This window comes from Microbacterium binotii (assembly GCF_021398715.1).
Lineage (GTDB): Bacteria > Actinomycetota > Actinomycetes > Actinomycetales > Microbacteriaceae > Microbacterium > Microbacterium binotii_A.
The window spans coordinates 447,613-559,379 of record NZ_CP090347.1; the positions used below are offsets into that span (position 1 = coordinate 447,613).

Consider the following 111,767-nt stretch of genomic DNA (forward strand, 5'->3'; position numbering starts at 1 on the left):
GCCGAGCTCGGCCGGTCTGCCGAGCCCGTCGCCGTGCCAGAACGGGACTTTGCCGGGTTGGCCGAATGCGGGCACCACGTTGACGCGGTCGTGCGTGATCTCGACGATGCGCCAGCTGGTCGTGCCGAGCGTGAACACGTCGTTCACCCGCGACTCGTAGACCATCTCCTCGTCGAGCTCTCCGACGCGGGCGTTCTGGCTCTCACCCGCGACGAACACGCCGAACAGGCCGCGGTCGGGGATCGTGCCGCCGCTGGTCACCGCGATCCGCTGCGCGCCCGGACGGCCCGTGAGCGTGCCGTGATCGCGATCCCACACGAGCCGCGGCCGGAGCTCCGCGAACTCGTCGGACGGGTACCGACCCGCCAGAAGATCGAGCGTCGCCTCGTAGGCGGAGCGGGGCAGCGTGCGAAACGGTGCGCTGCGCCGCACGGTCTCGAACCAGTCCTCGACCTCGATCGCTCCCCGTGCGGCGGCCGCGACGGTCTGCTGGGCGAGGATGTCGAGCGGGTTCTGCGGTACGCGGATCGATTCGATCCGACCCGCCAGCATCCGTTCGGTGACGATCGCGGTGTGCAGCACGTCGCCGCGGTGCTTCGGGAACAGGGCCGCGCGGCTGACCTCGCCGACCTGGTGGCCGGCGCGACCGATGCGCTGCAGTCCCGATGCGGCCGACGGCGGCGCCTCGACCTGGATCACCAGATCGACCGCTCCCATGTCGATGCCGAGCTCCAAGCTGCTCGTGGCGACGACGCAGCGGAGCACGCCCGACTTCAGCTCGTCCTCGACGATGGCGCGCTGCTCTTTGGACACGGAGCCGTGATGCGCCTTGGCGAGCACCGGTTCGGCGCCCGCGGTGGACCCCGCCTGCGCCATCATCGCCGCCGGCACGGCGGGGTCGGGCAGGTCGAGCCCCAGCCGTTCGCTGTAGATCTCGTTCAAACGGCCGGTGAGGCGCTCGGCGAGCCGGCGGGAGTTCGAGAAGACGATCGTCGAGCGGTGCTGGAGGATGCGGTCGACGATCGCCTCTTCGACGTGCGGCCACAGCGAGCCCGTGACCTCGGTGCTCTCGCCCCCGCCCGACGCGAACCAGTCCTCGCCCTCGGCTTCGGCCTGCTGCCCGGGAGGAGGCGGGGGATGCAGCATGTCGTCGACCGGCACCACGACCGTCATGTCGAAGGCCTTTGTGGCGCGCGGGGCGACGATGTCGACGGGCGCCGCACCCCCGAGGAACCGTGCGACCTCGTCGATCGGGCGAACGGTCGCCGACAGGCCGATGCGCTGGGCCGGAGTCTCGAGCAGTGCGTCGAGGCGCTCGAGACTGACGGCCAGGTGCGCTCCGCGCTTGGTGGCAGCCACCGCGTGCACCTCGTCGATGATGACGGTGTGCACGCCGCGCAGGGTCTCGGACGCCTGGCTGGTGAGCATCAGATAGAGCGACTCGGGTGTGGTGATGAGGATGTCGGGCGGATCGCTCACGAGCTTGCGTCGGTCCGAGGACGTGGTGTCTCCGGAGCGCACACCGACGCGCACGTCGGGCGCGGCGAGGCCCAGGCGCCGGGCGGACTGCCCGATGCCCACGAGGGGCGAGCGGAGGTTGCGCTCCACGTCGACGCCGAGTGCCTTCAACGGGGAGATGTAGAGGATGCGGGTGCGCGGCTCATCCTTCGCGGGGGTCGGCGACGCCGTCCGCTCGCGGAACACGCTGTCGATCGCCCAGAGGAAGGCCGACAGTGTCTTTCCGGAGCCCGTGGGGGCGACCACGAGCGCGTGGCGTCGTTGCGAGATCGCGTGCCAGGCCCCTGCCTGTGCATCGGTCGGAGCAGCGAAGGCGCCCCGGAACCAGTCCTGCGTGGCAGGCGAGAACTGGTCGAGCACATCACTCACCCGATCATTGTGGCCGCAGCCGCCGACACCCGGGCAGGGATTGCGCTCAGAGCGCAGGCCTAGACGCCGACGACGCCGAGGTCAACGGGGGTGTGAGGTCGTAGTGCTGCGCCTACCGTGGCGGACATGGACACGAAACACGAGAACGATCGCCCGGCGCGCTCCTCGGCGTGGCGCATCGTGGCCTTCGCTGCCCTCATGGTGGTCCTGGCCGGCATCATCGGCGGCTTCACCGCCGCCATCACCCAGAGCCTGGTCGCCGCGATCATCGCCGGCGCCGTCGTCGTCGTGCTCGGCGCGCTGTGGGTGCCTCGCGTCCTGCGCGATACTCCGCCGCCGGAGCACCGTCCCGGCGAGCGTCCGGGTTATGAACAGTTCGGGCCGCTCGGCCAGCCGAACACGGTGGGTCTGGGTAACGTGGGGGGCTCTTCATCGACGGGAGCGAACGGATGACGAACGACACATCGCCGTACGACGAGCAGCAGCCCCTCCGGCGCCCATCGATCGGCGCCATCCTGGGGGTCGTGCTCGGGATGTTGGCACTCGCCGCCGTGCTCGCCGTGGTCCTGGGCATCGTCACGCAGAGCCTCGCGGTGATCCTGGCCGTGGTGGTGGTGATCGGCGCGATCACTGCGGTGTGGGTGTGGCGCATGATGCGCGGCGTCGGCTCGTCGGTGCGTCCGATCCAGGACCATCGTGCAACCGCGGACCACGGGCCCTATGGACAGCCGGGTGCGCCCGGCATCGGAGGAGCGGGGCGCGACGGCGGGCGCTGATCAGAAGTCGCCCTCGCCGGATGACTGCGTCTGCCGTACCCGCACACGTCGGGGATGGGCCGAGGTCCCTTCGATCCGCCACGTGATCGGCGTGGACTTCGCCGGGTCGGCCGCTGCCGTGACCGTGGGGACGTCGGGCGCGGTCAGCGCCTCACGGACGATCCGGCGGGGGTCGTATCGGCGGGGATCCAGCTCGCGCCAGTCCTCTTGACGCAATCCCGTTTCCGCGATCACCCGATCGCGGCCCGCCTCGATCGCGCCGCGCGTCCTGCGGAGGAACTGAGCCAGAGTTCGAGCAGCCTCGGGCAGGCGATGCGGGCCGAAGACGAGCGTCGCGAGCAGGATGACGAGGAACAGCTTCTCAACCGTGAGTCCGAACACGGGCTTCTCCTCTCGAGGTCGGGGTCTGCATCTTCCGCCGCGCGTCGAGGCGGTCATGTACGGCTGCGACCGCCCATGCGCCGGCGAAGAGCACGACGAGGGGGATGGCCACCACGAACATCGACAGGATGTCCGCGGCAGGGGTGGCGATCGCGCTGAAGAGAACGATGGCCACGACCACCCACCTCCAGCTCCGTGCGATGGTGCGTGCGGGGAGGATGCCGAGTGCGTTGAGCAGAACCAGCAGAACCGGCGCGACGAAGGCGATCCCGCAGACCACCACGATCTTGAGGACGAAGTCGACGTACGTCGACGCGTCGAGGACGGTGGAGTCCTCCGCAGCGGCGAAGGAGCTCAACAGCTCCACCATGTGCGGGAACAGTGCGAGACCGAAGGCCGCGCCGACGAGGAAGAGCGGTAGCGCGGCGGCGAAGAAGCCGAACAGGTAGCGCTTCTCCCGACGGGTGAGGCCGGGGGTCACGAATCCGAAGATCTCGGCGATCCACACCGGGCTCGACAGGGCGAGACCGGCGATGAGGGCGACGCGCAGCCGCAGATCGAAAGCCCCGGTGATGCTCGTGTAGTTCAGGCTCGCGTCCCGTGTCGCCGCGATCTGCTCGATCGGCACGCGCACGATATCCAGCAGGTTGCCGGAGAGGGCGAACCCGACGATCACGCCGAGCACGATGGCCACCGTCGCCCGCGTCGCCCGCTGTCGCAGCTCGCGCACGTGCGTGCGAAGCGGCATGCCGGCCGGCGGTGCGACGGTCGCGCTCATGAGCTCGAACCGGTGCGGAGACGGTCGTCGGTCTGGTGCTGCGCGGGGGCGAGGTCGACGCGCTCGGGCGCAGCCGGCGCCGCGACGGGGGGCTCCGTCGATTCGGACCGGAGGATGCGGACGGACTGGCCCACACTGCGCGCGAGCGCCGGCAGCTTGGCGGCGCCGAAGATGAGCAGGACGATGGCCAGCACGATGAGCGCGTGCCATCCGGTGAGGTTCTGGAACATGACGGATCCTTTCGGTCAGCGGCCGCCGCCGGGCGCGGCGCCGGCGGAGGGAGTGGTGGTGGTGTCGACGCGGACGGTGAGGGTCGCCGTGTGGCCGATGGTGGTGTCTCCGGTGACCGTGGCGAGCTGCAGCACGCCCCCGTCCTCGCCGAAGACGTTGTCGCTGGACAGTGAGACCTGGGAGAGGTTGCGGGCTGAGCCGTCGTAGGCGCTCAGTGCGTAGACATCGGCGAGCGGGGCCGCGGGATAGGCCAGCTGCGAGGTGGCGATTGCGTTCGACGCATCGGTGATGTCGTCGATGCTCGGGTACACCTCGAAGTGGATGTGGGGCCAGCGGCCGGTGTAGCAGCCGGGGACGATCGAGGTGAAGGTCACCTGTCCGTTCGCATCGGCCACTTGCACACCGCGCAGCCACGTCTCGTCCTCGACTCCTTCGGAGTACATCGAGTAGCGGCCATGGGCGTCGCAGTGCCAGGCGTACACGGCGACTCCGGCGAAGGGGGCGTCGCCGTTCGCCATGTCGGTGATGGTGAAGGTGAAGGTCAACGGCACTCCGTCGACGGCCGTCGAGGAGCCGATGCTGGTGCGCAGGTCGCTGCGCACGATGCCGCTCTGCTCGAGCACGTCGGGTCCGTTGGAGCCGTCGCCCGGGTACGGTCCTGCCGTCTCGTCCGGGATCTCTCCGGCCGGTAGCGCGGTCGTCGTCGTTGCGCTGGTGGACGATGCGGACGGCGTCGCGCTGGGCGTCGACGTCGAGCCCGTGGTGCTGGCGGAGCTGACGGGCGCGCAGGCGGCGAGCGCCGCCGTGCCCAATCCCACCCCCACCAGCCCGAGGACTCCGCGCCGGGTGATGAGCGTGCGGACGTCGAAGGGTGCGCCCTGGTCGACGACCTCCTCGTCGGGCCGGTCCAGCAGCCTGCCTTCGTAGGCGGGGCCCTGGGGGGTCTGCTCGGCATCGGGGATGCGCTTCATGATCGTCTCCTGACATGTCGGCGAGCGGTGTTGAACCGATCATGAGAGATCCGATGAGGCGCGTTCTTTGGGATTTCTTTGTGCGTCCTATGACGCCCCGTCGCCCTGTTGCACCTCCCGCATCCCCTTCTCGTCGATCTCGAGGACCGTGTCGATGCCCAGGCGGGAGAGGAACTCGTCGTCGTGGCTGACCACGACCAGCGCTCCGCCGTAGGCGGAGAGCGCATCGACGAGCTGGTCGACCGTCTCCAGATCGAGGTTGTTGGTCGGCTCGTCGAGCAGGAGCAGTTGCGGCGGCGGATCGGCGAGCAGCAGACGCGCGAGGCAGACCCGGAACCGCTCGCCGCCGGAGAGGGTGGCGACGGTGCGGTCGACGGCCGCGCCTCGCAGCAGGAACCGCGCCAGACGGTTGCGCAACTCCGCCGTCGGCATCGTCGGTGCGGCGGCGGCGACGACCGAGAGGACGGTCGCATCGTCGGCCAGCCCGTCCAGCCGCTGCGGCAGGTATCCCACCCGTTTGGTGAGCAGAACCGTACGAGCAGAACTCAGCCAGACCGGACCGACCTGCCGGTCGCCGCCTCCGTCTGGGCCCGTTCCGGTTGAGTCGTGCACCGTCCCTGCCGCGAGCCGCTCGAGGAGGGTCGACTTTCCGGTGCCGTTGGCTCCGATGATCGCGATCCGTTCGGGGCCCTGCACGATCCAGGTGCGGGAACGGTCGCCGATCTCGGCGAGGCGCCTGCCGGCCGCGACCTGCGGATCGGGGAGATCGAGGTGCACGCTCTCGTCGTCGCGGACGCGCCGTTCCGCGCCGTCCAACGCGGCCCGCGCCGCAGCCTCGCGTTCGGCCACCATGCCGCGGAGCTTGCCCGCCGACACCTGCGCGGAGCGCTTGCGCGCACCGGAGATGATTCCCGGCACCCGCTTCTCGACCTGGGCCTTGTTGCCGGTGCGCAGGCGGTGGGCGAGCGTCGTCTCCGCCTCGATCCGCTGGCGCTTCTCGCGCCGCACGGCGGATGCGGCCGTGCGCTCGGCGGCGCGTGCCGCATCCTGCTCGTTCTCCAGATGCTCGCGCCACGCGCGGTAGCCCCCGCCGAAACGCGTGAGGCGGTTCGCATACAGCTCAGCCGTCTCGGCCATCCCGTCCAGAAGCGCCACATCGTGGCTCACGACGATCAGGGCGCCCGGCCAGTCCGCGAGCAGACCGCGCAGCCGGGCGCGTGCCGCACGGTCGAGATTGTTGGTCGGTTCGTCGAGAAGGGTCACCGCCGCCCGGCGGGCCCGCAGTCCCGCCGTCGCGACGAGCACGGCTTCGCCGCCGGAGAGCTGGCCGACGCGCCGGTCGAGCGCATCGCCGGGAAGCCCGGCGGCATCGAGCGCGGCGACGGCGCGGGCTTCCGCGTCCCAGTCGTCACCGATCGTGTCGAAGTGGCGCGCGTCGACGTCGCCCGCCTCGATCGCGCGCAGAGCGGCCAGCACCTCGCCCAGACCCAGCAGGTCGGCGACGGGGCGGTCGGCATCCAGGGCGAGCCGCTGCGGCAGCACGGCCACGTCGCCGTCGACGCCGAGGTGACCGGATGTCGGATGCAGCTCGCCCGCGATCAGGCGCAGCAGGGTGGTCTTGCCGGAGCCGTTGCGTCCGACGAGACCCGTGGTGCCGGTGCCGAACGTGCCGGAGACCTCCGTCAGAGCGGCCGTGCCGTCCGGCCACGAGAAGGAGAGGCGGTCGAGGACGACCGCGGCGGAGAGAGCGGGCATGGTGCCTCCCAGGATGTCGGTGGAAGCACTGACACCCGGGTGCCCGCGGGCACGGTGATCGACGGGGTCAGCGCGTGGGCTGGAAGCCGTCGAGGAAGTACACCGGTTCGACCTTTCGGAAGGGGCAGGACTCGAAGACCCTACCGAGCGCGGCGGGCGATGTCCAGACCAAGCAAAGGGTCAGTCGAGCTGACGCACGAGGAACGCACGGATATCGACGAGCTCCTCCGCGCTGACGGAGTGGCCGAGGCCGGGGTACAGGCGCCCGGTGAGGTCGACGTGATCGGGCAGCCACTGCGCGGTGTGGGTGATGAGGGGAGCGGGGATCGCCTCGTCGGCGGAACCGCGCCCCCAGAACACCGGCGGGCGCCGCGCGGCGAGCGCAGCATCCGTGTCGAGCTCGCCTGGGGTGACGTAGCCGCTGAGATTCACCGCGAATGCGAAGCGGTCGGGCTGCCGGCGCAGGGCCTGCAGCGAGACGGCGCCGCCCTGCGAGAACCCCAGGAGTCCGACGGTCTCGGCCGTGCTCGTGCGATCCAGCCAGGTGATGAGCGCGTCCGCACCGGCGGTGATCGCTCCCGCGTCACGGCCGTTGAGGCCCTCGATCGGGTACCACGAGTACCCCGGCGACGGCCACGGTGGAGCGAGCGGCGCGCGCACGGCTGCCATGCGGTACTCGGCCGGCAGATGCGACGCCAGGGAGAAGAGGTCGCGTTCGTCGCTCGCGTAGCCGTGCAGCAGAACCAGCAGCGGGCGATCGGCGGTGTTGTCGTCGTCGGAGAACAGCACGGCGTCGTCGTCGAGTATCGGGGTGGCATCCATCGCTCCATCCTCTTACCCACCGCCCCCATCCGCCATGTGAGGCCGGCGTGTGGGGTATACAGGAGGCATGCCGGTCCGCACGCCCGATCCTGATCCCCACGAGCCCGGCGACGACTCGTCGCGCGACCCCCTGGGTCTCGGGGGGCTGCCGGGAAGTGCCGGCAATCCGGCGTGGCTGAGCGACGTCGAGCTCGCCGAAGCGCGACGCCGACTGCCGATGCTCTACGTCGAGGCGATCCCGGTGCGCACCGACGGCATGGGCGTGGTGACGCAGGTGGGCATCCTCCTGCGGGCGACGCCGCTGGGCGAGATGACCCGCACGATCGTGTCGGGACGAGTGCGTTACGGCGAGACCGTGCGCGACGCGCTCTTCCGACACCTCGAGAACGATCTGGGCCCGATGGCCTTTCCGATGCTGCCGCCCAGCCCGACGCCGTTCACGGTCGCGGAGTACTTCCCCCTCCCCGGTGTGAGCGCGTTCCACGACGATCGTCAGCACGCGGTCTCGCTCGCCTTCGTGGTACCGGTCACGGGCACGTGCGAGCCGCGCCAGGACGCCCTCGAGGTGACCTGGATGGAGCCGGCGGAGGCCGCATCCGACGCCCTCTCGGCCGAGATGGAGGGCGGCCGGGGAACCCTCATCCGCCTGGGCCTGGCCAGCGTCGGCGCTCTGCGCTGACATGCCGCTCGCCGCATCCTCGTTCCCTGCGAGTCCCTCGCTCGTCGACTTCGCCGTTGCGCTGCCGGTCGTCCTGCTCGTCGCCTACGGCATCGCGACGCTGCTGCGTCGGCTGTTCGGCGAACGGCTGTCGCTCGGCACGGCGACGATGACCCTCATCGGCGTGCTCGGGGTGAGCGCCGGTGCCCTGATCTCCGGGTTGTTCATCCCGGGGCAGCGCCTGTGGATGCCGAGCACCCTGCTGCTGGCGACGGGCGCGAGTCTCGGGCTGTCCTTCCTGGTCGCGGGGGCGGTGGCGGCGGTGCGCGGGACGAGCACGATGCCGGATGCGGCGGCGGTGCTCGCCGCGGGCGAGTCGGAGCGCCGGGAGTTCAAGGAGACCGCCCGCTGGAACGTGCGCGAGTCGCGCAAGGATCCGCGCATGGAGCTCGCCGTCGCGAAGACCGTGGCGGCGTTCCTCAACTCGCGCGGCGGTGTCCTCGTGATCGGCGCGAACGATGCGGGCGAGGCGGTGGGCCTCGAGCGCGACCTGCAGACGTTGCGCACGCCCGACCACGACCGCTTCGAGCTGTGGCTGCGCGACATGCTCTCCACCTCCCTCGGCCGCAATGCCGCGGCGCTTCCCCGCATCCGTTTCGGGACAGCGGGCGACGGTGTCGTCGTGTGTCTCGTGCAGTGCCGGCCGTCGGGCAAGCCCGTGTTCGTCACGCAGCCCAAGGATGGCGGCTCGACCCGTGAACTGTGGGTGCGGGTCGGCAACTCGTCGCGCGCGCTCGGGGTGGACGAGGCCGTCGACTACGTGGCCCGCCACTGGCGCCCGTCGGTGGCGTCGTTCGTGCTGGGGCGCCCCTCCGGCGCCTGAGCACGCGTCAGCGGGTGGTCTCGCGGGCGATCGCGGCGACGAACGCGTCGATGTCGTCCTCGGTCGTGTCGAACGAGCACATCCAGCGCACCTCGCGGCGTGCCTCGTCCCAGTCGTAGAAGCGGAAGCTCTCGCGGAGGCGATCGGCCACGCCCTCGGGCAGGGTCGCGAACAGGCCGTTGGCCTGGGTGGGGTGCGTGAACGAGACGCCGCGGATCGAGCCGTCGGCGAGCCCCGCATCCACTCCGTGGCGCAGGCGCTGGGCCATCGCATTCGCGTGCGAGGCGTTGCGCAGCCAGAGATCGCCCTCGTAGAGCGCCACGAGCTGCGCCGAGACGAAACGCATCTTCGAGGCCAGCTGCATGTTGAGTTTGCGCAGATAGGTGAGGCCGGTGGATGCGGCGGGGTCGAGCACGACGATCGCCTCCGCGCCCAGCGCGCCGTTCTTCGTGCCGCCCAGGCTCACGACGTCGACGCCCGCGTCGGTCGTGAAGGCGGCCAGCGGCACGCCGAGGGCGGCCGCCGCGTTGGAGATGCGGGCCCCGTCGAGGTGCAGCCGCATCCCGCGCTCGTGCGCGTGATCGGCGAGGGCACGGATCTCATCCGGGGTGTAGAGCGTGCCGAGCTCGCTGGTCTGCGTGATCGAGACCACGAGCGGCTGCGCGCGATGCTCGTCGCCCCAGCCCCAGGCCTCGCGGTCGACGAGCTCGGGGGTGAGCTTGCCGTCGGGCGAGGGGACGGTCAGAAGCTTCATGCCTCCCACGCGCTCCGGCGCACCGCCCTCGTCGACGTTGATGTGCGCGGTGGATGCGGCGATGACAGCACCCCAGCGAGGCAGCATCGACTGCAGGCCGGTGACGTTCGCGCCGGTGCCGTTGAAGACGGGGAACGCCTCCGCGCGCCCGCCGAAGTGCGCGCCGACGACCTCCCGCAGACGGGCCGTGTAGACGTCCTCGCCGTAGGCGATCTGGTGCCCCTCGTTGGCGGCGGCGATCGCGGCCAGCACCTCGGGGTGCACGCCGGAGTAGTTGTCGGAGGCGAAGCCGCGCACGGCGGTGTCATGCAGAGTCGTCACAATCGTCCAATCTACGTCGGCCGCCCCCGCATCCGTACGCCGGGTCGGGCGGCCCTTGTGCAGGAGATCACCGTTGTGCAGGACGATTCCCGCGGAATCGTCCTGCACAACGGATTTCTCCTGATGAGCGGATGCGGCGGCGAGCCGCTACGGCAGGTCAGTCGGCGGCGCGGATGCCGGCGGTGGAGGCGATGACGTCCCGCATCTTCTTCTCCAGCGCCTCGTAGAACATCGACAGCGGGAACTCGTCGGTCAGCACCTGATCGGTGAAGCCGGCGGGCGGGCCGGACAGCACCTCGTCCGGGAGGCCCCGCGCCCACACCGAGGCCGGATGCGGGGTGACGACCGAGCTCACGAGCTCGTACGCCGCCAGCCAGTGCGCCGTCTTCGGGCGGTCGATCGAACGCCAGTACAGCTCGTCGATCGCATCCGCCAGTGCCACGACCGCATCCGGAACCTGATCCCAGTCGATGCGCAGCCGGGTGTCCGTCCAGTGCAGCACGCCGCGGCGGTGCAGCCACGCGAACAGCAGCTGGCCGCCGAGCCCGTCGTAGTTGCGCACCCTGGTGCCCGTGATCGCGAAGCGGAAGATGCGATCGAAGAGCACCGCGTACAGCACGAGTCCGGCGTGCTCCTGCATCCGCTCGTCGACCTCGCTCAGCTGCTCACCGGCGGCGACCCGCTCGTCGAGGCGTCGGCGGATCAGCACGCACTCGCGGAACGCGGTCAGATCGCACCGCAGCTCCTCCAGCGAGTACAGGAAGTACGGCATGCGCTGCTTGATCATGAACGGGTCGAACGGCAGGTCGCCGCGCATGTGGGTGCGGTCGTGGATGAGATCCCACATCACGAAGGTCTGCTCGGTGAGCGCCTGGTCCGTCAGCATCCGTGCCGCGTCCTCGGGCAGCTCGAGCTTCGTGATCTCGGATGCGGCCGCGACCACTCTGCGGTAGCGCGCCGCTTCGCGGTCCTGGAAGATCGCCCCCCACGTGAAGGCGGGCACCTCCCGCATCGACACGGTCTCGGGGAACAGCACGGCCGAGTTCGTGTCGTAGCCCGGCGTGAAGTCCACCAGCCGGAGCGAGACGAACAGGGCGTTCGTGTACTCCGTCTCGAGCTGGGCGATGAACTCGGGCCAGATGACTTCGACGAGCACCGCCTCGATGTAGCGGTTCGGTGAGCCGTTCTGCGTGTACATCGGGAACACGACGAGGTGGCGCATCCCGTCCACGCGATGCTGCTGCGGCTGGAAGGCGACGAGCGCGTCGAAGAAGTCCGGCACGCCGAAGTCCTCCGCCGACCAGCGCAGGAAGTCGCCGACGAGGGCCTGGAGGTAGTCGGCGTCGTGCGGGAAGCGCGGAGCGAGCTCCTGCACGGCCGCGACGATCCGCTCGACTTCCACGCGCGCGGCCGTCCGGTCTTCCGCCTCGGGTACCGATCCGTCCTTGGCCTGCATGCCCTGCAGCGCGACGGCGGCGTCCTTCAGGTCGAGCCAGGCAGGATCGTCCTCCACGCCGACCGCGAGGCCCGCGGCGTCCTCGACGACCTCGGGCTCGCCGATGATCGCCTTGAGCTCACGGGAGGGGTGGGCGGCGTCGATGGACATGGGAACCTCCGATCGTCGAAGTCGGCCGCGGATGCGGCGTGGTGATGGTGCGAACAGGCTACGCGGGCCGCGGGCGATGCGCGCTCAGGCGTTCTGCGGGAACCCCAGGTTGAGACCGCCGTGCGAGGGGTCCAGCCAGCGGCTCGTGATCGCCTTCTCCTGGGTGAAGAACGAGACGCCGTAGGTGCCGTAGGCCTTCGCATCGCCGAACAGGGACGCTTTCCACCCGCCGAACGAGTGGTAGGCGACCGGCACGGGGATGGGCACGTTGACGCCGATCATCCCCACCTGCACCTCGCGCTGGAAGCGGCGGGCGGCGCCGCCGTCGTTCGTGAAGATCGCGGTGCCGTTGCCGTAGGGCGAGGCGTTGATGATGTCGACCGCCTCCTCATAGCCGCTCACGCGCACGATCGAGAGGACGGGGCCGAAGATCTCGTCGCGGTAGACGGCGGACTCCCGCGGCACGCGGTCGATGAGCGAGGGGCCCAGCCAGAACCCGTCCGCGTCGCCGTCGACCTCGATGCCCCGCCCGTCGACCACGACCGTGGCGCCGTCGGACGCGGCCTGATCCAGGTAGCCGGCGACCTTGTCGCGGTGCTCGCGGGTGATGAGCGGCCCCATGTCGCAGCCGCGGGTGCCGTCTCCGGTGCGCAGCGTCGACATCCGCTCGGTGATCTTGGCGACGAGCGCGTCGGCGACCGCATCCACCGCCAGGATCACGGAGACCGCCATGCAGCGCTCGCCGGCCGAGCCGAAGCCCGCGTTGACCGCGGCATCCGCGGCGAGGTCGAGGTCGGCGTCGGGCAGCACGAGCATGTGGTTCTTCGCGCCGCCGAGCGCCTGGACGCGCTTGCCCGCGGCGGCCGCGGTCGCGTAGATGTACTGCGCGATGGGCGTGGAGCCGACGAACGAGATCGAGCGGATGTCGGGGTGAACGAGGAGGGCGTCGACCGCCTCCTTGTCGCCGTTGACGACCGTCAGCACTCCCTCGGGCAGCCCCGCCTCGGCGAACAGACGCGCGAGCCAGATGGACGCGGAAGGGTCCTTCTCGCTGGGTTTGAGGACCACCGCGTTGCCGGCCGCGAGCGCGATCGGCAGGAACCAGAGCGGCACCATGGCGGGGAAGTTGAAGGGGCTGATGACGCCCACCACGCCCACCGGCTGACGCAGCGTGTACACGTCGACGTCGGTGGAGACGTTCTCGGAGTACGTGCCCTTGAGCAACTGGCCGACGCCGCAGGCGAAGTCGACGACCTCGAGGCCGCGCGCGATCTCGCCGAGTGCGTCGGAGAGCACCTTGCCGTGCTCGGCGGTGAGGATCTCGGCCAGCTCCTGCTTACGGGCGTTCAGCAACTCTCGGAACGCGAACAGCACGGACGTGCGCTTGGCGATCGAGGCGTCGCGCCAGCTCGGCCAGGCGGCCACGGTGGCGGCCACGGCCGCATCCACATCCGCGGTGCTCGCCAGACGCACCTGCTTCGTGACCGTGCCCCGTGCGGGGTTGTAGACCGGGGCCGTGCGCTCGGAGGCTCCGTCCCAGTCGCTTCCCGATACCCAGTGTCCGAGGGTGTGAGTCATGTCGTTTCTCCTGTCACGTCGTCGTGGGTGGGGATCAGAGGGCCGCGAGAGCAGCGTCGTAGATGCCGATGGCCTCCATCACATCCTCGTCGGTCACGACGCACGGCGGAACGACGTGGATGCGGTTGTCCTGCACGAACGGGAGCAGCCCGCGCCCGATGAGGTCCTTCTTGAGCGCGCCCATCGCGGAGGCGGCGAGGGGCTCCCGAGTCGCGCGGTCGGCGACCAGCTCGAGCGCCCAGAACACGCCCTCGCCGCGCACTTCGCCGATCACGTCGTGCTTCTCGGAGAGCGCGTGCAGCGCGGGGCCCAGAACATCGCGCCCGATGCGCGCCGCGTTCTCGACGATACCCTCCGCATCCATCGCGTCGAGGGTCGCGACGATGGATGCCGCCGCCAGCGGATGGCCGGAGTAGGTGAGGCCGCCCGGGAAGACGCGTTCGTCGAAGGCGGCCGCGATCGGGTCCGAGATGATGACGCCACCCACCGGGACGTACCCCGAGTTCACGCCCTTGGCGAAGGTGATGAGATCGGGCACGACGTCGTGGCCCTCGAAGGCGAACCAGCGGCCGGTGCGGCCGAACCCCGCCATCACCTCGTCGAGGATCAGCATGATGCCGTAGCGGTCGCAGATCTCGCGTACTCCGGCGAGATAGCCCGGCGGCGGCACGAGCACGCCCGCGGTGCCCGGCACCGACTCCAGCAGGATGGCGGCGATCGTGGCCTCCCCCTCGGCCTGTACGACGCGCTCCAGGTGGTGGAGGGCGCGGGCGCATTCCTCCTCGGGGGTGGTCGCCCAGAACTCCGAACGGTAGAGGTAGGGGCCGAAGACGTGCACGTGTCCTCGTGCGTACTCGTTCGGGATACGGCGCCAGTCGCCGGTGGCCACGATGGCGGCCCCGGTGTTGCCGTGGTAGGAGCGGTAGCGCGAGAGCACCTTGTCGCGGCCGGTCACGAGACGCGCCATACGGATCGCGTTCTCGTTCGCGTCGGCACCGCCGTTCGTGAAGAACACCTTGTGGAACCCCTCGGGGGCCCGCGCGATGATGCGTTCGGCCGCCTCGCCCCGCGTGAGGTTCGCCGTGGACGGCGCGATCGTCGTGAGCAGTTCCGCCTGCCGCGCGATCGCCTCGACGACGGCCGGATGCTGGTGGCCGATGTTGACGTTCACGAGCTGGCTCGAGAAGTCGAGGTAGCGGGTGCCGGCATGATCCCAGACGCGGGTGCCCTGTCCGCCCGCGATGACGAGCGGATCGAGCCCCGCCTGCGCCGACCAGGAATGGAACACGTGGGCGCGGTCGAGTTCCCAGGCGCGGCGGTCGAGATCGGTGGTCATGCTCTTCTCCTTCGATGAGCGGTGGGGGCGACGCGCGCGTCGCCCCCACCGCGGATCCTACTTACCGCCTTCGGTGAGCGTCACGTCGATGGGCGTGTACGTCCCGTCGACCGCGACCCCCTCGGCTTCGAGTTCCTGCAACGCCTTCTCGATGTACTCGTTGCTGTACGCCGTGTCGGCGGGCTCCTCGGTGATGAGGTTCAGGCCGTCCTGGTTGACCGCCTTGAGGGCGCCGGCGACCGTCTTCTTCCACGCATCCTCGTTCACGACGCCGAAGGCGTCATCGGTCCAGATGAGCTTGTTCACCTCGTTCATCTGCCACAGCTGGTGCACCGGTCCGACCGGGAATGCCGCCTCCGCGTTGATCGCCGCGTCGTACGTGATCGACGCCGCCTCTTCGGGGTTGTCGCGCGCGAAGATCCATCCCTTCGTGACCGCCTTCAGGAACCGCACGGCGGCGTCCGCGTAGGCGGGGTCGTCGGCGAGGCGCGCGGTGTCGGCCCAGAGGGCGTCCTGGAGCATGGCGCCCTCGGTGTCCTCGTAGGAGATGACGTCGAAGTCCTCCGGCTGGTAGAGCTTGCCGGTCGCGGGGTTCACGACTTCGAGCACCTGCGCCCACTCGTTGTAGGTCATCGCCTGCGCCGCATCCACGTCGCCGTCGAGCAGCGCGTTCATGCTGAAGTCCTGCGTCGTGATCGAGACGGAGGTGGAATCGAGGTCGTCCGCGGCCATGGCGGCGAAGATCTCCCACTCGTTGCCGAAGCCCCATGAGCCGATGCGCTTGCCTTCGAAGTCGGCCACGGAATCGATGCCGCTGTCGGCCCAGGAGACCTGCAGGGTGCCGGACTTCTGGAACACCTGCGCGATGTCCGTGAGCTCGGCGCCGGTCGCTTCGAGGGTGCCGAGCACCTTGGGCACCCAGGCGACGGCGAAGTCGACGTCGCCGGCGACCAGGGCGTCCTGCGGGACGATGTCGCCGCCGGACGGCACGATCTCGACGTCGTCGAAGCCCTCTTCCTCGAAGTAGCCCTGGTCGAGAGCGACGTAGTACCCCGCGAACTGGGCCTGGGGCAGCCACTGCAGCTGCAGCTTGATCGAGGTGAGCGGCTCGACCTCGGTGTCATCGGAGGCGGCCGGCGTGTCGGATCCGCCGCCTGCGCAGGCAGCCAGCGCCATCGAGGCGATGCCGACGGCGGATACGGCGACGAGGGTGCGTCGAATGCTGTGTCTCATGCTGTTCCTTTCGGGTTCGGTGGTGCCGGGTGGTGCGATGGAACGCCTCCGGTCAGACCGGGGCCCGCCTCGTCGACAGTCGCTCCAGGAGACTCGTCACGAGGAAGAAGAGAAGACCGATGAGGATGCCGCCGAGCACGAACGCCCACGCGAGCGCTGCGCGGCCCGACTTCGCATAGCTCGCGATGGCGGTTCCGATGCCGTCGGCAGGGCCGCCGAAGTACTCCGCCACCAGGGCGGAGATCACCGCGAGCGACGCGGCGATGCGGATCCCGGACATCAGATACGGCAGCGCGGTCGGCAGCGTCAGGAACCGGAAGGTCTGGGACCGGGATGCCGCCGCTGCGCGCAGCAGGTCCCGTTGCACCGGCCGCGTCTGGCGAAGCCCGCGCAGCACGTTGACGAACACGGGGACGAAGGCCGCGATGGTCGCCACGGCCTGACGCCCGAACTGGCTCGAGGCCCCGAACATCGTGTTCAGGATGGGGGTGAGCGCGACGATCGGGATGACGGCGAGCGCCGCGACGAGAGGCGCGAGCATCCCGTCGATCGGTTTGGCGGATGCGGCCAGTGCGGCCAGGAGGATCGCCAGCACGGTTCCGGCGACGAGGCCCACGAGAGCGTTGGTCCCGGTGATCGCCATGTCGGGCGCGATGATCGACCAGCGGGTGAAGAATTCCTCGAGGATGGCGATCGGGCTCGGGAGCATCCGCGGTGCCGCATCGGCGACATCGACGACGAGCACCCACGCCACCAGCCCGATCAGGGCGACGCCTGCGGGGGCTGCGACCCGGAGCCATGAGGGCAGCCGGCGATCGACTCTCGCCGTGCTCATCTTTCGTTCGCCCTGGTCGCCGGCGTTCCATGCAGGGCCTCGCGCACCTCGGTGACCTTCGCGAAGTACTCGGTCGACTCGCGCAGCGCCTCGTCGCGGACACGGTCGAAACGTGTCGGGATGACGGTCGTGATGCGCCCGGGGCGGGGACTCATCACGACGACCCGATCGGAGAGGAACACCGCCTCCGGGATCGAGTGCGTCACGAAGACGACGGCCGCGCCGGTCTCGGCCGCGATGCGGGTCAGCTCCGCCTGCAACCGCTCACGCGTCATCTCGTCGAGCGCTCCGAACGGCTCGTCCATGAGCAGCAGCTTGGGTCGTGCGGCGAGGGAGCGGGCGATCGCGACGCGCTGCTGCATCCCGCCCGAGAGCTGGTCGGGGTAGCGCTGCATGAAGTCGGTCAAGCCGACCAGTTCGGCGAGCTCGGCAACCCGCGCCGCGCGCTCCGCCTTCGTCACCCGCTGGATCTCCAGGGGAAGGGCGATGTTCTCGGCGATCGTGCGCCACGGGAGCAGCCCCGCCTGCTGGAACGCCATGCCGTAGTCCTGGTCGAGCCGCGCGGTGACGGCCGGCTTGCCGAAGATCTCGAGGGTGCCCGCGGTGGCGGCGTCGAGGTCGGCGATCAGGCGCAGCAGCGTCGACTTGCCGCATCCGGAAGGGCCGATCAGCGAGACGAACTCGCCCGGCGCGACGTCGAGATCGACATCGGTGAGCGCGATGACATCGCCGGTCCGGGTCGGGAAGATCTTGCCCACGCCTGCGGCGCGGACGGCGGGTGCGGTCGTCATGCGGTCTCCTCGCCTCTGCGGTAGTTCTTGAGCCCGGCGCCCACGAGGGCCACGGATGCTGCGGCGACGAGCCCGAGCGCGATCGTGCCGAAGGTGGGGCCCCAGGGCGCGGCCGGATCGGACGATGCCTGACCGGCGAGCTGGATGAGCATGCGTCCGATTCCTCCGCGCATGCCGATGGACACCTCCGCGACCACCGCCCCGACGACCGCAGCCGCGGCCGCAAGTCTCATTGCCGGCAGCAGATAGGGCACCGCCGCGGGCAGCCGCAGTCGCCAGAGCGTCGTCCCGTAGCCCGCTGCGTACGTGCGGAGGAGATCGACGTGGATGCTGTCGGGTGCCTGCAGGCCGCGGAGCATGCCGATCGCGACCGGGAAGAAGGCGAGGTAGGAGGCGATGACGGCGACGGACAGCCACTGCGGCCAGGGGATCCCCTCGCGCGCCAGCTGCCCTCCGAGGGCGTTCACGACGGGTGCGAACGCGATCAACGGCACGGTCTGACTGACCACGATCCAGGGCAGCAGGCCCCATTCGACGAGCCGCCAGCGCTGCATCGCGATCGCGAGGACGCCGCCGACGAGGACGCCGATCACCCATCCCGCCGCCGCGATGCCGAGCGTGACGCCTCCCGCCGACACGACCGACACCCACAGCGGCGGGGTGTCGCCGCCGCTCGTCGAGGCGAACAGTCGTGCGACCATCTCCCAGACGTGCGGCATCGCGCGGTCGTGGGTGCGCGGGAGGATCATGACGCCGCTGCCCGTGGAGCCGTCGCCGGCGATCGTGACCCCCTCAGCGGGCCCCAGGAACTTGTAGAGCTCCCAGAGGGCGATGACGGCCGCGACGCCCACCACGCCCCAGAACGCGGCGGCCGCGCGGCGCGTCCTCATCGCTTCGCCGTGATGTGCTCGGTCAGGGCGGGGATGACGCGCTCGCCGTACACGCGCATCGTCTCCTCCTTGTTGTCGTGCTGCAGGTAGCCCGCGAACTGGGTGACCCCGATCTCCCGCAGTGCCTCGAGCTTGGCGATGTGCTCCTCGGCGGTGCCGAGCAGGCAGAACCGGTCGACGATCTCGTCCGGCACGAAGTCGACGTGGTCGTTGGCCGCCCTGCCGTGGCTGTTGTAGTCGTAGCCGGTGCGTCCCGCGATGTAGTCGGTGAGCGCCTGCGGAACCTCGCCCGACGTGCCGTACTTGGCGACGATGTCGGCGACGTGGTTGCCGACCATGCCGCCGAACCACCGGCACTGGTCGCGCATGTGCTGCCGGTCCTCGCCGATGTACATGGGGGCTGCGACGCAGAACGCGATGCTGTCGGGGTCGCGACCGGCAGCGGCGGCGGCATCCTTGACGACCTTGATCATCCAGCTCGCGATGTCGAGGTCGGCCAGCTGCAGGATGAAGCCGTCGCCGACCTCCCCGGTCAGCTTCAGCGCGAGCGGACCGTAGGCGGCGACCCAGACGTCGAGCGCCGACCCACGGCTCCAGGGGAACTGCAGCGTCGCGCCTTTGTACTCGACGGGACGAGAGTTGGCCAGCTCCCGGATGACGTGGATCGACTCGCGCAGCTCGGACATCGAGACCGGCTTGCCGTTCGTCACGCGCACGGCCGAGTCCCCGCGTCCGATCCCGCAGATCGTCCGGTTGCCGTACATCTCGTTGAGCGTCGCGAACACGGATGCGGTCACCGTCCAGTCGCGGGTGGCCGGGTTGGTCACGAAGGGGCCGACCGTGATGCGCTTGGTCGCGTTCAGGATGGCGGAGTGCACCACGTAGGGTTCCTCCCACAGCAGGTGCGAGTCGAAGGTCCACACGTGGCTGAAGCCGTGCGCCTCCGCAAGCTGCGACAGCTGCACGGTGCGGGATGCGGGCGGGTTGGTCTGCAGGACGACGCCGAAGTCCATGGGTCACACCTTCCGGTCGGTGAGCAGGGCCGGGGAGCCGGGACGGAGCGCGCGCATCAGATCAGGTACTGGCTCAGGCCGCGCTTGACGAACCGGCCGTCGCCGGCCCGCCCCAGGTACCGGCCAGCGTCGACGACGACCTTGCCGCGCGCGATGACCGTGTCGACGTGGCCGTCGACCTCGAAGCCCTCCCATGCGGAATGGTCCATGTTCATGTGGTGGGTCTTGTCGACTCCGATCGATGTGTGTCCCTGGGGGTCGTAGATCACGATGTCCGCATCCGCGCCGGGCGCGATGACGCCCTTCTGGCCGTACATCCCGAACATGCGCGCCGGGGTCGTGCTGGTCAGCTCCACCCAGCGTTCGAGAGTGATCTCGCCGGTCACGACGCCCTGGTACATGAGGTCCATGCGGTGCTCGACCGATCCGATGCCGTTGGGGATCGCGCGGAAGTCGCCGAGGCCGAGTTCCTTCTGCCCCTTCATGCAGAACGGGCAGTGGTCGGTGGACACCATCTGCAGGTCGTTCGTGCGCAGCGCCTGCCACATGTGGTCCTGGTGGCCCTCCGCCCGGGCCCGCAGCGGTGTGGAGCAGACCCACTTGGCACCCTCGAACGCCCCCCATTGTTCGCTCGAGGCCCCCAACTGCTCCTCCAGGGAGAGGTACAGGTATTGCGGGCACGTCTCGCCGAAGACGTTCTGGCCCTTGTCCCGTGCGGTGGCGAGCTGCTCGACGGCCTGCTTCGCGCTCACGTGCACGACGTACAGCGGTGCGCCGGTGAGATTCGCGAGCATGATCGCACGGTGCGTCGCCTCCTCCTCGGCCTGCCACGCGCGAGCGATCCCGTGGAAGTAGGGGTCGGTCTTGCCGGCTTCCACCAGCTGCTCGGCGAGCACATCGATCACGGGGCCGTTCTCGGCGTGCATCATCGTGAGCAGGCCCGTATCGGCGGCGACCTGCATGGCGCGAAGGATCTGCGCGTCGTCCGCGTAGAAGACGCCGGGATACGCCATGAACATCTTGAAGCTCGTGATGCCCTCGTCGATGAGTCCCGGCAGGGCCGCCAGAGCGTCCGCATCCACGCCGCCGACGATCTGATGGAACCCGTAGTCGATCGCGCAGTTGCCCGCCGCGAGCTCGTGCCAGTGGGCGAGCCCGTCCTGGACGCGCTCGCCGGTGCGCTGCACCGCGAAGTCCACGATCGTGGTCGTGCCGCCCCAGGCCGCGGCGCGCGTGCCCGTCTCGAAGGTGTCGGACGCGCTCGTGCCGCCGAAGGGCAGCTGCATGTGGGTGTGGGCGTCGATGCCCCCGGGGATGACGTACCTGCCGGTCGCGTCGATGACGGTGTCGACGGATGCGGTCAGATCGCTGCCCAGGAGCTGGGAGCCGGGTGCGAGCACCGCGACGATCCGCTCGCCGTCGACGAGGACGTCGGCCGCCGCGCGGCCGGTGGCGGAGACGACGGTGCCGCCCGTGATGAGTGTGGTGGTCATGATCGCTCCGCCTCTCAGGGGGCCGTGATCTCGTCGTAGGTGTCGGGCCGGCGGTCGCGGAAGAACTGCCAGTCGTCGCGCATCTGCTGCACGAGGTCCATGTCGAGATCGCGGATGAGGATCTCCTCGTGCTCGCCCGAGCCGAGCTCGCCCACGTAGTTGCCCCGCGGGTCGACGATCTGGCTCTTGCCGTAGAAGGTCACGGCTTCGTCGCCGTACTCGTTGTCCTCGCGGCCCACGCGGTTCGGCGCGAGCACGAAGTATCCGTTCGCGACGGCCGCGGCCGGCTGCTCGACCTCCCAGAGGCGATTCGACAGGCCGGGCTTGGTCGCGTTGGGGTTGAAGGCGAGGTGCGCGCCGTTCAGGCCGAGCTCGCGCCATGCCTCAGGGAAGTGGCGGTCGTAGCAGATGATGACGCCGACCTTGCCCACCGCCGTGTCGAAGACCGGGTAGCCGAGGTTTCCGGGACGGAAGTAGAACTTCTCCCAGAACTTCTCGACGTGCGGGATGTGGTTCTTGCGGTAGACGCCCGCGATCGAGCCGTCCGCATCCACCACGACGGCGGTGTTGTAGTAGACGCCGGTCTGCTGCTCCTCGTAGATCGGGAGCACCATCACCAGCGACAGCTCCTTCGCCAGGGCGGCGAACCGCTGCACGATGGGTCCGTCCACAGGCTCCGCGTAGCGGTAGTACTTCTTGTCCTGGGTGATCCCGAAATAGGGGCCGTAGAACAGCTCCTGGAAGCAGATCACCTGGGCGCCGGCGGCTGCCGCATCCCGAGCGAACTGCTCGTGCTTGTCGAGCATGGACGCCTTGTCGCCCGTCCACGTCGTCTGCGTGATCGCTGCGCGTACCGTCGTCATCGTCGCCTCCCGGTTGTTTCTCGTGGAGGACCCTGGCAGCGACGGGGACCGGAGCGGTTCCGGCGGGTCATCCCCGTTCTGTTATCTTTCTGACTGAACATTTCTCTTCGGTTTCAGCCTGTGACGTGATGGTTAATGGTGCACCCGTGAGCGAATCGGCGAAAGACCCGGTCGGAGCACGGATCGCCGCGGCCGGTGAGCGCAGTCCCGAGGGGATCGCCCGCGAACTGGGACGTCTGGTGACCGACGGCGTGCTCGCCCCCGGCGACCGTCTGCCCACGGTGCGCGAGGTCGCGGCGGCCCTCTCGGTGAGCCCCGCGACGGTCAGCGCCGCCTGGCAGGCGCTCGCCCGCGCGGGCGTCATCGTCTCCAGGGGGAGGGCGGGGAGCTTCGTGCGCGCGCCCCGTCGGGCCTGGCTCACCCCGCGCGTGAAGGGCCTGTCGGGTGCGGCTCCCGCAGGCTGGGATCTGGCATCCGGCATGCCCGACCCCGCCCTCCTGCCACCCCTGCGCGCGGCGTTCGAGCGCGTCGATCTGCGGGCGGGGGCGGGGAGATACCACGACGTCCCGGTCCTTCCCGAGCTCGCGGACGTGCTGCGGGAGAGCTGGCCCTCGCGGGTGGAGACGCTGACGGTCGTCGACGGCGCGATGGACGGCATCGCGAGGGTGATGGAACAGACCGTGCGCTTCGGCGACCGGGTGGCGATCGAGTCTCCCGGCTACCCCTACTTCTTCGACCTGTTGGACGCTCTCGGCGCCGAGGCCGTGCCGGTCGAGGTCGACGACGAGGGGATGGTGCCCGCATCCCTCACCCGGGCCCTCGCGCGGCATCCGTCGGCGGTGCTGCTGCAGCCGCGGGCGCAGAACCCGACCGGCGCCTCGATGACCGCGATGCGGGCGCAGCAGCTCGCGGGTGCGATCCGCGCGGCGCGCGACGGCGACCGGGTGCTCGTCGTCGAGGACGACCACTCCGGCCTCATCGCGATGGCGCCCGCGGTGACGCTCGCGCGCTGGCTGCCCGATCAGGTCGTCCACGTGCGCAGCTTCTCGAAGTCCCACGGGCCCGATCTGCGCATCGCCGCCATGGGTGGCCCGGCTCGGGTGCTGGACCGCGTGATCGCGCGCCGGATGCTGGGCCCGGGGTGGACGTCGCGCCTGCTGCAGAGCGTGCTGCTGGACATGCTCACCCGGCCGGATCCCGTGGCGGCCGTGAAGCGCGCCCGCCTCGCCTACCGGGACCGGCAGGAGGCGATGGTGGGGGCGCTGCGGCGAGAGGGTGTCCCGCTCGTGCCGCCGGACGGGATCAACCTGTGGGTGCCCGTCCTCGATGAGCGCGCGGCCCTCGTCGAGCTCGCCGCCGCCGGGATCGTGGTCGCCGCGGGGGCGCCGTTCGTGGCGGGTGAGGCGCACGCCCCCCATGTGCGCGTGACGGTGGGGCTCATCTCGCCCGGTGACGCCCAGGGTGCGGCGGCCGCCCTCGCCGCGGCGGCACGCGCGAGCGGGCGCTGAGCGCGGGATACATCGCTGGACGGATGCGGGTGCCGCCGGCGTCCGCGTAGCGTGTCAGAGTGTTCCGCCAGCTCTCGCCCGTGCAGTGGCTCGTCGACGCCGTCCTCGCGTTCGGGTTCTTCGGCGTCACGGGCTTCCTGTTCTACACGCCGTCCTCGGGCGATCAGGTGTGGGGCGTGCTGGTGTCCCTCGGCATGGCGGTGGCGCTGGGGTTGCGCCGGTTCTCGCCGTTCCTGGCGTTGGCCGTCGCGTGGGTGAGCGCGCTCGCACAGATGGCGCTGGGGCTGCAGCCCATGCTCAGCAACGTCGCGATCTTCGTCGTTCTCTACGCGACGGCCGCCTACGGGACGCGGCTGCTGTTCTGGATCGGCTTCTCGTCCGCTGTCGCGGGCTCCGCGGCCATCGCGATCTACCTCGTCTTCGTCAACTCCTACGTGGTCTCCTCGGGCCTGGACTGGCGCAATCTGCCGCTGGCCGTGTTCGTCATGCTGGCGGCGTTGTTCGCCCTCGGGCTCTCGTGGACGGCGGGTGCGCTGGTGCGCACCGCGGCGCGTGCCAGAGAGACCCGGCAGGCGAGGGACGCGGCGCGCGCGCAGGTGGCGATCGAATCCGAGCGGATGCGGATCGCCCGCGACATGCACGACATCGTCGCGCACTCCCTCGCGGTGGTGATCGCTCAGGCCGACGGCGCACGGTACGCGGCCGCGGCCGACCCCGCCGCCGCCACGACCGCGCTCGGGACGATCTCGTCCACCGCGCGTTCCGCGCTGACCGATGTGCGCCTGCTGCTCACGCAGCTGCGCCATCAGCAGGGGGCCGGGCCGCAGCCGACGCTGGCGGACCTCGACGCCCTGTTCGCCCAGGTGCATGCGGCGGGCGTGGATCTGCGGGTGCAGATCGCGCCGGTGCCGCCGCAGGACGTGCCGGCGGCCGTGCAGCTGGCCGTGTTCCGCATCCTGCAGGAGGCGCTCACCAACGCCCTGCGGCACGGCGACGGCCCCGTGGAGGTCTGGCTCGCGTGGCAGAGTGATCACGTGCGAGCAACCGTGCGCAACGCGCTGCGTGCCCCGGCCCGAGAGCAGCAGCGGGCGCTCGACGACCCCGGCGGGCACGGCGTCGTCGGCATGCGCGAGCGCGCGCAGCTGGTCGGTGGAACGCTGTTCGCCGGAGCCACCGAGGGCGGTTTCCTCGTCGACGCGCATCTGCCGATCGGGGCCGCGGCATGAGTGCCGCGGTGCGCGTCGTCCTGGTCGACGATCAGGCGCTCTTCCGCGCCGGCATCCGCATGCTGGTGGATTCTCAGCCCGATCTGAGTGTCGTGGGCGAGGCGGGCGACGGCGTCGAGGCCATCGAGGTGGTGCGCCGGGAGCGCCCCGACGTCGTGCTGATGGACATCCGGATGCCGCGCCTGGACGGCCTTGCGGCCACGGCGGAGCTGCTGCGCGACGCCGACGCACCGCGCATCGTGATGCTGACGACCTTCGATCTGGATGAGGCGGCGGCGCGCGCCATCCGAGAGGGGGCCAGCGGGTTCCTGCTGAAGGACGCGGACCCCGAGTTCCTCCTCGCCGCCATCCGCACGGTGCACGCGGGCTCCGCCGTCATCGCCGCGAGCGCCACGCGCGACCTGTTCGCACAGTTCTCGCCTCCGGCCGTCGCGGCGCCGCCGGCCTGGCAGGCGCTGACCGACCGTGAGCGGGAGATCTTCGCGCTCGCCGCCCGCGGGCTCTCCAACGCCGAGATCGCGGAGCGGGAGTTCCTGTCCGAGGCGACCGTGAAGACGCACATCAGCCGCATCCTCGCGAAGCTCGCCCTGCGCGACCGCGTGCAGCTCGTCGTCTTCGCCTTCGAGCACGGCCTCGTCTGACCCTCCGCTCCCGCCTACGGGGTGCGCCCGCTGGTGCCCGAGTTGCGTCGCAGTTGCGCAGATGCGCCACTTTTGCGCGCCTGCCACAGTGATCACCTGTCGCGGATGCGCAAAAGTGCGGCGCTGCCGGCGCCGAACGCCCCCTCGGGCCGGGCGTCCCCTTCGCCCGTACCCCGCCCGGTCCGGGCGAATCATCCGCCAGAAGGATGCGGATACGCCGGGCGGGCGACGCGGCCGATCCCGCCCGATCCATAGCGTCGGAGACATGCACATCTCCTCCAGCGAACTCGGCCTCGCCGCGCGCGTCTCGCGGCTCACGAAGACCTACGGCAGCGGCGCCGGCGCCGTCCGCGCCCTCGACGACGTCGCCGTCGGCATCCGTCGCGGCGAGTTCACCGCCATCATGGGAGCCTCCGGCTCCGGCAAGTCGACGCTGATGCACATCATGGCCGGCCTCGACGCCCCGACGAGCGGATCCGTGTGGATCGGCGACACCGACATCACCGGCCTCGGCGACCGCGAACTGACCGTCCTGCGGCGCCGCCGAGTCGGCTTCGTGTTCCAGTCCTTCAACCTCGTGCCGACGCTGGACGTCATCGGCAACATCACGCTCCCCTTCGACCTGGACGACCGTCGCCCGTCGGCGATGGAGCGTGCGCGGATCGACATGCTCGTCGAGACGCTCGGGCTGCGCTCGCGTCTGACGCATCGGCCCCACGAGCTCAGCGGCGGGCAGCAGCAGCGGGTGGCCATCGCCCGCGCCCTCGCCACGGCACCCGATCTGCTCTTCGCCGACGAGCCGACCGGCAACCTCGACTCCCGCACCGGACGCGAGGTGCTCGCACTGCTGCGCGCCGCGAGCCGCGAGCACGGACAGTCGATCGCGATGGTCACCCACGACCCGATCGCCGCGAGCCACGCCGACCGCGTGATCTATCTCGGCGACGGTCGTGTCGTCGCCGATCACCGCGGGCAGAGCGCGGAGCAGATCGCCGCCTTCATGCTCGCCGCGGAGCAGGGAGCCGTCGCGTGAGCGCCGCGGCGCTGCCGGCAGCCGCGCGAGGCGCAGCACCCCTCGCGTGGCTGCGCGAGCGCGGCATGGGGGCCAGCATCCTCGTCTCCGCCATCTCCACGGCGTTCGGGGTCATCCTCATCTCCGCCACCGGATACATCGCGGCGCTCCTGCGAGCCGACCCGTACATCGGCGACAGCGGCACGCTCGCCTTCGTGCTCAGCTTCCTCACCGTCCTGCTGGTGGGGGTGGCGGTCTACGTGGCGGGCGTCGTCACGGCCAACACGTTCGCCACGGTCGTCGCCGGCCGGACGCGGCGGATCGCGCTGCTGCGCCTCATCGGCGCATCGGCGCGTTCACAGCGCACGGAGCTCGCGCGACAGGGTCTGATCGTGGGGACGATCGGTGCGCTCGTCGGTCTCGTCGGCGGAACGCTGGTCGCGATCATCGGCGTCGGAGCGGCGGACTGGGCCCTGGGACTCGACGTCTCCTTCGCCCCGGTGGAGCCGATGCTCGTCGTCCCGGCGGCGATCGTCGCACTCACCACGTGGGCCGCCGCATGGGCGGGGTCGCGGCGAGTGCTGACCGTCACGCCCCTCGAGGCGCTCGGCGGCTCCGTGGAAGCGCCCTACGCGCGCGCCGCACGGCGCACCGGACGCAATGTCACCGCGCTCGCCCTCCTCGTTCTGGGGGTGCTCCTGCTCGGCGGCGGGATCGCCTACGGGCTGCTCAGCCCCACGGGCGTCATCATCGCCTTCTTCGGCGGCGTGCTGTCGTTCACGGGCCTCGCGCTGGGTGCGACGCTCGTGATGCCGCCCGTTCTGCGCCTGGTCGGCTCGATCTTCGGCCGTTCTGCCATGTCGCGCCTGGCCGCCCAGAACGCCCTGCGCTACCCCGAGCGGTCGAGTCGGATGGCGATCGGTGTCGTCATGGGTGTCACGCTCATCACGATGTTCGCCGTCGCGATCGCCTCGACGAAGGCGGTCATGACCGCCGCCGGCGGGGGATCGATGCCGGACGAGCTGTCGCGTGTGCTCGACACGTTCTCCGCCGTGATGATGGGACTCGTCGCGGTCTCGGCTGTCATCGCCGGTGTGGGTCTGGTCAACCTGCTGACGCTCGGCGTCGTGCAGCGGCGACGCGAGCTGGGGCTGCTGCGCACCCTGGGAGTCTCGAACGCGCAGCTGCGTGCGATGGTGCTGCGTGAGGCCGCCCACATCACGATCGCGGCCACCGCGACCGGGCTGCTGCTGGGCATCGTCTACGGCTGGGCCGGCGCGCAGTCCCTCCTCGGCTCCGTGCCGATCGATCCCACGCGCCCGCCCGAGCCGACATTCGTGCTCCCGGCCGTCCCGCCGATCCCCGTGCTCGTGATCGTCGCGGCGACGACCGTGCTCACCCTCGTCGCGGCCGTCGTGCCGACCCGGCTCGCCACGCGTGTGGCCCCCATCGAGGCGCTCGCCGAGGCCTGAACCGGGAGCGGGTCCGTGCCGGAGGGTGCGGGCCCGCTCAGGCGGAGGCCGTGGCTTCCGGGTCGTGGGCCCACGTGGGCGCGAGCGCGCGGATGCGGGAGGCCCGCCACTGCCAGGTCGTCCACAGCACCGGCCAGAACAGCGGGGCGGTCCTGCCCTCGATCACGAGCCGCTCGCGCCAGAGCGTGCGGCCGTACCCCGCGGGGCTCACGGCCATCTGGTGGTCCCACATGTCCAGCGACGCGAGGGGGCCGGTCAGCGGCGCCCCGGAGTCGCGGAAGATCCGCACGGGGCCGCGGAGCTCGTCGACCGCGCGATCGCTGACCGAGATGAGCTGGGTCCCGAGGGGCAGGACGCCGCCGGCGAAGAGTCCCACGGCGACATCCTGACCGCTCTCCCAGCTGGTCGGGAGCGGGCTGAGCGGCTGCATGTCGATCAGGGGACCGTAGAGCTCGGCGACGGCACTCGGCGAGTGCAGCGCGCGCCAGGCCGCATCCGGATCGCAGTCGATGACGAACTTCAGCAGGATGCGCATGGCCCCAGTCTGCCCCGCGCGTCTCACGACGTCACGCGGCTGGGCCGCGGCGCGGGGTCGTCCTAATCTGGACGGATGCCCGAGATCGCCGACCAGTCGCGCTACCAGATCCGCTTCGAGTGGGGGGCGTCGGGAGTGCGCCGGCTCGCCGCATCCGACGTGGTCGTGATCGTGGATGTGCTCTCCGCGTCGACCGAGGTCGTGGATGCGGTCGCCGCCGGCGGCGCGGTCCCGCTCGCCGAGACGGGACTCGCCGAGCTCGCGGGCACTGCCCACGACGCCGGTGCCGTCGTCCTGCTCGGGGCGCTGCGCAATGCTGCCGCCGTCGCCGCCGCGGTGCTGGCGGAGCAGCAGCGTCGTGGCGCGCGCACCTCCGTCGCCGTGATCGCTGCGGGAGATGCGGATGCGGCCGGTTGGCGCGTGGCCGTCGAGGACCAGTTCGGCGCGGGTGCCGTGATCGACGCGCTCGGCGCGCTCGGGCTCGATCACACCTCGCCCGAGGCGGCCGCTGCGTGCGAGTCGTTCCGCGGTCTGCAGAGCGCGGTGCGGCATCTGCTCACGGCGAGCGCGAGCGGACAGGCGCTGCTGGAGGCGGGGTCGCGCGAGGCGGTGCTGGCTGCGGCGACGCTCGATGCCGCATCCGCGGTTCCGGTTCTGCGCGACGGCGTCTTCGTCGCGGCGTGAGGGCTCAGCGCGGAGTGGACGCGGCCATCCGCGCGGCCCGCGTGATCTCGCGCCGGGTCCAGGTGAACGCGAAGCGCGGGTCGTAGCGCGGCGCGCAGCTCGCGCAGGAGGTCTGGCGGGTCGCCTTGCGGTGCCGATAGACGACGTGCCCATTGGGGCACACCCCCACCCACGGCGCGAGATCCGTGGCCGTCTCGCCGTGATGGGTCGCGCCGCCGACGTATCCGAGATCGCGCGCGATGCGCTTCCACTGGGGGCCGTGTCCGGCGGCCGAGCCCGCCAGCGCGTGCGCGACCTCGTGCAGCAGTGTCTGGTGGTTGGTGTCGTCGTCGTAGCGGGCGCTCAGATAGCGCGAGAGGCTGATGCGGCGCTTCGTGTAGTCGCAGAGACCGGCGCGACGTTTGGCGTTGTCGAAGCCGAAGCTCCAGCCGTCGTCGAGATGCAGGGCGATCAGGGCCTCCGCCCAGACGCGCACGCGCTGCAGATCCGACATGGGACGAGCGTAGATCGAGCCGCGGACAGCGGGGCGGCTCAGCTGGCGACGCTCGCCGCGATGCGGCGGCGATCCACCGTGTCGATGGCGAGCAGCGTGGTCTCGAGCTGCTCCTCGGGCGCACCGGCCTGCTGGCGCAGGAAGAGGGTGCGCTTGAAGTCGGCGCGGGCCGCATCCAGGTCCTCGCCGTCCAGATGCACCTTGCCGCGGTGCTGATAGGCGAACGCGGCGATACCCGCCCACCCCTGACCCTCGGCCTCTTCGGCGCAGGTCGTGAGCTCGTGCGCCGCAGCGCCGAGCTGTCCGCGCTCCTGCTGGACGGTGGCGTGCAGGATGCGGGCGCGCAGCAGGTCCTTGCGGGTTCCGGCCATACGCGCGGTGCGCACGGTCTGCTCGGCCACGAGGAGCGCCTCGTCGAGCTGGTCGGTCACCTTCAGCAGCCAGACGCGTTCCATCAGCGCGGCCAGGCTGCGCTGCGAGCCGATCTCTTCGAGCCGCTCCAGGCATTCCCGCTCGTCGACGATCTCGCGCAGCGTCTCCGGGTGGTGCCCCCTGATATAGCTCACGTTGCTCCCTTCGTGCCGGCGCCGCATCCAGTGTCGCCGACCTCCGCCGCTGGGCGCTTCAGGCACGCCGCACCGGCGTCCCTCCGCCGCCGTGCGCGCCCCCCAGGATCCCCCTCGCCACCTCTTCGCGAGACGGCATTTACATGACGAGATCACGGTATTCCCCCGTGATCTCGTGCCGAAGATGCAGTCTCGCGGGCAGAGAGAACGAGCCGGCTCAGAGTTCGAAGAGGGATGCGGCGGGTTTGGGTGAAGGGGTGGCGGTCGCATCCGTCGCGGGAACCGCCCCGCGCACGAACTCCTCGAGCTCCGCACCGGTCGCGACCTTCGCCGGATGCGGCCCCGCCGCCATGAGGCGCGGCAGCCACGCCGTCGGCAGGGGAGCGGCGGATGCGGCGATCACGAGGTTGCCGAAGCGTCGTCCCTTGAGCGTCTGCACCTCCGCCAGCAGCGCGATCTCCGGCAGCACCTCCCGCACGGTCGCCACCTGTCGACGGGCGAAGGCGAGGCCCGCGCCGTCGGCGACATTCACGAGCAGCACCCCGTCCGGGGCGAGCAGACGGGCGGCATCCCGATAGAACTCCACGGTGGTCAGGTGCGCGGGCGTCTGTGCTCCCGCGTACACGTCGGACACGAGGAGATCGACGTTGCCCACCAGCGACTCCGGCAGCCGCGCGAGTCCCGCCCTGGCATCCCCGATGCGCACCCGGATCTGCGCCCCGCGCGGCAGGGGGAGGTTGGTGCGCACGAGGTCGACGAGGGCCTGTTCGAGCTCGATGACCTGCTGACGGGACCCCGGACGCGTGTGCGCGACGTAGCGGGGGATGGTGAGTGCGCCTCCGCCGAGGTGCACGGCGGTGAGCGGCTGACCGGGCAGGCGCAGCTGGTCGATCACGGCCGCCATGCGCCCGATGTACTCGAAGTGCAGGTGGGTCGGATCGTCGAGATCGACGTGCGACTGCGGCGTGCCGGCGACATCCAGCTCGAATCCGCTCGTGAACGACGAGGGGACGATGCGGGCGATCGAGCCGTCCGACAGTCGCGCCTCCGGATGCGAGACGTGCTCGTAACGCGCGCGGGCCATGACTCCACAGTACGGCGGCACTACCGTGTGCACATGCCCTCGATCGATCTGAACGCGGACCTCGGCGAGACCGTCGAGGGCGAGCCGACCGCCGACGATGCGGCGATGTTCGCGGTGATCTCCAGCGCCAGCATCGCGTGCGGCGGCCACGCGGGCGACCCCGACGCGATGCGCGCTGCGGTGGCGCTGGCCGCGGCGGGCGGCGTCGCCGTCGGGGCGCATCCCTCGTATCCTGACCGCGACGGATTCGGGCGACGGGCGATGCGGATCGCGCCGACCCGCCTGCGACGCGAGCTCGCCGCGCAACTGGGCGCACTGCGCTCCGCCGGCGCCGACATCCGCTACGTGAAGCCGCACGGAGCGCTGTATCACGCGGCCGGAAGCGATCCGCAGACGGCGGCGGCGGTCGTCGCCGAGGTCGCCGCTCTCGCCGACGGACTCGGCCGGCTTGTTCCCGTGCTGGGCCTCGGCGATCACCTGCGCGAAGCGGCGGCGGATGCGGGCGTCCCGTTCTTCGGCGAGGCGTTCCTCGACCGCGGATACCTGCCGGACGGGTCGCTCGTGCCCAGGGGCGCGCCGGGGGCGCTGCTGCGCGATCCGGATCAGGTCGCGGCGCGCGCGGTGCGCCTGGCGACGGCGGGGGAGGTCGTCGCGGTCGACGGCTCCGTCGTACGCACCGAGGCCGTCTCGCTCTGCCTGCACGGCGATACGCCCGAGGCGGTGGAGATGGCCGCCGCCGTCCGCGCGGCCCTCACGGCCGCCGGAATCGAGGTCCGGGCGCCGTGGTGACCGGTGGGCGGCGCGTCCTGCCCTTCGGGGCGGGCGGCCTGCTGATCGAGCTCGAGGACCTCGACGCGGTACTGGGCCTGCACGCGGGTCTTGCCGCATCCGTTCCGGCCGGCGTCGAGGAACTCGTTCCCGCGGCGCGCACGGTGCTCGTCCGCTTCGATCCCCGCCGCGTCCCGGCGCACGCGGTGCGGACGTGGATCGCGGCGACGGATGCGGCCGCATCGCGCACCGACCGGGATGCGGCGGAGGTGACGCTTCCCACCGTCTACGACGGTCCGGACCTCGCCGAGGCGGGGCGCTGGAGCGCGCTGTCGGCGGCGGAGCTCGTCGAGCGGCACGTGCGCACGCCCTGGCGGGTGGCGTTCACGGGGTTCGCTCCCGGATTCGCGTATCTCGTGGGGGAGGGGTGGGATCTCGACATCCCTCGCCTGGATGCCCCGCGCACGCGCGTTCCCGCCGGCGCCGTCGCGCTCGCCGCCGGGTTCACGGGGACCTACCCACGGGCGACGCCGGGCGGATGGCGCATCATCGGCACGACGACCGCGCCGCTGTTCGACCCGGATGCGGCCGCCCCGGCGCTGTTGACCGCGGGGACGCGTGTGCGCTTCCGGCCCGAGCGGACGCGCGTGGAGCTCCCCGCCCCGCCGACTCCGCGAGCGCCGACCGCTCCGGCGCTGCGCATCGACAGCCCCGGCCCGCTGGCGACGATCCAGGACCTCGGACGGCCCGGCGCCGGTGCGACGGGCATCGCCGTGTCCGGGGCCGCCGATCGGCGCGCGGCCGCCCTCGCCAATCGCCTCGTCGGCTCTGCCCAGACGGCAGCGGTCATCGAGATCCTGCTGGGGCCGTTCCGAGCGACGGCGCTGGTCGATCGATGGATCGCGGTGACGGGCGGCCTGGGCGCGGTGCGGATCGACGGCAGGGCCGCCGACCCGCACCGTGCCGTGTTGTGGCCCGCGGGTTCCGTGCTCGAGATCGGCCCCCTCACCACAGGCCTTCGCGCCTATCTCGCGGTGCGCGGCGGGATCGATGCGCCCCGCAGCGCGGGCTCCCGAGCCACGGACACCCTTGCGGGCCTCGGGCCGGCCCCCCTCGCCGCGGGAGACGAGATCCCCACGGCAGCGGAGATCACGGGCGAGGTGCCGCCGATCGACGCCGTCGCGTGGACGGCGCCCGCTCCCGGCGACGTCATCCTGGAGGTGTTGCCGGGACCGCGCGCCGACTGGTTCGCGGCCGACGCCGGGCGGACGCTCTTCGCCGGCCCGTGGCACGTGTCCTCGGCAGCCGACCGCATCGGGGTGCGCCTCGAGGGGCCCGGACTGACCCGCATCCGCGCGGGGGAGTTGGCGAGCGAGGCCATGCTTCCCGGCGCGCTTCAGGTCCCGCCGGACGGACGGCCGGTCGTGCTCGGAGTGGACGGTCCGGTCACCGGCGGCTATCCGGTCATCGCCGTCGCCACGCCCGAGTCCTTGGACCGGCTCGCGCAGGCGAGGCCGGGTACCCGTGTGCGGATCAGGCCCGTCGGATGAGGGGCGCCGGGGACGACGCGCGGTTATACCGCAGGTCGTGAAACTCGTCAAGAATTCGACTGGACACGGCGCGTCATCTGACATATAGTTGGTCTTTGCGCTCCCTCCTCCCATGCCCTCATATGGTGGTCGGCCTGCGTGCGTGCCCCCGCAGATAGCGGCGTGCGGTGCGAACGCGTCGGGAAGATCGAGCACTCCATCTGACATCAGAATCACGAGCCCCCGCCCGGGCCCATGGAGGTTATCCCTTGGCTGCCGCGCCCCACGCAAGCACCCCCACCACCAAGACCCCCAAGAACGGACGCGGCGCTTCGCGTCTGTCCTTCGCGAAGATCACCGACACGCTGACGGTCCCCGACCTTCTCGCGCTGCAGACGGAGTCCTTCGACTGGCTCGTCGGCAACGACGCCTGGAAGGCACGTGTCGCCGAGGCGCAGGCCGCGGGTCGCACCGACGTGCCGGCCACGAGCGGTCTCGAGGAGATCTTCGAGGAGATCTCCCCGATCGAAGACCTCAGCGAGACGATGCAGCTGAGCTTCACGAACCCCTACCTCGAGCCCGAGAAGTACTCCATCGAGGAGTGCAAGGAGCGCGGCAAGACGTACGCGGCCCCGCTCTACGTCGAGGCCGAGTTCATGAACCACCAGACCGGTGAGATCAAGACGCAGACGGTCTTCATGGGCGACTTCCCGCTCCAGACCGACAAGGGCACGTTCATCATCAACGGCACCGAGCGCGTCGTCGTGTCGCAGCTCGTGCGTTCGCCCGGTGTGTACTTCGACCGCGTCGCCGACAAGACGAGCGACAAGGACATCGTCTCGGCCCGCGTCATCCCCAGCCGCGGCGCCTGGCTCGAGTTCGAGATCGACAAGCGCGACCAGGTGGGCGTGCGCATCGACCGCAAGCGCAAGCAGTCGGTCACCGTCTTCCTGAAGGCGCTCGGTCTGTCCAGCGAAGACATCATGAACGAGTTCGCGGGCTTCAGCTCGATCGAGGAGACCCTCGAGAAGGACACGATCCTCACCAAGGAAGACGCGCTGCGCGACATCTACCGCAAGCTCCGTCCGGGCGAGCAGGTCGCTGCCGAGGCTGCGCGTGCGCTGCTGGACAACTTCTACTTCTCGTCCAAGCGCTACGACCTCGCCAAGGTCGGCCGGTACAAGATCAACCAGAAGCTGGGTCTCGACACCCCGCTGACCGACTCGGTGCTCACGGTCGACGACATCGTCGCGACCATCAAGTACCTCGTCCGCCTGCACCGCGGCGACACGACCTTCGAGGGCGTGCGCGCCGGCAAGAAGGCCGAGATCCGCATCGACGTCGACGACATCGACAACTTCGGCAACCGTCGCATCCGCGCGGTCGGCGAGCTCATCCAGAACCAGGTCCGCACCGGTCTGTCGCGCATGGAGCGCGTCGTGCGCGAGCGCATGACCACGCAGGACATCGAGGCGATCACGCCGCAGACCCTGATCAACGTGCGTCCCGTCGTGGCGGCGATCAAGGAGTTCTTCGGAACCTCGCAGCTCTCGCAGTTCATGGACCAGAACAACCCGCTCGCGGGTCTGACCCACAAGCGTCGTCTGTCGGCGCTGGGCCCCGGCGGTCTGTCGCGTGAGCGCGCCGGCGTCGAGGTCCGTGACGTCCACCCCTCGCACTACGGCCGCATGTGCCCGATCGAGACGCCGGAAGGCCCGAACATCGGTCTGATCGGTTCGCTCGCCTCCTTCGCGCGCATCAACGCGTTCGGGTTCATCGAGACCCCGTACCGCCGCGTCGTGAACGGTCGCGTCACCACCGACATCGACTACCTCACCGCCAGCGAGGAGAACGACTTCATCGTCGCTCAGGCCGGTGTCGAGCTGACCGCCGAAGGCAAGTTCGCCAACGAGCGGGTGCTCGCCCGCCGCGGCCAGGGTGGCGAGGTCGACCTCTTCCCGGCCGAAGAGATCGGCTACATGGACGTCTCGCCGCGCCAGATGGTGTCGGTCGCGACCTCGCTGATCCCCTTCCTCGAGCACGACGACGCGAACCGCGCCCTCATGGGTGCGAACATGCAGCGCCAGGCCGTGCCGCTGGTTCGCAGCGAGTCGCCCGTGGTCGGAACCGGTATGGAGGGCTACGCGGCCGTCGACGCCGGTGACGTCGTCACCGCCAAGCGCTCCGGCGTCGTGGCCGAGGTCTCCGCCGACGTCGTCACCGTCCAGACGGATGAGGGCGGCACCGACGACTACTTCCTGCGCAAGTTCGACCGCTCCAACCAGGGCACGTCGTACAACCAGCGCGTCGTGGTCTCCGCCGGTGAGCGCATCGAAGCCGGCGAGGTCATCGCCGACGGTCCCGCGACCGAGAACGGCGAGCTCGCCCTCGGCAAGAACCTGCTCGTCGGGTTCATGACGTGGGAGGGTCACAACTTCGAGGACGCGATCATCCTCAGCCAGGAGCTCGTGAAGGACGACACCCTCTCCTCGATCCACATCGAGGAGTACGAGGTCGACGCCCGCGACACGAAGCTCGGCAAGGAGGAGATCACGCGCGACCTGCCGAACGTGAGCCCCGACCTGCTGAAGGACCTCGACGAGCGCGGCATCATCCGCATCGGTGCCGAGGTCCGCCCCGGCGACATCCTCGTCGGCAAGGTCACGCCCAAGGGCGAGACCGAGCTCTCGGCCGAGGAGCGCCTGCTGCGTGCGATCTTCAACGAGAAGAGCCGCGAGGTCCGTGACACCTCTCTGAAGGTGCCCCACGGTGAGCAGGGCACGATCATCGCCGTCAAGGAGTTCAACGCCGAGGACGGCGACGACGAGCTCGGCTCCGGCGTCAACCGCCGGGTCGTGGTCTACATCGCCCAGAAGCGCAAGATCACCGAGGGCGACAAGCTCGCCGGCCGCCACGGCAACAAGGGTGTCATCGCGAAGATCCTCCCCGTCGAGGACATGCCCTTCCTCGCCGACGGCACGCCGCTCGACGTCATCCTCAACCCGCTCGGTATCCCCGGTCGAATGAACTTCGGTCAGGTCCTCGAGCTCCACCTCGGCTGGATCGCCCAGCAGGGCTGGAAGGTCGAGGGCAACCCGGAGTGGGCCACGAACCTGCCGAAGGAGGCCTTCGAGGCCCCCGCCGGCACCAAGGTCGCCACCCCGGTGTTCGACGGTGCGTTCGAGTCGGAGATCGCGGGTCTGCTCGACTCGACGAACCCGACCCGTGACGGCGTGCGACTGATCGACTCCAGCGGTAAGACCACGCTGTTCGACGGCCGCAGCGGAGAGCCCTTCCCGGCACCCATCTCCGTCGGCTACATGTACATCCTGAAGCTGCACCACCTCGTGGACGACAAGATCCACGCGCGCTCCACCGGTCCGTACTCGATGATCACGCAGCAGCCGCTGGGTGGTAAGGCGCAGTTCGGCGGCCAGCGCTTCGGTGAGATGGAGGTGTGGGCCCTCGAGGCCTACGGCGCCGCCTACGCGCTGCAGGAGCTCCTCACGATCAAGTCCGACGACATCCTCGGCCGCGTCAAGGTGTACGAGGCGATCGTCAAGGGCGAGAACATCCAGGAGCCCGGTATCCCCGAGTCCTTCAAGGTGCTCATGAAGGAGATGCAGTCGCTCTGCCTGAACGTCGAGGTCCTCTCGGCCGACGGTACGGCTGTCAACCTGCGCGACACCGATGACGACGCCTTCCGCGCTGCGGAGGAGCTCGGCATCAACATCTCCAGCCGGTTCGAGTCCTCGTCCATCGACGAGATCTGACCCCGGCTCACTCACCGAGATTTATTAGGCACACAGGAGAACCAGTGCTCGAATCCACCACTTTCGACCAGATCCGCATCGGGCTGGCCACGGCCGACGACATCCGTCGTTGGTCCTTCGGCGAGGTCAAGAAGCCCGAGACGATCAACTACCGCACCCTGAAGCCCGAGAAGGACGGTCTGTTCGGCGAGCAGATCTTCGGACCCTCGCGCGACTGGGAGTGCGCCTGCGGCAAGTACAAGCGCGTCCGCTTCAAGGGCATCGTCTGCGAGCGCTGCGGCGTGGAGGTCACCAAGAGCTCCGTCCGCCGCGAGCGCATGGGCCACATCGAGCTCGCCGCGCCCGTCACCCACATCTGGTACTTCAAGGGCGTCCCCTCGCGCTTGGGCTACCTGCTCGACATGGCGCCGAAGGACCTCGAGAAGGTCATCTACTTCGCCGCGTACATGGTGATCTCCGTCGATGAGGAGGGCCGCCACCGCGACCTCCCCACCCACGAGAACAACCTGCGTCTCGAGATCAAGAACCTCGGCGACCGCCGCGACGCCCGTGTGGCTGCTCGCCTGGCGGCCCTCGAGGAGGAGCTCGCGACTCTCGAGGCCGAGGACGCCAAGGCCGACGCCAAGAAGAAGGCCAAGGATGCGGCCGAGAAGGAGATGGCTCTCATCCGCAAGCGCGGTGACGAGCAGATCGCCAAGCTTGAGCGCGTCTGGGAGGAGTTCCGCTCCCTCGAGGTCGGCGCCCTGAAGCCCGAGGACGAGATCTTCAACGAGCTCGTCGACCGCTTCGGTCAGTACTTCGAGGCCCACATGGGCGCGGAGTCAATCAAGCGCCGTCTGGAGAGCTTCGACCTGGCCGCCGAGGCCGACAGCCTGCGCCTGCAGATCTCAGAGGGCAAGGGCCAGCGCAAGATCCGTGCGATCAAGCGCCTCAAGGTCGTCAACTCGTTCCTGTCGACCGGTATGTCGCCGGCGTCGATGGTCCTGGACGTCGTCCCGGTCATCCCGCCGGAGCTGCGTCCGATGGTCCAGCTCGACGGTGGCCGCTTCGCCACCAGCGACCTGAACGACCTCTACCGTCGCGTGATCAACCGCAACAACCGTCTTCGCCGTCTGATCGACCTCGGTGCTCCCGAGATCATCGTCAACAACGAGAAGCGGATGCTGCAGGAGGCCGTCGACGCGCTGTTCGACAACGGTCGTCGTGGTCGCCCGGTCACGGGCACCGGCAACCGCGCCCTCAAGTCCCTCAGCGACATGCTGAAGGGTAAGCAGGGTCGGTTCCGTCAGAACCTGCTCGGCAAGCGCGTCGACTACTCGGGCCGTTCGGTCATCATCGTCGGCCCGCAGCTCAAGCTGCACCAGTGTGGTCTGCCCAAGCAGATGGCCCTGGAGCTGTTCAAGCCGTTCGTGATCAAGCGCCTGATCGACCTCGGTCACTCGCAGAACATCAAGGCCGCGAAGCGCGCCGTCGAGCGTACGCGTCCCGAGGTCTGGGACGTGCTCGAGGAGATCATCCGCGAGCGCCCGGTGCTCCTCAACCGTGCTCCCACGCTGCACCGTCTGGGCATCCAGGCGTTCGAGCCGCAGCTCGTCGAGGGCAAGGCCATCCAGCTCCACCCGCTCGTGTGTGCCGCCTTCAACGCGGACTTCGACGGTGACCAGATGGCTGTGCACCTGCCGCTGTCGGTCGAGGCGCAGGCCGAGGCCCGCATCCTCATGCTCGCCTCGAACAACATCCTGAAGCCGTCGGACGGCCGTCCGGTCACCCTGCCCTCGCAGGACATGATCATCGGTCTCCACCACCTGACCACGGTCAAGGAGGGTGCCGTCGGTGAGGGCCGCGTGTTCGGTTCGGTCGGTGAGGCGATCCTGGCCAAGGACGAGGGCACCCTCGACCTGCAGGCCAAGGTCCGCATCCGCGTTCCCGGTCTGACCTTCCTCGAGGGCGAAGCCCCCGAGGGCTACGAGCGCCACGGTCTCGTCGACGCCTCGCTCGGTCAGGCGATCTTCAACGACACCCTTCCCAAGGGCTACCCGTTCGTGCGCGAACAGGCCGACAAGGGCAAGCTGTCGCAGATCGTCAACAAGCTGGCCGAGGAGTACCCCAAGGTCGAGGTCGCCGCGTCCCTGGACCGCATCAAGGACGCCGGCTTCTACTGGGCCACGCGTTCGGGTGTGACCGTTGCGCTCAGCGACGTGCTGACCCCGCCGAACAAGGCGGAGATCATCGCGGGCTACGAGAAGCAGGCCGCGAAGGTCCAGTCCCAGTACGAGAAGGGCCTCACGACCGACGCCGAGCGTCGTCAGGAGCTCATCAAGATCTGGACGGCTGCGACCGACGAGGTCCAGGCGGCCATGAAGAGCCACTTCCCGGCCGACAACACCATCAACCGGATGGTGAGCTCGGGCGCCCGTGGTAACTGGCTGCAGATCCGCAACATCGCGGGTATGCGTGGTCTGGTGAACAACCCGAAGGGTGAGATCATCGCCCGCCCGATCATCTCCTCGTACCGCGAGGGGCTGAGCGTGGCCGAGTACTTCATCGCGACCCACGGTGCCCGTAAGGGTCTCGCCGACACCGCTCTGCGTACCGCCGACTCGGGTTACCTGACGCGTCGACTCGTCGACGTGTCGCAGGACGTCATCATCCGCGAGGAGGACTGCGCCACGACCAAGGGTCTGGAGCTGCCCATCGCCGCCGCGGGTGCCGACGGGGTGCTCATCAAGGACGCCAACGTCGAGAACTCGGTGTTCGCCCGTACGCTCGCCGCGGACGTGGTCAGCCCGAGCGGTGAGGTTCTCGCCGAGGCCGGTTCGGATGTGGGCGACGTGCTCATCAACCGCCTGGTCGAGGGCGGCGTCACCTCCATCAAGGTGCGCTCGGTCCTGACCTGCGACTCCGCTGTGGGTGTGTGCGCGAAGTGCTACGGCCGCTCGCTCGCGACCGGCAAGGTCGTCGACATCGGCGAGGCCGTCGGCATCATCGCGGCCCAGTCGATCGGTGAGCCCGGTACCCAGCTGACGATGCGTACCTTCCACACCGGTGGTTCGGCATCCGCTGAGGACATCACGCAGGGTCTGCCCCGCGTGCAGGAGCTCTTCGAGGCGCGTACCCCCAAGGGTTCCTCGCCCATCGCGGAGGCCGACGGTCGCATCACGATCGAAGAGACCGAGAAGCAGAAGAAGGTCATCCTCACGCCGGACAACGGTGACGAGCCGCACGTCTACCCCGTGCTCAAGCGCGCCACCCTGCTCGTCGAGGACGGCCAGCGCGTCGAGGTCGGTCAGCCCCTCCAGGTCGGCACGCTCGACCCGAAGGAGATCATGCGCGTCATGGGCGCCCGCGAGGTGCAGAAGTACCTCGTCGGCGGTGTCCAGGGCGTGTACCGGTCGCAGGGTGTCCCGATCCACGACAAGCACATCGAGGTCATCGTCCGCCAGATGCTGCGCAAGGTCACCGTCGTCGACCACGGCGACACCACGCTGCTGCCCGGCGAGATGGTCGACTCGCGTCGCTTCATCGACATCAACCGTGCATCCGTCGCCGAGGGCAAGCGCCCCGCGTCAGGCCGCCCGGAGCTGATGGGTATCACGAAGGCCTCGCTCGCGACCGAGTCGTGGCTGTCGGCCGCTTCCTTCCAGGAGACGACCCGCGTTCTGACGCAGGCCGCGATGGAGGGCAAGAGCGACCCGCTCGTGGGCCTGAAGGAGAACGTGATCATCGGAAAGCTGATCCCCGCGGGGACCGGCCTGTCGAAGTACCGCAACGTCACGGTCGAGGCGACCGAAGAGGCCAAGAGCGAGCGGTACCCCAACCGCATCTTCGCCTCCGACGGTGCGTACAGCGACTCCGACCTGAGCTACGTCGACTTCGACAGCTTCTCGACGGACGACTTCACGCCCGGGACCTACAACTGATTGAGGCGAGAGGGAACGAGCGAGCTCGTTCCCCCGAGCCGATTGAGGTTGTCGAGCGGCACAGCCGCGAGAACAACTGATCGAGTCGGTCCCGACTGACGACGAAGGCCCCCGAGCTCCGGCTCGGGGGCCTTCGTCGTTCCCCGTCCGCACAGCGGGCATTCGGCTCGCGCCAAGCCCCGCGGGCTACCGTTCCGGCATGCAGCTCGCTGTTCGCTCCTCTGGCTCCGGTGCGCGCACCGCGATCCTCATCCACGGCATCATGTCCGACTCACGGGCGTGGCACCGCGTGAGCAACGACCTCGAGGCGGCCGGCTTCCGTGTGCTCGCCGTCGACCTCGCCGGACACGGCCGGAGCCCCCGCGCTCGGAGCTACTCGCCGGCCGCCTGGGCCGAGGATGTCATCGAGACGCTGGAGCCGATGCTGGGGCATGATGCGCCGGATCTGATCGTCGGGCACTCCCTCGGAGCACTCGTGGCGAGCATGGTGGCCGAGCGGCTCGCGCCCCGCGCCGCCGTCTACGTCGACCCCGCCTTCGCCTTTCCGCGTGGAGTGCGCGGGCTCGCGTATAAGCTCGCCTTCGCCGTCGCCCCGAAGCCGCGTCGGGCGATGCTGCGGCGCATGAACCCCGGCTGGAGCACGCAGGACATCGACCTCGAGCTGTCGTCGTTGCAGGCGTGGGACAAGCGCACCATCCTCGGCCTCGCCGACACCCGTGCCCTCGTCGCGCCGCGTCGGCCCCGGCAGCCGAGTCTCGTCGTGCTGGCCGAGAAGAGCCTGCTGATCACCCGTACCGTCGCCGCGGCCATGCGCGGTGACGGGCTCACCGTCACGGTGCTGCCGGGGTCGGGGCACACCGTCTTCCGCGACGACCACGCGGGGTTCATGGGTCTCGTCCACGGCTGGATCGCCGATCACGTCCCCGCCCGCGTCTGAGGCCGCGTGCCGCTGCCTCGCTTCGCGGGATGCGACGCGTAGCGTGGACGGGGGAGGTCGGCGTGGCACGGATCGGCGGTCGCAACAGCTTCATGGCGTGGGTCGTGGGGCTCGGCAGTGCTGCCGTGGTGGCGGCGCTGGTGGTCCTTGCGATCCCGGCGATCCCCGCGGGCATCCAGATGCTCGGTGACACCCTGCGCTCCTCCACATCCGTCCCGGTCGCTGAGGGGAAGACGGTCGCCCCTCAGCCCATCTCGTCGACCCCGCTGTGCCAGGGCCTCTACACGGAGGCACTGTGGGCGGAGCTCACCCAGCGCGCCGGGGGAGTGCCGGTGCAGGACGCGAGTGCGCCGCGCGTGTCGGCGACGACGCTGGAGGCCTCGCTCGCACCCGAAGTGACGGTGTCGTGCACGTTCACCGGCATCAACACCGGTTCCATCGTGACGACGGTGGCGAAGGTGGATGCGGACGCCGCCCGTCTCGCCCGCTCGACACTGGAGACGGCGGGCTACGCGTGCGGCGACTTCGGCGACGGCGTGCGTTGCCGGCTGGCGACCGCGGAGGGCTCGGAGGACCAGGTCATCCGAGACGGCACGTGGCTGGCGAGCGTGTTCACGGGGTGGCACCCCGACCGCTACACGGAACGCGTCGCGCTGCAGCTCTGGCCGAGCTGAGCGCGCTCAGTCGAAGACGCGCGAGATGACCGCATCCGTGTAGCCGGACGGTGCCAGCCCGACGTACTGCGTGTCGATCAGTACGTCGTCGCGCCAGAACAGCGTGCGCCCGTCGTTGACCGGGTACTGCGGGTCCACCCAGACCTTCTCGCACCGGGTTCCGTTGTTCGGGGTATAGCAGCTGAAGCCCTCGCCGACGAGCGCATTGAGCATGTCGAGAGCCGGTCCGCGCGACTTCTTCGAGATCGTGGTCGTGAGCCTGCCGGTGTCGGTCGCGGGGCTTCCCCAGATACAGGTGAGGCTGCCGTCGGCCTGCGCACCGGCCGTCCCGAATGCCGGGTCGTTGAGCGGCACGTCGGCAAGCTGAGCGAGCACCGCGTCGGAGAGGATCTCGCGGCAGTCCGTGGGAATCGCCACGGGGCTCGCCGTGGGTGTCGGAGTCGCCGTCGGAGTCGGCGTGGGCGAGGACGACGGGCCGAGCGTGGAGCCGGTCGGTGCAGGCGAGGGATCCGGTGCGCAGCCCGCGAGGACCAGCAGAGCGAGAAGAGAACAGGACGCCGCGAGCAGGGTGGTCTTCGAACGATGGCGCAGCGTCATGGGGTCAGGTTAGCCGCACGGATCGCCGCGCGCCGCGCGCCTGACCCGGCCCGGCGCGACCCGGCGTTACCCTCGGGAAGCGGATGTGCACCCCCGCTGAAGGAGCGACAGCGATGACCGAGCAGAAGACGCCCTCGGCCGGCGAACCCGTGGAGGAGCCGACCGTCGTCGTGGACGACGTCGTGGGCAACGCGAACGAGGCCCTGGCCGACGCGGAGGCCGCTCAGCGCACGGCGACCGGAGAGCAGGACGTCGCCTCCGAGCACGTCGTCGAGGAGGACGTGGTGGTCGTCGAGACCCCGACCTCCGACGGCGAGCGTGTCGTCGAGGAGGTCATCGTGACCGAGGCGGCGACCGACCAAGGCCGTGCCGACGACGACGTCCCCTGGTACGACCGCCCGGAGACCGTCCCCATGGACCCCGAGCCCGCTGCGACGACAGCCATTCCGGCGGCTGCCGCAGCGACGACGGTGGCGCCGGTCGCGGCGCCGGAGCCGGCCTACACCAGCGCCGCTGCTCAGCCGATCTTCGTGCAGGCGCCGGAGGCGCCCCGTCCCCGCGGCAACCGCGGTGCCGCGGGTGCGATCGGCCTGCTCGCCGCCCTCGCCTTCGCCGTCCTGTCGTTCGGCGTGCTCTTCGCCTTCGGCTACTTCTACGGCGGTCTGGGCACCGTGGAGAACGACCCCGCCGAGCTCGCCCTCGCCCTGATCGGCTCGTGGACCTTCTGGATGCCGGTGGTCGTCTTCTACCTCGGCTTCTGGTTCCTCGGCGCGATCCTCAACCGTGCGCGCTGGGCCCACTGGGTCATCTGGGGACTGCTCGTCGGCGTCGCCGCCTACGCGGGCTCCCTTCTCGGCATCCTGTTCCAGGCGCCGTTCTGGGAGCTGACCGCCCGTCAGGGGGCGGAGCTCATGCAGGTCTCGCTGTTCTCCCCGTTGCCGATCCTCGCTTTCGTGCTCGGTCGTGAGCTGACGGTGTGGTTCGGTGCGTGGGTAGCCGCCCGCGGACGCCGCGTCACCGCGCTCAACGACGAGGCGCAGCGCGAGTACGAGCGCACCCTCGAAGCGGGTCCGCAGCTCCACCAGGTCTGATGTCGCAGCCGGACGCACCTCGCACTCCGCCGGTGCGTCCGGCTGTCGCCATCGCACTGACGCTCGCGGGGTTCTTCGCCCTGATGATCGCCGCGTTCGGGATGGTGAGCCTGCTCGCGGACGTCGAGGTCGTTCCGGTGGCGGGTGTCGGGCAGGCGCCCGGAATCGTCGGAGTCGTCGTCGCCTGCGGCATCTACGCCGGTGGCGCCGCGCTCGTGCTCAGACCGGGCAACCCCGCCTACACCGGGGCGCTGTTCGTCGCGGTCGCCGTGTGGTTCGGGTACAGCCTCAGCGCCGGAGTCGCGGGCGCCGTCGCGTCAGAGGATGTGGCGGTGGGGCTCTCGCTCATGGCTCGTCTGCTGACCGGGTGGCAAGGGGGCGTGGTGGGTATCGCGGCGGCAACAGCCGCGTGGTGCGCGATCGCGCTCGTCCGCACCCACGCCGGGCGTCCGCGGTGGCCCTGGGAGGGCCCTGACGAGGTCTGATCGCGGACTCGACCGACGGGATGCGTGGATTTCCCGCGGAAAGACGCGGGTGGCGGCTACCTTTAGAGCGTGGAGCGCTCGCTCGAGACGCAGGTGAGCCAGGCCGTCGACGCCTGGCTGCGTTGGCTGCCCCGCTGGGAGCCGGCGACGCACCGCGGGCGTCTCGCGGTGTGCCGCCGTTGCCTGGGCTCGCCGATCCTCTCGGCCGCAGGCCTGGGCGGCGACGTGCCCCATGCCGTGCAGCACGGCTTGTCCACCCGCCTGAAGACGGTCGTCGACCACGCCGTCGCCGAGTACACGGCGCGCAATCTCCCCCTGCTCCAGTCCGAGCTCGACCAGCAAGCGACCCGCAACAGGGCCCGCAGCTACCGACCCACGGAGGACCTCGAGCCCGAGTACGACGGACTGCCGCTGGACCCGGACCCGATCCCGGGTGCGCCCTTCCTCTTCACGCTAGCGGGCATGGCCGCCGATGCGGATGCGGGCATCCCCGCGCTCCCTCCGCTGTCCGATGAGGCGAAGGCAGCGCTGCGTCACGAGGTGGCGCTGGCCGACGACTACGCGAATCTGATCGGACGCGAAGTATGCCAGGTGCTGCTGCATCACCGCATCCGCATCCAAGCAGCGGTCGCGAAGTATGTAGAACCGCAGATCACCGCCATGCTGGAAGAGTTGACGCGTTCGCTCGACGTTCCTTTCGACCCCAGAGACCTCGACGGTCCCACTCCCTGAGGCAGTTCATCCATGCTCAACGCACTCGTCGCCGCTTACTCCTCGCCGTTGGTCCCCGACGCAGGAACCGTCGTGCTCCTCGTGCTCGTGTCGCTCGTGCCGTCGCTCCTGGTCTACGTCTGGGGGGCGCTCGCGCTGTCACGGGTGTACGCGAAGCTCGGCATCGAGGGCTGGAAGGCGTGGATCCCGGTCTACAACGTCGCGGTCCTGTTCATCATCGGCGGTCTGAGCCCCTGGCTCCTCCTGCTCTACCTCATCCCGTTCTTCGGGCAGATCTTCGTCTACGTCGCCTACATCACCGCCGCGCATCGCGTGAACGTCATGTTCGGACAGGGCGTGGGCATGACGGTGCTGGCCGCCTTGCTGTTCCCTGTCTGGGCGAGCGTTCTGGGCTTCGGTTCCGCCAGGCCGATCGAGCAGGGTGCTCCGCGCCAGGCGGCAGGCGGAGTCGAGGACCTTCTCGGATTCGCGCCGCAGTACGCCCCGGCCGCCGACGAGTTCGGCGCCCGCCGCGACGTGCCGGCGCCCTCGGCATGGATCCCCCCGGCGCCGCCTGCGCCCGGTGCCCCGGCAGCGGCCCCCGCCACCGCGGCCATGCCCATCGCCGGTGCATGGGGCGAGCCGCCTCTGCCGCCCGCGCCGTCGGCACCCGCCGCTGATCCCTACGCGCCGGCTGAGCCCTACGCCGCGGCTCCCGCGGACCCGTACGCCGCACCCGCTGATGCGCCTGCGGTCGATCCCTACGCGGCGCCCGCGCCGGGCGCCTACGCCGCACCTGCAGTCCCCGCGCCCGTCGCAGACCCCTACGTTCCGTCGGCGCCGGCAGCCCCTGCCTACGACGCGTTCCCGACGCCCGCCGCCGATCCCTACGCGCCGCCTGTCGCCGACGCGCCCGCGGCTCCTGTCGACGATCCCTACGTCGCGCCGGCCTCGTCCGAGCCCGCTCCGGTGATGTCCTGGTGGCAGCCGGCCATCGTCGAGGAGGAGGCCGCACCCGCGGCCGCGACGCCGGCGTGGGTGGAGCCGGAGGCGTCCGCGGCGGAATCGGCGCCATCCGACTCGTTCGTGCCGCCCGCGGCGCCTCCCGTGCTGCGGGAGTCCTTCGTCGCCGAGCCCGACGCGTTCCCCGAAGCCTCGGGCGAGGTGTCGGCGGTGGCCGGAGCGCCGATCGCGGGCATGCCGCGGCCGGCGGCCGCATCCGTCGCCGCGTCGCGGCCCGGCGTCGGCGACATCGTCGAGGACACCGTCATCGCCTCGCGTCGTCGGCCCAAGTGGGCGCTGCTGCTGCCCGACGGATCGCCCATGGAGCTCACCGGCGATGCCGTCGTGCTGGGGCGTCGACCCGTCCCCGTCCACGCCGCACCCGGCGCGCAGCTGGTGACCGTCGTCGACGACACGCGCACGGTCTCCAAGACGCACGCGCTGCTCCGTCGTCGTGCGGATGCCTGGATGGTGAGCGATCTGGACTCCACGAACGGCGTCGTCGTGTTCGCCGCACAGGAGGAGATCGACGTCGCGCCGGGCACCGAGCACGAGGTGGCGGAGCGTTTCCTCCTGGGCGATGCGGAGCTGCGCATCGTGCGCGCGGACGCATGATCGCAGTCGTTTGACCGCATCCCGATTCGGCGCGTATCATTGAGCGGGTGTGCGCTCGCGCGCGCCCTGCGTCGTGCCCGGCACGAACAGGGTGAACGGGAGCACACCATCTCAGGGAACGGCCTGCGAACAGGCCACCCCCACGGCATATCCACCAACGAAACGGGCGTCAGTCATTCTGCAGCCCCGGTGGGTCCGCGTGAGCCCTCTCCGACACGAATCGCAAGAATCCGTCGGAGCGGGGGAGACCACGACGCTGTCACCGTGCAGCACTGACAAGGAGAGAACGTGCCAACTATTCAGCAGTTGGTTCGCAAGGGGCGCACGCCGAAGGTCACCAAGACCAAGGCTCCCGCGCTGAAGTCGAACCCGCAGCAGGCCGGTGTCTGCACCCGCGTGTACACCACCACCCCGAAGAAGCCGAACTCGGCGATGCGCAAGGTCGCTCGTGTGAAGCTCCGCAACGGCACCGAGGTCACCGCCTACATCCCCGGCGAGGGCCACAACCTGCAGGAGCACTCGCTCGTGCTGGTGCGCGGCGGTCGTGTGAAGGACCTCCCCGGTGTGCGTTACAAGATCGTTCGTGGCGCCCTGGACACCCAGGCCGTCAAGAACCGCAAGCAGGCCCGTAGCCGCTACGGCGCGAAGAAGGGTTGAGTTAGATGCCTCGTAAGGGTCCCGCCCCGAAGCGTCCGGTCGTCAACGACCCGGTCTACGGCGCACCGATCGTCAGCCAGCTCGTCAACAAGATCCTCGTCGACGGCAAGAAGTCGCTCGCCGAGTCGATCGTCTACACGGCGCTCCGCGGCGTCGAGGCCAAGAACGGCCAGGATGCGGTCGCGACGCTGAAGAAGGCGCTCGACAACGTCCGTCCCACCCTCGAGGTCAAGAGCCGCCGCGTCGGTGGCTCGACCTACCAGGTGCCGGTCGAGGTCAAGCCGCACCGCGCCAACACCCTGGCGCTGCGCTGGCTCGTCAGCTACGCGAAGGGTCGTCGTGAGAAGACGATGACCGAGCGTCTGCAGAACGAGATCCTCGACGCCTCGAACGGCCTCGGTGCCGCGGTCAAGCGCCGCGAAGACACCCACAAGATGGCCGAGTCGAACCGCGCCTTCGCGCACTACCGCTGGTAATCAGCAGCTCGGCGCCGGCCGGGGCCACCGCCCCGGCCGGCGCACCCGACAACACGTAAGGACATCCCCGTGGCACAAGAAGTGCTCACCGACCTCAACAAGGTCCGCAACATCGGCATCATGGCGCACATCGATGCCGGCAAGACGACGACGACCGAGCGCATCCTCTTCTACACGGGCGTCAACCACAAGATCGGTGAGACGCACGACGGCGCTGCGACGACCGACTGGATGGAGCAGGAGCAGGAGCGTGGCATCACGATCACCTCCGCCGCTGTGACCTGCTTCTGGAACAAGAACCAGATCAACATCATCGATACCCCCGGCCACGTCGACTTCACGGTCGAGGTCGAGCGCTCGCTTCGCGTGCTCGACGGCGCCGTCGCCGTCTTCGACGGCAAGGAGGGCGTCGAGCCCCAGTCCGAGACGGTGTGGCGTCAGGCCGACAAGTACGACGTGCCGCGCATCTGCTTCGTCAACAAGATGGACAAGCTGGGCGCCGACTTCTACTTCACCGTCGACACGATCGTGAACCGCCTGAAGGCCAAGCCGCTCGTGCTGCAGCTGCCCATCGGTGCCGAGAACGACTTCGTCGGTGTCATCGACCTCGTCGAGATGCGCGCTCTGGTGTGGCCCGGCGATGCCAAGGGTGACGTCACGATGGGTGCGAAGTACGAGATCCAGGAGATCCCGGCCGACCTCGCGGACCGCGCTGCTGAGTACCGCGAGAAGCTGCTCGAGACGGTCGCCGAGAGCGACGAGTCGCTGCTCGAGAAGTATTTCGGCGGTGAGGAGCTCTCGCTGGCCGAGATCAAGGGCGCGATCCGCAAGCTCACGATCAACTCCGAGGTCTACCCGGTCCTGTGTGGCTCGGCGTTCAAGAACCGCGGCGTGCAGCCGATGCTGGACGCCGTCGTCGACTACCTCCCCTCGCCCCTGGACGTGCCCGCCATCGAGGCGCACGACCCCAAGGACGAAGAGATCGTCATCGAGCGTCACGCCGACCGCGACGAGCCGTTCGCGGCGCTCGCGTTCAAGATCGTCACGCATCCCTTCTTCGGTCGTCTGACCTACATCCGCGTGTACTCGGGTCACCTCGACTCCGGTGCCCAGGTCGTGAACGCGACCAAGGGCAAGAAGGAGCGCATCGGAAAGATCTTCCAGATGCACGCCAACAAGGAGATGCCGGTCGACTCGGTGACCGCCGGTCACATCTACGCCGTCATCGGTCTGAAGGACACCACCACCGGTGACACCCTCTCCGACAGCACCAACCAGGTCGTCCTCGAGTCGATGACGTTCCCGGAGCCGGTCATCGAGGTCGCCATCGAGCCCAAGACCAAGGCCGACCAGGAGAAGCTGGGTCTCGCGATCCAGAAGCTCGCTGAAGAGGACCCGACGTTCCGCGTCGAGCAGAACGCCGAGACCGGTCAGACGGTCATCAAGGGCATGGGCGAGCTCCACCTCGACATCCTCGTCGACCGCATGAAGCGCGAGTTCAAGGTCGAGGCCAATGTCGGCAAGCCCCAGGTCGCGTACCGCGAGACGATCCGCAAGACCGTCGAGCGTCACGACTACACGCACAAGAAGCAGACCGGTGGTTCGGGTCAGTTCGCCAAGATCCAGTTCGCGCTGGAGCCCCTCGAGGTCACGGCGGACAAGACGTACGAGTTCGAGAACAAGGTCACGGGTGGCCGTATCCCGCGCGAGTACATCAGCCCGACCGATCAGGGCTTCCAGGACGCCATGAACGTCGGCGTGCTCGCCGGCTTCCCCATGGTGGGCGTGAAGGCGATCCTGCTCGATGGTGCCTCGCACGACGTCGACTCCTCGGAGATGGCGTTCAAGATCGCGGGTTCCATGGGCTTCAAGGAGGCCGTCCGCAAGGCGAACCCCGTCATCCTCGAGCCGATCATGGCCGTCGAGGTGCGTACTCCCGAGGAGTACATGGGTGACGTCATCGGCGACCTGAACTCCCGTCGCGGCCAGATCCAGTCGATGGAGGATGCGGCCGGCGTCAAGGTCGTCCGTGCCAATGTCCCGCTGTCCGAGATGTTCGGTTACATCGGTGACCTGCGTTCGAAGACCTCCGGTCGCGCTGTCTACTCCATGGAGTTCGACAGCTACGCCGAGGTCCCGCGCAATGTCATGGACGAGATCGTTCAGAAGACGAAGGGCGAGTAATCTCCTCGGAGGTCTCGTCTGCGGACGGGGCGGTTTCGTCCCGTCCGCACTTCTGGCTCACAACTTCACACGACCCCTCTCTATTACACTGAGAACAATCCCCGTAGCGAGCCGGTCGCAACCCAGCGACCGGAGTCTCTACACGACGTCCTGAGGAGGACCCAGTGGCTAAGGCCAAGTTCGAGCGGACCAAGCCGCACGTGAACATCGGAACGATCGGTCACGTCGACCACGGCAAGACCACGCTCACCGCCGCGATCTCGAAGGTGCTCGCCGACAAGTTCCCGTCGGCCACCAACGTGCAGCGCGACTTCGCGTCGATCGACTCCGCTCCCGAAGAGCGCCAGCGCGGCATCACGATCAACATCTCGCACGTCGAGTACGAGACGCCCAAGCGTCACTACGCTCACGTCGACGCTCCCGGTCACGCTGACTACATCAAGAACATGATCACCGGTGCCGCTCAGATGGACGGCGCGATCCTCGTGGTCGCCGCCACCGACGGCCCGATGGCTCAGACCCGCGAGCACGTGCTGCTGGCCAAGCAGGTCGGCGTGCCGTACCTGCTCGTCGCCCTGAACAAGAGCGACATGGTCGACGACGAGGAGATCCTGGAGCTCGTCGAGCTCGAGGTCCGCGAGCTGCTGTCGTCGCAGGACTTCGATGGCGACAACGCCCCCGTCGTCCGCGTCTCGGGCCTGAAGGCTCTCGAGGGCGACGAGAAGTGGGTCAACTCGATCGTCGAGCTCATGGAGGCCGTCGACGAGTCCATCCCGGACCCGGTGCGCGACAAGGACAAGCCGTTCCTGATGCCCATCGAGGACGTCTTCACGATCACCGGTCGTGGCACCGTCGTCACGGGCCGCGCCGAGCGTGGCACGCTGGCGATCAACTCCGAGGTCGAGATCGTCGGCATCCGCCCGACGCAGAAGACGATCGTCACCGGTATCGAGATGTTCCACAAGCAGCTCGACGAGGCGTGGGCCGGCGAGAACTGTGGTCTGCTCCTTCGCGGCACCAAGCGTGACGACGTCGAGCGCGGCCAGGTCGTCGTCAAGCCCGGTTCGGTCACCCCGCACACCAACTTCGAGGGCACGGCGTACATCCTGTCCAAGGAGGAGGGCGGCCGTCACAACCCGTTCTTCACGAACTACCGCCCGCAGTTCTACTTCCGTACCACGGACGTGACCGGCGTCATCACGCTGCCCGAGGGCACCGAGATGGTCATGCCCGGTGACACCACGGAGATGTCGGTCGAGCTCATCCAGCCGATCGCCATGGAAGAGGGCCTCGGCTTCGCGATCCGTGAGGGTGGCCGCACCGTCGGCGCCGGCACGGTGACCAAGATCCTCAAGTAAGTCCTTCGGACTTCGCCGACAGGGGTCGGGCCTTCGGGCCCGGCCCCTGTCGGCATATACGGAGTTCGCCATCCGATACGCTCGTTCGGTGGCATCCCGATACCCCGTCTCGAAGCTCGCGCGCGCATTCGGGATCATCGCCATCGTCGATGCTCTGATCGCGGTGGCCGTGCCGCTGGGCATCGCCTTCGCCATGTATCGGGGCCTGACCGCCTCAGCGCTCAGCACTCCGCTCATCGGTCTCGTGGGCGCCGCGATCGCGCTCATCGGCTTGATCCTCTGCGTGCTCGGAGCGATCGCCGGAAAAGGCCAGCAGTCGGCGACGGTGATCATCGGTGCGCTGATGAACGCAGGAGTCCTCCTGGGGCTCCTGCTCGCGGTCTTTCTCCCGATGCTCGCGGGGGCGTAGAACGCCTTCAGGAACGGTGCCCTAGTATTGCCGTTCAACGCATGCCACGGGGGACGGCGGGGAATGAGCATGTCGATGTCTGCGCACGAGACAGAAGCTCTGCTGGAGCAGTGGGGACGGAGCGACTCGTCCACGCGTAAGCCCGCTCCCAGCCGACTGCGTCTCGGTATCGCGCTGGCGGGTCTGATCGCCTACATCGGCGTCGTACTCGCTGCCACGCTGTCGCCGACGCCCTTGGATGCCGGCTATGACGTCGCCATCGAACGCTTCCTGGGCGTGCTGCATCGAAACGGCATCCCCGAGTGGTTCGGCTACAGCAAGCTGGAGTTCACGGCGAACATCGCCATGTTCGTGCCGCTCGGGTTCCTGCTCGCGCTTGCTCTTCCCCGCAAGGCGGTGTGGGCTGTCATCCTCATGATCCCGGCGTTCTCGGGCGCGATCGAGCTCTTTCAGGCCACCTTCCTCGCCGCGCGTTTCGCCTCGGTGCTCGATGTCGTCGCGAACACCACGGGAGGCTACCTGGGCGCGATCCTCGCGATCATGCTTCGCGCCGTCGTCGATGCCCGCGACCGCAAGCTCATCGCCCGTGCCCTCTGGGAGCACAGGGTGCGCTGAAGGGCGGTCCAGGCGCCGATAGGCTCGGCTGGGAGTACGCCGCGCGGCGGGAGAGCGGCGTACGGGGAACGGCCGCTGTAGGGAGAGCAAACGTGAAGGTTGATGATGAGCGGCAGGCACTCACCGTGGCCACAGTGCTGTACGAGGGGGTCGATGTTCTGACGCGGACACTGCCTCAACTGTTCGCCGCGTTGGCAGATCGTGGCGTTCCCGCTGTCGTGGTCGACAACTCCGCCACGAGCGAGCCACGCAGCGTTGTGACCGCTCTCGCGGAGGCGACGGGGTGCGATGTGACCTACGTCGCGCGCCCTGACAACCCCGGCTTCGCGGCTTCCGCGAACGAGTGCATCGCGCTGTCGCGCAGCGACTGGGTGTTCTTGGTCAACGCTGATGTCCACGTAGACGGCGAGCATCTCGATGCGATCGTGCAGCATGCCGAAGCGAAGCGCGGGCAGAACCCGACTGCTGTCTCGTTGGTCACGGACGGCCGTCACACCTGTGGCGTCGAACTCGACGGGATCGGCTACTTCTCTGACCGCCCGATACCCAGCCGTCTTCTCTGCCTCGGTCCCAGCGGGGGCGCGGCAATCTTCAACCGAGCCCAGTTCTTGGCATACGGCGGATTTCGGGAGGACCTCTTCGCGTGGGGCGAGGATGCCGACCTTGCGTTGCGGATGTGGACGGACGGCGTCGTGACAGACGAGCTTCATCTCGGACTCGTTCATGTGGGCGGTCACTCGTTGTCGGGCGTGTCGGGGCTGCGGCGTAAGGCTCGTTGGCTGGCGCGCAACCGCCTGTACATGCTCAGGGCCGACTACAGCCGAACCGCCCAGCTGACGCTCGGTGTCGCGCAGGTCGCGCTGATGATCGCGAACGGCGTGCGAAAGATCTCGACGCGTACGGCAGTCGCGCACTTCGCGGGAATGATCGATGGTCTATCGAACTCGGGTCAGGCGTCCCCTGCTCAGACTCCGGCCCGTCGCATGGATGTCGCTACGTTCCGTTCGTACCGGTCGGGTTCTCCGACCCGGAGCGATTCGCGCGCCAGATGATCCAGAGACCGAGTGAGAGGATCGCCTGAGAAGCGACGTAGGCTGCCCCGAGCTCAGCGGTGCCGAAGACGACACCCACGCCAGCCACAAGGAGCAGGGATATCACCGACCATCCGATCATCAGCTGGGGAACCCGCCGCGGCATCTCCGTCCCGTAGAACCAGGCGAGATGGAACTGGGACACCCCTGACAAAGCGGAACCGATGAAGACGCCCGCGACGATGGGCGAGGCCTCTGCATACGCAGGGCCGAAGAACAGGACCGTGAGCTGGGGCGCGAAGATGGCGCCGGCGGCCACGACACTGGCGAGGGCGAGGACGATCCACCGGGTCCGAACGAACAGCCTCAGCCGCGCCTGGTGCGACTCCTGGCGAACGAGTACGGGAACAAAGACCTGGACCAGAGTTCCGATGATGATGTTGAGGGGGGCGTTCAACCGCGCGGCGACGCTGTAGAGCCCGGCCGAAGCCGCACCAGCCGTCAGCCCGACGACGGATCCGTCGAGTTGACTGATCTGTGGGCCCAGAGCAGTCACCGCCAGCGGTGCGTTCCGGCGCAGGAACTCGCGCGTGCGCATCGGGGTCGAGCGGTGCCGCTTAATCGCGACGGCGAGAGTGATGCTGCCGATCAGGCCGCTCAGTGAAGCACCGAGGAGAGCGGTGATCGGCGCGATGCCGAACACGAGGGGCGCCAGGGCGGTCAGGCGGCGACCGATCGTCCAACCTGCCGCCCTCCCGGCCGACAATCGTCCTTGCCACAGCGCATTGGCCAGTTCCCCGCTCGATTCACCCAGTGCGAACAATGCCCCAGCAAGAAGGACCCAGCCGGTTGAGATATCCGGTTGCGTTGCTGCGGCGGCGACCGCCGCACCCATCGGGACGACGATCGACGCCGAGACTCGGACGATGAAGGTGAGACCCAAGTACGCCGGAGCATCGGGATCGTGTGCCAGTCGAAGTGCTCGCGTCGTCATGCCCCAGTCGAGCAAGCCCAGTATGAACGCGCATGTACCGAGCGCAATGCTGAAGAGGCCCATGTTGGTGGGACCGAGAGCGCGTGCGAGAACGAAGAGGAACACCGCCTGCGCGACAGCGCTGATCAAGCGGCTGCCGACCGATACAGAGAACCTGCGCAGCATTCCTGACCTGCTCAGACCGCTTGGCGGTATCCGCCGCGGATCCAGACCGGGACTCTGTCCCACGTCGAGCGAGCGTTCGTCATGGCGCGTTCCACTACGACGCTACGTCGAGAGACGAGACGGAATCCGACCACGACCGCGAGAACTGCGAACCAGACGCCGAATGCGGCCTCGAACAGAGTGACATCTACCAGCGCGAAGTAGCAGGTCGCGGCGAAGCTGCTGCCCAGCGCGCCGCCCACGCGCACGGCCAGGAAGCAGAGCGCGCCGATGAGCACGGCGAAGAGTAGGCCCCACCATCCCAGGTTGCCGAAGTAGTCCAACAACGGGCCCGGGTTGGGTCCAAACCCCTGCCACTGCCCGAAGCGCTCTCCGTGGAGCCAGACACCGGGAGAGTAGTCGTATCGACCCCCGAATGCCTTCAGCAGGGTGGGAACGACGGCGCCCGGTCCCGCGAACGGGAAGTCCTGCGGACGTACCCCCAGCGCGAGCAGGTACTCGAGGCTGTCGGTGTTCGCCGCGACACGATACGCGACGTTCGTCAGCGCACCGAGAAGCCCATCGGCGGCGACCGATACCCAGTATCCGGCGAGCACGATCAGCGAACCCGCGATGGCCAGAGCGCCGAAGAAGAGGGGGCGTCTCAATGGGCGCGGGGTCAGATAGGCCGCTCCTACCACCGCCAACAACGCGGGAAGGAGCGTGGCCTTCGAGCCTGCCACGACGATGGCCCCGCCCGCCAGAACAATGACGAGGTAGTCCAGAATGCCGAGTCGATAGCCCCGTCTGAGCCATTGAGTCGCGACGGCAGCGATGGGCGGAAGAATCGCCAGGCCCAGGATGAACCCGACCCGGTTGTCTGTGGATGCATCGAGACGGGCTACGAGGTCGAGTTCGCCGCCCAGCCACGGATACGTCGTGAGCCGGATGATGCCGAAGAGGAGAAGATAGACCTTCGAGATGATGATCCAGGTTCCGGCTTGCGATTGAGCGAATGCTGAGACCTTCGGCCCCGGTACCCAACGCCTGTCGATCGCGCTCGGTCCGCCGCGCAGCCAGCGGATGGGATGTAGCAGCAGATCTGGAGCAAGAGCGGGAACGAGGAGCGCCAGGAATCCTATCGAGAACCAGGTGATCTCGGACGCGGCGCCGAAGGCCATGAATGCATGACAGACGTACTGCGATGCGAACACCAACAGCACGAAAGCGAAGCTGAGCGGGCGGCTGCGAGTGAGGGCGGCCGTCACACCCACCAGCAGAACCAAGCTCAGCCAGTAGGCGGGACTGAGGTAGATGTCCTCAATCATTGCGCCGACCGATGGCCCGACGGGTCACGTTTGCGATGCCGATGGCCCAGTACATGCGAGAACTCAAGCGACTGATGTGGCGCGTGCGCAGAATGTGCATATCGCGATAGAGCTGATACTCGTTCGTCGTCCGGCTGATACCGTCGTCGCCGCACTTCGCGATCACCCGAGTGGTCTGCAATGTGGACAGGGAGGTGAGGTGTGCGATCAGGTTCAGTTCGTAATCCGCGATGATCCTGTTGCTTATGTCGTACGAGAAGTCCCGGAAGAGGTCGCGCCGGTAGAGAACGGCCTGATGGTGGACCGTGTTGAGAATTCTGGTCTTCCACCCGAGTCGCGACGTCATCGACTCGCCGGACGGGTAGACCGCTGTCCCCAGCACAAGACCGGGGGTGCGGTCGCTCTGCGCGACAGCTTCGTGCAGGTCGCTCAGCACGAGATCGTCGTTGAGTAGATCGTCTGCGCCCAGGAAGAGGACGTACTGGCCGGTTGCGCGTTGGATCGCCTTGTTGAAGGCGTCATAGATTCCTTTGTCCGGCTCGGACTCGACCCGCAGATTTGTCGTCTCTCGATCCTCCTCGAGGAGTTGCAGCGTCTCGTCCGATGAACCGCCATCCTGTACGAGCCACTCGAATGAACGGAACGACTGCGCTGCGATGCTGTCACGCAACTGCGCGACGGTGTCTGCTGCGTTGTAGGTCGCGGTGATGATGGACAGCCACGGAGCTGAATTCATGCGCGAAGACCTCGATTCTTCCGGAGCTCGCGCACACCTCGTGTGGCCGCGGACAGTGCCAGGGAGACGAGCAGCCGACCCGTGACCGCAACGCGCACGAAGACTCGCATAGCCACGGACGGGTGCATGTTCTTGACGAAGTACAGGTACATGGCCCTGTGGAACTCGACGTTCGAACGCGGCTTGCGGGGCAGTCCGCTCGAGACGCCTTTGACGTGCAGCGACGGTGGCGCGTCGACCATCAACACGGTCATCCCCTCGCTGTGTGCGTCGATACAGAGCTGCAGGTCCTCGCCGTACATCCAGTAGTCCGTGTCGAAAATGCCATCACGTGCGCGGCGGAAGCGAGGCGAAACGAGCATGAGGGCTCCAGTTGTCGCCTCGATGACATACGGGTGCACGCCCGGAGTCTCTGCCGGGGCGACGCGGTTGTATTTCAGTCGTCCGGGAGTCAGTTTGCCCAGAGCCGCGTACACCGCCGCTCCCGCCAACGAGGGGTGTCGACGAACGCTAGCGGGGTCCATGCTCCCGTCCGGAAGCTGTAGGGGCGCCGTGACGATAGCGACAGAATGATCACCAGCCAGGGCGTCGAGGCAGATCCGCAGCACCGAGGCACCGAGTCTCACGTCAGGGTTCAAGCAGAGCGTCGGCAGGTCCTGATCTGCCACCAGTGGGCCCCCGGCAGCGTATCCGCCGGCGAATCCCGCGTTGTCGTTCGAGACGACCGTCACCGCTAGGCCAGAGGTCTCGGCGTGGCGACGAGCGATCTCTGCGGTGCCATCCGTGCTGCCGTTGTCCACGAGGACCACCTGTGCGATGTGGTCGCGCTGTGCTTCCAGCCCAGCAAAGTAGTCCGTCAACGTCGGCGCCGAGTTGTGAAGCACGGTGATGACGTTCGCCTGCGGATGTCCATCAAGCTCTTCGGGCATGAGCTAGCGATCCCCCTGAATTCTGCAGTCCGGTCCAACTGGCGAGTTGGTCCTGTGCACCGACGGTGCGCAAGGAAGGGCGGACACGTCCGCCTCGACCACGGATCCCCCTGGTTGGCGTCGCAAACGACCCCTCATCCGTCCGTGCCGCCCGAGTTCCACGTGCACGTAGTCACTGCTCGGGCGCCCGCGAAGGTGCTCGGGTACATCCGCGTGCACCCGAGCATAGTCTGAGAGGACAGGACATCAGCCACCGGGAACCGCTCGTACGTCTCACCGTGGTGGCCGTTCGCGGTGAACTGCCGGGCGCGGTGCTGTACCAATAGAGGATTGACTGGTGTGGGCCGCCCGTGGAGGCGCCGTCTGATCTGAAGGGCAGCGGTATCGCAAGTGGAACATTCCCGTGGTGGTCCTTCTCTGCCGACGACGCGCCGAGCGTATCGTCAGCGATCATCGGAAGCTCCCCGCCGACGTGCATGGCCGTGGGTGACCGGCGGACTCGTCTCGCTCGGACTCGCTGGGACAGCCGTAGTGGGAATCATGGCGGTCCAAGCGATGCAGGTGCGTGACGACCTGCTGGGTGCGAAAGAAGAAGTCGCTCATCTCGTCGAACTGGCGCGCTCCGGCGACAGTTCGGCGGTCGAGACCGCCGCGCAGACCGTCCTCTCGCAGACGGTTCGCGCCTCCGACACAGCGAACGGCCCGCTTTGGCGTATGGCTGCGGCTGTGCCCGGGGTCGGTGACAACGTCCGCGCGGTGTCAGCAGCGGCAGACGCCACACGCGTTCTCGTCGAGCGGGGACTCCCTCCCGCGCTCGACATTCTTGCGGCCACGGATGCCGGTTCGTTGACGCTGGCCGATGGTGGCGTGAATCTGGCGCCGTTCCAGGCCGCTCAACGGGCATTGCCGGAGATTTCCGCAGCGCTCGCAGAGGCGAAATCGATGATGGCTGACGTGCGTGTCGATCGAGTGGCCGGCCCTGTTGCGGATGCACTGGAACAGCTCACTTCCGCTATCGACCATGCGGGACCCGCTCTCGAGTTGGCAGACAAGTATCTGCCGACCGTCCTCGAAATGGCGGGTCAATCAAGCCCCCGCGACTACCTGATCCTCTTCCAGAACAACGCCGAAGCGCGTGCGACGGGCGGCAACCCCGCGGCGAGTTTCGTCCTGCATGTCGAGGGCGGACGGCTCGAGATGACTCAGCAAGCGAGCGCGACGACCTTCGACATCATGCAGGTCTCTGAACGCGTCTATCTCGAGCTCCCGGAGGAGAACCTGGCGCTCTATTCGTCGGAGTTCAACCGGGCTCCGCAGAACTACAACTACACGCCCAACTTCCCGACGACCGCGAGACTCTTCCAGACGCTCTGGTCGCGAACGATGAATCTGGACGTGGACGGCGTGATCTCGATCGATCCCGTCGTGCTCGCCTACATGCTGCAAGTGACCGGGCCGATCAGCTTGGAGACGGGGGAGGAGCTGTCTTCGGCCAACGCGGTGAAGGTCCTCCTCAGCGATACGTATGAACGTTTCGGAAATGACGGAATGGCAGCGGATGCCTACTTCGCAGACGTCGCCTCCCGGGTCTTCCAGCGCGTCGTGTCCGGCGGCTGGGACCCGGTGGCGATGTTCGGGGCACTGACGCAGGCGGCCGAGGATCAGCGCGTCTACATGTGGTTCCCGCGCGACACCGATCAGGCGCTCGCGACCGAACTGGGCCTCGATGGAACGCTCACCGCCGACAACTCGAAGACCACGCAGGTCGGCATCTTCGTCAACGATGCGTCGTACGGAAAGCTCGAGTACTACCTCCAGAAGTCCGTCTCGGTGGACTGCGACCCGGCCTCCGGGACGATCCACACATCCATGACGTTGTCGAGTTCAGCGCCTACGGGCGGTCTCAGCCCGTACACGCTCGGTCAGCGAAACGCCGCTTGGGGTATTCCCCTGACCAGCATGATTCTCAATGTGCTGTTCTTCGCGCCTCCGGGGGCGGAGATATCGGCCACAGAGCCGATGCGCGGCGATGTGCAGGATTGGGACCGAGCGACGACCGAAGAAGGACACCCGGCTGAGAGCCGAACGATCATCCTTCCTGCGGGCGAGACGCGGGTCGTTTCTTTCGACTTCACGCTCCCTCCCGGCGCTAGCCCGATCTCACTCCGCTACACACCCGGGGTCAACCCGACGGACGTGACCATCGCCAGCTCGTGTGCCGAGATGACTGCGTCCGGCTGATAACGTGGGCGGAACGGCTCTTGGGGAGCCGGGTTGGATACCGGTGCTGGTGGCCCGCTGTCCGATGGGGGGAACGTGAATGACGCTCGAGGCTCGGCAAGAGTTTGCGTTGCACGAGGTGGAACAGCAGGAGGCCGCAGGGGTGGTGGCTGACGCTCCTTCCCGTTCGCTGAAATGGCCTCGCCGCTACGCAGGCAGGCTGCTGTTCAGCGACTTCGCCGTCGTGGTGGCGACTCTGAGCGCCTACGCGCTCTGGCTGCCCGAGGCGGCTGACAACCTCGACTGGCCCGGAGGCCCGACCGTTCCCTATTGGGTGGTCGTCGTGGTCGTCGGCGTCATCTGGCTCCTCACCCTCGATGCCGTCGACTCCCGCGATCGGCACATCGTCGGGCACGGCTTCACCGAGTACCAGCGGATCATCCGCGCATCCCTCTTCGCGTTCGGACTCATCCTCGCGGCCTGCTTCTTCCTCCGCATCGACCTGGCGCGTTCGCTCTTCCTGTTCGCGCTGCCCGTGGGGGCGGCGCTTCTGATTCTCTCGCGCTGGGTATGGCGCCAGTGGCTGCGACGGCAGCAGCGCCACACTCGATACGTTCACCGCGCCGTGGTCATCGGATCTCCGGCCAAGGTCGCGCACGTCGTCCGCATGATCCACACGACCGAAGGCACCGGGATCGCCATTGTCGGTGCGGTGACCGACGCGGGTCTCGGCCCGCGCATCGGACCCGTCCCGGTTCTGGGGACCTTCGACGACACGGAAGCCGTGGTGGACTCTGTTCGTGCTGACACCGTCATCGCTGCGGGGTCGGATGACCTGGACCCCAAGACGATGCGCCGGCTGGGGTGGGCCATGGCGGAGCGCGACGTCGACTGGGTGGTCGCTCCGGCTCTGACCGACGTCGCAGGTCCCCGCATCCACGCGCGTCCTGTCGCGGGGCTGCCCCTCGTGCATGTCTCCTTCCCGAAACTGGACGGCGCCAAGCGCTTCCTCAAGCGGGCATTCGACATCGTCGGTTCGGGAGTGCTCATCGTGGCCGCGTCACCCCTCATGCTCGTCGTGGCGATCGCCGTGAAGGCAGAGAGCCGCGGGCCACTCATCTACCGCCAGGAGCGCATCGGCCGGTTGGGGCAGCCCTTCGGGATGATCAAGTTCCGCTCCATGGTCGCGAACGCGGACGACCAGCTCGCCTCGCTGCTCGATCTGCAGGGGACGACGGATGAGCCGCTGTTCAAGGTGGTCAACGATCCGCGGATCACCCGCGTCGGGCGCTTCATCCGCAAGCACTCCATCGACGAACTGCCCCAACTGTTCAACGTCTTCGCGGGCGACATGAGCCTGGTGGGTCCGCGCCCCCAGCGTCACGCCGAGGTGGCGCTCTACGACGAGGCTGCGCACCGTCGACTTCTGGTCAAGCCCGGTATGAGCGGCCTGTGGCAGGTGAGCGGCCGCTCATCGCTCTCGTGGGAGGACGCGATCCGCCTCGACCTGTACTACGTCGAGAACTGGTCGTTCACCCAAGACGTCATCATCTTGTTCCGCACCGTGCGGGCGGTACTCGCCCCGGGCAAGACCGCCCACTGATCCTGTGGATCGGTGAGGTTACGGAGACGTAAAGAAACGACCCTTACCATGCCCCCGACTTGTGAGTGCGCTGGGAGAAGAGCTAGCGTGGCCTGCGGGGGTAGGCTGGGCGATTCGTCCCTCAGTCCAACTCCCGGACCATCCTGGTACCCATTGAGGCTGCGCCTCACACCCCCACGGAGTTGAAAATGAAGAGCCTTCGCACCAAGATCGCAGCGGTCATCCTGACCGCTGCCGCCCTCGTTGCCGCTCCCGCGGCAGCGCAGGCTTATGTCCCCACACCCGGCGACCCCGAGGCGACCACCTCGGGCGCTCCTGTTCCCGGCGGCACGGTGACGCTCGTCGCCACCGCCTTCGACGGCAACACCCCGATCAGCTTCGTCGTCACCGGCGAGAACGGCGCGGGCATCACTCAGGCCTCGGTCAAGCTGGCCATCAGCTCGTCGCCGACGTTCAGTACGACGACTAATGCAGCGGGCAACGCGTCCTTCAACGTCAAGCTGCCCTCGAACGCCACCGGCACGTACGACGTGGCGGTCACCGGTCAGAAGAACGGCGTCACGGTCACCGAGACGACCAGCTTCGCGGTAGGCACCGGAAGCGGCGGCACCGGCTCGGGCACGGGTCTTCCCGCGACCGGTGTCGACAGCGGTTCGCTGATGGGCGTCTGGATCGGCGGCGGCGTGCTGCTGCTCGGTGGCCTCGCGGTCACCGTGTTCGCCGTGCGTCGTCAGCGCCAGGGCGCCTGACACACCACGCTCAACGACAGAACCCCCGGGCTGAAGCCCGGGGGTTCTGTCGTTCTCCTCGACACGCCGCTCCGACACGCCCGAGTTTGCGACACGCCCGGGCGACACGTAGACTAGTCAGGTTCCACATTCCGGGTGCTTTGCTGCCCGGATCACTGCCAGGGCAGTGCATAGATCAGCGCCTCGAGCGCGGGGTCTAGGCCGCGGGCAGCAGAACGACATCTCCCACACTTCTTCCCGGAAACGGGCGTGCACTGCGCGTGGAGTGCGGGGCCGGCGTCGGAAGACGTCGGTTTGACACGAGAACAGTGGTGCAGCATCACCGCGAAAGCGGGAGAAGTGCCCGGCGCGCAAGCGTCACCGTGCGTCCGATGCCCTCAGAGGTATGACGCGAGAAAGAGAGTGAGCAGACTATGGCGGGACAGAAGATCCGCATTCGCCTGAAGTCGTACGATCACGCGGGGCTCGACAGCTCGGCGCGCAAGATCGTCGACACCGTGACCCGAGCCGGCGCCACCGTCGTCGGCCCCGTGCCGCTGCCGACCGAGAAGAACGTCGTGGTCGTCATCCGGTCGCCCCACAAGTACAAGGACAGCCGCGAGCACTTCGAGATGCGCACCCACAAGCGCCTCATCGACATCATCGACCCGACGCCCAAGGCCGTCGACTCGCTGATGCGTCTCGACCTTCCGGCCGACGTCAACATCGAGATCAAGCTCTGAGGTTCGACATGGCTGACATCAACTCCAAGATCTCCCAGGGCCTCCTGGGCACCAAGCTCGGCATGACCCAGGTCTGGAACGAGCAGGGCAAGCTCGTCCCCGTCACGGTCATCCAGATCACCCCGAACGTGGTCACGCAGATCCGCACTCCCGAGAAGGACGGCTACAACGCCGTTCAGATCGCTGCGGGTCAGATCGACCCCCGCAAGGTCACCAAGCCCCTCGAGGGCCACTTCGAGGCTGCCGGCGTCACGCCGCGCCGCCACGTCACCGAGATCCGCACCGCGAACGCCGCTGACTACTCACTCGGTCAGGAGCTCACGGTCGACGGTGTCTTCGAAGCGGGCAAGCTGGTCGACGTCGTCGGCACCAGCAAGGGCAAGGGCACCGCGGGTGTCATGAAGCGCCACAACTTCAAGGGCGTCTCCGCCTCGCACGGTGCGCACCGCAACCACCGCAAGCCCGGTTCCATCGGTGCCTCGTCGACGCCCAGCCGCGTCTTCAAGGGCATGCGCATGGCCGGCCGCATGGGTGGCGAGCGCGTGACCGTCCTCAACCTCACGGTGCACGCCGTCGACGCCGAGAAGGGTCTGCTGCTCGTCAAGGGCGCTGTGCCCGGCGCTCGTGGCCGCATCGTCTACGTCCGCAACGCAGTGAAGGGTGCCTGAGAACATGGCTGACTCGACTCTCGCGCTCGACGTCGTGAAGGCAGACGGCAAGAAGGCCGGCTCCGTGGAGCTGCCCGCCGCCCTGTTCGACGTCAAGACGAACATCCCCCTCATCCACCAGGTCGTCGTCGCGCAGCTCGCGGCGGCTCGCCAGGGCACGCACTCGACCAAGCGTCGTGGCGAGGTCTCCGGTGCCGGCCGCAAGCCCTTCAAGCAGAAGGGCACGGGTAACGCCCGTCAGGGCTCGATCCGTGCGCCGCACATGACCGGCGGTGGCATCGTCCACGGTCCGAAGCCGCGCAACTACTCGCAGCGCACGCCCAAGAAGATGATCGCGGCCGCTCTTCTGGGCGCGCTGAGCGACCGTGCTCGCGGCGAGCGTCTGCACATCGTCGACTCGTTCGGCGTCGAGGGTGCTCCCTCGACGAAGGCCGCTGCCGCGGTGCTGAACGCGCTGACCCCCGCGAAGAACGTCCTCGTCGTCATCGAGCGTGACGACGAGCTGAGCCTGCTGAGCGTGCGCAACCTCGCGTACGTCCACGTGCTCGCCTTCGACCAGCTGAACGCCTATGACGTGCTCGTCTCCGACGACATCGTCTTCACCAAGGCCGCCTACGACGCGTTCGTCGCGTCGCGGACCGCCACCGAGGAGGTCTCGGCATGACCGCCGTCAACAAGGACCCGCGCGACATCATCCTGAAGCCGGTCGTCTCCGAGAAGAGCTACGGGCTGATCGACGAGGGCAAGTACACGTTCTACGTGGACACCCGCGCCAACAAGACCGAGATCAAGCTCGCCATCGAGAAGATCTTCGGTGTCAAGGTCGCTTCGGTCAACACGATCAACCGCGTCGGCAAGGCCCGCCGCACCCGCTTCGGCATCGGCAAGCGCAAGGACACCAAGCGCGCCATCGTCACCCTGAAGTCGGGCACCATCGACATCTTCACGGCAGTCGGCTGACGGTCGGGATAGAGGACACAGATTATGGCTATTCGCAAGTACAAGCCGACGACCCCCGGTCGTCGCGGCTCGTCGGTGGCGGACTTCGCCGAGATCACGCGATCGACGCCCGAGAAGTCCCTGCTGCGCCCGCTGAGCAAGACCGGTGGACGTAACAACCAGGGCCGCATCACGACGCGTCACATCGGTGGTGGCCACAAGCGCCAGTACCGCGTGATCGATTTCCGTCGCAACGACAAGGACGGAATCAACGCGAAGGTCGCTCACATCGAGTACGACCCCAACCGCACCGCGCGCATCGCGCTGCTGCACTACGTGGACGGCGAGAAGCGTTACATCCTCGCGCCCAACAAGCTGCAGCAGGGCGACATCGTGGAGTCGGGCGCCGGCGCTGACATCAAGCCCGGCAACAACCTGCCGCTGCGCAACATCCCCACCGGTACCGTCATCCACGCCATCGAGCTCCGCCCCGGCGGCGGCGCGAAGATGGCCCGCTCCGCCGGCGCCAGCGTGCGTCTGGTCGCGAAGGACGGTCCCTACGCGCAGCTTCGTCTGCCCTCCGGCGAGATCCGCAACGTCGACGCGCGCTGCCGCGCGACGATCGGCGAGGTCGGCAACGCCGAGCAGTCGAACATCAACTGGGGCAAGGCCGGCCGCAAGCGCTGGAAGGGCGTCCGCCCGACCGTCCGCGGTGTCGCGATGAACCCGGTCGACCACCCGCACGGTGGTGGCGAGGGCAAGACCAGCGGTGGACGCCACCCGGTCACGCCGTGGGGTAAGGCCGAGGGCCGCACCCGCCACGCCAACAAGGAAAGCGACAAGTACATCGTCCGCCGTCGCACCGCCGGCAAGAAGCGCAAGTAGGAGTCAAGAAGATGCCACGCAGTCTGAAGAAGGGCCCCTTCGTCGACGAGCACCTGCTTCGCAAGGTTGTCTCGCAGAACGAGGCGGGTTCCAAGAACGTCATCAAGACCTGGTCGCGCCGATCGATGATCGTGCCCGCGATGCTCGGTCACACGATCGCGGTCCACGACGGTCGCAAGCACATCCCCGTGTTCGTGAGCGAGACCATGGTCGGCCACAAGCTGGGCGAGTTCGCGCCCACCCGCACCTTCCGCGGCCACGTGAAGGACGACAAGAAGGGCCGTCGCCGCTGACGCGGTGACGCAGAGGAGAAGAAATGGTGGAGTCCATCGCACGCGTGCGACACATCCGCGTGACCCCTCAGAAGGCTCGTCGTGTCGTCGCTCTCATCAAGGGCAAGCAGGCTGAAGAAGCTCTCGCGATCTTGAAGTTCGCGCAGCAGAGCGCCAGCGAGCCCATCTACAAGCTGGTCGCCTCGGCGATCGCGAACGCCCGTGTGAAGGCGGATGCGGCAGGCGAGTTCTTCGACGAGCAGGATCTGTTCGTCAAGAACGCGTTCGTCGACGAGGGCACGACGCTCAAGCGTTTCCAGCCCCGCGCCCAGGGCCGAGCGTTCCAGATCAAGAAGCGCACCAGCCACATCACCGTCGTCCTGGCGACGCCCGAGGTGGCAGAGACCGCCCCGGCCCAGAGCAAGAAGGCGAGCAAGTAATGGGACAGAAAGTCAACCCGTACGGCTTCCGCCTCGGCATCACCACCGACCACGTGTCGCGGTGGTTCTCGGACTCGACGAAGCCCGGACAGCGCTACGCCGACTACGTGGCCGAGGACATCAAGATCCGTAAGCTCCTGCTGTCGAGCCTCGACCGTGCAGGCGTGAGCAACATCGAGATCGAGCGCACCCGTGACCGCGTGCGCGTCGACATCCACACCGCGCGTCCCGGCATCGTGATCGGCCGTCGTGGTGCGGAGGCCGAGCGCATCCGCGGCGACCTCGAGAAGCTCACCGGCAAGCAGATCCAGCTGAACATCCTCGAGGTCAAGAACCCCGAGGCCGACGCTCAGCTCGTCGCGCAGGGCATCGCCGAGCAGCTCTCCGCACGTGTGGCCTTCCGCCGCGCGATGCGCAAGGGCCTGCAGGGCGCTCAGCGCGCCGGCGCCAAGGGCATCCGCATCCAGGTCTCCGGCCGCCTCGGCGGCGCCGAGATGAGCCGTTCGGAGTTCTACCGCGAAGGCCGTGTGCCCCTGCACACCCTGCGTGCGAACATCGACTACGGCTTCTACGAGGCCAAGACCACCTTCGGCCGCATCGGCGTGAAGGTCTGGATCTACAAGGGCGACCTCACCAACAAGGAACTCGCTCGCGAGCAGGCCAACGCGCCGAAGTCCCGCGGTCGCGACGACCGTGGTGGCGACCGTCGTCGTGGCCCCCGCAACGAGGCCCCCGTCGCAGAAGGAGCGTCTGCCTGATGCTTATTCCCCGCAAGGTCAAGTACCGCAAGCAGCACCACCCCAAGCGTGACGGCCAGGCCACCGGCGGCACCCAGGTGTCGTTCGGCGAGTTCGGCATCCAGGCGCTGACCCCCGCTTACGTGACCAACCGTCAGATCGAGTCCGCTCGTATCGCCATGACGCGTCACATCAAGCGTGGTGGAAAGGTGTGGATCAACATCTACCCCGACCGTCCGCTGACCAAGAAGCCCGCCGAGACCCGCATGGGTTCGGGTAAGGGCTCGCCCGAGTGGTGGGTCGCGAACGTCAAGCCGGGCCGCGTCCTGTTCGAGGTCGCGGGCGTCAACGAGCAGCTCGCTCGCGAGGCGCTGACCCGTGCCATCCACAAGCTGCCGCTGAAGGCACGCATCATCAAGCGCGAGGAGGGCGACGCGTAATGGCGATCGGCACCAAGCAGCTCGCCCCGAGCGAGCTCGACACGTTCGAAGACCAGCGCCTCGTCGAGGAGCTGCGCAAGGCCAAGGAAGAGCTGTTCAATCTGCGCTTCCAGTCGGCCACCGGCCAGCTCGAGAGCCACGGCCGCATCCGTGCGGTCAAGCGCGACATCGCGCGGCTCTACACCGTGATCCGCGAGCGCGAGCTGGGCATCCGTGCCACGCCCGTCGCCGCTGAGCCGGCGAAGGCGAAGAAGACGAAGGCGAAGAAGACCGAGGACACCTCGGCCGCCGCCGAAGGAGAGGCTGAGTGATGGCCACCACGAAGAAGGCTGCAGAGGTCGAGCAGGCCGCTGGGCACGAGAGCTCGGAGCACGACGTCCGTGACGCCGGCGCCCGTGGCTACCGCAAGGCACGCCGCGGCTACGTCGTCAGCGACAAGATGGACAAGACCATCGTCGTCGAGGTCGAGGACCGTGTGAAGCACCCGCTCTACGGCAAGGTCATCCGCCGCACCTCCAAGGTCAAGGCGCACGACGAGGGCAACACCGCCGGCATCGGCGACCTGGTGCTCATCAACGAGACCCGCCCGCTCAGCGCCACCAAGCGCTGGCGCCTGGTCGAGATCCTCGAGAAGGCCAAGTAAGCCTCGGGCTTACTTGGAACCCAAGGAGTAACAAGTGATTCAGAACGAATCCCGCCTCAAGGTCGCCGACAACACCGGCGCCAAGGAGCTGCTCACGATCCGTGTGCTCGGCGGCTCCAACCGGCGCTACGCCGGCCTGGGCGACGTCATCGTCGCCACGGTCAAGGACGCGATCCCCGGCGGCAACGTCAAGAAGGGCGACGTGGTCAAGGCCGTCGTCGTCCGCACCGTCAAGCAGACCCGTCGTCCCGACGGTTCCTACATCAAGTTCGACGAGAACGCCGCCGTCATCCTGAAGAACGACGGGGAGCCCCGCGGCACCCGTATCTTCGGCCCGGTCGGTCGTGAGCTTCGTGACAAGAAGTTCATGAAGATCGTCTCGCTCGCTCCGGAGGTGATCTGACCCTCATGGCCAAGATCAAGGCAGGTGACCTGGTTCAGGTCATCACTGGTAAGAAGCAGGACAAGGGCGGCGACCGCGGCAAGCAGGGCAAGGTCCGCAAGGTCCTGACCGAGCAGAACCGCGTCATCGTCGAGGGCGTCAACTACGTCACCAAGCACACGCGGGTCGGCCAGACCCAGCGCGGCACCAAGACCGGTGGCATCGAGACGACCGAAGCCCCCATCCACATCTCCAACGTCGCCCTCGTCGACCCCTCGACCAAGAAGCCGACCCGTGTCGGCCGTCGTGTCGAGGAGCAGGTCAAGGACGGCGTCAAGCGCACCGTCCGCGTGCGCTACGCGAAGAAGTCAGGTAAGGACCTCTGATGAGCACCGCCACTGCCGCGGAGGCTGGCAAGACCCAGCCCCGCCTGAAGCAGAAGTACAACGCCGAGATCAAGAAGGCGATGCAGGACGAGTTCGGTTACGCGAACGTCATGCAGATCCCCGGTCTGGTCAAGGTCGTCGTGAACACCGGTGTCGGCGAGGCAGCTCGCGACAGCAAGGTGATCGATGGCGCGGTCGACGACCTCACCAAGATCACCGGCCAGAAGCCGGTCGTCACGAAGGCCCGCAAGTCGATCGCGCAGTTCAAGCTGCGTGAGGGACAGGCCATCGGTGCGCACGTCACCCTGCGCGGCGACCGCGCCTGGGAGTTCATCGACCGTCTCGTGAACCTCGCGCTGCCCCGCATCCGCGACTTCCGTGGTCTGAACGAGCGCCAGTTCGACGGCCACGGCAACTACACGTTCGGTCTGCAGGAGCAGTCGGTCTTCCACGAGATCGACCAGGACAAGATCGATCGCGTCCGCGGTTTCGACATCACGATCGTCACCACGGCGAACACGGACGACGAGGGCCGCGCTCTGCTGCGCCACCTCGGCTTCCCGTTCCGCCAGGCGGACGCTCAGGCGTAACACCCCCGTGCCGGCATCCGTCGGCATCCACCACAGGTCGGCCGTCGTGTAACGGCGGTCGAAACCTGGTGAACGAAGGAAAACCATCATGACGATGACAGACCCGGTCGCAGATCTGCTGACCCGTCTGCGCAACGCGAACTCGGCGCACCACGACTCCGTGTCGCTGCCGAGCTCCAAGCTCAAGACCCACATCGCCGAGATCCTCCAGCAGGAGGGCTACATCTCCGGCTGGGAGGTCACCGATGCGCGTGTCGGCCAGACGCTGACGCTCACGCTGAAGTACGGCCCGAACCGCGAGCGGTCGATCGCCGGCATCAAGCGCGTGTCGAAGCCCGGCCTCCGCGTGTACGCGAAGTCGACCGAGATCCCCAAGGTCCTCGGCGGCCTCGGCGTCGCGATCCTGTCCACCTCCTCTGGCCTCCTCACGGACCGTCAGGCCGAGTCGAAGGGCGTGGGTGGGGAAGTCCTCGCCTACGTGTGGTGACCTGATATGTCGCGTATCGGACGTCTTCCCATCGACATCCCCGCCGGCGTCACCGTTTCGGTGTCCGGCCAGGATGTCTCCGTCAAGGGCCCCAAGGGTGAGCTCACGCTCACCGCTGCCCACCCGATCGAGGTCAAGGTGGAGGAGAACCAGGTTCTCGTCACCCGCCCCGACGACGAGCGCGAGTCGCGGTCGCTTCACGGCCTGACCCGCACGCTCATCAACAACAACATCATCGGCGTCACCCAGGGCTACACCAAGGGCCTCGAGGTCGTCGGTACGGGTTACCGCGTCGCGCAGAAGGGCTCGTCCGTCGAGTTCGCGCTGGGCTTCTCGCACCCCGTCCTGGTCGACCCGCCTGCGGGCATCACGTTCACGGTCGAGGGCAACAACAAGCTCACCGTCAGCGGGATCGACAAGCAGGCCGTCGGTGAGGCCGCTGCCAACATCCGCAAGATCCGCAAGCCCGAGCCGTACAAGGGCAAGGGTGTGCGCTACGCCGGCGAGGTCGTCCGGCGCAAGGCCGGAAAGGCTGGTAAGTAACCATGGCCGTGACTTCCAAGTCCGAGGCCCGCGCTCGTCGCCACTCGCGTCTTCGCAAGAAGATCGTCGGCACCGCCGAGCGCCCCCGCCTCGTCGTGACCCGTTCGGCCCGCCACGTCTTCGTGCAGGTCGTCGACGACAGCAAGGGCCACACCGTGGCCAGTGCGTCCACCCTCGAGACCGATCTGCGTGGCTTCGACGGCGACAAGACCTCGAAGGCCCGCAAGGTCGGCGAGCTCGTCGCCGAGCGCGCGAAGGCTGCCGGCGTGGCTGACGTCGTCTTCGACCGTGGCGGCAACCGCTACGCCGGTCGTGTCGCCGCGATCGCCGAGGGCGCCCGCGAAGGAGGGCTGAACCTGTGAGCGATGCAACGAACACCAACCAGGAGACCGAAGTGACCGATGCCACTCAGGCGGCGGCGACGGAGACGGCGCCCGCCGAGCGTGAGCGGGAGCCGCGTCGCGGTGGCCGTGAGCGCAACGCCAACCAGCGTGACCGCGGGTCGCGCGACCGCTCGGAGAGCCAGTTCCTCGAGCGCGTCGTGACCATCAACCGCGTGTCGAAGGTCGTCAAGGGTGGCCGTCGCTTCAGCTTCACCGCTCTCGTTGTCGTCGGTGACGGCAACGGTGTGGTGGGTGTCGGCTACGGCAAGGCCCGTGAGGTCCCGCTCGCGATCTCGAAGGGTGTCGAGGAAGCCAAGCGCAACTTCTTCCGCGTCCCCCGTTCGGGATCGACCATCCCGCACCCGGTTCAGGGTGAGGCCGCTGCGGGCGTCGTCCTGCTGCGTCCCGCCGCTGCCGGTACCGGTGTTATCGCCGGTGGCCCCGTGCGCGCCGTGCTCGAGTGCGCCGGTATCCACGACGTCCTCTCGAAGTCCCTCGGCTCGTCGAACACGATCAACATCGTGCACGCGACCGTCGAGGCCCTGAAGCAGCTCGAGGAGCCGCGTCAGGTGGCTGCCCGTCGTGGCCTCGACTTCGACCAGGTCGCTCCGGCCCGTCTGGTTCGCGCCGAGGCTGAGGCCGCGGCCGCATCGAAGGTAGGTGCCTGATGGCTCAGCGTCTGAAGGTCACGCAGGTCAAGTCCAAGGTGAGCGAGAAGCAGAACCAGCGTGACACGCTGCGCAGCCTCGGCCTCAAGCGGATCGGCGACTCGGTCGTCCGCCCCGACGACGCGCAGACGCGCGGTTACGTCAAGGCCGTCGCTCACCTCGTGAAGGTTGAGGAGATCGACTAATGGCTGAGAACGAGAACGTCGAGCAGGCGGCTGAGAAGCCCGCTGCCAAGACGACCCGTAAGCCCGCCGCCAAGAAGGCCGCTGCGCCCAAGGCGGAGAAGAAGGACGTCGCCGTGGCGCGTCCGGGCGTGCTGAAGGTGCACCACCTTCGTCCCGTCCCCGGGTCCAACACCGCCAAGACCCGCGTCGGTCGTGGTGAGGGCTCCAAGGGTAAGACCGCCGGCCGTGGCACCAAGGGCCAGAAGGCCCGCTACCAGGTCAAGGCCGGCTTCGAGGGCGGGCAGATGCCGCTGCACATGCGCACCCCGAAGCTGCGCGGGTTCAAGAACCCGTTCCGCGTCGAGTACCAGGTCGTGAACCTGGACAAGCTCGCGGAGCTGTACCCGTCCGGTGGCGACGTGACCGTCGTCGATCTGGTCGCCAAGGGTGCGGTTCGCAAGAACGAGAAGGTCAAGGTGCTCGGCACCGGCGAGATCTCGGTGAAGCTGAACGTCGAGGTCGACAAGGTCTCCGGCTCCGCTGAGCAGAAGATCGTCGCCGCGGGCGGCACCGTCAAGTAAGCCGCGTGCAGGGGCCGGAGGATCTCTCCGGCCCCTGTCGCATACCCGGAGGATGCGGCCGCTCGTCACGCGCGGGGTGGGATACCCTGGTGATCTGTGCGCCTCCTGCGCCGGGAACCCTTTCTGGAGGAATCCACGTGTTCAGCGCCATCGCGCGCGTGTTCCGCACGCCTGACCTGCGTCGGAAGATCGCTTTCACCCTGGGCATCATCGTGCTGTACCGTCTCGGTGCACATGTGCCGTCGCCGTTCGTCGACTTCCCGAACGTTCAGTCGTGTCTCGCCGACACGTCGAACACGCAGGGCGTGCTCTCGCTCGTCAACCTCTTCTCGGGCGGCGCGCTTCTTCAGCTGTCGATCTTCGCGCTGGGTGTCATGCCCTACATCACCGCGACGATCATCGTTCAGCTGCTGCGCGTGGTCATCCCGCACTTCGAGACCCTCTACAAGGAGGGCCAGTCGGGCCAGGCTCGTCTGACGCAGTACACGCGTTACCTGACGATCGCCCTCGCCCTGCTGCAGTCCACGACCCTCGTGACCGTCGCGCGCAGCGGCCAGCTCTTCGGCAACACCGGTGTCGCCTCCTGCGAGCAGCTGCTGACGAACGACGCGTGGTGGGCCCAGCTGCTCATGATCATCACGATGACCGCCGGTACCGGCCTCATCATGTGGTTCGCCGAGCTCGTCACCGAGCGCGGTATCGGCAACGGCATGTCGCTGCTCATCTTCACCTCGATCGCTGCGACCTTCCCGGCCGCGATGTGGTCGATCTGGCAGGCCCGCGGTTTCGAGGTCTTCCTGCTCGTCCTCGCAGTCGGTGTCGTGATCGTGGCCCTCGTCGTGTTCGTCGAGCAGTCCCAACGCCGCATCCCTGTGCAGTACGCGAAGCGGATGGTGGGCCGCCGCACCTACGGCGGGACGAACACCTACATCCCGATCAAGGTCAACATGGCGGGCGTGGTGCCGGTCATCTTCGCCTCGTCGTTGCTCTACATCCCCGCGCTGATCTCGCAGTTCAACCAGACTCCGGATGCCGACGGCGCACTGCCGGGCTGGGTCGTGTGGATCCAGAACTACCTGACGCGTGGCGACCACCCGCTGTACTGGCTGCTGTACTTCCTGCTGATCGTCGGGTTCACCTACTTCTACGTCGCGATCACCTTCAACCCGGTCGATGTCGCCGACAACATGAAGAAGTACGGCGGATTCATCCCCGGCATCCGTGCCGGCCGTCCCACGGCGGAGTACCTCGACTACGTGCTCACCCGCATCACGCTGCCAGGCTCGATCTACCTGGGTCTGGTCGCACTGATTCCGCTGATCGCCCTGGCGACAGTGGGGGCGAACCAGAACTTCCCGTTCGGCGGCACCTCGATCCTCATCATGGTGGGTGTCGGACTCGAGACCGTGAAGCAGATCGACGCGCAGCTGCAGCAGCGCCACTACGAAGGGCTCCTGCGATGACCGCGCGCCTGCTGATCGTGGGGCCCCAGGGCTCCGGCAAGGGCACGCAGGGCGTGCGGATCGCCGAGGCGTTCGGCGTTCCGGCTGTGTCGACGGGCGACGTGTTCCGCGCGAACATCTCCGAGGGCACCGCTCTCGGCCAGCAGGTGCAGGCCATCATCGCGGCGGGGAACCTCGTCCCGGACGAGCTCACCAGCGCCGTCGTGCGCGACCGGCTCGCCCAGGACGACGCGGCTCCCGGCTTCCTCCTCGACGGCTACCCCCGCAACCTCGGCCAGGTGGGCGACCTCGACGCCTTCCTGGAGGAGCGAGGCGAGAGCCTCGACGCCGTGATCGAACTGAACGTGCCGCGCGACGAGAGCATCGCCCGTCTGACCAAGCGTGCCGCGGAGCAGGGTCGTACCGACGACACGGCCGAGGTCATCGCGCACCGGCTGAGCATCTACGAGAACGAGACGGCGCCGATCCTCGACGTGTACCGCGAGCGCGGCCTCGTCATCGCGATCGACGGCATCGGCTCCCTCGACGCGATCACCGAGCGCATCCTCACGGCTCTGATCGCACGCGGGCTGACGCCGGCGTCCTGAGCCGTGTTGCGACGCTCCATCTACAAGACCCCGGCGCAACTGCGTCAGATGGTCGAGCCGGGGCTGATCACTGCTGCCGCTCTGCAGGCGGTGCGGGAGATGATCGCTCCCGGCGTGACGACGGCTGACCTGGATGCGGCGGCTGCCGCCGTGATCACCGGCCGCGGTGCGGAGTCGAACTTCCAGCTCGTGCGCGGCTACCGTCACACGACGTGCGTGTCCGTCAACGAGCAGGTCGTCCATGGGATCCCCGGCGACCGGGTGCTCGCGGCCGGCGACATCGTCTCCATCGACGCGGGAGCGCAGTTCCGCGGCTGGAACGGCGACTCGGCCATCACGATCGTCCTGCCCGATCCCGAGCGGCCCGAGCTCGTCGCAGCGCGGCAGGAGCTGTCACGGGTCACGGAGGGCTCCATGTGGGCCGGGATCGCCGCGATGGCGACCGGACGCCACATCGGTGAGATCGGCGCCGCCGTCGAGGATCACATCACCGCCGCGGGGGAGTACGGCATCCTGCGCGACTACGTCGGCCACGGAATCGGCCGCAAGATGCACGAGGCGCCCTCGGTGTTCAACTACCGCGTGCCGGATCCGGGCCCTCGCATCCAGCCCGGCCTCGTGCTGGCCATCGAGCCGATGGTGGTCGCAGGTTCCGAGGCGACGTTCGTCGAAGACGACGAGTGGACCGTCTCCACGGTCGACGGTTCGGCCGGCTCCCACTGGGAACATAGCGTCGCCGTCCATGATGGAGGCATCTGGGTTCTCACGGCCCCCGACGGCGGGGCCGCGGGGTTGGCTCCGTATGGTGTGAAGCCGGTCGAAATCGAGTAGGAAAGAGCGTCATGGCAGCGGCAAAGGGCAAGACAAACTGGTTCGCGATCTGGATCAGCGTCGTCGCTGTCGTCGCAATCGTGGTCGTCGGCGGTCTCGTCGTCGTCTTCAACAACGTGGCTGCAGACCCGGGCAAGGCGCCTGAGGCCTCCAACATCGATTCCTCCACGGGCGCGATCTCGTTCGGCACGGGAGAGCACACCGTCGACACCTACATCGACTTCATGTGCCCCTACTGCAACCAGTTCGAGCAGACGGAGGGCGAGACGATCCAGGGCCTCGTCTCGTCGGGCGACATCACCCTGAACGTGTATCCCGTCGCGATCCTGGACCGCCTCTCGCAGGGCACCGAGTACTCGAGTCGCGCCGCCAGTGCCATGTACGCCGTCGCCGCCGCCGACCCCGACAACGCCTACGCCTTCCTGCAGGCGCTGTACGCGAACCAGCCCGCCGAGAACTCGACCGGCCTGACCGACGAGCAGCTGGTGGATCTTGCGCGGGGAGCGGGTGTGAATGTCACCTCCGACCTCGAGAACGCGATCACCTCGAACGCGTACATCAAGTTCGCGAAGTCCCGATCGCTGCCGGACGGTGCCACGGGAACGCCGACGCTGCGCGTCAACGGTGATCTGGTGCAGATCACGTACAACCCGCAGACGGACATCCTCAGCCGGATCTCCTGAGCGGGCTGGAGCGATCGCGCCACGCGTCGAGTGGCGCGATGCGGCTCTATCACCTATAGTTGATCTTTGGTGCTTTGCGCCTTCGTTGGCGTGTCGCCGTCGAGGCGTTTCCGGCACCGAATCCCATCCACCGCAGATCGACCGGTCTGCACGAGGGTAGCGAGGCTATGGCTAAAAAAGACGGTGTCATCGAGATCGAAGGCGTGATCTCCGAGGCTCTGCCCAACGCGATGTTCCGCGTCGAGCTGAGCAACGGGCACAAGGTGCTCGCCACGATCTCCGGCAAGATGCGGCAGAACTACATCCGCATCATCCCCGAGGACCGCGTCGTCGTGGAGCTCTCGCCCTACGACCTCACGCGCGGCCGCATCGTCTATCGCTACCGCTGATCCGGTCGAGAAGTAACGGCTCCGCTTCGGAGCACGAAGACAGCGAACAGGAAGCATCATGAAGGTCAACCCCAGCGTCAAGCCGATCTGCGATCACTGCAAGGTGATCCGTCGTCACGGACGCGTCATGGTCATCTGCAAGTCCAACCCGCGCCACAAGCAGCGCCAGGGCTGACGAGCAGTCGGCGGATGCGGCTGGTGGCCGCATCCGCTCCCACAACTGAACAACGAACAACAGGCAGGATCAGATCCCGCAAGGGGGACACCTCGGGCGGAGGCCCGGGCACCGATCCTGCTCCACACCTCCACTCACTCCTAGGAGAGCCGCATGGCACGTCTTGCCGGCGTCGACATCCCGCGCGACAAGCGCGTGGTGATCGCACTCACGTACATCTACGGCATCGGCCGTACCCGCTCCGTCGAGATCCTGAAGGCGACTTCGATCGACGAGAGCATCCGCGTCAAGGATCTGACCGACGACCAGCTCGTCGCGCTCCGCGACTACATCGAAGGCACCTACAAGGTCGAAGGTGATCTTCGTCGTGAGGTCGCCGCCGACATCCGCCGCAAGGTCGAGATCGGCTCCTACGAGGGCCTGCGTCACCGCCGCGGCCTGCCCGTGCGCGGTCAGCGCACGAAGACCAACGCCCGCACGCGCAAGGGTCCCAAGCGCACCGTCGCCGGCAAGAAGAAGGCGCGCTAAGGCGCGGCCCCCAGGGTTTAGGAGAACACGCACATGGCACAGGCCAAGTCCGCGGCGCGCAAGCCCCGCCGCAAGGAGAAGAAGAACATCGCCGTGGGTCACGCCCACATCAAGTCGACGTTCAACAACACGATCGTTTCGATCACCGACCCGTCCGGCGCTGTCATCAGCTGGGCGTCCTCCGGTGGAGTGGGCTTCAAGGGCTCGCGCAAGTCGACCCCGTACGCGGCCGGCATGGCCGCCGAGTCGGCCGCCCGTCAGGCCGCCGAGCACGGTGTCAAGAAGGTCGACGTCTTCGTGAAGGGTCCGGGTTCGGGCCGCGAGACCGCGATCCGCTCGCTGACCGCTGCCGGCCTCGAGGTGGGGTCGATCCAGGACGTCACGCCGCAGGCGCACAACGGCTGCCGCCCGCCCAAGCGTCGCCGCGTCTGACGTCTCACAGCTTCTGGATGCCGGGGCGCGCCGCCTGACGGTGCGCCCCGGCATCCGCGAGAAAAACTCAACACCTCATCCACGCAAGTGTCATATAGCGGGCACTTAGCCGAAAGGAACACATCGTGCTCATCGCACAGCGTCCCACTCTGACCGAGGAGAAGATCGGGGAGTTCCGCAGCCGCTTCGTCATCGAGCCGCTCGAGCCCGGCTTCGGTTACACCATCGGCAACGCGCTGCGTCGCAGCCTCCTCTCGTCCATCCCCGGTGCTGCTGTCACCAGCATCCGCATCGACGGCGTGCTGCACGAGTTCAGCACCATCCCCGGTGTGAAGGAGGATGTCACCGAGATCATCCTGAACATCAAGCAGCTGGTCGTCTCGAGCGAGCGCGACGAGCCCATCACGGCCTATCTGCGCAAGACGGGCGCGGGCGAAGTGACCGCCGCCGACATCTCGGCTCCGGCCGGCGTCGAGGTGCACAACCCCGAGCTGGTCATCGCGACCCTCAACGACACCGCTCGTTTCGAGCTCGAGCTCACGATCGAGCGCGGCCGCGGCTACGTGTCGGCCACGCAGAACCGCAACGAGTACGCCGAGGCGGGTCAGATCCCGATCGACTCGATCTACTCGCCGGTGCTCAAGGTCAGCTACCGCGTCGAGGCCACCCGTGCCGGTGAGCGCACCGACTTCGACAAGCTCGTGCTGGACGTCGAGACCAAGCCCTCGATCGCCCCGCGCGACGCCGTCGCGTCGGCCGGCCGCACCCTGACCGAGCTGTTCGGCCTCGCCCGCGAGCTGAACGTCGAGGCCGAGGGCATCGAGATCGGCCCCGCGCCGGTCGAGACCGTCCTCTCCAACGAGCTGTCGATGCCCATCGAGGACCTCGATCTCTCGGTGCGCTCGTACAACTGCCTCAAGCGCGAGGGCATCAACACGGTGTCCGAGCTGGTCGCCCTCTCGGAGACGCAGCTCATGAACATCCGCAACTTCGGTCAGAAGTCGGTCGACGAGGTGCGCGACAAGCTCGTCTCGCTCGGTCTGTCGCTGAAGGACTCGGTGCCCGGTTTCGACGGCGCCCACTTCTACGGCGGATACGAAGAAGACAACGCCTGATCCGGCTCACCCGCGAAATCCTGGAGTAACTGAGAATGCCCAAGCCCACGAAGGGACCCCGCCTCGGAGGCGGCCCCGCACACGAGCGTCTTCTGCTGGCGAACCTTGCCGCGGCACTGTTCACGCACAAGTCGATCACGACGACCGAGACCAAGGCCAAGCGCCTGCGTCCGCTCGCCGAGCGTCTCATCACGTTCGGAAAGCGCGGCGACCTGCACGCGCGCCGTCGCGTGCTCTCGGTCATCGGTGACAAGGAAGTCGTGCACGTCCTGTTCACCGAGATCGCGCCCCTGGTCGCCGAGCGTGAGGGCGGCTACACCCGCATCACGAAGATCGGCAACCGCAAGGGCGACAACGCTCCCATGGCCGTGATCGAGCTCGTGCTCGAGCCCGTCACCAAGAAGAAGGCGGCCCCCGCCAAGAAGGCCGCCAAGGTCGAGAAGGCTCCCGTCGAGGAAGCCCCCGCCGTGGAGACGGTTGTCGAAGAGGCTCCGGCCGAGGAGACTGTCGTCGAGGATGCCCCCGAGGCGTCCGAGGCCACCGCTGACGAGGCTCCGGCCGAGTCGGAGGAGAAGAAGTCCGAGTAATCGGACCCGCCGGGACCCGTCCCGGCCCCTTTGCACCGCGAACCCCGCGTGATCTTCGGATCCCGCGGGGTTCGCGCCGTTTACGGTGAGGTGTCCGGGGACGGGCGTGACCGCCCGCTCAGCCCGCGTCGGGCGAGCCGGGCGCCTGGAACAGCTGGGACCGGCGCAGCTCCTGCTCGAAGGCACGCTGGGCCGCGAACGCGGAGAACCGTGCCTTCGCCCGCTGTGCGTCGGCGAGGGCGGTGACCACGACGTCGGCGTAGATCCTGCCGCCCGCATCCCCCGGGTGCACTTCGTCGCCGGCGAGCAGGTCGGGACGCGGTGCGATCGCCGACTGCCAGTCCGCGATCTGGACTCCGCGATGCGTGCGGGCGAACGCTGCGAGCTCGGCATTGACGCCGGGAATCCAGGATCGGGGTGCGGACGCGGTGACGAGCACGAGCTGACGCTCGGGGCCGATGGCCTCGATCACCTGATCGAGGGTTCGCTGCGAGATCGAGCCGTTGGTGCCCAGACCCAGGACGACGAACTCGCGCAGTCGGCCCGAGCCGGCGAGGGATCGCAGGATGTCGGGAGCCGCGGACATCTGACGCGAGACGACGGCGTCCACGTCCGCCCCGGGAAGCGCGGCGAGCAGGCTGGGGGCCGAGGCGAGCATCACGGAATCGCCGACGGCGGTGACCTCGTCGCCCGTGACGATGTCGTCGTCGGGGTCCCCTCCCGCGTTCGTCGGCGTGGGTTGATCCTGCAGCGCGTCCATGCCGGCGGTGACCACGGCTTCGCCGCTGGAGACAGCCGGAGCCGAGACGACAGCGGCGGCGGTTCCGGCGATGAGCAGCAGGCAGGTCGCCGTGACCCCGACGGCCCTCGCTCGACGGCGCGCGCTCGACGCGAACGCTCGTCGGAGGTCGGAGAAGACCTGACGGACTCCGCGGCGGCGCACCGGCATCTCGAGGAACCGATAGGACAGTGCCGACAGAGCGACTGTCACGGCCAGTGCGGCGGCGCCGATCGTCGCGGGGAACGGGCGATCGATGCTCGTGCCCTGCCAGGCGGCGACCAGCAGCACCAACACGGGCCAATGCCAGAGATACAGACCGTACGAGCGTTCGCCGACCCACCGCAGGGGTGCGGCATCCAGCGCCCGGCCCAGCAGCGACCCGGGCCACGCCCCCGCCACGACCACGATCGCGGTGAGTCCGCTCGCCGCGACAAGTGCGCCGGGGAAGGTCACGCTGCTCTGGCTCTGTCCGATCGTCGCCAGCAGGACGAGGCCCGCGAGAGCGGCGGCGCCGATCGCGGACACGCCGCCTCGAACGTCCGGCCGTCGCATCCAGCCGCGCTCGACGCGCAGGGCCGCGCGCCACGTGAACGCGGCGGCGACGCCGAGAAGGAGGCCGAAGGCGTGTGAATCGGTCCCGAAGTAGGCGCGGGTGACGCGCGCGCCCAGAGTGAGCGGGTCTGCGGAGCCGGACGCGACGATGACCGCCATCCAGACCGCTGATGCGGCCGCCATGATCAGTGCAGCGGCCACGCGCATCCAGGCGCGGGGAAGCAGCAGGAGAGCGAGCAGCAGCGGCGGCCAGACGAGGTAGAACTGCTCCTCGACGGCGAGGGACCAGAGGTTGCGGAAGAGTTCACCGCCCCCGGAGCCGAAGTAGTCCGCGCCGTCCACGACAGCGGTCCAGTTGTACCCGAACACGAGCGCGCCGAGGAGCTGTCGCCCCAGACCCACGAGCACGTCGCCCCCGATCAGCCATGCCGCGCTCGCACCCACCGTCAGGACGAGCAGCAGGGCCGGCAGCAGCCGTCGCGCCCGACGGCGCCAGAAGGCTCCGAGCGCGACGCGACCGGTCTCATCGTGCTCGCGCAGCAGCAGCGAGGTGATGAGGAATCCGCTGATCACGAAGAAGACGTCGACACCGACGAACCCGCCACGCAGCCACCAGCCGGGGAACAGGTGATAGACCACGACGAGCGCGACGGCGACCGCGCGGAGGCCGTCGAGACCCGCGTAGCGGGCGCGCGGGAGAAGAGGGGTGTCAGCGATCATGGGGAGAGGATCCGGGGTGGGAAACCCGGCCATTCTACGATCCGCGCATGGGCGCCTCCGCCGAGTGCACCCGTAGGCTTGTGCAGTGCGGATCCGACTCGACATCGCTTATGACGGCACGCACTTCCGCGGCTGGGCGCGGCAGCCGGGCCTGCGCACCGTCCAAGGAACGCTCGAGGAGGCCTTGGCGCGGATCATCGCCGGTGCGCCGCAGCTGACGGTCGCCGGACGCACGGATGCGGGCGTGCACGCGAGCGGCCAGGTCGCCCATCTCGACCTCGACGACGCACAGCGGACGCGGCTGGCGGCCTCGCGCCGGTCGGAGTCCGATCCCGTTGCGGCTCTGGCGCGACGCATCCGCGGCGTTCTGAGCTCGTACGCGGATGTGACGGTGCACCGCACCACGCTCGCCCCCGACGGCTTCGACGCGCGGTTCTCGGCTGTCTGGCGCCGGTACGCCTACCGGATCGCAGACGACGTCACCGGTTACGATCCGCTGCGACGGGAGTTCACCACGACCGTGCGCGCCGCGCTGGATGTCGCAGCGATGGATGAGGCCGCGCAGTCGCTGCGGGGCCTGCACGACTTCGCTGCCTACTGCAAGCCGCGCGAGGAAGCGACGACCATCCGTACGCTGCTCGAGTTCGACTGGCGCCGCGATGACGAGGGAGCGATCGTGGCGAACGTGAAAGCGGACGCATTCTGCCATTCGATGGTGCGCGCGCTCGTGGGGGCGTGTGTCGCGGTCGGACAAGGGCGCCTCGCGGTCGAGGACGTCGTGCGGCTGCGCGAGCAGGCGACGCGGACGAGTGAGTTCGCCGTTCTCGCGGCGCGCGGGCTGGTGCTGACGGAAGTGGGCTATCCGGAGCCCGAGCTGATGGCGGCGCGGGCCGAGCAGACGCGGGCGCGTCGCGACCAGGAATGAATTCGCTGGGCGTTGCGCAACCGGCATCCGTCGTTCATGTGCCGGGCATAGTGTGGATGGCCTGATGAAGGTCATCTCCTACAACCTGCGCAAACATCGCGCTGCGGGCGAGATCGCGGATCTCGCCGAGCAGCACGGCGTCGATGTCCTCTGCCTCCAGGAGGCGGATACGACCGACATCCCCGAGGTCAGCGGGGGCCTGCGCCTGGCGGACGCCACGAGCCGCAACCGGTTGGGTCTGGCGGTCTACTACCGCGAGAGCAGCTTCCGGCTGCAGGGGGTACGTGCCCTCTCGCTCAAGAAGTCGCTGCACGATCGCGTGCTCAAGCCCGCGGAGGAGCGCATGCTGGGCGTGCGACTGCACGACATCGACGCGGGTCGCGAGATCATCGTCGCGTCCTTCCACGCCGCACCGCTCACCGCCCTCAACTCCCTACGCCGCCACCAGATCCGCACGGCACTGGCCGAGCTGCAGGACCTCGGACCGCAGCTTCCCGCTCTGATGGTGGGCGATTACAACTACCCCGTCTTCAAGGAACGTCTCGGCGAGCGCGTGCGGGACCAGGGGTACGAGCTCACGCTCAGCGACACCCGCACATACACCCGCTATCGCTTCTTCCGCGGGCACTACGACTTCGCGACGTCCACCGGCTTCGACATCGAGCACATCCGGACGCTGCCGCAGGGGCTCAGCGACCACCTGCCCATCCTCGTGACGGCCACGCTCTCGTCGTCGCGTTCGCGCGTCGAGGTCAGCTGAGTCCGTTCAGCCGCACGAGACGGCGAGGGCCGAGTCCGTACCGGGCAGCACCGGCGTGACCTGGGCGCTCAGCTCGGGGGTCCAGGGCGTGCGGACGCGGATGCTGGCGCTGGCCGCCTCGCCCGGAGCGAGGAGCGACGACCACACGAGAACCGGCCTGCCCTGGTCGGTGCCGGACTGGAAACCGCTGCCGTCCGAGTTCTCCGAAGAGATGACGGAGGCGCCCTCAGGGAGATACAGATAGCCCGTCGTGCGGGTCAGCCCGGCCGCAGTCCCGAAGCTGCCCCCTCCGGTGATGGAGGACGGGTAGCCCGCGACGTCGGAGGGCGCGTCATTGGTGAGCGACACGTCGAGCACGGCTTCGGCCGCTCCGCCGGCGGTGCTGCACCATTGGACGCCGGTGCCGACCTTCATGTAGTAGTCCAGCTTGGAGCCGGTGGCGTCGTTGAGGTACACCCCGAAGCTCGTCTGCTGACTGTCGGTCACCGGCAGCAGGCCCTGCAGGCTCGTGCCGTCGAGGATCGCCTGTTCCTCGGGCGCATTGCTCCAGATGAGCAGGCGCTCCTCCTCCCCGGCCTTCGCCAAGGCCGAGACGAGGGCGGACGGGGCCACGTCTCCCGCGGCGAGTTTGGTGAAGACGGACGCGGCGGCCGCCTGGAAGAACGCATCCTGGGTCGCCGGGTCGTACCGCAGGTAGACCTCGTTCAGCAGCAGGGGGATCGCATTCTCGCTCGTGAGCTCGTCGCCCGTGGGCAGCGCCACGGGGCCGGTCGCCGCCAGCATGTACGACAGGGTGACCGGGTCGAGGGAGATCACCCCGTCCACTTTGAGGCCGTACTCCCGCTCCCACATCGCCTGAGCGATCTGCGCCGCGAGGGGGAAGGAGGGGACCTGGGTGGCGTTCTGCATGTAGCGCGCGGGCCGGGTCTGCATGAAGGCGGTGAGCTCGGGACCGATGTCGAGCACGGGTTCACGCAGCTTGCCGATGTCGCCGGAGGCGGACGCCTGGGCGGCGAGAGAGATCTGGCCGTTCTCCGTGTGCACGAGCGCCATCGCGCCGACGATGCCGCCGAGCGAACGCCACTCGGCGTTGTTCTGGAAGATGACGAGATAGTTGCGCGGCCCCTCCGCGCCCAGGACGGCCGGCATCAGTGCCGTCGCTCGGCTGACCGCATCCGATCCCGTCTCGACCGAGGCGAGCAGCTCGGACACGTCCTCGACGGCGTTCGCGAGCGGGGGGAGCAGGGTGGTTCGATCGATCTCGTCGACGGCATCGGAAGCGAGGGTCACCTGTGCGGTGGTGCTCTGGGCCGCCTCGTGCATGTCGCCGAACCTGCTCACGTCGATGCGACCGTCGACCGGCTTCAACGCCCCGGCCGAGAAGTCCGACGCGACGCGCACGAGGGGAGTCAGCGCCTTGCCGGCCACATCGTCGACCGCTGCGGTGACGGTGGCGACGGCGGAGAGCTGGTCGCCGACCCACGGCAGGACCTCGGCGGCGTGCCACACGGGGTCGGAGGTCAGGGAGCGCGCCTCGGCCGTGTCGGCGGCGATGTCGGCCAGTCGCGCGGTCGCCGCATCCGTGTCGTCGAGGTTGCGGGTGACCTCTGCGGCGGCCCGCTGCGCCGCGGTCAGGTGGCCGTACGCGAGGTATCCTCGCACCCCCAGCCACGCCGCTGCGGCCACGAGGACGACGAGGAGCGCGAGCAGTACCCAGACGAGAATGCGTCCGGCGGTTCTGGCGGGAGCCGGCAGCAGGGGATTGGTCACGCCTTCACCTTAAGCGGTCATGCCGCGCCGCTAGAGTGGGAAGTCCACCTCACACCGGGAGTCGCCATGCGCCGCAGACATCGGAGGCCGGTCGCGGTCGTCGCTCCGCTGCTCGCCGTGGTGCTGCTGACCGGATGCGGCCCGGCGCCGTGGAACACGGGTGCGCAGACGCCGAGCCCGACATCGCCATCGCGATCGAGCACGCCCGTTCCGACGCCCGTGACCAACGACCTGTCCAGCGGCTCGACTCAGCGCGTCGTGCCCGCCGGCGCGGTGAGCGCGACGATCAACTACTGGTCGACGCTGTCGATGGACCGCTGGACGGCCACGGCCCTGAAGCCCGTCAGCATCTCGATGGTGACCACCGTCACCCCCAACGACGGACAGAAGGTCTTCCTCCAGAAGGCGACCATGGTCGCGGTACCCGGCAACGCCTCGCGGTCCTTCGATCCGCTCGCCCCGCAGACCGACCAGTCGTCGGTCAGCCCCGGCTACCTGGTTCTCGACCCCTACAGCTATTCCCAGACCTTCAACATCGGAGACGTGCCCGCTGAGGCGACGTTCGTGCAGGTCCAGTTCACGTACGACTTCCTCGTGCAGACCACCCCCACGTCCGCCGAGTACGCCAAGCAGACCGCAAGCGACACGCTGACGATCGCCATCGCCGGAGCCCCGCAGGGCTGACGCGGATCCCGTGGATGGCGCGCGGGGGTGGATCGCGTATACTTTCGGCGCCGGCCCTGGGGTTTGTCTGGAAGCGGGTCGGCACCGACCCGAAATCCTGTGAGCCTCGTGAGGCCACGTCTCCGAGGAGCGCCCTGTGAGAATCCCCTTCGCCGATCGCCGTGTGCGTCGGCTCAGCGCGGGGGCCGCTCTCGCCCTCGCGAGCACCCTGGCGCTGACGGGCTGCTCGCAGATCGTCGACGGCTTCAACTCCCTGCAGGGCAGCAACACCGCCGTGCAGCCGACGACCGTCGTGCCCTCACCCGCGCCGTCGGCGAGCATGGCGTTCAATTCTCAGTTCACGTACGACGGCTCGGTCGAGCTGCGCAGCGACGTGGCGCAGGATCTCGAGCTCGTGCTGAACGTGTGGGCGGTCGACCCCAAGCGCACGCAGGAGTGGACCGCGAACAACGAGAAGGTCTTCGGCTTCGCGGTCAACGTCTACGACCACCGTGTCGACGAGAAGGCGGTGCTGACGGACAAGCGCCGGGTGTACATCTCCTCGGTGCAGATCAACTCCACCACGACACAGACCTCCAACCAGATGCAGTCGCCGTACCAGTTCAGCGCCGATCCGCGCACGCTGGTTCCCAGCGACACCCTGCGCTCCGACCGGGGGCTGCTGCTCAACAGCTTCCAGGGCGGACTGTACGTTCCCCAGCAGAGCATCCACCAGTTGCCGGCGGACACGTTCGGTCTGACTCTCGAGTTCGCCCTGACGATCTCCGTGGAAGGCACGGCGAACACGGACGCCTCGTTCCAGCAGCAGACGGTGTACCAGTACCTGCCGATCGCGATCTTCCCCGGCTGAGCCGCGGCGGCCACCGGCGCTGATCTTGCGCCAATCTTGCGCTGAGCTTCTCGCGGGACCCGACATGATCTTGCGGTAGAGCGTGCAGTCTGGACTCAACGCACGAAAAGCGTGCCGATCTCCCGCCGCATCGCGGCCCATGAACGTCAGGAAGTGATCACTGTGTCGGACCCCCGCATGGCGTATCAGCAGGTGCCTTCACAGCAGCTCGAGCCGGTGTACCCGGCGATGACGTCCGGCGCGGACCTCGAGTCCCACTTCGAGCAGGACTTCATGTCGGTGCTCGAGAACTCGACCACGCACCGCTCGACGATCGGATGCGTCATCCCCGCCTACAACGAGGAGGAGTCGATCGCCGATGTGATCGAGGCCCTGCTCGCGCAGACGCGTGTTCCCGACGTCATCCACGTCGTCATCAACAACACGTCCGACAACACCGCGAAGATCGCTTCGGAGTACGCCGGTCCGCACGAGATCATGACCGATCTCGGCGAGCAGTTCACCGAGGTCTTCGTGCACGACATCGGCAAGAACCCCGACAAGAAGGTCGGGGCGCTCAACTACGGCTATTCGCTGGTCGAGGGATGCGACTATCTGCTCGGTGTGGACGGCGACACGATCGCCGAGCCGCGGGCCGTCGAGTACCTGGAGACCGAAGCGGTCAGCGACTCGCGCATCGGAGGCATCTCGGCGATCTACACGATCGACGATCGCCCCATCAAGGGCCTCACGGCCAAGTGGCTCATCGCCGGTCAGCGCACCCAGTTCGCGGCCTTCAACCTGCAGAACCTCCTCCGTGGCCGCAACATGGCGGTGCTCGGCGGCCAGTTCTCGATCTTCTCGACCAACGCCCTGCGTGACGCGATGAAGCAGAACCACCAGAACACCCCGTGGGTCAAGGACAGTGAGGTCGAGGACTCCCTGCTCTCGCTGCAGATCAAGAGCGCCGGCTATCTCACGAAGATCAGCCCCTACGCCCGCGCAGCGGTGGGCGGGATGACAACCCTCAAGGGATACGACGCGCAGCAGGTGAAGTGGACCTTCGGTGCGATCGAGCTCATGTGGCCCGGGCAGCGCGGCGACACGAAGGGGCAGCCGTTCCACCCCAACCTGCGCCTGCGCTGGTTCGAGAACTTCGGCATGCTCACCAACCTCTTCGTCCGCGTCGCCTTCCTCGTGCTTCTCGCGGGCTCCCTGTCGATCAACGCCTTCGTGTTCTCGCCGCTGTGGCTGATCCCCGTGCTGACGGCCGTGCTGCTGAACCTGCGCATCGCGCGCACGATGAAGTACTGCAATCAGCGCGACATCCTCTTCGCCCTGCTGGTCTTCCCGGCGGAGATCTTCATGTGGATCCGCCTGAGCCACTTCCTGCGCTCGTGGACGCGCTTCCTGTCACGCAAGAAGGTCGACAACTGGGCCATGCAGGCCAAGGCGGAACGCGGCGGTGCATCGATCGGGCACTGGACGCCCTTCATCCTCTTGGCCGCCGCGCTCGTCGCCATGGCGATCATCTGGAACATGCTGGGCCCGGTCGTGCAGTCCTCCATCCTCTGGATCGGCTGGCCCATCGTCGGCGTCGTGACGGTCCTGCAGACGCTGCTCATGTTCTCGAAGCTGCTGCGCCGCTACCAGGGCTACAAGGTCTGACCCGCACCACCCCGACGAAGAGGGCCCACGGTTTCCCGTGGGCCCTCTTCGTCGCTTCCGCGCGAAATCAGGGTGCGAGCAGCTCGGTCGTCAGGCGGTAGCCGACTCCGCGCACGGTCTCGATGTAGCGCGGGTTGCTGGGGTTGTCGCCCAGCTTGCGGCGGAGGTTCGTCATGTGGGCTTCGACAGCGCGCTTGTCGGCCTCGCCCACGTAGTAGGAGGTGACGTAGGACTCGCCGCGCAGCACGAGGGTCAGATCGGCCTTGCTGCGCACGCGCCGCTTGGACTCGAGAAGCGTGGCGAGGAGATCGAACTCGGTACGGGTCAGCTCGACCTGCTGACCGTTGATGAGCACGATGCGCGTCTCGGGGTTCAGCTGGAGATCGCGGTGGGTCACCCAGAAACCCCCGCCCGGAACGAGCGCGCCCTGGGGGTGAGGGGTCAGATCCGATCCGACTGCCGGGGCGGGTACCTGCGCAGGTGCGGGGGTCGGCTGCGGCGCATAGGTGGCGCGGTCGGCCGGCATGGCCGCCTCGGGCGGGTACACCGTCTCTTCGACATAGGCAGGCGCGATGGGCTGTCTGGTCTCAGGCTGCACGGGGATGGACTGCGTCTGCGGGCGTGCGCCCGGAAAGGACGGTCCGACGCTCTCCTGTCGACGCGACTGGCCGGCGGGTTCGGGGCGAGGGCGGCGCAGCAGTGCCTCGACGCGAGCCCGGAACTCCCGCGGACGGAACGGCTTCACGATGTACTCGTCGGCACCTGCGCCGAGTCCGAGGACGACGTCGGCCTCGTCGGCGAGACCGGTCAGCATGATGATGAAGGTGTTCGACTTCTCACGGATGCGGCGGGCGGCCTCGAATCCGTCGATGCCGGGCATGTTGACGTCGAGCGTCGTGATGAGCGGCTGGTAGGCGAGCACGGCGCGCACGCCGTCGATGCCGTTGCCGACCGACACGGTGGAGAAACCCGCCGCTTCGAGGACCTCGGCGAGGAGGTGGCGGACGTCGGGATCGTCTTCGACGATGACCGCGGTCTTCTGCCCGTCAGAAGCGTCGCTCATGAGTCCGGCATCCTCGATTCTCGGTTCAAGGCCGCGGCTCGTGGCACCGCACGCGTCGCCATTGTTCCATATCCGCCGGATTGCCCGCGATTCACGGCGTACGCCGCGCCGCGGGCGGTCAGAGCACGTTGCGTGTGAGCTGCACGGAGCCTTCCGGCCACCAGGATCCGGCGCTCGGACCGCCGTTGCAGACGCCGTCGCTCTCACCGGGCGGCTTGATCCACAGGTTCGTGTCGACGACGTCGTCGCCGTAGGTGCCGCCCGGGTCGCCCACGAGCGCCGTCGGATCGTTGCACCACTCGCTCGTGGACGCGCCGGCGCCGTTGCGTGAGGTGTCGATGAGGGCGTGGCTGCCGCCGAGGAGCGCGGACACCTCGTGTGCGTACGCGAACTCGTCGGTCGTGGGGTTGTAGTTCGACACGTTGGTGGCGAAGCCGCGCACCTTGTCGGTGACGCCGACCCGCTGGATGAGAGAGGCCATCTCCGAGGCGGGGCGCCAGTTGGAGTGTCCGCCGTCGAGGTACACCCACGTGTCGACGCCCACCAGACGCAGCGCGGCATCGTGGAGGGCGCTCATGCGCTGATCGATGTTCGCGTCGCAGTCGGGTGCCTGGGCGAGGCTGTCCGGCTCGAGCACGACGATCTTCTGCACGTCCTTCACGCTCGCCAGTGCCTGTCCGATCTCCGCCGTCCAGGTGGCGTACGAGGCGTCGTCCAACCCGCCCGCGGATTGGCTGCCGCAGTCGCGCTCGGGCAGGCCGTAGACGACGACGGCGAGTGCCGCATCCTGATCGCGCGCCTCGGCGGCGAGGTTCAGGATGCGGGGACCTGCGTCGCCGATCGGATCGATCTCCGGGGTGAGCCAGTAGGCGGTCGGCTGAGCGGCGAGATAGTCGGCCGCGGCCTGTGCGTCGGAGGCGAGTCCGCCCTCGGTCGCGGCCTTGTTCGCCTTGGACTCCTCCGGCACGACGATGCGTGTGCCGACGCCCGGCGCCTGCGCACCGAGGAACTGGAGCCCGGAGGTGATCGCCCAGCCGACGACGCCGATGGCGGTGATCACGATCACCAGGCTCGCCGCGAGGACGGTGATCAGCAGCCAGCGGGGAAAGGCGCGCCGGCGTGGACGGGCGGGCCTGGCTGGCGTGGAACTCACGCAAGGACTGTACCGCGCGCCCGCGCTACCCTGACTGCAACGACCGGAAGGACACAGGATGTCGGACTCGATCATCGTGGGCGTGACGGATGCGGAGGGCTCGCAGCGTGCGGTCGACTGGGCAGCGGCCCGCGCGCGGCGCGGCGGGGAGCCGTTGGTGCTCTTCTCCGTCGTCGGCGGCGCCACCGGAGCCGTCGGCGAGGATGACGTGCTGACGGCGGCGGTCACCGCGACGCGTGCACGCCTCGAGCAGCAGGCCGAGCTCTTGCGGTCGACGGGCGTCTCCTGCGAGGTCCGCGTCTCGCACGGCAATCCGGTCGCGGAGCTCGTGGAGGCGTCGAAGGACGCGCGGCTGCTGGTGATCGGCGGGGAGAAGCGCGGACAGGGACGTCGCGGTCAGCACGGCTACCGCATCGCAGCGGGATCGCATTCGCCCGTCGTCGTGGTGCCGCTGGATGCTCCCACCGACGGAGAGGGCGTCGTGGTCGGTGTCGACGGCTCGGAGGTCTCCGACGCGGCGGTGGCGTTCGCGGCAGCCGAGGCGGAGCGCTTCGGCGAGAATCTGACGATCGTCTCGGCGTGGATGCCGGTCGCCGTTCCGGGCGACTTCGGTGTGTACCCCGACCTCTATCTCACGGATCTCCACGCGATCACCCAGTCCGCCGTCGACCGTGTCGCAGAGAAGGTGAGCGAGGCATACCCGGTTCTCGAGGTGCAGACCCGTGTCGTCGAGGGCGATCCTGCTGCGGCCATCGCGGACGCGGCGGGATCGGCCAGGCTCGTCGTGGTCGGTTCGCACGGGCGGGGCGCCTTCGCGCGCTTCCTGCTCGGGTCGGTCAGCGAGGAGGTCGTCTCGCAGGTGACGACCGCCACAGCCGTCGTCCGCTGAGCGGATTCCCACAGTTTCGGCGCGTACGGGCCAAACGTGCCCGCACGGGACTACTTTTGTGCCACCACGGTAGGCGGACGAAGGAGTCCTCATGGATCGTGCAACACAGATAGCTGTCACCGCTCTCGGCCTGGTCGCGCTCATCGCGGTCGCCGTCGGCGTCTTCGCTGCGGGGGCGATCCCCGGGCTCGAGCTGCACGCGCAGCGTGTCGCGAGTCTCGTCCCCTTCGTCGTCGCGACGCTCGCGGTACTGAGCGCGCTCGCGCTGACGGTGTCGCGACGACGTCTCCATCGCTGAGAAAAGCGGAGAGGCCCTCTGCGGCCTGGGGGAACCGGAGAGGACCTCTCATCACACGGGCGGAACGCTCCGTGCCTTCGCTCGCCGTCGATGACCCGAACACGTTCGGCGTGCGGTGTTGCCCCTCCAGTATGGGAAGCGCGCGTACCGGGACGGAGGGGCTTGACAACGGCGTCGTCGCTCGTTCGTGATCCGACGCGCCGCGTCACACGATCGTCATCCTTTCTCAGTAGCATGGCGCTCATGGCGCGCGAGGGGCAACGCAATCCGGAGCCGGGCGGATCCCGATGGCTCATCTACGTCGGGGTGGCGCTGCTGGCGCTCGGGGTGGGGGCCCTCGTCTTCGCGTCGATCATCAGTTACCTCAACGCCATCCTCTAGCGGCGGCTGCGCTTCGCTCGTGTGCGCATCGGCTCACGCGGCGGACGAGCGTTCCGCCGCGATCAGCGTGAGGCGCTGATCGCGGGATGAGTCGTTGCACACCCGGTGTGTGACCGGTAACATTTGTTTCGGCCGGCCGGGTATGGGACCCCGCGGGCCATGAGACCAATGGAGCACCCGTGACAGGCAGCGCAGCCACGCCCTTCCCCTCTGACGTCCAAGCGGCCATCGATGCCGTCCGTGATGACGTCGCGACTCTGCACGGCGAGCTTGTGCGTTATGGACTGGTCGTGTGGACCGGTGGCAACGTCTCCGGCCGTGTGCCGGGAACCGACCTGTTCGTGATCAAGCCGTCCGGCGTCTCCTACGACGATCTGGCGCCCGAGAACATGATCCTCTGCGATCTCGACGGCAACGTGATCCCGGGAACGCCCGGCAGTGAGCGTTCGCCCTCCAGCGACACGGCCGCGCACGCCTACGTCTACCGCAACATGCCCGACGTGGGCGGGGTCGTGCACACCCACTCGGACTACGCCGTCGCGTGGGCGGCACGCGGTGAGGAGATCCCCTGTGTGATCACCGCGATGGCCGACGAGTTCGGCGGCCCGATCCCGGTCGGCCCGTTCGCGATCATCGGCGACGACTCGATCGGTCGAGGGATCGTCGAGACGCTGCGCGGGCACCGCTCTCGTGCGGTGCTCATGCGCAACCACGGTCCGTTCACGATCGGGGTGAGCGCGAAGGATGCCGTCAAGGCTGCCGTCATGGTCGAGGACGTCGCGCGCACGGTGCACATCGCGCGTCAGGGCGGAGAGCTCGTGCCCATCCCGCAGGAGGCGATCGACAGCCTTTACGCGCGCTACCAGAACGTCTACGGACAGAGCGGGGACGACCGGCGATGACCGCTGCAGACGCCATCACGACGGGGCGCACCTGGCTCGGCATCGAGCTCGGCTCCACGCGCATCAAGGCCTGCCTGATCGACGAGACCGGCGCGGTGATCGCCGTGGGCGCCCACGCGTGGGAGAACAGCTACGTCGACCGCCTCTGGACCTACTCCCTGGACGAGGTCGTCGCCGGCCTGCAGGCTGCGTACGCCGCGCTCGTGGCCGACGCGATCGAGCGTCACGGCGTACGCCCCGAGACCCACGCCGCGATCGGCGTCTCCGCGATGATGCACGGCTATCTCGCTTTCGACGCATCCGGTGAGCTGCTCGTGCCCTTCCGCACATGGCGCAACACCAACACCGGACCCGCCTCGAGCGCGTTGAGCGAGCTGTTCGGCGTGAACATCCCGCTGCGCTGGTCGATCGCTCACCTGCACCAGGCGGCGATCGACGCCGAACCGCACGTGCCCCGCATCGCCTCGATCAACACCCTCGCGGGTTACGTGCACCGCCGCCTGACCGGGCGCTCGGTGCTCGGCGTGGGCGACGCGTCCGGCATGTTCCCGATCGACGCCGCGACGCGCGACTACGACGCGGAGCTGCTCGCCCGTTACGACGCGCTCGGCGCGATCGGCGTTCCGCTCTCCGACATCCTCCCGGAGGTCCTTCCCGCCGGACGCGAGGCGGGCGCGCTCACTCCCGAGGGGGCAGCGCTCCTGGACCCGTCGGGCGCGCTCCGCCCCGGCATCCCGCTCTGCCCGCCCGAGGGTGATGCCGGGACCGGCATGGTGGCCACCAACGCCGTGGCGCCGCGCACGGGCAATGTGAGTGCCGGCACGAGCATCTTCGCGATGGTCGTCCTCGAGCGCCCTCTCGAGCGCGTGCACCATGAGCTCGACCTCGTCACCACACCCGCTGGGGACCCCGTCGCGATGGTGCATTGCAACAACGGCGCGAGCGAGCTCGCGGCGTGGGTCGAGATGTTCTCGCGGTTCTCGGCCGCGTCCGGCCGTCCGCTCGACGCGGATGCCGTCTTCGAGGCCCTCTTCCGCGAGGCGGTCGCCGGCGAGGCGGATGCGGGTGGGCTGCTCGCCTACAACCACCTCGCGGGCGAGCCCATCGCCGGACTCGAGGAGGGGCGTCCGCTCGTCGTGCGCACGCCCGACAGCCGTCTGACCCTCGCGAACTTCATGCGCGCCCAGCTCTACGGCGTGTTCGGCACCCTGGCCCTGGGCATGCGGGTGCTCGCCGAGGAAGGCGTCGCGCTCGATCTGATGTTCGCCCATGGTGGCATGTTCCGCACGGCGGGCGTCGCCCAGCGCTTCCTCGCCGGCGCGCTCGCCGCCCCGGTCGCGGTCGGTGAGACCGCATCCGAGGGCGGCGCCTGGGGGATCGCGGTGCTCGCCGCGTATCTCGGCGAATCCGACGAGTTCGATCTGTCCACCTACCTCGAGCGCCGAGTGTTCGCCGGCGCCGCAACCTCGACCGCGGAGCCCGACGCCGACGACGTCGCCGGCTTCGCCGCCTACCTCGAGCGCTACCGCTCCGGCCTCGCCATCGAAGCCGCCGCCGTGGCCGCGCTCTGAAAACCGAAAGAGAGATATCCATGCCTCGTACCCCCTTGTCCAGCTCCCTCGACGGATACGAGGTCTGGTTCGTCACCGGCAGCCAGAACCTCTACGGCGAGGAGACCCTGAAGCAGGTCGCCGAGCAGTCGCAGGCCGTCGTCGCGGGCCTGGGCGAGCTCCCCGTGAAGGTCGTCTGGAAGCCCGTGTTGAAGGATGCCGATTCGATCCGTCGCATGGCGCTGGAGATCAACGGCCGTGACGACGTCATCGGCGTGATCGCGTGGATGCACACCTTCAGCCCCGCGAAGATGTGGATCTCGGGCCTCGACGCGCTGCAGAAGCCGCTGCTGCACCTGCACACGCAGGCCAACGTCGAGCTGCCGTGGGCCGACATCGACTTCGACTTCATGAACCTCAACCAGGCCGCCCACGGCGACCGCGAGTTCGGTTACATCCAGACGCGACTCGGCGTTGCGCGCAAGACGGTGGTCGGGCATGTGTCGAACCCGGTCGTGCGCCAGCAGATCGAGGACTGGGAGCGCGCGGCCGCCGGCTGGGCAGCGGTCCGTACGCTCAAGCTCGCCCGCTTCGGCGACAACATGCGCTACGTCGCCGTCACCGAGGGGGACAAGACCGAGGCGGAGCTGCGCTTCGGCGTGCAGGTGAACACCTGGGGCGTCAACGAGCTGGCGGATGCGGTCGCCGCCGCATCCGAGTCCGACATCGACGCCCTCGTCGCCGAGTACGAGGAGCTGTACGACGTCGTCGACGAGCTTCGTGCGGGCGGCGAGCGGCACCAGTCCCTGCGTGACGGGGCCGCGATCGAGCTCGGACTGCGCTCGTTCCTCGAAGAGGGCGGCTTCGGCGCCTTCACGACCAGCTTCGAGGATCTCGGCGCTCTGAAGCAGCTTCCGGGCCTGGCCGTCCAGCGCCTCATGGCCGAGGGCTACGGCTTCGGCGCCGAGGGCGACTGGAAGACGGCGATCCTCGTGCGCGTGGCCAACGTCATGGGTGCGGGCCTTCCCGGTGGCGCGAGCCTCATGGAGGACTACACCTACGACCTCGTGGCCGGTGACGAGAAGATCCTCGGCGCGCACATGCTCGAGGTCGCCCCGTCGCTGACCACCGCCAAGCCGCGACTCGAGATCCACCCGCTCGGCATCGGCGGCAAGGACGACCCGGTGCGCCTGGTCTTCACCGCAGACCCGGGCTCTGCCGTCGTCGTCGCCATGAGCGACATGCGCGATCGGTTCCGTCTGGTGGCCAACGTGGTCGAGAACGTGTCCGCGCCCGAGCTGCCGAAGCTGCCCGTCGGCCGCGCGGTGTGGAAGCCCGCTCCCGACTTCGCCACGTCGGCCGCTTGCTGGCTCGCGGCGGGAGCCGCCCACCACACGGTGATGTCGACCGCTGTCGGCATCGAGGTGTTCCGGGACTTCGCCGAGATCGCGAAGACCGAGCTGGTCGTCATCGACGAGTCGACCACGGTGCGCGACTTCCAGCGCGAGCTGCGCTGGAACCAGGCCTACTACCGCCTGGCGCAGGGTCTGTGATGACGGGCTCGGTTCCACTGTCGGGAACGCAGCACCTGCTGCGCTCGGGTGACGTCGAGGCGAGCATCGCGAGCGTCGGTGCGTCGCTTCGCACCCTCGCCTACGCCGGACGCGACCTCGTCGTCCCCTTCGCAGCGGACGAGGTGCGTCCCGCCTATCGGGGAGCCACGCTCGCCCCGTGGCCCAACCGGGTCGTGGACGGCCGCTACGCCTTCGGTGGCGAGGAGTACCGCCTCGCCCTGACGGAGCCCGCTCGCGGCCACGCGCTGCACGGGCTCGCCGCCTGGCTCGACTACACGGCGATCGACAAGGGCTCCGATCACGTCACCCTGTCGGCGGTGGTCGAGGCGCAGGACGGGTACCCGTGGCGTGTGCGCGTGGAGACGCGTTTCGCGTTGGATGCGGATGGTCTGACGCAGACGGTGACGGCCTTCAACGAGTCGGACACCGCGGCGCCGTACGGCACGGGGCCGCATCCGTACCTCGTGGCAGGTGACGGACTCGTCGACGACTGGACCTTCGAACTGCCCGCCGCCGAGGTGCTGCACGTCACGGAGGACCGGCTGGCGCCGACCGGACTGCGCGCGGTAGAGGCGGACGATCCGTCGCGGTTCGACTACCGCACCGCGCGACGGATCGGTGCGGCCGAGATCGACCACGCCTACACCGGACTCATCCGCGACGCGGATGGCCTGGCGACGGTTCGCGTGACGGATGCGGATGGCCGCGGCGTCGCGATGACGTGGGATGCGGCGTGCCCCTGGGTCCAGGTGCACACGGCCGACCGCCCCGGGCTCTCGGGGCACCGCGTGGGGCTCGCGATCGAGCCCATGACCTGCGCGCCGGACGCGTTCAACGCGGACCGGTACCCGTACGACGCCGGCCTTCTGGTGCTCGAGCCCGGTGGGTCGCACTCGGCGAGCTGGACGATCCGGGGCATCTGACCGGCATCCCCCGCTCTACAGACGTGTTCGCCTGTCACAGATCGCGCCTCCGGCGTCGATCTGTGACAGGCGAACGTGTTCTCGGGACGCGCAGAAGGCCCCGGAGAGGGAGGATCCTTCGCCGGGGCCTTCGATGACAGGGTGCGCGCCGGGCGTCAGCTGTCGCGCAGGTTCTCCTTGACCTCGTTACGACGTTCGACCGACTCCTTCTCGGCCTCGGCCTTCTTGACGTTCGCGTCGGCCTTGGCCTCGTCGATCTTGTCGCCGATGCGGTCCGTGGTGTCGTCCCACTTGTCCTTGAGCTTGCGACCGGCGGTCTCCGCGGTCTCCTTCGCATCATCGATGAAACCCATGATGTGCTCCCTTCGTCGAGGTGTGCCGTCAGGCTAATACCGCGGTCCGGCAAGATCGGCGGGGTTGCACCAGTCCGCCCTGGTTGCTAGCGCCGCGGGGGTGCATACTCGGCTCATGCGGTTCGAGACGACCATGTCGCAGTTCGGCAACAACACAGGCATCGAGATCCCCACGGACGTCATCGAGGAGCTCGGCGGCGGACGCCGCCCCGCGCTGGTGGTGACCGTCAACGGGTACACGTATCGCTCGACCGTCGGGGTGATGGCCGGCAAGCACCTGATCCCGTTCAGCGCGGACAAGCGGCGTGAGACGGGCATCGGAGGCGGTGACGCCATCACCGTCGACGTGGAGCTCGATACCGTTCCTCGCACGGTCGAGGTGCCGGAGGACCTCGCCGAGGGGCTTGCATCCGCCGGGCTCCGTGCTGCCTTCGACGCCCTGTCGCCGAGTGCGCAGAAGGCCCATGTCACCTCGGTGACGGGCGCCAAGGCCGTCGAGACACGGCAGCGGCGTGTCGCTCGGGTGATCGAGTCCTTGAGCTGACGCGGCGGCGGTTTTCCCCGTTCTCGACCTGTGAGCCACCGAGACCCCTCCGATAGAATCGGGGGAGGGGGTGCTGTGGCATCACGAGCGGACGAACCGACGGAACACAAGGGACTCGGAGCCCTGTGGGCCGCCCGAGCGTCGCGCCCGAAACTCGCCGATGTCGTCGCCGAAGGCGTCTACATCGCGGCTGCCGCCACGCGCTTGTCGCTGAAGAACCACATCCTGGTCGACATCCTCTCCGCGGGAGAAGGCTTCGATGCCGATCGATTCGTTCCCGATGCGAAGGACGCGCTGCTGAAGCTCGCCGAGGAGGCCGAAGCGGATGCCGAACGCGCGGAGAGGGAGCGAAAGCTGGCGCGTGGCCGCTTCAGCGACTCCGGCGGCACCCACGACTATCGCAGCCGCGACGTGCGCAACCTCCGGCGTCGACGCAAGCAGTCCCTGCGCATCGCGGAGGAGCTCCGAGAGCGCGCGGAGGACCTCGACGGGCTTCGCGAGCTGGTCGAGGCGGCGCGTGAGGCCGCCTGGGCGGAGGTGGCGCGCAACATCGACAGCTCGCTGCGGATCGAAGCTGCCCGGCCCGACCTCGAACCGGGTTACGAGAAGATGCGGCAGGCGCGGATGCAGAGCCTGCGGCTCGTCGACCTCCCTCGCCTCGCGGCGCATCGACGCAGAATGAACGCGAAGGACGACGATGCGGCGCCCGCGGTGTCGGCCGCGAGCGAGCGGCGCGGCGGAATCGACCTCAGCGAGCTCGAATAGCCGCCTCGATTCGCGACCGGCCCGGTTGTGTTGTAGTCTCTCCTAGTGCCCGCGCGCAGGAATGCGACGGGAAACATGCGCCCGTAGCTCAATGGATAGAGCATCTGACTACGGATCAGAAGGTTAGGGGTTCGAGTCCCTTCGGGCGCACACTGTGTTGAGACAGTAGCGGCCCGGCCAGGAAGAGATTCCGGCCGGGCCCTTTTTTCTCGTGGCGTCTGTCCGTCTCTTATGAGGATGCTGTGCGGCGCTCATTCTTGGAGCCGTCTCAGAGCCGCGCCGCCAGCATGGCGACATGACCGCCTCTCCTCTCATCGCCACCGCACCGCGCACCGCCCTCCGCACGCGGCGTCGGCATCGCGCCGTCTGGCGATCGGGCTCTGTCGCGGTGATCTGGTCGACGTCGCTCGCCGTCGTCGCTCTGTGGGTCGCGGGCGGCGGTGTGCAGGCGACGTGGGGGATGAGCGCGGAGACGCTCAATACTCTCGGGCGGCTCACGGGGCTCGTCTCCGCGAACCTCCTGATGTATCAGGTGCTGCTCATGGCGCGCGTGCCGTTGTTCGAGCGGGGCTTCGGTCGTGACGGCATCACACGGATGCATCGCGTCGTCGGGTTCTGGTCGTTCTGGTTGTTCGTGGCGCACATCGGGCTGCTCGTGGCGGGATACGCCGCGCAGGCGGGCCTCAACCCGCTCGCGCAGCTGTGGCAGTTCATCTGGGAGTACCCCGGCATGCTGCTCGCGACGGCGGGCACCGCGTTGCTGGTGCTCGTGGTCGTGCTGTCGGTGCGGCGTGCGCGCCGACGTCTGCGGTACGAGTCGTGGCACCTCCTGCACCTCTACGGCTACCTCGGCGTGGCCCTGGCCATTCCGCACATGCTGTGGACGGGCGCGGACTTCGTCGGCCATCCGCTCGCGCAGGCGTACTGGTGGACGGTGTGGGCGGCGACGGCGGCGGCAGTGGTGCTGTGCCGGATCGGGCTTCCTCTCCTGCGATCCCTGCGGCATGACGTCCGCGTGCGAGACGTGGTCGCCGACGGGGCGCGCGGGGTGAGCGTGCGGATGACGGGGCGCAACCTTCGCGCGCTCGGGGCGGAGGCGGGGCAGTTCTTCGTCTGGCGATTCCTCGACGGACCGGGCTGGACTCGGGGGCACCCGTTCTCCCTCTCGGAGGACCCCGCGCGGGGCGAGCTGGTGATCTCGGCGCGCATCGCGGGCGACGGCACCGCGCGGCTGCAGGAGCTGCGCCCGGGCACGAAGGTGCTCATCGAAGGTCCTTACGGCACGATGACCGGGGGCGAGCGCACGGGTACGCGTCTGCTCATGCTCGGGGCGGGCGCGGGAGTCGCCCCGTTGGTGTCGCTGCTCCAGTCCGAGCACTACGGCCCCGGCGAGGCCACGCTGCTCACCCGCGATCACGTTCCCGAAGAGGCTCTGCGACGGGCGGCGATCGACGAGCTGGTCCGTGGTCGCGGACTCCGCCACGTCACACTCACCGGTGGCCGGCGTCGCGACGCCTCGTCGTGGATGCCGCAGTCGCACGCCGCGTGGGCAGGCGCCGACCTGCTGCGACACATCGAATCGGGCATCGACGATGCCGACGTCTACGTCTGCGGCCCCGAACCGTGGATGCGGGCCGTCATCACCGATCTGCGCGCGGCGGGCGTCGATCCCGCCCGCATCCATCGCGAATCGTTCACTGTCTGATCCGGGAGGGATCATGAAGAAGATCTTCTACGCACTGATGATGACCCTCAGCGGCCTCGTCCTGCTGATGAGCTGGCGCACGTCGTGGGGCGAGCAGCTCACGGCACTGGACTCGACGACGGGCACGACCGGGCTCTCCGGTCAGAGCAGCTCCTCGGGCTCAGCGTCCACCGGGAGCGGCTCGGCCACCGGAAGCGGCTCCGCCGCGGGAAGCGGCGGAGCGGCGACGGCGACGACGACCCGCCTGGCGGACGGCACCTACACCGGTGACGCCGTCGGCACCCGCTACGGCGACGTGCAGGTGTCGGTCACCGTCGCGGGCGGCGTCATCACGTCGGTCGACGTCCCGCAGTACCCGGACTCGAACGGTCGCGATCAGCAGATCAACGCGCGCGCGATCCCGACGCTGGTCTCTGAGACACTCGACGCGCAGGGCGCCCAGATCAGGTTGGTGTCGGGCGCGACCTACACGAGCCAGGGCTACACGCGTTCGCTCCAGTCCGCCCTCGACCAGGCGCAGTCATGAGCGGCGCGACGCGTGTCTCGACGGCCGAGGTGATGGGAACGGTCGCCAGCATCCACGTCCTCGGTCCGGGAAGTCACGAGCCGGCGGTGGCGCGGGCGGTCGAGGGCGTCGTCGCGATGCTCCGCGACGACGAGCGGGTCTTCTCACCCTTCCTCTCGGACTCGGACATCTCGAGGATGCGGAGCGGGGCGCTGTCGCTGCGAGACGCGGACCCCCGCGTCGGGCAGGTGCGCGACCTGTGTGCGGATCTGCTCGAGAGCAGTGACGGCAGGTTCGATGCGTGGTGGCGCGGATGGTTCGACCCGACGGGCATCGTGAAGGGGTGGTCCGTCGACCGCGCCGCCCAGCAGTTGCTCGCTCCGCTCGTGGAGCGAGAGGGCATCGACGCGGTCGGCATCGGCGTCGGCGGTGACATGCGGCTGTTCTCCGCGTCGGCGGCGACTCTGCCGTGGCGGATCGGCATCGTGGATCCGGCCGTCCCCGACACGCTGTGCGCGACGATCGAGCTGTTCGAGGGGGCTGTCGCGACATCGGGGACGGCAGAGCGCGGTGCGCACCTGATCGACCCGTTGCGGGGGAGCCCCGTGGCGGGACTCATCAGCGCGACCGTGGTCGCCCAGTCGCTCACCCTGGCGGATGCGTGGGCCACGGTCGCCGCGTTGGCCGGTGTGGACGAGCTCGCAGCGCGTGCGGTTCCGGGTGTCTCCTCCGGCCTCGTCTCGGATGGGCGGACGCTGCGTCGCTGGGCGGGCGGGATCGAGATCGTCGCGCCCGACCCTCTGGGCGAGGCCGCCTGAGCGCCGCGGTCAGGCCGATGGCAGACGCAGGGCGAAGGTCGTCCCGCGCGGCGATGTCTCGGCGATGGTGACGGCCCCGCCGTAGCGGGTCGCCGCTTCCCGGACGAGGGCGAGGCCCAGCCCGAACCCCCGGCGTCGCCCGGCCTCGCCGCTGCGTGCGAACCGCTCGAAGACGCGTTCCCGGAGCGCGGGGTCGATGCCGGGACCGCGGTCGGCGACGCGGATCTCGACGTGCTGCGGGTCTGTGACGACCGTCACGTCGACCTCGCCGCCGCGAGGGGAGTGCTGCACGGCGTTGTCCAGGAGGGCGACACACAGACGGGCGAGCGTGATCTCCGGGATCCGTGCGCGGGCGACGGTGGCCTCGGCGCGGAGGGTCACCCCGGCGTCGTCCGCGAGCGGCGCGATGGTGTCGATGGCTCGGGCGAGGGCTCGAGCCACGTCGCAGGACGCCTCGGCGGACGAGGCCCCCTCTGCGGCGAGGAGCAGATCGGTGAGAACGTCGTCCATGACCTGGACGTCCCGCCGCAGTTCGGTGATGAGCTGAGCGGTCGGCTCCTCACGCGCCTGACGCCGTTGCAGGAGCTGGATGCGGGAGCTCAGTGCCGTCAACGGCGTGCGCAGCTCGTGACTGGCGTCCGAGACGAACGCGCGCTGTGTCGCGAGCGCCTCCCCGAGCGGGCGCACGGCCCGGCGCGCAGCGAGCCAGCCGACCAGGCCCAGAAGGACCACTCCGATCAGACCGAGGATCAGCACGGCCGGGAGGACGCGGTCCAGATCGACCACCACCGCGTCCCCGTCCGACCGGACGCCATGAGACTCGCCGTGTTCGGGACGCGCAGCGCGGAGCAGGACGAACACGAGCACGCCGATCCCGCCCAGGACCACTGCCGCGGAGACGACGGCGACGAGCACGCCCACGCGCACCGCGGCACGACGGACGCGTCGTCGGTCCGCCTCGACACTCACTTCGGTGCTCCCGCCCTGTAGCCTCGCCCTCGCACGGTCTCGATGATGTCGGGCTCGCTCTTGCGGCGGATGTAGTGCACGTAGGTATCCACGGAGCTCGCGGACTCGCCCACCGTGAAGGCGCCCGCGAGGATTTCCTCTCTCGTGAACACGTGCTCGGGACTCGTGGTCAGCAGCTCCAGCAGCGTGCTCTCCGTCAGGGTCAGCGCGACCCGCGCCCCCGACGGCGCGTACAGAGCCTGCGTGTCGGGCGTGAACGTCCACGCGCCCACCTCGCGGCGGCGTCCCTCGGCTCGGTATCCCCGGACGAGCGCCCGCAGCCGCGCGAGGAGCTCGTCGTAGTCGAAAGGCTTGACGAGGTAGTCGTTGGCTCCCGCATCCAGACCCTGGACACGGTCGGCCACGGCGCCGAGGGCCGTCAAGAGGAGCACGGGAGTCGTGATGCGGGCGGTCCGCACCGCGGTCACGAGAGCGGCGCCGTCGAGTCCGGGCAGTCGCCGGTCCACGAGCATCACGTCGAATCGCGCATTCAGTGCGCGGTCCAGCCCGACCCTCCCGTCGGTGACGTGCTCGACGTCGTATGTCTCCGAGAGCACCTCGACGGTCATGGCGGCGATCTCGGGGTCGTCCTCGACGTACAGGAGCCGGGGTCGGCGCGGCGAGGTGGTCACGCTGTCATTCTGCTCCCCTGATGCTCGCCGGCGGCAGTGCCGCCCCCCCCTCCAAGCGCGAGCTCGACACGCGCGACTGCGCGGGGGCGTACTCTGGCGGCATGCCGATGAAGCCGCCGACGGCCAATATCGATGAGACCCGTGTACACGTGTCGCGACCGAAGAAGGTCGCGGTGGGGGTGCCGGCCGTGCTCCACGCGCTGCAGATCGCGAACGAGCAGATGGGCCTCAAACGATCCGCCGAGACCCTCCTCCGCGTCAATCAGAAGGACGGTTTCGACTGTCCCGGCTGCGCGTGGCCGGAGGAGGACAAGCGCCATGTTGCGGAGTTCTGCGAGAACGGCGCCAAGGCCGTCGCGGAAGAGGCGACCGTGCGCCGCGTCGGGCCGGAGTTCTTCGCCGCGCACTCGATCGAGGACCTGCGCGAGGGCGACGACTGGTGGCTCGGTCAGCAGGGGCGGTTGACGCATCCGATGGTGCTCGACGAGGGCGCGACGCACTACCGTCCGATCTCGTGGGATGCGGCGCTCGAGATGATCGCGGACGAGCTGAGGTCACTGTCGCACCCCGACGAGGCGGTGTTCTACACATCTGGTCGCACCTCGAACGAGGCGGCGTTCCTGTACCAGCTGCTCGTGCGCGGCCTCGGCACCAACAACCTCCCCGACTGCTCGAACATGTGCCACGAGTCGAGCGGCTCGGCGCTGACGGAGACGATCGGCATCGGCAAGGGCACCGTCTCGATCGAGGACGTCCACGAGGCGGACCTGCTGATCGTCGCCGGCCAGAACCCCGGCACCAATCACCCCCGCATGCTGTCCGCCCTCGAGAAGGCGAAGCAGCGCGGCGCGCGCATCATCGCGGTCAATCCGTTGCCCGAGGCGGGCCTCATGCGGTTCGAGAACCCGCAGACCCCGCGCGGCGTCGCCTTCGGGGGCACCAAGCTCGCCGACCGCTTCGTGCAGATCCGCTCGGGCGGAGACCAGGCCCTCTTCCACGCGATCGGTAAGCATCTGCTCGAGGCCCAGGACCGCGACGGCGATGTGCTGGACACCGCCTTCATCAGCGCCCACACGAGTGGATTCGAGTCGTACCGCCGTCAGATGGCGGATGCCGACTGGGCGCAGCTGGAGGAGGCCACCGGCCTCAGCGAGCAGGAGCTGCGCGCCATCGGCGACGAGGTGCGCGCCTCGAAGGCGACGATCGTGTGCTGGGCCATGGGGCTCACGCAGCACAAGCACTCCGTGCCGACGCTGCGCGACGTCGTGAACGTGCTGCTGCTGCAGGGAAACATCGGCCGCCCCGGTGCGGGGGTCTGCCCCGTGCGCGGCCACTCGAACGTGCAGGGAGACCGTACGGTCGGCATCTACGAGAAGCCGGCGGATGCCTTCCTCGACGCCCTCGATCGAGAGTTCTCCTTCGCCGCGCCCCGTGCCCACGGCTTCGACACCGTCGCCGCCATCCGCGCGATGCGCGACGACAAGGTCCGCTTCTTCATGGGGATGGGCGGCAACTTCGTGTCGGCGACGCCCGACACCGCGGTCGTCGAGGCGGGCATGGCGCGCGTGGGGCTCACGGTGCACGTGTCGACCAAGCTGAACCGCTCCCATGTCGTCACCGGTCGACGTGCGCTGATCCTCCCGACGCTCGGACGTACGGACCGCGACCGTCGCGGCGGCCGGGAGCAGCGGGTCACGGTCGAGGACTCGATGGGCGCCGTGCACGCCTCGCGCGGTCGGCTCGCCCCGCCCTCCGACGACATGCTCAGTGAGGTCGCGATCATCGCGCGGCTGTGCGCGCTCGTCTTCGCGGGCGGATCCTCTCCCCAGGATGCGCCGGCCGCCCACGACGGTGACCATGAGCGCACCCTTCCCGAGCACGGGACCGTCGAGCCGGAAGGCCTGGATGCGGCGGGTCTCCACGACCCGGCCAATGTGCCGCAGGCCGACTGGGCCGCTCTCGAGGCGGACTACGCCCTCATCCGCTCGCACATCGAGCGGGTGATCCCCGGGTTCGAGGATTTCGAGAGCCGCATCCAGAAGGGACGCACGTTCTTCCTGCCGAACGGCCCGCGCGACGAGCGCCGGTTCGCGACGATCGACGGGAAGGCCCGTTTCACCGTCAACCCGCTCGAGTACCCGCGCATCCCCGCCGGGCGCCTGCTGCTGCAGACGCTGCGCTCGCACGATCAGTACAACACCACCGTCTACGGCAAGGACGACCGGTACCGCGGGATCCACGGCGGGCGCCGCGTCGTGCTCGTCAACGCCGAAGACATCCGCGAGCTCGGTTTCGTCGACGGGGAGATCGTCGACCTCGTCTCCGAGTGGACGGATGCGGACGGCGGGATGGAGGAGCGTCGCGCCGAGAGCTTCCGCATCGTGTCCTACGACACGCCCCGTCAGAACGCGGCCGCGTACTACCCCGAGACGAACGTGCTCGTGCCCCTGGAGTCGGTCGCCGACGTGAGCGGGACGCCGACCTCGAAGGCGGTCATCGTGCGCCTCGAGCACCGCTGAGCGCGGCATGGGACGACTCACCGAGCGCACGCCGGTCACACGCATCGCCTTCACGGACGAGGGTGTCGCGACGCGCCGTCGTGCCGACACGGTCGTCGTGGAGGAGCCGCTGGAGGTGCGCGTGGGCGGGGAACCGCTCGTCGTGACGATGCGCACCCCGGGTCACGATCTCGAACTGGCCGCCGGTTTCCTCACGGGGGAGGGCGTCATCGCCGCCGGCTCCGACGTCCGCAGCGCGATCCACTGCGGGGGCCCGGGCAGCACCCCGGTCGGTGCGCCACAGAGCGAGAACACCTACAACGTCCTCGACATGGCACTGGCGCCCGGCCGCGAGATCCCCGCCAAGGATGCGGCCCGTAACTTCTACACGACGAGCTCCTGCGGCGTCTGCGGAGCCGCATCCATCGAACAGATCACCAAGGTGTCGCGTTTCGACCTGGCCTCCGACGAGAGCCGTGCACCCGCGCGATGGCTCGCCTCGCTCCCCGACGCGCTGCGCAGCGGCCAGGCGCTGTTCGAGAAGACGGGCGGTCTGCACGCGGCGGCGCTCTTCGACATCGCGACGGGCGAGATGCTCGTCCTGCGTGAGGACGTCGGGCGCCACAACGCGGTCGACAAGGTGATCGGCTGGGCTCTGCTCGCCGACCGGCTGCCGCTGGCGGGCACGGTACTGCAGGTGTCGGGCCGTGCGAGCTTCGAGCTCGTGCAGAAGGCGGTCATGGCGGGCATCCCCTTGCTGGCCGCGGTCTCGGCGCCCTCCTCGCTCGCTGTGGAGCTCGCATCGTCGATGCACCTCACGCTCGTGGGGTTCTCCCGGGGCGCGTCCCTGAACATCTACGCGCATCCCGAGCGCATCGACGTCGAGGCGTGACCCCGCCGCATCCGGATGATGCCGAGCGTAGGCTGACGGGGTGAGCGCATACGTCTCGGCGTTCGAGCTGTTCTCCATCGGTGTCGGACCCTCGAGCTCCCACACCGTCGGGCCGATGCGCGCCGCCGGGGCCTTCGCCGACCGGCTCGCGGATGCGGGCCTGCTGGAGCGCGTGGATCGTGTGCGGTGCGAGCTGTTCGGCTCGCTGGGGGCGACGGGCATCGGGCACGGCACCCCCGACGCGATCGTCGCGGGGCTGGCGGGCCACCGCCCCGACACGGTGGATCCGGAGTTGGTGCGCGGCGCATGGTCCACGATCGGTGACGACACGATCCTCGAGCTCGCCGGCATCCACCCGATCCGCTTCCGCGCCGATGACATCGTGCTCTCGCCCCGCGTCCGTCGTCCGGAGCACCCCAACGCCCTCACGCTGACGGCGTGGGATGCGGCGGGCGAGCCCGTCGCGACGGACACCTACTTCTCGGTCGGCGGCGGCTTCATCCGCCGCGACGGCGAGGCGGCGGGCGTGCCCGCGGCCGTGCCCCACCCGTACGCCAGCGCCGCCCAGTTGCTCGCGCTCTGCGCCGAGACCGGCCTCTCCATCGCGGAGATCGCCCGCCGCAACGAGGAAGCCTGGCGCAGCGAGGACGAGGTGCGCAGTGGACTCGACGCGATCTGGGCCGCGATGAGCGCGTGCATCGCGGCCGGGCTCGCCCACGACGGCGTGCTCCCGGGACAGCTCGGGGTGAAGCGCCGAGCCGGTTCGCTGCGTGCGCAGCTCGAGAGCGCCCAGGCGATCGGCCACCGCGAGCTTCCCGGCGAGTGGCTCGGAGCCTTCGCGCTCGCCGTCAACGAGGAGAACGCGTCGGGAGGGCGGGTGGTGACGGCTCCCACGAACGGGGCAGCCGGCATCCTTCCCGCCGTCGCCATGTACTGGTGGCGGTTCCTCGCGGATGCGGGCGTCGGCCTCGACCGGGCGATCGCCGACGATGAGCGCCCGCGCGGCATCCGGCGGTTCCTGCTGACGGCGACCGCGCTCGGATCGCTGTTCAAAGCGAACGCCTCGATCTCGGGTGCCGAGGGCGGGTGCCAGGCGGAGGTCGGCTCAGCCTGCGCGATGGCGGCGGGCGGTCTCACGGCCGTCATGGGTGGCACCCCCGCGCAGATCGAGAACGCGGCCGAGATCGCGATGGAGCACCATCTGGGTCTCACCTGCGACCCCGTCGGCGGGCTCGTGCAGATCCCGTGCATCGAACGCAACGCCATCGCCGCGGCCACCGCGGTCACCGCCGCCCGGCTCGCGCTGCGCGGAGACGGTTCGCACTACGTCTCGCTCGACACCGTCGTCGAGACGATGCGTCAGACGGGCATCGACATGTCGACGAAGTATAAGGAGACCAGTGAGGGCGGTCTCGCCGTCAACGTCATCGAGTGCTGAGTGGGCGCTCAGTCCCGACGGGGCCGCAGCTTCTGCGTGAGATCCAGCAGGGTGCGCAGCTCGTCGTCGTCGAGGGTCGACATGTGCTCGGCGATCGATCGGCTGTGCACGGCCGCGATGGAGCGGAACAGGCGCGCACCCGTGTCGGTCGCGCGGACGATGGCGCCGCGGCCGTCGTCGGGGTCGGTGCACTTGGAGAGGAGCCCGCGCGCGACCATCCGGTCGACCAGACGCGAGACGCTGGGCTGGCTGATGAGCATGTTGCGCGTCACGTCGCGCAGCCGCGCCGACATGTCGGGCGCGCGCGTGACGGTCAGGAGCACGTCGTACTCGCCCTGCTGCAGGCCGCTCTGCTCGAAATCGGCACCCACCTCAGCGAAGATCTCGTGCTGGGCCCGGAACAGGCTCTCCCAGGCGTCGATGGCCAGGCGGCGGTCGCTCATGCCCGATAGCGTACGCCGTGCCCGGCATAGGCTGGTGCCATGATCGCTGGGGCAATCACGCGCGTCATCGCCGCCGCATCCGCTCTCGCCCTCGCTCTCACAGTGACGGGATTCGCCGCCGCACCGCAGGCGCCCGCGCTCCCGAAGCCCGCCACAATCGTTCAGGCCGGCGTCGACGACTTCGCGTTCCGCAGTCTCGACGTCGACTACACGCTGACCCGCGCGGATGACGGCACCTCCCGGCTGCACGTCGTCGAGCGTTTCGTCGCTGAGTTCCCCGAGACCGATCAGAACCACGGCATGCGCCGCACCATCCCCGACACGTACAACGGTCAGCCGCTGCGGCCCGAGCTCGTCTCCGTCACCGACGAGACGGGCGTGCCCCGGGATGCCGAGGTCGACAGCGACGACGGAACGTGGAGCGTGACCTCGCGCGTGGACGACTTCGTGCACGGCGCACAGACCTATGTCTTCACCTACGACCTGAGCAATGTCACCTGGTACTTCCCCAAGACGGGGACGGAGGAGTTCTACTGGGACGTGAACGGCGTCGACTGGGGGCAGGCTTTCGGCTCCGTCTCCGCGACCCTTCACGTCGATCCCGCGCTCGCAGACTCCCTCACCGGCGCGGCCGCCTGCTACGTGGGTGCGCAGGGGGATGCGACGACGTGCCCGATCACCCTCGACACGGATGCGGCGGCCGCATCCGTGTCGGTGGCGAACATCGCGCCTCGCCAGACGGTCACGCTGTCGGTGGGGTTCGAGCCCGGCACCTTCGTGCTGTTCGACAGCAGCTACTTCGCCTCCGGGTGGGGCTGGGCTCAGAGCGGATCGTTCCTGGCTCTCCTGGGTGCTTTCGCGTGGGCGATCGTCGTCCGGCGCAGGGTACTGCGCGACTCTCCCGGCCGCGGCCTCGTCGTCGCCGAGTACGACCCTCCCGCGGGCGTCACGCCCCTGACGGCTGCCGTGCTGTTGTCCAAGCCCTCGAAGGCCGCGCCCGCGGCACTGCTGGAGCTCGCCGTGCGGGGCGCGATCCGCATCGAAGAGGTGCCGGGCGGATCCCGCGCGCGGCCCAAACTGCGGGCGGTGCTGGTGGATCCGTCTCGCGCCCGCCAGGACGGCGCGGAGTTCATCGAGGGGCTGTTCGGTGAGGACGCGCGGCCAGGTGCTGAGTTCGTGTTCGGCGACCGCAACACGGCGCTCGCTCAGGCCGCGGAGGACATGCGCAGCTGGGCCGGCGCGGAACTGGTCGAGCGCGGCATCTACCGGAGGGTGCGACGCGGGGTTCGTCCTCCGGTCGTCTGGGCGTTGGCCGCCGCGGCGGTGGCGACCGTCGTCACGGGAGCGTTGGCCTTGTCCGCACAGGTGCATCCGGCCGTCCCCCTCACCGCGCTGATCGTCGCAGTGGTGGTCGGGCTCGTCGGGCTGCTGCTGCTCTTCCACCGTCCGCTGAGCCCCAAGGGTGCCGAGACGCGGGAGCAGCTCGCCGGCCTCCGGCTCTTCATCAGCTGGGCGGAGGCCGACCGCATCCGCATGCTGCAGTCGCCCCAGACGGCCGAGCGTCTTCCGGTCGACGCGACGGATGCGGCGGCGGTCCTCGCGATCTACGAACCGCTGCTGCCCTACGCGGTGGTGTTCGGCCTGGAGAAGCAGTGGGCCGCTCAGCTGGCCGTCTACTACGAGAGCGCCGGCGCGCCGGTCTGGTACGCCGGGGCGACCGCCTTCAACGTGAGCGCCTTCACGAGCGGTGTCAGCTCGCTCTCGGCCGCGGCCGTCTCCAGTTCGAGCAGTTCCGGCGGTTCGGCCGGCGGCGGGTCCGCGGGCGGCGGCGGTGGTGGTGGCGGCGGAGGCGGCGTCTGAGCGCTCGGTAGAATGGGGTCGATGTCTTTCGCTCGCGGAGTGCGCCCCTTCCCGGCTGCCCCGCACCCGAAATGACCGACTACGGAGCCTCGACCGGCACGATCCGCGTCCCGGGCCCGGCTCGCGGGGCCCTGCCCTGGATCATCTGGGTCGCCGGCGCCTTCACCTACCTCGTCGCGATCGTGGGTCGCAGCTCGCTCGCCGGCCTCGGCACCGACATGGCGGTGCGCTTCGACGCCGGATCGAGCACGCTCGCCCTGTTCACTACCCTTCAGCTCGCGGTCTACGGCGCCATGCAGATCCCGGCGGGTCTGCTGCTGGATCGCTGGGGTGCCCGCGTCATCGGAACGGTCGGGATGCTGACCATGGCCGGCGGCTCGCTGTGGCTGGCGTTCGCCCCCGACGTGCCCTCCGCGATCCTGGCGCGCCTCTTGACCGGAGCCGGCGACGCACTCATCTTCCCCAGCGTCTTGCGCCTCATCGCACTCTGGCTGCCCGCCAAGCGCGTGCCGGTGCTGCAGCAGATCACCGCACAGTTCGGCCAGCTCGGCCAGGTGCTCAGCGTGGTGCTGCTCACCTCCCTTGCGCACGGCATCGGCTGGGAGAGCGCCTTCGCGGCCGTCGCCGGAGTCTTCGTCGTCTTCGCCGTTCTCGATGCGCTGATCATCCGCGAGCGGGGTCGGCCCGTGGCCGCGGACGGCAGGCCGCGCCCGCGCCAGTTCGCGCTCGTGATCGCGGCGCTGCGCGAGCCGGGCACGCGCCTCGGGTTCTGGATCCACTTCGTCACACCGTTCGCCGGTACGGCGTTCGCGCTGCTGTGGGGCATTCCGTTCCTCATGGCGGGCGAGGGGCTGTCCCGTGATGCGGCCGCGGGTCTGGTGACCGTGTTCGTGCTGAGCGGTGCGGTGTTCGCCCCGCTGATGGGCATGCTCTCGGCTGCGCATCCCGGCCGCCGCGCTCTGGTCGCGCTGGGCTCCGTCGCCGCCCAGGCGGTGGCGCTGGCAGCCGTGCTCATCACCCCGGGCGAGGCCCCGCTGTGGCTGCTCGTCGTGTGGGTCGTCACCCTCTCCAGCGGCGGCGCCGCATCCATGATCGCCTTCGACGTGGTGCGCCGGGACAACCCGCTCTCGCGCCTGTCGACCGCGACCGGCGTGGTCAACATGGGCGGCTTCATCGCGGCCCTCGTGCTCGTCTACGTGATCGGGGTCGTGCTCGATCTGCAGGGTGCCGATCCCGCCGCGTACACCCGGGACCAGTTGCGGCTGGCCATGAGCGCGACGTTCGCGCTGTGGGTCGTGGGCACTGTCGGGGTCGTCATCGAATCCCGCGCGCGTCGGCGCGCCCACGGCGCGTACTAGCGCGTCAGGCGGGCGGCGCGCATGCCCGCCACGAGCGCGTCGACCGCTTCGGCCAAGGCGGCGCTGCTCGTCCGGCCGACGCCGGTGGCATTGGTGAACGCGTGGATGTGGCCGGGCGCGACCTGCAGCGTGCTGGGCACTCCCGCCGCGCGCGGGCGAGCCGCATCCGCTCCGTCCTTGGGCGAGGTGGCGGCC

Annotated in this window: 118 protein-coding genes and 1 tRNA gene (1 of these 119 running past the window's edge); 83 read left to right on the forward strand and 36 right to left on the reverse strand. The window is 68.9% G+C overall.

From position 1 onward, the window contains the following. Nucleotides 1-1,887, reverse strand: the beginning of a protein-coding gene (locus LXM64_RS02280) for an ATP-dependent helicase (protein ID WP_234074464.1). 2,733 nt of this gene lie to the left of the window's left edge; 1,887 of the gene's 4,620 nt are visible here — the first part of the coding sequence; its start codon is at nt 1,885-1,887; the stop codon falls past the left edge of the window. A gap of 126 nt (nt 1,888-2,013) precedes the next feature. Between LXM64_RS02280 and LXM64_RS02285 the strand changes: the two genes are divergently transcribed. Continuing rightward, nucleotides 2,014-2,340, forward strand: a complete 327-nt coding sequence (locus LXM64_RS02285; protein WP_234074465.1) for a hypothetical protein — start codon at nt 2,014-2,016, stop codon at nt 2,338-2,340. Continuing rightward, nucleotides 2,337-2,663, forward strand: coding sequence for a hypothetical protein (locus LXM64_RS02290; protein WP_234074466.1), 327 nt, complete (start codon nt 2,337-2,339; stop codon nt 2,661-2,663). Before LXM64_RS02285 ends, LXM64_RS02290 begins: the two co-directional genes overlap by 4 nt. On the opposite strand, the gene LXM64_RS02295 is transcribed toward LXM64_RS02290, so the two are convergent. The 6 genes from LXM64_RS02295 to LXM64_RS02320 form a co-directional block, all read right to left on the reverse strand. After that, nucleotides 2,664-3,044: a Sec-independent protein translocase subunit TatA/TatB gene (locus LXM64_RS02295; protein ID WP_234074467.1), complete on the reverse strand. Its 381-nt coding sequence runs from the start codon at nt 3,042-3,044 to the stop codon at nt 2,664-2,666. It abuts the gene before it with no gap. After that, the gene (gene tatC / locus LXM64_RS02300; protein ID WP_234074468.1) at nt 3,025-3,822 is read right to left on the reverse strand and encodes a twin-arginine translocase subunit TatC; all 798 of its coding nucleotides are present in this window, start codon (nt 3,820-3,822) and stop codon (nt 3,025-3,027) included. Before tatC ends, LXM64_RS02295 begins: the two co-directional genes overlap by 20 nt. Beyond that, the gene (locus tag LXM64_RS02305) at nt 3,819-4,052 is read right to left on the reverse strand and encodes a Sec-independent protein translocase subunit TatA/TatB (protein WP_234074469.1); all 234 of its coding nucleotides are present in this window, start codon (nt 4,050-4,052) and stop codon (nt 3,819-3,821) included. The genes tatC and LXM64_RS02305 overlap by 4 nt, the downstream gene beginning before the upstream one ends. A gap of 15 nt (nt 4,053-4,067) precedes the next feature. After that, on the reverse strand, nt 4,068-5,024 hold the full coding sequence (locus LXM64_RS02310; protein WP_234074470.1) for a 3,4-dioxygenase subunit beta: 957 nt from the start codon (nt 5,022-5,024) through the stop codon (nt 4,068-4,070). A gap of 87 nt (nt 5,025-5,111) precedes the next feature. Continuing rightward, a complete protein-coding gene (locus tag LXM64_RS02315) occupies nt 5,112-6,779 on the reverse strand; it encodes an ATP-binding cassette domain-containing protein (protein ID WP_234074471.1) in 1,668 nt (555 codons plus the stop codon). A 180-nt stretch (nt 6,780-6,959) separates the two neighbouring features. Continuing rightward, nucleotides 6,960-7,601 (reverse strand): alpha/beta hydrolase, encoded by a 642-nt coding sequence (locus tag LXM64_RS02320; RefSeq protein WP_234074472.1) that lies wholly within the window; start codon nt 7,599-7,601, stop codon nt 6,960-6,962. Between the two features lie 67 nt (nt 7,602-7,668). Between LXM64_RS02320 and LXM64_RS02325 the strand changes: the two genes are divergently transcribed. Both LXM64_RS02325 and LXM64_RS02330 read left to right on the forward strand, forming a co-directional pair. Beyond that, the gene (locus LXM64_RS02325; RefSeq protein ID WP_234074473.1) at nt 7,669-8,280 is read left to right on the forward strand and encodes an NUDIX hydrolase family protein; all 612 of its coding nucleotides are present in this window, start codon (nt 7,669-7,671) and stop codon (nt 8,278-8,280) included. 1 nt (nt 8,281) lies between these two features. Beyond that, nucleotides 8,282-9,142, forward strand: coding sequence for a helix-turn-helix domain-containing protein (locus tag LXM64_RS02330; protein WP_234074474.1), 861 nt, complete (start codon nt 8,282-8,284; stop codon nt 9,140-9,142). Nucleotides 9,143-9,149: 7 nt separating this feature from the next. Here the strand turns inward: LXM64_RS02330 and LXM64_RS02335 are convergent, their stop codons facing one another. The 11 genes from LXM64_RS02335 to LXM64_RS02385 all read right to left on the reverse strand — a co-directional run bounded on the left by LXM64_RS02335 (nt 9,150) and on the right by LXM64_RS02385 (nt 21,855). Further along, the gene (locus LXM64_RS02335; RefSeq protein WP_234075514.1) at nt 9,150-10,217 is read right to left on the reverse strand and encodes a threonine aldolase family protein; all 1,068 of its coding nucleotides are present in this window, start codon (nt 10,215-10,217) and stop codon (nt 9,150-9,152) included. A 157-nt stretch (nt 10,218-10,374) separates the two neighbouring features. Next, nucleotides 10,375-11,823: a DUF6421 family protein gene (locus tag LXM64_RS02340; RefSeq protein ID WP_234074475.1), complete on the reverse strand. Its 1,449-nt coding sequence runs from the start codon at nt 11,821-11,823 to the stop codon at nt 10,375-10,377. Nucleotides 11,824-11,907: 84 nt separating this feature from the next. Beyond that, nucleotides 11,908-13,401 (reverse strand): CoA-acylating methylmalonate-semialdehyde dehydrogenase, encoded by a 1,494-nt coding sequence (locus tag LXM64_RS02345; RefSeq protein ID WP_234074476.1) that lies wholly within the window; start codon nt 13,399-13,401, stop codon nt 11,908-11,910. A gap of 34 nt (nt 13,402-13,435) precedes the next feature. Continuing rightward, nucleotides 13,436-14,737, reverse strand: a complete 1,302-nt coding sequence (locus LXM64_RS02350) for an aspartate aminotransferase family protein (protein ID WP_234074477.1) — start codon at nt 14,735-14,737, stop codon at nt 13,436-13,438. Nucleotides 14,738-14,794: 57 nt separating this feature from the next. Next, entirely contained in the window at nt 14,795-15,970 is a 1,176-nt protein-coding gene (locus LXM64_RS02355; protein ID WP_234074478.1) for an ABC transporter substrate-binding protein, read from the reverse strand. Between the two features lie 52 nt (nt 15,971-16,022). Continuing rightward, nucleotides 16,023-16,805 carry an ABC transporter permease gene (locus LXM64_RS02360; protein ID WP_234074479.1) on the reverse strand — a complete coding sequence of 261 codons (783 nt, stop codon included), beginning with the start codon at nt 16,803-16,805 and terminating at the stop codon, nt 16,023-16,025. Continuing rightward, the gene (locus tag LXM64_RS02365; RefSeq protein ID WP_234074480.1) at nt 16,802-17,596 is read right to left on the reverse strand and encodes an ABC transporter ATP-binding protein; all 795 of its coding nucleotides are present in this window, start codon (nt 17,594-17,596) and stop codon (nt 16,802-16,804) included. The genes LXM64_RS02360 and LXM64_RS02365 overlap by 4 nt, the downstream gene beginning before the upstream one ends. After that, entirely contained in the window at nt 17,593-18,486 is an 894-nt protein-coding gene (locus LXM64_RS02370) for an ABC transporter permease (RefSeq protein WP_234074481.1), read from the reverse strand. Before LXM64_RS02370 ends, LXM64_RS02365 begins: the two co-directional genes overlap by 4 nt. Further along, a complete protein-coding gene (locus LXM64_RS02375) occupies nt 18,483-19,499 on the reverse strand; it encodes a TIGR03842 family LLM class F420-dependent oxidoreductase (protein ID WP_234074482.1) in 1,017 nt (338 codons plus the stop codon). The genes LXM64_RS02370 and LXM64_RS02375 overlap by 4 nt, the downstream gene beginning before the upstream one ends. Before the next feature lie 56 nt (nt 19,500-19,555). Beyond that, nucleotides 19,556-20,992 (reverse strand): dihydropyrimidinase, encoded by a 1,437-nt coding sequence (gene hydA, locus LXM64_RS02380; RefSeq protein ID WP_234074483.1) that lies wholly within the window; start codon nt 20,990-20,992, stop codon nt 19,556-19,558. Nucleotides 20,993-21,006: 14 nt separating this feature from the next. After that, nucleotides 21,007-21,855, reverse strand: coding sequence for a nitrilase-related carbon-nitrogen hydrolase (locus LXM64_RS02385; protein WP_234074484.1), 849 nt, complete (start codon nt 21,853-21,855; stop codon nt 21,007-21,009). A gap of 146 nt (nt 21,856-22,001) precedes the next feature. On the opposite strand from LXM64_RS02385, the gene LXM64_RS02390 reads away from it, so the two are divergent. The 5 genes from LXM64_RS02390 to LXM64_RS02410 all read left to right on the forward strand — a co-directional run bounded on the left by LXM64_RS02390 (nt 22,002) and on the right by LXM64_RS02410 (nt 27,714). Continuing rightward, nucleotides 22,002-23,363, forward strand: coding sequence for a PLP-dependent aminotransferase family protein (locus tag LXM64_RS02390; RefSeq protein WP_234074485.1), 1,362 nt, complete (start codon nt 22,002-22,004; stop codon nt 23,361-23,363). A 59-nt stretch (nt 23,364-23,422) separates the two neighbouring features. Then, a complete protein-coding gene (locus LXM64_RS02395) occupies nt 23,423-24,589 on the forward strand; it encodes a sensor histidine kinase (RefSeq protein ID WP_234074486.1) in 1,167 nt (388 codons plus the stop codon). Further along, complete coding sequence (locus tag LXM64_RS02400; protein ID WP_234074487.1) at nt 24,586-25,230, forward strand: response regulator; 645 nt, start codon at nt 24,586-24,588, stop codon at nt 25,228-25,230. Before LXM64_RS02395 ends, LXM64_RS02400 begins: the two co-directional genes overlap by 4 nt. Nucleotides 25,231-25,495: 265 nt before the next feature. Continuing rightward, on the forward strand, nt 25,496-26,263 hold the full coding sequence (locus LXM64_RS02405; protein ID WP_137418083.1) for an ABC transporter ATP-binding protein: 768 nt from the start codon (nt 25,496-25,498) through the stop codon (nt 26,261-26,263). A gap of 65 nt (nt 26,264-26,328) precedes the next feature. Next, complete coding sequence (locus LXM64_RS02410; protein WP_234075515.1) at nt 26,329-27,714, forward strand: ABC transporter permease; 1,386 nt, start codon at nt 26,329-26,331, stop codon at nt 27,712-27,714. Nucleotides 27,715-27,751: 37 nt separating this feature from the next. On the opposite strand, the gene LXM64_RS02415 is transcribed toward LXM64_RS02410, so the two are convergent. Further along, the gene (locus LXM64_RS02415) at nt 27,752-28,249 is read right to left on the reverse strand and encodes a hypothetical protein (protein WP_234074488.1); all 498 of its coding nucleotides are present in this window, start codon (nt 28,247-28,249) and stop codon (nt 27,752-27,754) included. Between the two features lie 75 nt (nt 28,250-28,324). Here LXM64_RS02415 and LXM64_RS02420 point away from each other — a divergent pair, with 75 nt between their 5' ends. After that, nucleotides 28,325-28,933: a 2-phosphosulfolactate phosphatase gene (locus tag LXM64_RS02420; protein ID WP_234074489.1), complete on the forward strand. Its 609-nt coding sequence runs from the start codon at nt 28,325-28,327 to the stop codon at nt 28,931-28,933. 4 nt (nt 28,934-28,937) lie between these two features. Here LXM64_RS02420 and LXM64_RS02425 read toward each other — a convergent pair whose 3' ends face one another. The 3 genes from LXM64_RS02425 to LXM64_RS02435 form a co-directional block, all read right to left on the reverse strand. Next, nucleotides 28,938-29,426 carry a SprT-like domain-containing protein gene (locus LXM64_RS02425; RefSeq protein ID WP_137418080.1) on the reverse strand — a complete coding sequence of 163 codons (489 nt, stop codon included), beginning with the start codon at nt 29,424-29,426 and terminating at the stop codon, nt 28,938-28,940. Nucleotides 29,427-29,464: 38 nt separating this feature from the next. Then, entirely contained in the window at nt 29,465-29,992 is a 528-nt protein-coding gene (locus tag LXM64_RS02430; protein WP_137418079.1) for a hypothetical protein, read from the reverse strand. A 217-nt stretch (nt 29,993-30,209) separates the two neighbouring features. After that, nucleotides 30,210-31,076 (reverse strand): spermidine synthase, encoded by an 867-nt coding sequence (locus LXM64_RS02435; RefSeq protein WP_234074490.1) that lies wholly within the window; start codon nt 31,074-31,076, stop codon nt 30,210-30,212. A gap of 33 nt (nt 31,077-31,109) precedes the next feature. Here LXM64_RS02435 and LXM64_RS02440 point away from each other — a divergent pair, with 33 nt between their 5' ends. The 6 genes from LXM64_RS02440 to LXM64_RS02465 all read left to right on the forward strand — a co-directional run bounded on the left by LXM64_RS02440 (nt 31,110) and on the right by LXM64_RS02465 (nt 42,677). Next, nucleotides 31,110-31,865, forward strand: a complete 756-nt coding sequence (locus LXM64_RS02440) for a 5-oxoprolinase subunit PxpA (RefSeq protein WP_234074491.1) — start codon at nt 31,110-31,112, stop codon at nt 31,863-31,865. Further along, nucleotides 31,862-33,394 carry a 5-oxoprolinase/urea amidolyase family protein gene (locus LXM64_RS02445; RefSeq protein WP_234074492.1) on the forward strand — a complete coding sequence of 511 codons (1,533 nt, stop codon included), beginning with the start codon at nt 31,862-31,864 and terminating at the stop codon, nt 33,392-33,394. Before LXM64_RS02440 ends, LXM64_RS02445 begins: the two co-directional genes overlap by 4 nt. Before the next feature lie 248 nt (nt 33,395-33,642). After that, a complete protein-coding gene (locus LXM64_RS02450; RefSeq protein ID WP_137418075.1) occupies nt 33,643-37,146 on the forward strand; it encodes a DNA-directed RNA polymerase subunit beta in 3,504 nt (1,167 codons plus the stop codon). A gap of 44 nt (nt 37,147-37,190) precedes the next feature. Continuing rightward, nucleotides 37,191-41,066 carry a DNA-directed RNA polymerase subunit beta' gene (gene rpoC, locus LXM64_RS02455; RefSeq protein WP_234074493.1) on the forward strand — a complete coding sequence of 1,292 codons (3,876 nt, stop codon included), beginning with the start codon at nt 37,191-37,193 and terminating at the stop codon, nt 41,064-41,066. A gap of 199 nt (nt 41,067-41,265) precedes the next feature. Next, the gene (locus LXM64_RS02460) at nt 41,266-42,003 is read left to right on the forward strand and encodes an alpha/beta fold hydrolase (RefSeq protein ID WP_234074494.1); all 738 of its coding nucleotides are present in this window, start codon (nt 41,266-41,268) and stop codon (nt 42,001-42,003) included. A gap of 62 nt (nt 42,004-42,065) precedes the next feature. After that, the gene (locus LXM64_RS02465) at nt 42,066-42,677 is read left to right on the forward strand and encodes a hypothetical protein (RefSeq protein WP_234074495.1); all 612 of its coding nucleotides are present in this window, start codon (nt 42,066-42,068) and stop codon (nt 42,675-42,677) included. 6 nt (nt 42,678-42,683) lie between these two features. On the opposite strand, the gene LXM64_RS02470 is transcribed toward LXM64_RS02465, so the two are convergent. Further along, a complete protein-coding gene (locus LXM64_RS02470; RefSeq protein WP_234074496.1) occupies nt 42,684-43,274 on the reverse strand; it encodes a hypothetical protein in 591 nt (196 codons plus the stop codon). 113 nt (nt 43,275-43,387) lie between these two features. Here LXM64_RS02470 and LXM64_RS02475 point away from each other — a divergent pair, with 113 nt between their 5' ends. The 11 genes from LXM64_RS02475 (at nt 43,388) to LXM64_RS02525 (ending at nt 53,929) form a co-directional block, all read left to right on the forward strand. Next, on the forward strand, nt 43,388-44,365 hold the full coding sequence (locus tag LXM64_RS02475; RefSeq protein ID WP_234074497.1) for an ABC transporter: 978 nt from the start codon (nt 43,388-43,390) through the stop codon (nt 44,363-44,365). After that, nucleotides 44,365-44,850: a hypothetical protein gene (locus LXM64_RS02480; RefSeq protein WP_234074498.1), complete on the forward strand. Its 486-nt coding sequence runs from the start codon at nt 44,365-44,367 to the stop codon at nt 44,848-44,850. Before LXM64_RS02475 ends, LXM64_RS02480 begins: the two co-directional genes overlap by 1 nt. A 69-nt stretch (nt 44,851-44,919) precedes the next feature. Next, nucleotides 44,920-45,582, forward strand: a complete 663-nt coding sequence (locus LXM64_RS02485) for a spermidine/putrescine ABC transporter substrate-binding protein (RefSeq protein ID WP_137418068.1) — start codon at nt 44,920-44,922, stop codon at nt 45,580-45,582. A gap of 12 nt (nt 45,583-45,594) precedes the next feature. Further along, nucleotides 45,595-47,178, forward strand: coding sequence for a DUF5684 domain-containing protein (locus tag LXM64_RS02490; RefSeq protein WP_234074499.1), 1,584 nt, complete (start codon nt 45,595-45,597; stop codon nt 47,176-47,178). A gap of 288 nt (nt 47,179-47,466) precedes the next feature. Then, on the forward strand, nt 47,467-47,835 hold the full coding sequence (gene rpsL / locus LXM64_RS02495; RefSeq protein ID WP_036318318.1) for a 30S ribosomal protein S12: 369 nt from the start codon (nt 47,467-47,469) through the stop codon (nt 47,833-47,835). Nucleotides 47,836-47,840: 5 nt separating this feature from the next. Further along, entirely contained in the window at nt 47,841-48,311 is a 471-nt protein-coding gene (gene rpsG, locus LXM64_RS02500) for a 30S ribosomal protein S7 (protein WP_137418066.1), read from the forward strand. A 69-nt stretch (nt 48,312-48,380) separates the two neighbouring features. Continuing rightward, complete coding sequence (fusA, locus tag LXM64_RS02505; RefSeq protein ID WP_137418065.1) at nt 48,381-50,495, forward strand: elongation factor G; 2,115 nt, start codon at nt 48,381-48,383, stop codon at nt 50,493-50,495. A 164-nt stretch (nt 50,496-50,659) separates the two neighbouring features. Then, entirely contained in the window at nt 50,660-51,853 is a 1,194-nt protein-coding gene (gene tuf, locus LXM64_RS02510) for an elongation factor Tu (RefSeq protein ID WP_137418064.1), read from the forward strand. An 88-nt stretch (nt 51,854-51,941) separates the two neighbouring features. Beyond that, on the forward strand, nt 51,942-52,262 hold the full coding sequence (locus LXM64_RS02515) for a hypothetical protein (protein WP_234074500.1): 321 nt from the start codon (nt 51,942-51,944) through the stop codon (nt 52,260-52,262). Nucleotides 52,263-52,337: 75 nt separating this feature from the next. Further along, nucleotides 52,338-52,877 carry a VanZ family protein gene (locus tag LXM64_RS02520; protein WP_234074501.1) on the forward strand — a complete coding sequence of 180 codons (540 nt, stop codon included), beginning with the start codon at nt 52,338-52,340 and terminating at the stop codon, nt 52,875-52,877. A gap of 134 nt (nt 52,878-53,011) precedes the next feature. Beyond that, nucleotides 53,012-53,929: a glycosyltransferase family 2 protein gene (locus LXM64_RS02525; protein ID WP_234075516.1), complete on the forward strand. Its 918-nt coding sequence runs from the start codon at nt 53,012-53,014 to the stop codon at nt 53,927-53,929. On the opposite strand, the gene LXM64_RS02530 is transcribed toward LXM64_RS02525, so the two are convergent. From LXM64_RS02530 to LXM64_RS02545, 4 genes are read right to left on the reverse strand one after another with little or no spacing between them, the layout of a single operon-like run. After that, nucleotides 53,871-55,067 carry a lipopolysaccharide biosynthesis protein gene (locus LXM64_RS02530; RefSeq protein ID WP_234074502.1) on the reverse strand — a complete coding sequence of 399 codons (1,197 nt, stop codon included), beginning with the start codon at nt 55,065-55,067 and terminating at the stop codon, nt 53,871-53,873. The two genes, LXM64_RS02525 and LXM64_RS02530, sit on opposite strands and share 59 nt — an antisense overlap. Nucleotides 55,068-55,078: 11 nt before the next feature. Then, on the reverse strand, nt 55,079-56,374 hold the full coding sequence (locus LXM64_RS02535; protein WP_234074503.1) for a hypothetical protein: 1,296 nt from the start codon (nt 56,372-56,374) through the stop codon (nt 55,079-55,081). After that, nucleotides 56,367-57,110, reverse strand: a complete 744-nt coding sequence (locus LXM64_RS02540) for a glycosyltransferase (protein ID WP_234074504.1) — start codon at nt 57,108-57,110, stop codon at nt 56,367-56,369. The genes LXM64_RS02535 and LXM64_RS02540 overlap by 8 nt, the downstream gene beginning before the upstream one ends. Beyond that, a complete protein-coding gene (locus tag LXM64_RS02545; RefSeq protein ID WP_234074505.1) occupies nt 57,107-58,039 on the reverse strand; it encodes a glycosyltransferase in 933 nt (310 codons plus the stop codon). The genes LXM64_RS02540 and LXM64_RS02545 overlap by 4 nt, the downstream gene beginning before the upstream one ends. A 540-nt stretch (nt 58,040-58,579) precedes the next feature. Between LXM64_RS02545 and LXM64_RS02550 the strand changes: the two genes are divergently transcribed. From LXM64_RS02550 to rplQ, 33 genes are all read left to right on the forward strand, one after another. Next, complete coding sequence (locus tag LXM64_RS02550; protein WP_234074506.1) at nt 58,580-60,280, forward strand: DUF4012 domain-containing protein; 1,701 nt, start codon at nt 58,580-58,582, stop codon at nt 60,278-60,280. Between the two features lie 118 nt (nt 60,281-60,398). Further along, the gene (locus LXM64_RS02555; protein ID WP_234075517.1) at nt 60,399-61,862 is read left to right on the forward strand and encodes a sugar transferase; all 1,464 of its coding nucleotides are present in this window, start codon (nt 60,399-60,401) and stop codon (nt 61,860-61,862) included. A 188-nt stretch (nt 61,863-62,050) separates the two neighbouring features. Then, the gene (locus LXM64_RS02560; RefSeq protein ID WP_234074507.1) at nt 62,051-62,611 is read left to right on the forward strand and encodes an LPXTG cell wall anchor domain-containing protein; all 561 of its coding nucleotides are present in this window, start codon (nt 62,051-62,053) and stop codon (nt 62,609-62,611) included. Between the two features lie 413 nt (nt 62,612-63,024). Next, the gene (gene rpsJ / locus LXM64_RS02565; protein WP_045246810.1) at nt 63,025-63,333 is read left to right on the forward strand and encodes a 30S ribosomal protein S10; all 309 of its coding nucleotides are present in this window, start codon (nt 63,025-63,027) and stop codon (nt 63,331-63,333) included. An 8-nt stretch (nt 63,334-63,341) separates the two neighbouring features. Further along, nucleotides 63,342-64,001, forward strand: a complete 660-nt coding sequence (gene rplC, locus LXM64_RS02570) for a 50S ribosomal protein L3 (RefSeq protein ID WP_137418052.1) — start codon at nt 63,342-63,344, stop codon at nt 63,999-64,001. 4 nt (nt 64,002-64,005) lie between these two features. Further along, a complete protein-coding gene (gene rplD, locus LXM64_RS02575; protein ID WP_234074508.1) occupies nt 64,006-64,665 on the forward strand; it encodes a 50S ribosomal protein L4 in 660 nt (219 codons plus the stop codon). After that, nucleotides 64,662-64,961 carry a 50S ribosomal protein L23 gene (rplW, locus tag LXM64_RS02580; protein ID WP_137418050.1) on the forward strand — a complete coding sequence of 100 codons (300 nt, stop codon included), beginning with the start codon at nt 64,662-64,664 and terminating at the stop codon, nt 64,959-64,961. Before rplD ends, rplW begins: the two co-directional genes overlap by 4 nt. Before the next feature lie 24 nt (nt 64,962-64,985). After that, the gene (rplB, locus tag LXM64_RS02585; protein ID WP_137418049.1) at nt 64,986-65,825 is read left to right on the forward strand and encodes a 50S ribosomal protein L2; all 840 of its coding nucleotides are present in this window, start codon (nt 64,986-64,988) and stop codon (nt 65,823-65,825) included. An 11-nt stretch (nt 65,826-65,836) separates the two neighbouring features. Next, nucleotides 65,837-66,118, forward strand: coding sequence for a 30S ribosomal protein S19 (gene rpsS / locus LXM64_RS02590; RefSeq protein WP_053546372.1), 282 nt, complete (start codon nt 65,837-65,839; stop codon nt 66,116-66,118). A 23-nt stretch (nt 66,119-66,141) separates the two neighbouring features. After that, on the forward strand, nt 66,142-66,537 hold the full coding sequence (rplV, locus tag LXM64_RS02595; protein ID WP_137418048.1) for a 50S ribosomal protein L22: 396 nt from the start codon (nt 66,142-66,144) through the stop codon (nt 66,535-66,537). Beyond that, a complete protein-coding gene (gene rpsC / locus LXM64_RS02600) occupies nt 66,537-67,295 on the forward strand; it encodes a 30S ribosomal protein S3 (RefSeq protein ID WP_137418047.1) in 759 nt (252 codons plus the stop codon). Before rplV ends, rpsC begins: the two co-directional genes overlap by 1 nt. Continuing rightward, the gene (rplP, locus tag LXM64_RS02605) at nt 67,295-67,714 is read left to right on the forward strand and encodes a 50S ribosomal protein L16 (RefSeq protein WP_137418046.1); all 420 of its coding nucleotides are present in this window, start codon (nt 67,295-67,297) and stop codon (nt 67,712-67,714) included. Before rpsC ends, rplP begins: the two co-directional genes overlap by 1 nt. Then, the gene (gene rpmC, locus LXM64_RS02610) at nt 67,714-68,025 is read left to right on the forward strand and encodes a 50S ribosomal protein L29 (protein ID WP_137418045.1); all 312 of its coding nucleotides are present in this window, start codon (nt 67,714-67,716) and stop codon (nt 68,023-68,025) included. Before rplP ends, rpmC begins: the two co-directional genes overlap by 1 nt. Further along, nucleotides 68,025-68,357, forward strand: coding sequence for a 30S ribosomal protein S17 (gene rpsQ / locus LXM64_RS16030; protein ID WP_267955120.1), 333 nt, complete (start codon nt 68,025-68,027; stop codon nt 68,355-68,357). The genes rpmC and rpsQ overlap by 1 nt, the downstream gene beginning before the upstream one ends. A 34-nt stretch (nt 68,358-68,391) precedes the next feature. Beyond that, the gene (gene rplN / locus LXM64_RS02620; protein WP_045246799.1) at nt 68,392-68,760 is read left to right on the forward strand and encodes a 50S ribosomal protein L14; all 369 of its coding nucleotides are present in this window, start codon (nt 68,392-68,394) and stop codon (nt 68,758-68,760) included. Between the two features lie 5 nt (nt 68,761-68,765). Beyond that, on the forward strand, nt 68,766-69,125 hold the full coding sequence (gene rplX / locus LXM64_RS02625; RefSeq protein ID WP_137418043.1) for a 50S ribosomal protein L24: 360 nt from the start codon (nt 68,766-68,768) through the stop codon (nt 69,123-69,125). After that, entirely contained in the window at nt 69,125-69,715 is a 591-nt protein-coding gene (rplE, locus tag LXM64_RS02630; protein WP_137418042.1) for a 50S ribosomal protein L5, read from the forward strand. Before rplX ends, rplE begins: the two co-directional genes overlap by 1 nt. Nucleotides 69,716-69,803: 88 nt before the next feature. After that, nucleotides 69,804-70,202 carry a 30S ribosomal protein S8 gene (gene rpsH / locus LXM64_RS02635; RefSeq protein ID WP_137418041.1) on the forward strand — a complete coding sequence of 133 codons (399 nt, stop codon included), beginning with the start codon at nt 69,804-69,806 and terminating at the stop codon, nt 70,200-70,202. Nucleotides 70,203-70,208: 6 nt separating this feature from the next. Continuing rightward, nucleotides 70,209-70,745: a 50S ribosomal protein L6 gene (gene rplF, locus LXM64_RS02640; protein WP_137418040.1), complete on the forward strand. Its 537-nt coding sequence runs from the start codon at nt 70,209-70,211 to the stop codon at nt 70,743-70,745. Between the two features lie 2 nt (nt 70,746-70,747). Next, nucleotides 70,748-71,107: a 50S ribosomal protein L18 gene (gene rplR / locus LXM64_RS02645; RefSeq protein WP_137418039.1), complete on the forward strand. Its 360-nt coding sequence runs from the start codon at nt 70,748-70,750 to the stop codon at nt 71,105-71,107. Further along, nucleotides 71,104-71,796 carry a 30S ribosomal protein S5 gene (rpsE, locus tag LXM64_RS02650; protein ID WP_137418038.1) on the forward strand — a complete coding sequence of 231 codons (693 nt, stop codon included), beginning with the start codon at nt 71,104-71,106 and terminating at the stop codon, nt 71,794-71,796. The genes rplR and rpsE overlap by 4 nt, the downstream gene beginning before the upstream one ends. Further along, nucleotides 71,796-71,981, forward strand: a complete 186-nt coding sequence (gene rpmD, locus LXM64_RS02655; protein ID WP_137418037.1) for a 50S ribosomal protein L30 — start codon at nt 71,796-71,798, stop codon at nt 71,979-71,981. Before rpsE ends, rpmD begins: the two co-directional genes overlap by 1 nt. Then, nucleotides 71,981-72,541 (forward strand): 50S ribosomal protein L15, encoded by a 561-nt coding sequence (rplO, locus tag LXM64_RS02660; RefSeq protein WP_234074509.1) that lies wholly within the window; start codon nt 71,981-71,983, stop codon nt 72,539-72,541. The genes rpmD and rplO overlap by 1 nt, the downstream gene beginning before the upstream one ends. Nucleotides 72,542-72,678: 137 nt before the next feature. Beyond that, a complete protein-coding gene (secY, locus tag LXM64_RS02665; protein ID WP_137418035.1) occupies nt 72,679-74,004 on the forward strand; it encodes a preprotein translocase subunit SecY in 1,326 nt (441 codons plus the stop codon). Next, nucleotides 74,001-74,591, forward strand: a complete 591-nt coding sequence (locus tag LXM64_RS02670) for an adenylate kinase (protein ID WP_234074510.1) — start codon at nt 74,001-74,003, stop codon at nt 74,589-74,591. Before secY ends, LXM64_RS02670 begins: the two co-directional genes overlap by 4 nt. Nucleotides 74,592-74,594: 3 nt before the next feature. After that, nucleotides 74,595-75,422: a type I methionyl aminopeptidase gene (map, locus tag LXM64_RS02675; RefSeq protein ID WP_267955121.1), complete on the forward strand. Its 828-nt coding sequence runs from the start codon at nt 74,595-74,597 to the stop codon at nt 75,420-75,422. A gap of 11 nt (nt 75,423-75,433) precedes the next feature. Next, nucleotides 75,434-76,105, forward strand: a complete 672-nt coding sequence (locus LXM64_RS02680) for a DsbA family protein (protein ID WP_137418032.1) — start codon at nt 75,434-75,436, stop codon at nt 76,103-76,105. 167 nt (nt 76,106-76,272) lie between these two features. After that, the gene (gene infA, locus LXM64_RS02685) at nt 76,273-76,494 is read left to right on the forward strand and encodes a translation initiation factor IF-1 (protein WP_017201569.1); all 222 of its coding nucleotides are present in this window, start codon (nt 76,273-76,275) and stop codon (nt 76,492-76,494) included. A 58-nt stretch (nt 76,495-76,552) separates the two neighbouring features. Beyond that, nucleotides 76,553-76,669: a 50S ribosomal protein L36 gene (rpmJ, locus tag LXM64_RS02690; RefSeq protein ID WP_005050492.1), complete on the forward strand. Its 117-nt coding sequence runs from the start codon at nt 76,553-76,555 to the stop codon at nt 76,667-76,669. A 153-nt stretch (nt 76,670-76,822) separates the two neighbouring features. Continuing rightward, nucleotides 76,823-77,197, forward strand: a complete 375-nt coding sequence (gene rpsM / locus LXM64_RS02695) for a 30S ribosomal protein S13 (RefSeq protein WP_137418031.1) — start codon at nt 76,823-76,825, stop codon at nt 77,195-77,197. Between the two features lie 33 nt (nt 77,198-77,230). Continuing rightward, nucleotides 77,231-77,629: a 30S ribosomal protein S11 gene (rpsK, locus tag LXM64_RS02700; RefSeq protein WP_039395885.1), complete on the forward strand. Its 399-nt coding sequence runs from the start codon at nt 77,231-77,233 to the stop codon at nt 77,627-77,629. Between the two features lie 125 nt (nt 77,630-77,754). Next, nucleotides 77,755-78,744: a DNA-directed RNA polymerase subunit alpha gene (locus LXM64_RS02705; RefSeq protein WP_137418030.1), complete on the forward strand. Its 990-nt coding sequence runs from the start codon at nt 77,755-77,757 to the stop codon at nt 78,742-78,744. Between the two features lie 35 nt (nt 78,745-78,779). Further along, nucleotides 78,780-79,331, forward strand: coding sequence for a 50S ribosomal protein L17 (rplQ, locus tag LXM64_RS02710; RefSeq protein ID WP_234074511.1), 552 nt, complete (start codon nt 78,780-78,782; stop codon nt 79,329-79,331). A gap of 118 nt (nt 79,332-79,449) precedes the next feature. On the opposite strand, the gene LXM64_RS02715 is transcribed toward rplQ, so the two are convergent. Next, nucleotides 79,450-81,384: an acyltransferase family protein gene (locus LXM64_RS02715; RefSeq protein WP_234074512.1), complete on the reverse strand. Its 1,935-nt coding sequence runs from the start codon at nt 81,382-81,384 to the stop codon at nt 79,450-79,452. Between the two features lie 85 nt (nt 81,385-81,469). Here LXM64_RS02715 and truA point away from each other — a divergent pair, with 85 nt between their 5' ends. Next, nucleotides 81,470-82,309, forward strand: coding sequence for a tRNA pseudouridine(38-40) synthase TruA (gene truA / locus LXM64_RS02720; protein ID WP_234074513.1), 840 nt, complete (start codon nt 81,470-81,472; stop codon nt 82,307-82,309). A gap of 64 nt (nt 82,310-82,373) precedes the next feature. Further along, nucleotides 82,374-83,069: an endonuclease/exonuclease/phosphatase family protein gene (locus tag LXM64_RS02725; protein ID WP_234074514.1), complete on the forward strand. Its 696-nt coding sequence runs from the start codon at nt 82,374-82,376 to the stop codon at nt 83,067-83,069. A gap of 6 nt (nt 83,070-83,075) precedes the next feature. Here the strand turns inward: LXM64_RS02725 and LXM64_RS02730 are convergent, their stop codons facing one another. After that, a complete protein-coding gene (locus LXM64_RS02730) occupies nt 83,076-84,839 on the reverse strand; it encodes a DUF4012 domain-containing protein (protein ID WP_234074515.1) in 1,764 nt (587 codons plus the stop codon). A gap of 66 nt (nt 84,840-84,905) precedes the next feature. Here LXM64_RS02730 and LXM64_RS02735 point away from each other — a divergent pair, with 66 nt between their 5' ends. The 3 genes from LXM64_RS02735 (at nt 84,906) to LXM64_RS02745 (ending at nt 88,020) form a co-directional block, all read left to right on the forward strand. Then, the gene (locus LXM64_RS02735; protein ID WP_234074516.1) at nt 84,906-85,523 is read left to right on the forward strand and encodes a hypothetical protein; all 618 of its coding nucleotides are present in this window, start codon (nt 84,906-84,908) and stop codon (nt 85,521-85,523) included. 136 nt (nt 85,524-85,659) lie between these two features. After that, a complete protein-coding gene (locus tag LXM64_RS02740; RefSeq protein ID WP_234074517.1) occupies nt 85,660-86,373 on the forward strand; it encodes a fructose 1,6-bisphosphatase in 714 nt (237 codons plus the stop codon). A 228-nt stretch (nt 86,374-86,601) separates the two neighbouring features. Beyond that, nucleotides 86,602-88,020 carry a glycosyltransferase family 2 protein gene (locus LXM64_RS02745; RefSeq protein ID WP_234075521.1) on the forward strand — a complete coding sequence of 473 codons (1,419 nt, stop codon included), beginning with the start codon at nt 86,602-86,604 and terminating at the stop codon, nt 88,018-88,020. Nucleotides 88,021-88,087: 67 nt separating this feature from the next. Here LXM64_RS02745 and LXM64_RS02750 read toward each other — a convergent pair whose 3' ends face one another. Together LXM64_RS02750 and LXM64_RS02755 are read right to left on the reverse strand one after the other, a co-directional pair. Beyond that, on the reverse strand, nt 88,088-89,083 hold the full coding sequence (locus tag LXM64_RS02750) for a response regulator transcription factor (protein WP_234074518.1): 996 nt from the start codon (nt 89,081-89,083) through the stop codon (nt 88,088-88,090). Between the two features lie 118 nt (nt 89,084-89,201). Further along, nucleotides 89,202-90,236 (reverse strand): glycoside hydrolase family 6 protein, encoded by a 1,035-nt coding sequence (locus tag LXM64_RS02755; RefSeq protein WP_234074519.1) that lies wholly within the window; start codon nt 90,234-90,236, stop codon nt 89,202-89,204. Between the two features lie 58 nt (nt 90,237-90,294). Between LXM64_RS02755 and LXM64_RS02760 the strand changes: the two genes are divergently transcribed. The 7 genes from LXM64_RS02760 (at nt 90,295) to LXM64_RS02790 (ending at nt 96,753) form a co-directional block, all read left to right on the forward strand. Further along, nucleotides 90,295-91,125, forward strand: a complete 831-nt coding sequence (locus LXM64_RS02760) for a universal stress protein (RefSeq protein ID WP_234074520.1) — start codon at nt 90,295-90,297, stop codon at nt 91,123-91,125. Nucleotides 91,126-91,216: 91 nt separating this feature from the next. Beyond that, a complete protein-coding gene (locus LXM64_RS02765) occupies nt 91,217-91,423 on the forward strand; it encodes a hypothetical protein (protein WP_234074521.1) in 207 nt (68 codons plus the stop codon). 243 nt (nt 91,424-91,666) lie between these two features. Beyond that, entirely contained in the window at nt 91,667-91,804 is a 138-nt protein-coding gene (locus LXM64_RS02770) for a hypothetical protein (protein WP_161594086.1), read from the forward strand. A gap of 179 nt (nt 91,805-91,983) precedes the next feature. Continuing rightward, nucleotides 91,984-92,706 carry an L-ribulose-5-phosphate 4-epimerase gene (locus LXM64_RS02775; protein ID WP_137418019.1) on the forward strand — a complete coding sequence of 241 codons (723 nt, stop codon included), beginning with the start codon at nt 91,984-91,986 and terminating at the stop codon, nt 92,704-92,706. After that, nucleotides 92,703-94,277 carry a xylulokinase gene (locus tag LXM64_RS02780; RefSeq protein ID WP_234074522.1) on the forward strand — a complete coding sequence of 525 codons (1,575 nt, stop codon included), beginning with the start codon at nt 92,703-92,705 and terminating at the stop codon, nt 94,275-94,277. The genes LXM64_RS02775 and LXM64_RS02780 overlap by 4 nt, the downstream gene beginning before the upstream one ends. Before the next feature lie 20 nt (nt 94,278-94,297). Beyond that, complete coding sequence (gene araA, locus LXM64_RS02785; protein WP_137418017.1) at nt 94,298-95,809, forward strand: L-arabinose isomerase; 1,512 nt, start codon at nt 94,298-94,300, stop codon at nt 95,807-95,809. Then, on the forward strand, nt 95,809-96,753 hold the full coding sequence (locus tag LXM64_RS02790) for an aldose 1-epimerase family protein (protein ID WP_234074523.1): 945 nt from the start codon (nt 95,809-95,811) through the stop codon (nt 96,751-96,753). Before araA ends, LXM64_RS02790 begins: the two co-directional genes overlap by 1 nt. 155 nt (nt 96,754-96,908) lie before the next feature. Here LXM64_RS02790 and LXM64_RS02795 read toward each other — a convergent pair whose 3' ends face one another. Continuing rightward, nucleotides 96,909-97,106, reverse strand: a complete 198-nt coding sequence (locus LXM64_RS02795; RefSeq protein ID WP_137418015.1) for a hypothetical protein — start codon at nt 97,104-97,106, stop codon at nt 96,909-96,911. A gap of 115 nt (nt 97,107-97,221) precedes the next feature. Between LXM64_RS02795 and LXM64_RS02800 the strand changes: the two genes are divergently transcribed. The 6 genes from LXM64_RS02800 (at nt 97,222) to LXM64_RS02825 (ending at nt 101,443) form a co-directional block, all read left to right on the forward strand. Then, the gene (locus tag LXM64_RS02800; protein WP_234074524.1) at nt 97,222-97,650 is read left to right on the forward strand and encodes a YdeI/OmpD-associated family protein; all 429 of its coding nucleotides are present in this window, start codon (nt 97,222-97,224) and stop codon (nt 97,648-97,650) included. 75 nt (nt 97,651-97,725) lie between these two features. Next, the gene (locus LXM64_RS02805; protein ID WP_234074525.1) at nt 97,726-98,415 is read left to right on the forward strand and encodes an asparagine synthase; all 690 of its coding nucleotides are present in this window, start codon (nt 97,726-97,728) and stop codon (nt 98,413-98,415) included. A 77-nt stretch (nt 98,416-98,492) separates the two neighbouring features. Then, nucleotides 98,493-98,565 (forward strand) — tRNA-Arg (locus tag LXM64_RS02810). A 145-nt stretch (nt 98,566-98,710) separates the two neighbouring features. Next, complete coding sequence (locus tag LXM64_RS02815) at nt 98,711-100,120, forward strand: ferric reductase-like transmembrane domain-containing protein (RefSeq protein ID WP_234074526.1); 1,410 nt, start codon at nt 98,711-98,713, stop codon at nt 100,118-100,120. 13 nt (nt 100,121-100,133) lie between these two features. Next, nucleotides 100,134-100,646 (forward strand): FMN-binding protein, encoded by a 513-nt coding sequence (locus LXM64_RS02820; RefSeq protein ID WP_234074527.1) that lies wholly within the window; start codon nt 100,134-100,136, stop codon nt 100,644-100,646. Then, nucleotides 100,643-101,443, forward strand: coding sequence for an FAD:protein FMN transferase (locus LXM64_RS02825; protein WP_234074528.1), 801 nt, complete (start codon nt 100,643-100,645; stop codon nt 101,441-101,443). Before LXM64_RS02820 ends, LXM64_RS02825 begins: the two co-directional genes overlap by 4 nt. 9 nt (nt 101,444-101,452) lie before the next feature. Here LXM64_RS02825 and LXM64_RS02830 read toward each other — a convergent pair whose 3' ends face one another. Both LXM64_RS02830 and LXM64_RS02835 read right to left on the reverse strand, forming a co-directional pair. Next, nucleotides 101,453-102,412 carry a sensor histidine kinase gene (locus LXM64_RS02830; protein WP_234074529.1) on the reverse strand — a complete coding sequence of 320 codons (960 nt, stop codon included), beginning with the start codon at nt 102,410-102,412 and terminating at the stop codon, nt 101,453-101,455. Further along, nucleotides 102,409-103,083 (reverse strand): response regulator transcription factor, encoded by a 675-nt coding sequence (locus LXM64_RS02835; protein WP_234074530.1) that lies wholly within the window; start codon nt 103,081-103,083, stop codon nt 102,409-102,411. Before LXM64_RS02835 ends, LXM64_RS02830 begins: the two co-directional genes overlap by 4 nt. A 101-nt stretch (nt 103,084-103,184) precedes the next feature. Between LXM64_RS02835 and LXM64_RS02840 the strand changes: the two genes are divergently transcribed. From LXM64_RS02840 to LXM64_RS02850, 3 genes are read left to right on the forward strand one after another with little or no spacing between them, the layout of a single operon-like run. Further along, complete coding sequence (locus LXM64_RS02840) at nt 103,185-105,602, forward strand: FdhF/YdeP family oxidoreductase (protein WP_234074531.1); 2,418 nt, start codon at nt 103,185-103,187, stop codon at nt 105,600-105,602. A gap of 7 nt (nt 105,603-105,609) precedes the next feature. Next, nucleotides 105,610-106,473, forward strand: a complete 864-nt coding sequence (gene fdhD, locus LXM64_RS02845) for a formate dehydrogenase accessory sulfurtransferase FdhD (RefSeq protein ID WP_234074532.1) — start codon at nt 105,610-105,612, stop codon at nt 106,471-106,473. Between the two features lie 40 nt (nt 106,474-106,513). Beyond that, nucleotides 106,514-107,911 (forward strand): L-serine ammonia-lyase, encoded by a 1,398-nt coding sequence (locus LXM64_RS02850; protein ID WP_234074533.1) that lies wholly within the window; start codon nt 106,514-106,516, stop codon nt 107,909-107,911. Between the two features lie 8 nt (nt 107,912-107,919). On the opposite strand, the gene LXM64_RS02855 is transcribed toward LXM64_RS02850, so the two are convergent. Further along, complete coding sequence (locus LXM64_RS02855; RefSeq protein ID WP_234074534.1) at nt 107,920-108,354, reverse strand: MarR family winged helix-turn-helix transcriptional regulator; 435 nt, start codon at nt 108,352-108,354, stop codon at nt 107,920-107,922. A 39-nt stretch (nt 108,355-108,393) separates the two neighbouring features. Here LXM64_RS02855 and LXM64_RS02860 point away from each other — a divergent pair, with 39 nt between their 5' ends. Beyond that, complete coding sequence (locus tag LXM64_RS02860; RefSeq protein WP_234074535.1) at nt 108,394-110,214, forward strand: DUF2207 family protein; 1,821 nt, start codon at nt 108,394-108,396, stop codon at nt 110,212-110,214. A gap of 71 nt (nt 110,215-110,285) precedes the next feature. Beyond that, entirely contained in the window at nt 110,286-111,572 is a 1,287-nt protein-coding gene (locus LXM64_RS02865; protein WP_234074536.1) for an MFS transporter, read from the forward strand. On the opposite strand, the gene LXM64_RS02870 is transcribed toward LXM64_RS02865, so the two are convergent. Next, entirely contained in the window at nt 111,569-111,712 is a 144-nt protein-coding gene (locus LXM64_RS02870) for a hypothetical protein (protein ID WP_234074537.1), read from the reverse strand. The genes LXM64_RS02865 and LXM64_RS02870 overlap by 4 nt on opposite strands. Nucleotides 111,713-111,767: the final 55 nt, after the last annotated feature.

Coding starts and splice junctions, on each gene's coding strand:
- LXM64_RS02285 (WP_234074465.1), top strand. CDS start 2,014: ATGGACACGAAACACGAGAACGATCGCCCGGCGCGCTCCTCGGCGTGG.
- LXM64_RS02290 (WP_234074466.1), top strand. CDS start 2,337: ATGACGAACGACACATCGCCGTACGACGAGCAGCAGCCCCTCCGGCGC.
- tatC (WP_234074468.1), bottom strand. CDS start 3,822: ATGAGCGCGACCGTCGCACCGCCGGCCGGCATGCCGCTTCGCACGCAC.
- LXM64_RS02305 (WP_234074469.1), bottom strand. CDS start 4,052: ATGTTCCAGAACCTCACCGGATGGCACGCGCTCATCGTGCTGGCCATC.
- LXM64_RS02310 (WP_234074470.1), bottom strand. CDS start 5,024: ATGAAGCGCATCCCCGATGCCGAGCAGACCCCCCAGGGCCCCGCCTAC.
- LXM64_RS02315 (WP_234074471.1), bottom strand. CDS start 6,779: ATGCCCGCTCTCTCCGCCGCGGTCGTCCTCGACCGCCTCTCCTTCTCG.
- LXM64_RS02320 (WP_234074472.1), bottom strand. CDS start 7,601: ATGGATGCCACCCCGATACTCGACGACGACGCCGTGCTGTTCTCCGAC.
- LXM64_RS02325 (WP_234074473.1), top strand. CDS start 7,669: ATGCCGGTCCGCACGCCCGATCCTGATCCCCACGAGCCCGGCGACGAC.
- LXM64_RS02330 (WP_234074474.1), top strand. CDS start 8,282: ATGCCGCTCGCCGCATCCTCGTTCCCTGCGAGTCCCTCGCTCGTCGAC.
- LXM64_RS02340 (WP_234074475.1), bottom strand. CDS start 11,823: ATGTCCATCGACGCCGCCCACCCCTCCCGTGAGCTCAAGGCGATCATC.
- LXM64_RS02345 (WP_234074476.1), bottom strand. CDS start 13,401: ATGACTCACACCCTCGGACACTGGGTATCGGGAAGCGACTGGGACGGA.
- LXM64_RS02350 (WP_234074477.1), bottom strand. CDS start 14,737: ATGACCACCGATCTCGACCGCCGCGCCTGGGAACTCGACCGCGCCCAC.
- LXM64_RS02355 (WP_234074478.1), bottom strand. CDS start 15,970: ATGAGACACAGCATTCGACGCACCCTCGTCGCCGTATCCGCCGTCGGC.
- LXM64_RS02360 (WP_234074479.1), bottom strand. CDS start 16,805: ATGAGCACGGCGAGAGTCGATCGCCGGCTGCCCTCATGGCTCCGGGTC.
- LXM64_RS02365 (WP_234074480.1), bottom strand. CDS start 17,596: ATGACGACCGCACCCGCCGTCCGCGCCGCAGGCGTGGGCAAGATCTTC.
- LXM64_RS02370 (WP_234074481.1), bottom strand. CDS start 18,486: ATGAGGACGCGCCGCGCGGCCGCCGCGTTCTGGGGCGTGGTGGGCGTC.
- LXM64_RS02375 (WP_234074482.1), bottom strand. CDS start 19,499: ATGGACTTCGGCGTCGTCCTGCAGACCAACCCGCCCGCATCCCGCACC.
- hydA (WP_234074483.1), bottom strand. CDS start 20,992: ATGACCACCACACTCATCACGGGCGGCACCGTCGTCTCCGCCACCGGC.
- LXM64_RS02385 (WP_234074484.1), bottom strand. CDS start 21,855: ATGACGACGGTACGCGCAGCGATCACGCAGACGACGTGGACGGGCGAC.
- LXM64_RS02400 (WP_234074487.1), top strand. CDS start 24,586: ATGAGTGCCGCGGTGCGCGTCGTCCTGGTCGACGATCAGGCGCTCTTC.
- LXM64_RS02405 (WP_137418083.1), top strand. CDS start 25,496: ATGCACATCTCCTCCAGCGAACTCGGCCTCGCCGCGCGCGTCTCGCGG.
- LXM64_RS02410 (WP_234075515.1), top strand. CDS start 26,329: ATGGGGGCCAGCATCCTCGTCTCCGCCATCTCCACGGCGTTCGGGGTC.
- LXM64_RS02415 (WP_234074488.1), bottom strand. CDS start 28,249: ATGCGCATCCTGCTGAAGTTCGTCATCGACTGCGATCCGGATGCGGCC.
- LXM64_RS02420 (WP_234074489.1), top strand. CDS start 28,325: ATGCCCGAGATCGCCGACCAGTCGCGCTACCAGATCCGCTTCGAGTGG.
- LXM64_RS02425 (WP_137418080.1), bottom strand. CDS start 29,426: ATGTCGGATCTGCAGCGCGTGCGCGTCTGGGCGGAGGCCCTGATCGCC.
- LXM64_RS02435 (WP_234074490.1), bottom strand. CDS start 31,076: ATGGCCCGCGCGCGTTACGAGCACGTCTCGCATCCGGAGGCGCGACTG.
- LXM64_RS02440 (WP_234074491.1), top strand. CDS start 31,110: ATGCCCTCGATCGATCTGAACGCGGACCTCGGCGAGACCGTCGAGGGC.
- LXM64_RS02460 (WP_234074494.1), top strand. CDS start 41,266: ATGCAGCTCGCTGTTCGCTCCTCTGGCTCCGGTGCGCGCACCGCGATC.
- LXM64_RS02470 (WP_234074496.1), bottom strand. CDS start 43,274: ATGACGCTGCGCCATCGTTCGAAGACCACCCTGCTCGCGGCGTCCTGT.
- LXM64_RS02475 (WP_234074497.1), top strand. CDS start 43,388: ATGACCGAGCAGAAGACGCCCTCGGCCGGCGAACCCGTGGAGGAGCCG.
- LXM64_RS02480 (WP_234074498.1), top strand. CDS start 44,365: ATGTCGCAGCCGGACGCACCTCGCACTCCGCCGGTGCGTCCGGCTGTC.
- LXM64_RS02490 (WP_234074499.1), top strand. CDS start 45,595: ATGCTCAACGCACTCGTCGCCGCTTACTCCTCGCCGTTGGTCCCCGAC.
- rpsG (WP_137418066.1), top strand. CDS start 47,841: ATGCCTCGTAAGGGTCCCGCCCCGAAGCGTCCGGTCGTCAACGACCCG.
- LXM64_RS02520 (WP_234074501.1), top strand. CDS start 52,338: ATGTCTGCGCACGAGACAGAAGCTCTGCTGGAGCAGTGGGGACGGAGC.
- LXM64_RS02530 (WP_234074502.1), bottom strand. CDS start 55,067: ATGCTGCGCAGGTTCTCTGTATCGGTCGGCAGCCGCTTGATCAGCGCT.
- LXM64_RS02535 (WP_234074503.1), bottom strand. CDS start 56,374: ATGATTGAGGACATCTACCTCAGTCCCGCCTACTGGCTGAGCTTGGTT.
- LXM64_RS02540 (WP_234074504.1), bottom strand. CDS start 57,110: ATGAATTCAGCTCCGTGGCTGTCCATCATCACCGCGACCTACAACGCA.
- LXM64_RS02545 (WP_234074505.1), bottom strand. CDS start 58,039: ATGCCCGAAGAGCTTGATGGACATCCGCAGGCGAACGTCATCACCGTG.
- LXM64_RS02550 (WP_234074506.1), top strand. CDS start 58,580: ATGGCGGTCCAAGCGATGCAGGTGCGTGACGACCTGCTGGGTGCGAAA.
- LXM64_RS02560 (WP_234074507.1), top strand. CDS start 62,051: ATGAAGAGCCTTCGCACCAAGATCGCAGCGGTCATCCTGACCGCTGCC.
- rpsJ (WP_045246810.1), top strand. CDS start 63,025: ATGGCGGGACAGAAGATCCGCATTCGCCTGAAGTCGTACGATCACGCG.
- rplC (WP_137418052.1), top strand. CDS start 63,342: ATGGCTGACATCAACTCCAAGATCTCCCAGGGCCTCCTGGGCACCAAG.
- rplD (WP_234074508.1), top strand. CDS start 64,006: ATGGCTGACTCGACTCTCGCGCTCGACGTCGTGAAGGCAGACGGCAAG.
- rplW (WP_137418050.1), top strand. CDS start 64,662: ATGACCGCCGTCAACAAGGACCCGCGCGACATCATCCTGAAGCCGGTC.
- rplB (WP_137418049.1), top strand. CDS start 64,986: ATGGCTATTCGCAAGTACAAGCCGACGACCCCCGGTCGTCGCGGCTCG.
- rpsS (WP_053546372.1), top strand. CDS start 65,837: ATGCCACGCAGTCTGAAGAAGGGCCCCTTCGTCGACGAGCACCTGCTT.
- rplV (WP_137418048.1), top strand. CDS start 66,142: ATGGTGGAGTCCATCGCACGCGTGCGACACATCCGCGTGACCCCTCAG.
- rpsC (WP_137418047.1), top strand. CDS start 66,537: ATGGGACAGAAAGTCAACCCGTACGGCTTCCGCCTCGGCATCACCACC.
- rplP (WP_137418046.1), top strand. CDS start 67,295: ATGCTTATTCCCCGCAAGGTCAAGTACCGCAAGCAGCACCACCCCAAG.
- rpmC (WP_137418045.1), top strand. CDS start 67,714: ATGGCGATCGGCACCAAGCAGCTCGCCCCGAGCGAGCTCGACACGTTC.
- rpsQ (WP_267955120.1), top strand. CDS start 68,025: ATGGCCACCACGAAGAAGGCTGCAGAGGTCGAGCAGGCCGCTGGGCAC.
- rplX (WP_137418043.1), top strand. CDS start 68,766: ATGGCCAAGATCAAGGCAGGTGACCTGGTTCAGGTCATCACTGGTAAG.
- rplE (WP_137418042.1), top strand. CDS start 69,125: ATGAGCACCGCCACTGCCGCGGAGGCTGGCAAGACCCAGCCCCGCCTG.
- rpsH (WP_137418041.1), top strand. CDS start 69,804: ATGACGATGACAGACCCGGTCGCAGATCTGCTGACCCGTCTGCGCAAC.
- rplF (WP_137418040.1), top strand. CDS start 70,209: ATGTCGCGTATCGGACGTCTTCCCATCGACATCCCCGCCGGCGTCACC.
- rplR (WP_137418039.1), top strand. CDS start 70,748: ATGGCCGTGACTTCCAAGTCCGAGGCCCGCGCTCGTCGCCACTCGCGT.
- rpmD (WP_137418037.1), top strand. CDS start 71,796: ATGGCTCAGCGTCTGAAGGTCACGCAGGTCAAGTCCAAGGTGAGCGAG.
- rplO (WP_234074509.1), top strand. CDS start 71,981: ATGGCTGAGAACGAGAACGTCGAGCAGGCGGCTGAGAAGCCCGCTGCC.
- LXM64_RS02670 (WP_234074510.1), top strand. CDS start 74,001: ATGACCGCGCGCCTGCTGATCGTGGGGCCCCAGGGCTCCGGCAAGGGC.
- LXM64_RS02680 (WP_137418032.1), top strand. CDS start 75,434: ATGGCAGCGGCAAAGGGCAAGACAAACTGGTTCGCGATCTGGATCAGC.
- infA (WP_017201569.1), top strand. CDS start 76,273: ATGGCTAAAAAAGACGGTGTCATCGAGATCGAAGGCGTGATCTCCGAG.
- rpmJ (WP_005050492.1), top strand. CDS start 76,553: ATGAAGGTCAACCCCAGCGTCAAGCCGATCTGCGATCACTGCAAGGTG.
- rpsM (WP_137418031.1), top strand. CDS start 76,823: ATGGCACGTCTTGCCGGCGTCGACATCCCGCGCGACAAGCGCGTGGTG.
- rpsK (WP_039395885.1), top strand. CDS start 77,231: ATGGCACAGGCCAAGTCCGCGGCGCGCAAGCCCCGCCGCAAGGAGAAG.
- rplQ (WP_234074511.1), top strand. CDS start 78,780: ATGCCCAAGCCCACGAAGGGACCCCGCCTCGGAGGCGGCCCCGCACAC.
- LXM64_RS02715 (WP_234074512.1), bottom strand. CDS start 81,384: ATGATCGCTGACACCCCTCTTCTCCCGCGCGCCCGCTACGCGGGTCTC.
- LXM64_RS02725 (WP_234074514.1), top strand. CDS start 82,374: ATGAAGGTCATCTCCTACAACCTGCGCAAACATCGCGCTGCGGGCGAG.
- LXM64_RS02735 (WP_234074516.1), top strand. CDS start 84,906: ATGCGCCGCAGACATCGGAGGCCGGTCGCGGTCGTCGCTCCGCTGCTC.
- LXM64_RS02745 (WP_234075521.1), top strand. CDS start 86,602: ATGACGTCCGGCGCGGACCTCGAGTCCCACTTCGAGCAGGACTTCATG.
- LXM64_RS02750 (WP_234074518.1), bottom strand. CDS start 89,083: ATGAGCGACGCTTCTGACGGGCAGAAGACCGCGGTCATCGTCGAAGAC.
- LXM64_RS02760 (WP_234074520.1), top strand. CDS start 90,295: ATGTCGGACTCGATCATCGTGGGCGTGACGGATGCGGAGGGCTCGCAG.
- LXM64_RS02765 (WP_234074521.1), top strand. CDS start 91,217: ATGGATCGTGCAACACAGATAGCTGTCACCGCTCTCGGCCTGGTCGCG.
- LXM64_RS02770 (WP_161594086.1), top strand. CDS start 91,667: ATGGCGCGCGAGGGGCAACGCAATCCGGAGCCGGGCGGATCCCGATGG.
- LXM64_RS02780 (WP_234074522.1), top strand. CDS start 92,703: ATGACCGCTGCAGACGCCATCACGACGGGGCGCACCTGGCTCGGCATC.
- araA (WP_137418017.1), top strand. CDS start 94,298: ATGCCTCGTACCCCCTTGTCCAGCTCCCTCGACGGATACGAGGTCTGG.
- LXM64_RS02790 (WP_234074523.1), top strand. CDS start 95,809: ATGACGGGCTCGGTTCCACTGTCGGGAACGCAGCACCTGCTGCGCTCG.
- LXM64_RS02795 (WP_137418015.1), bottom strand. CDS start 97,106: ATGGGTTTCATCGATGATGCGAAGGAGACCGCGGAGACCGCCGGTCGC.
- LXM64_RS02800 (WP_234074524.1), top strand. CDS start 97,222: ATGCGGTTCGAGACGACCATGTCGCAGTTCGGCAACAACACAGGCATC.
- LXM64_RS02815 (WP_234074526.1), top strand. CDS start 98,711: ATGACCGCCTCTCCTCTCATCGCCACCGCACCGCGCACCGCCCTCCGC.
- LXM64_RS02820 (WP_234074527.1), top strand. CDS start 100,134: ATGAAGAAGATCTTCTACGCACTGATGATGACCCTCAGCGGCCTCGTC.
- LXM64_RS02825 (WP_234074528.1), top strand. CDS start 100,643: ATGAGCGGCGCGACGCGTGTCTCGACGGCCGAGGTGATGGGAACGGTC.
- LXM64_RS02840 (WP_234074531.1), top strand. CDS start 103,185: ATGCCGATGAAGCCGCCGACGGCCAATATCGATGAGACCCGTGTACAC.
- fdhD (WP_234074532.1), top strand. CDS start 105,610: ATGGGACGACTCACCGAGCGCACGCCGGTCACACGCATCGCCTTCACG.
- LXM64_RS02855 (WP_234074534.1), bottom strand. CDS start 108,354: ATGAGCGACCGCCGCCTGGCCATCGACGCCTGGGAGAGCCTGTTCCGG.
- LXM64_RS02860 (WP_234074535.1), top strand. CDS start 108,394: ATGATCGCTGGGGCAATCACGCGCGTCATCGCCGCCGCATCCGCTCTC.
- LXM64_RS02865 (WP_234074536.1), top strand. CDS start 110,286: ATGACCGACTACGGAGCCTCGACCGGCACGATCCGCGTCCCGGGCCCG.